Source organism: Erwinia magellanica, assembly GCF_039023495.1.
In the GTDB taxonomy this organism is placed as follows: domain Bacteria; phylum Pseudomonadota; class Gammaproteobacteria; order Enterobacterales; family Enterobacteriaceae; genus Erwinia.
The window spans coordinates 1-112,420 of the sequence record NZ_JBCHVC010000002.1; the positions used below are offsets into that span (position 1 = coordinate 1).

The 112,420-nt window shown below is 53.5% G+C and carries 112 protein-coding genes and 2 tRNA genes (1 of these 114 cut by a window edge); 71 read left to right on the forward strand and 43 right to left on the reverse strand.

Going from position 1 to position 112,420, the window contains the following annotated elements:
- Window positions 1-45 precede the first annotated feature (45 nt).
- A tRNA-Asp gene (locus AAH450_RS07010) sits at window positions 46-122 on the forward strand.
- 94 nt (window positions 123-216) lie between these two features.
- Here AAH450_RS07010 and yafC read toward each other — a convergent pair.
- Window positions 217-1,140 carry a DNA-binding transcriptional regulator YafC gene (gene yafC / locus AAH450_RS07015; protein ID WP_342909593.1) on the reverse strand — a complete coding sequence of 308 codons (924 nt, stop codon included), beginning with the start codon at window positions 1,138-1,140 and terminating at the stop codon, window positions 217-219.
- 361 nt (window positions 1,141-1,501) lie between these two features.
- Between yafC and AAH450_RS07020 the strand changes: the two genes are divergently transcribed.
- On the forward strand, window positions 1,502-2,305 hold the full coding sequence (locus tag AAH450_RS07020) for an endonuclease/exonuclease/phosphatase family protein (protein WP_342909594.1): 804 nt from the start codon (window positions 1,502-1,504) through the stop codon (window positions 2,303-2,305).
- 81 nt (window positions 2,306-2,386) lie between these two features.
- On the forward strand, window positions 2,387-3,151 hold the full coding sequence (locus tag AAH450_RS07025) for a class I SAM-dependent methyltransferase (protein WP_342909595.1): 765 nt from the start codon (window positions 2,387-2,389) through the stop codon (window positions 3,149-3,151).
- Between the two features lie 27 nt (window positions 3,152-3,178).
- Here the strand turns inward: AAH450_RS07025 and AAH450_RS07030 are convergent, their stop codons facing one another.
- The 4 genes from AAH450_RS07030 to gloB form a co-directional block, all read right to left on the reverse strand.
- Window positions 3,179-3,871 carry a cyclase family protein gene (locus AAH450_RS07030; protein WP_342909596.1) on the reverse strand — a complete coding sequence of 231 codons (693 nt, stop codon included), beginning with the start codon at window positions 3,869-3,871 and terminating at the stop codon, window positions 3,179-3,181.
- A 1-nt stretch (window position 3,872) separates the two neighbouring features.
- Window positions 3,873-5,228 carry an MFS transporter gene (locus tag AAH450_RS07035; protein WP_342909597.1) on the reverse strand — a complete coding sequence of 452 codons (1,356 nt, stop codon included), beginning with the start codon at window positions 5,226-5,228 and terminating at the stop codon, window positions 3,873-3,875.
- Between the two features lie 310 nt (window positions 5,229-5,538).
- Window positions 5,539-6,918: a murein transglycosylase D gene (gene mltD, locus AAH450_RS07040; RefSeq protein WP_342909598.1), complete on the reverse strand. Its 1,380-nt coding sequence runs from the start codon at window positions 6,916-6,918 to the stop codon at window positions 5,539-5,541.
- Between the two features lie 70 nt (window positions 6,919-6,988).
- Entirely contained in the window at window positions 6,989-7,744 is a 756-nt protein-coding gene (gloB, locus tag AAH450_RS07045) for a hydroxyacylglutathione hydrolase (RefSeq protein ID WP_342910355.1), read from the reverse strand.
- A 43-nt stretch (window positions 7,745-7,787) separates the two neighbouring features.
- Between gloB and AAH450_RS07050 the strand changes: the two genes are divergently transcribed.
- Window positions 7,788-8,525, forward strand: a complete 738-nt coding sequence (locus AAH450_RS07050; protein WP_342909599.1) for a class I SAM-dependent methyltransferase — start codon at window positions 7,788-7,790, stop codon at window positions 8,523-8,525.
- Here the strand turns inward: AAH450_RS07050 and rnhA are convergent.
- Window positions 8,510-8,977, reverse strand: coding sequence for a ribonuclease HI (rnhA, locus tag AAH450_RS07055; protein WP_342909600.1), 468 nt, complete (start codon window positions 8,975-8,977; stop codon window positions 8,510-8,512). The two genes, AAH450_RS07050 and rnhA, sit on opposite strands and share 16 nt — an antisense overlap.
- Window positions 8,978-9,349: 372 nt before the next feature.
- On the opposite strand from rnhA, the gene AAH450_RS07060 reads away from it, so the two are divergent.
- From AAH450_RS07060 to AAH450_RS07100, 9 genes are all read left to right on the forward strand, one after another.
- Window positions 9,350-9,838, forward strand: coding sequence for a (2Fe-2S)-binding protein (locus AAH450_RS07060; RefSeq protein ID WP_342909601.1), 489 nt, complete (start codon window positions 9,350-9,352; stop codon window positions 9,836-9,838).
- Window positions 9,835-10,827, forward strand: a complete 993-nt coding sequence (locus tag AAH450_RS07065) for an FAD binding domain-containing protein (protein ID WP_342909602.1) — start codon at window positions 9,835-9,837, stop codon at window positions 10,825-10,827. The genes AAH450_RS07060 and AAH450_RS07065 overlap by 4 nt, the downstream gene beginning before the upstream one ends.
- A complete protein-coding gene (locus AAH450_RS07070) occupies window positions 10,824-13,208 on the forward strand; it encodes a xanthine dehydrogenase family protein molybdopterin-binding subunit (protein ID WP_342909603.1) in 2,385 nt (794 codons plus the stop codon). The genes AAH450_RS07065 and AAH450_RS07070 overlap by 4 nt, the downstream gene beginning before the upstream one ends.
- A gap of 16 nt (window positions 13,209-13,224) precedes the next feature.
- The gene (locus AAH450_RS07075; RefSeq protein WP_342909604.1) at window positions 13,225-13,791 is read left to right on the forward strand and encodes a nucleotidyltransferase family protein; all 567 of its coding nucleotides are present in this window, start codon (window positions 13,225-13,227) and stop codon (window positions 13,789-13,791) included.
- Window positions 13,788-14,765: an XdhC family protein gene (locus AAH450_RS07080; protein WP_342909605.1), complete on the forward strand. Its 978-nt coding sequence runs from the start codon at window positions 13,788-13,790 to the stop codon at window positions 14,763-14,765. Before AAH450_RS07075 ends, AAH450_RS07080 begins: the two co-directional genes overlap by 4 nt.
- Before the next feature lie 123 nt (window positions 14,766-14,888).
- A complete protein-coding gene (gene dnaQ, locus AAH450_RS07085; protein WP_342909606.1) occupies window positions 14,889-15,626 on the forward strand; it encodes a DNA polymerase III subunit epsilon in 738 nt (245 codons plus the stop codon).
- Window positions 15,627-15,750: 124 nt separating this feature from the next.
- A tRNA-Asp gene (locus AAH450_RS07090) sits at window positions 15,751-15,827 on the forward strand.
- Window positions 15,828-16,321: 494 nt separating this feature from the next.
- Window positions 16,322-16,660 (forward strand): hypothetical protein, encoded by a 339-nt coding sequence (locus tag AAH450_RS07095; protein WP_342909607.1) that lies wholly within the window; start codon window positions 16,322-16,324, stop codon window positions 16,658-16,660.
- A gap of 266 nt (window positions 16,661-16,926) precedes the next feature.
- On the forward strand, window positions 16,927-17,658 hold the full coding sequence (locus AAH450_RS07100) for a helix-turn-helix transcriptional regulator (protein ID WP_342909608.1): 732 nt from the start codon (window positions 16,927-16,929) through the stop codon (window positions 17,656-17,658).
- 146 nt (window positions 17,659-17,804) lie between these two features.
- Here AAH450_RS07100 and AAH450_RS07105 read toward each other — a convergent pair whose 3' ends face one another.
- A complete protein-coding gene (locus AAH450_RS07105) occupies window positions 17,805-18,392 on the reverse strand; it encodes an acyl-homoserine-lactone synthase (protein ID WP_342909609.1) in 588 nt (195 codons plus the stop codon).
- Between the two features lie 280 nt (window positions 18,393-18,672).
- Here AAH450_RS07105 and AAH450_RS07110 point away from each other — a divergent pair, with 280 nt between their 5' ends.
- The 14 genes from AAH450_RS07110 to AAH450_RS07175 all read left to right on the forward strand — a co-directional run bounded on the left by AAH450_RS07110 (window position 18,673) and on the right by AAH450_RS07175 (window position 32,520).
- Window positions 18,673-19,473, forward strand: a complete 801-nt coding sequence (locus AAH450_RS07110) for an SDR family NAD(P)-dependent oxidoreductase (RefSeq protein ID WP_342910356.1) — start codon at window positions 18,673-18,675, stop codon at window positions 19,471-19,473.
- Between the two features lie 18 nt (window positions 19,474-19,491).
- Entirely contained in the window at window positions 19,492-20,148 is a 657-nt protein-coding gene (locus tag AAH450_RS07115; protein WP_342909610.1) for a 4'-phosphopantetheinyl transferase family protein, read from the forward strand.
- Window positions 20,141-20,971, forward strand: a complete 831-nt coding sequence (locus AAH450_RS07120) for a cyclase family protein (protein ID WP_342909611.1) — start codon at window positions 20,141-20,143, stop codon at window positions 20,969-20,971. The genes AAH450_RS07115 and AAH450_RS07120 overlap by 8 nt, the downstream gene beginning before the upstream one ends.
- A 77-nt stretch (window positions 20,972-21,048) precedes the next feature.
- Window positions 21,049-22,506 (forward strand): coproporphyrinogen-III oxidase family protein, encoded by a 1,458-nt coding sequence (locus AAH450_RS07125; protein WP_342909612.1) that lies wholly within the window; start codon window positions 21,049-21,051, stop codon window positions 22,504-22,506.
- On the forward strand, window positions 22,490-22,927 hold the full coding sequence (locus AAH450_RS07130; protein WP_342909613.1) for an SRPBCC family protein: 438 nt from the start codon (window positions 22,490-22,492) through the stop codon (window positions 22,925-22,927). Before AAH450_RS07125 ends, AAH450_RS07130 begins: the two co-directional genes overlap by 17 nt.
- Before the next feature lie 56 nt (window positions 22,928-22,983).
- Complete coding sequence (locus AAH450_RS07135; protein ID WP_342909614.1) at window positions 22,984-23,472, forward strand: EVE domain-containing protein; 489 nt, start codon at window positions 22,984-22,986, stop codon at window positions 23,470-23,472.
- A gap of 77 nt (window positions 23,473-23,549) precedes the next feature.
- Window positions 23,550-24,809: a beta-ketoacyl-[acyl-carrier-protein] synthase family protein gene (locus tag AAH450_RS07140; protein WP_342909615.1), complete on the forward strand. Its 1,260-nt coding sequence runs from the start codon at window positions 23,550-23,552 to the stop codon at window positions 24,807-24,809.
- Between the two features lie 3 nt (window positions 24,810-24,812).
- Window positions 24,813-25,925 (forward strand): beta-ketoacyl synthase N-terminal-like domain-containing protein, encoded by a 1,113-nt coding sequence (locus tag AAH450_RS07145; protein ID WP_342909616.1) that lies wholly within the window; start codon window positions 24,813-24,815, stop codon window positions 25,923-25,925.
- Between the two features lie 97 nt (window positions 25,926-26,022).
- Entirely contained in the window at window positions 26,023-26,274 is a 252-nt protein-coding gene (locus AAH450_RS07150; protein WP_342909617.1) for an acyl carrier protein, read from the forward strand.
- 36 nt (window positions 26,275-26,310) lie between these two features.
- On the forward strand, window positions 26,311-27,864 hold the full coding sequence (locus tag AAH450_RS07155; protein ID WP_342909618.1) for a class I adenylate-forming enzyme family protein: 1,554 nt from the start codon (window positions 26,311-26,313) through the stop codon (window positions 27,862-27,864).
- Window positions 27,861-29,300, forward strand: a complete 1,440-nt coding sequence (locus AAH450_RS07160; protein ID WP_342909619.1) for an SRPBCC family protein — start codon at window positions 27,861-27,863, stop codon at window positions 29,298-29,300. Before AAH450_RS07155 ends, AAH450_RS07160 begins: the two co-directional genes overlap by 4 nt.
- Window positions 29,297-30,430, forward strand: a complete 1,134-nt coding sequence (locus tag AAH450_RS07165) for an alpha/beta hydrolase family protein (protein WP_342909620.1) — start codon at window positions 29,297-29,299, stop codon at window positions 30,428-30,430. The genes AAH450_RS07160 and AAH450_RS07165 overlap by 4 nt, the downstream gene beginning before the upstream one ends.
- Window positions 30,431-30,546: 116 nt before the next feature.
- Window positions 30,547-31,743, forward strand: a complete 1,197-nt coding sequence (locus AAH450_RS07170) for an MFS transporter (protein ID WP_342909621.1) — start codon at window positions 30,547-30,549, stop codon at window positions 31,741-31,743.
- 33 nt (window positions 31,744-31,776) lie between these two features.
- Window positions 31,777-32,520 carry an SDR family oxidoreductase gene (locus AAH450_RS07175; RefSeq protein ID WP_342909622.1) on the forward strand — a complete coding sequence of 248 codons (744 nt, stop codon included), beginning with the start codon at window positions 31,777-31,779 and terminating at the stop codon, window positions 32,518-32,520.
- Between the two features lie 189 nt (window positions 32,521-32,709).
- Here the strand turns inward: AAH450_RS07175 and AAH450_RS07180 are convergent, their stop codons facing one another.
- Window positions 32,710-34,203: an NCS1 family nucleobase:cation symporter-1 gene (locus AAH450_RS07180; protein WP_342909623.1), complete on the reverse strand. Its 1,494-nt coding sequence runs from the start codon at window positions 34,201-34,203 to the stop codon at window positions 32,710-32,712.
- Between the two features lie 145 nt (window positions 34,204-34,348).
- Here AAH450_RS07180 and AAH450_RS07185 point away from each other — a divergent pair, with 145 nt between their 5' ends.
- The 3 genes from AAH450_RS07185 to puuE are packed head-to-tail and all read left to right on the forward strand — an operon-like array spanning window position 34,349 to window position 36,796.
- On the forward strand, window positions 34,349-35,068 hold the full coding sequence (locus AAH450_RS07185) for a GntR family transcriptional regulator (RefSeq protein ID WP_342909624.1): 720 nt from the start codon (window positions 34,349-34,351) through the stop codon (window positions 35,066-35,068).
- On the forward strand, window positions 35,065-35,811 hold the full coding sequence (gene hpxA / locus AAH450_RS07190; protein ID WP_342909625.1) for an allantoin racemase: 747 nt from the start codon (window positions 35,065-35,067) through the stop codon (window positions 35,809-35,811). The genes AAH450_RS07185 and hpxA overlap by 4 nt, the downstream gene beginning before the upstream one ends.
- A 25-nt stretch (window positions 35,812-35,836) precedes the next feature.
- The gene (gene puuE / locus AAH450_RS07195; protein ID WP_342909626.1) at window positions 35,837-36,796 is read left to right on the forward strand and encodes an allantoinase PuuE; all 960 of its coding nucleotides are present in this window, start codon (window positions 35,837-35,839) and stop codon (window positions 36,794-36,796) included.
- Between the two features lie 953 nt (window positions 36,797-37,749).
- Here puuE and hpxZ read toward each other — a convergent pair.
- The 4 genes from hpxZ to AAH450_RS07215 are packed head-to-tail and all read right to left on the reverse strand — an operon-like array spanning window position 37,750 to window position 41,317.
- Window positions 37,750-38,133 (reverse strand): oxalurate catabolism protein HpxZ, encoded by a 384-nt coding sequence (gene hpxZ / locus AAH450_RS07200; RefSeq protein ID WP_342909627.1) that lies wholly within the window; start codon window positions 38,131-38,133, stop codon window positions 37,750-37,752.
- Window positions 38,133-39,533, reverse strand: coding sequence for an AtzE family amidohydrolase (locus AAH450_RS07205; RefSeq protein ID WP_342909628.1), 1,401 nt, complete (start codon window positions 39,531-39,533; stop codon window positions 38,133-38,135). The genes hpxZ and AAH450_RS07205 overlap by 1 nt, the downstream gene beginning before the upstream one ends.
- Window positions 39,530-39,718, reverse strand: a complete 189-nt coding sequence (gene hpxX, locus AAH450_RS07210; protein ID WP_342909629.1) for an oxalurate catabolism protein HpxX — start codon at window positions 39,716-39,718, stop codon at window positions 39,530-39,532. The genes AAH450_RS07205 and hpxX overlap by 4 nt, the downstream gene beginning before the upstream one ends.
- 12 nt (window positions 39,719-39,730) lie before the next feature.
- Window positions 39,731-41,317: a gamma-glutamyltransferase family protein gene (locus AAH450_RS07215; protein ID WP_342909630.1), complete on the reverse strand. Its 1,587-nt coding sequence runs from the start codon at window positions 41,315-41,317 to the stop codon at window positions 39,731-39,733.
- 196 nt (window positions 41,318-41,513) lie between these two features.
- Between AAH450_RS07215 and hpxU the strand changes: the two genes are divergently transcribed.
- The 10 genes from hpxU to AAH450_RS07265 all read left to right on the forward strand — a co-directional run bounded on the left by hpxU (window position 41,514) and on the right by AAH450_RS07265 (window position 50,271).
- Complete coding sequence (hpxU, locus tag AAH450_RS07220; protein ID WP_342909631.1) at window positions 41,514-42,353, forward strand: MurR/RpiR family transcriptional regulator HpxU; 840 nt, start codon at window positions 41,514-41,516, stop codon at window positions 42,351-42,353.
- Between the two features lie 304 nt (window positions 42,354-42,657).
- On the forward strand, window positions 42,658-43,440 hold the full coding sequence (locus AAH450_RS07225) for a transporter substrate-binding domain-containing protein (RefSeq protein WP_342909632.1): 783 nt from the start codon (window positions 42,658-42,660) through the stop codon (window positions 43,438-43,440).
- A gap of 9 nt (window positions 43,441-43,449) precedes the next feature.
- Window positions 43,450-44,118: an amino acid ABC transporter permease gene (locus AAH450_RS07230; RefSeq protein ID WP_342909633.1), complete on the forward strand. Its 669-nt coding sequence runs from the start codon at window positions 43,450-43,452 to the stop codon at window positions 44,116-44,118.
- Complete coding sequence (locus AAH450_RS07235) at window positions 44,115-44,771, forward strand: amino acid ABC transporter permease (protein WP_318789791.1); 657 nt, start codon at window positions 44,115-44,117, stop codon at window positions 44,769-44,771. The genes AAH450_RS07230 and AAH450_RS07235 overlap by 4 nt, the downstream gene beginning before the upstream one ends.
- Window positions 44,752-45,489, forward strand: a complete 738-nt coding sequence (locus tag AAH450_RS07240; protein WP_342909634.1) for an amino acid ABC transporter ATP-binding protein — start codon at window positions 44,752-44,754, stop codon at window positions 45,487-45,489. The genes AAH450_RS07235 and AAH450_RS07240 overlap by 20 nt, the downstream gene beginning before the upstream one ends.
- A gap of 31 nt (window positions 45,490-45,520) precedes the next feature.
- The gene (locus AAH450_RS07245) at window positions 45,521-46,750 is read left to right on the forward strand and encodes a pyridoxal-phosphate-dependent aminotransferase family protein (RefSeq protein WP_342909635.1); all 1,230 of its coding nucleotides are present in this window, start codon (window positions 45,521-45,523) and stop codon (window positions 46,748-46,750) included.
- Complete coding sequence (gene hpxK / locus AAH450_RS07250; protein WP_342909636.1) at window positions 46,750-48,018, forward strand: allantoate amidohydrolase; 1,269 nt, start codon at window positions 46,750-46,752, stop codon at window positions 48,016-48,018. Before AAH450_RS07245 ends, hpxK begins: the two co-directional genes overlap by 1 nt.
- Window positions 48,015-48,509 (forward strand): 2-oxo-4-hydroxy-4-carboxy-5-ureidoimidazoline decarboxylase, encoded by a 495-nt coding sequence (uraD, locus tag AAH450_RS07255; protein ID WP_342909637.1) that lies wholly within the window; start codon window positions 48,015-48,017, stop codon window positions 48,507-48,509. Before hpxK ends, uraD begins: the two co-directional genes overlap by 4 nt.
- Window positions 48,506-48,841, forward strand: coding sequence for a hydroxyisourate hydrolase (gene uraH / locus AAH450_RS07260; RefSeq protein WP_342909638.1), 336 nt, complete (start codon window positions 48,506-48,508; stop codon window positions 48,839-48,841). The genes uraD and uraH overlap by 4 nt, the downstream gene beginning before the upstream one ends.
- A 101-nt stretch (window positions 48,842-48,942) precedes the next feature.
- Window positions 48,943-50,271, forward strand: coding sequence for a nucleobase:cation symporter-2 family protein (locus tag AAH450_RS07265; protein WP_342910357.1), 1,329 nt, complete (start codon window positions 48,943-48,945; stop codon window positions 50,269-50,271).
- 61 nt (window positions 50,272-50,332) lie between these two features.
- Here AAH450_RS07265 and AAH450_RS07270 read toward each other — a convergent pair whose 3' ends face one another.
- Both AAH450_RS07270 and AAH450_RS07275 read right to left on the reverse strand, forming a co-directional pair.
- Window positions 50,333-51,100: an amidohydrolase gene (locus tag AAH450_RS07270; RefSeq protein ID WP_342909639.1), complete on the reverse strand. Its 768-nt coding sequence runs from the start codon at window positions 51,098-51,100 to the stop codon at window positions 50,333-50,335.
- Window positions 51,088-52,248 (reverse strand): pyridoxal phosphate-dependent aminotransferase, encoded by a 1,161-nt coding sequence (locus AAH450_RS07275; protein ID WP_342909640.1) that lies wholly within the window; start codon window positions 52,246-52,248, stop codon window positions 51,088-51,090. The genes AAH450_RS07270 and AAH450_RS07275 overlap by 13 nt, the downstream gene beginning before the upstream one ends.
- 145 nt (window positions 52,249-52,393) lie before the next feature.
- Between AAH450_RS07275 and AAH450_RS07280 the strand changes: the two genes are divergently transcribed.
- From AAH450_RS07280 to AAH450_RS07290, 3 genes are read left to right on the forward strand one after another with little or no spacing between them, the layout of a single operon-like run.
- Window positions 52,394-53,008: a methylthioribulose 1-phosphate dehydratase gene (locus AAH450_RS07280; RefSeq protein ID WP_342909641.1), complete on the forward strand. Its 615-nt coding sequence runs from the start codon at window positions 52,394-52,396 to the stop codon at window positions 53,006-53,008.
- Window positions 53,005-53,694 carry an acireductone synthase gene (gene mtnC / locus AAH450_RS07285; protein ID WP_342909642.1) on the forward strand — a complete coding sequence of 230 codons (690 nt, stop codon included), beginning with the start codon at window positions 53,005-53,007 and terminating at the stop codon, window positions 53,692-53,694. The genes AAH450_RS07280 and mtnC overlap by 4 nt, the downstream gene beginning before the upstream one ends.
- A complete protein-coding gene (locus tag AAH450_RS07290) occupies window positions 53,691-54,233 on the forward strand; it encodes a 1,2-dihydroxy-3-keto-5-methylthiopentene dioxygenase (protein WP_342909643.1) in 543 nt (180 codons plus the stop codon). The genes mtnC and AAH450_RS07290 overlap by 4 nt, the downstream gene beginning before the upstream one ends.
- Before the next feature lie 82 nt (window positions 54,234-54,315).
- On the opposite strand, the gene AAH450_RS07295 is transcribed toward AAH450_RS07290, so the two are convergent.
- The 4 genes from AAH450_RS07295 to mtnA form a co-directional block, all read right to left on the reverse strand.
- On the reverse strand, window positions 54,316-54,582 hold the full coding sequence (locus AAH450_RS07295; protein ID WP_342909644.1) for a helix-turn-helix domain-containing protein: 267 nt from the start codon (window positions 54,580-54,582) through the stop codon (window positions 54,316-54,318).
- Window positions 54,583-54,725: 143 nt separating this feature from the next.
- Window positions 54,726-56,090 carry a methyl-accepting chemotaxis protein gene (locus tag AAH450_RS07300; RefSeq protein ID WP_342909645.1) on the reverse strand — a complete coding sequence of 455 codons (1,365 nt, stop codon included), beginning with the start codon at window positions 56,088-56,090 and terminating at the stop codon, window positions 54,726-54,728.
- A gap of 312 nt (window positions 56,091-56,402) precedes the next feature.
- Window positions 56,403-57,182 carry a spermidine synthase gene (locus AAH450_RS07305; protein ID WP_342909646.1) on the reverse strand — a complete coding sequence of 260 codons (780 nt, stop codon included), beginning with the start codon at window positions 57,180-57,182 and terminating at the stop codon, window positions 56,403-56,405.
- 222 nt (window positions 57,183-57,404) lie between these two features.
- Window positions 57,405-58,430 carry an S-methyl-5-thioribose-1-phosphate isomerase gene (gene mtnA / locus AAH450_RS07310; protein WP_342909647.1) on the reverse strand — a complete coding sequence of 342 codons (1,026 nt, stop codon included), beginning with the start codon at window positions 58,428-58,430 and terminating at the stop codon, window positions 57,405-57,407.
- A gap of 149 nt (window positions 58,431-58,579) precedes the next feature.
- Here mtnA and mtnK point away from each other — a divergent pair, with 149 nt between their 5' ends.
- The gene (gene mtnK / locus AAH450_RS07315) at window positions 58,580-59,779 is read left to right on the forward strand and encodes an S-methyl-5-thioribose kinase (protein ID WP_342909648.1); all 1,200 of its coding nucleotides are present in this window, start codon (window positions 58,580-58,582) and stop codon (window positions 59,777-59,779) included.
- A 106-nt stretch (window positions 59,780-59,885) separates the two neighbouring features.
- On the opposite strand, the gene AAH450_RS07320 is transcribed toward mtnK, so the two are convergent.
- Together AAH450_RS07320 and fadE are read right to left on the reverse strand one after the other, a co-directional pair.
- Window positions 59,886-60,650 carry a COG4705 family protein gene (locus AAH450_RS07320; RefSeq protein ID WP_342909649.1) on the reverse strand — a complete coding sequence of 255 codons (765 nt, stop codon included), beginning with the start codon at window positions 60,648-60,650 and terminating at the stop codon, window positions 59,886-59,888.
- Window positions 60,651-60,896: 246 nt separating this feature from the next.
- Entirely contained in the window at window positions 60,897-63,341 is a 2,445-nt protein-coding gene (gene fadE, locus AAH450_RS07325) for an acyl-CoA dehydrogenase FadE (protein ID WP_342909650.1), read from the reverse strand.
- A gap of 215 nt (window positions 63,342-63,556) precedes the next feature.
- On the opposite strand from fadE, the gene lpcA reads away from it, so the two are divergent.
- Together lpcA and AAH450_RS07335 are read left to right on the forward strand one after the other, a co-directional pair.
- Window positions 63,557-64,135: a D-sedoheptulose 7-phosphate isomerase gene (gene lpcA / locus AAH450_RS07330; RefSeq protein WP_342909651.1), complete on the forward strand. Its 579-nt coding sequence runs from the start codon at window positions 63,557-63,559 to the stop codon at window positions 64,133-64,135.
- Between the two features lie 42 nt (window positions 64,136-64,177).
- Complete coding sequence (locus AAH450_RS07335) at window positions 64,178-64,945, forward strand: class II glutamine amidotransferase (RefSeq protein WP_342909652.1); 768 nt, start codon at window positions 64,178-64,180, stop codon at window positions 64,943-64,945.
- Here the strand turns inward: AAH450_RS07335 and dpaA are convergent.
- A complete protein-coding gene (gene dpaA / locus AAH450_RS07340) occupies window positions 64,916-65,650 on the reverse strand; it encodes a peptidoglycan meso-diaminopimelic acid protein amidase (RefSeq protein ID WP_306207655.1) in 735 nt (244 codons plus the stop codon). The two genes, AAH450_RS07335 and dpaA, sit on opposite strands and share 30 nt — an antisense overlap.
- A gap of 230 nt (window positions 65,651-65,880) precedes the next feature.
- Here dpaA and dinB point away from each other — a divergent pair, with 230 nt between their 5' ends.
- Window positions 65,881-66,936, forward strand: coding sequence for a DNA polymerase IV (gene dinB / locus AAH450_RS07345; protein ID WP_342909653.1), 1,056 nt, complete (start codon window positions 65,881-65,883; stop codon window positions 66,934-66,936).
- A gap of 33 nt (window positions 66,937-66,969) precedes the next feature.
- On the opposite strand, the gene pepD is transcribed toward dinB, so the two are convergent.
- A complete protein-coding gene (pepD, locus tag AAH450_RS07350; protein ID WP_342909654.1) occupies window positions 66,970-68,427 on the reverse strand; it encodes a beta-Ala-His dipeptidase in 1,458 nt (485 codons plus the stop codon).
- A 251-nt stretch (window positions 68,428-68,678) separates the two neighbouring features.
- Here pepD and gpt point away from each other — a divergent pair, with 251 nt between their 5' ends.
- From gpt to crl, 3 genes are all read left to right on the forward strand, one after another.
- On the forward strand, window positions 68,679-69,137 hold the full coding sequence (gene gpt / locus AAH450_RS07355; protein ID WP_342909655.1) for a xanthine phosphoribosyltransferase: 459 nt from the start codon (window positions 68,679-68,681) through the stop codon (window positions 69,135-69,137).
- A gap of 115 nt (window positions 69,138-69,252) precedes the next feature.
- Window positions 69,253-70,503 (forward strand): esterase FrsA, encoded by a 1,251-nt coding sequence (frsA, locus tag AAH450_RS07360; RefSeq protein WP_342909656.1) that lies wholly within the window; start codon window positions 69,253-69,255, stop codon window positions 70,501-70,503.
- Window positions 70,504-70,611: 108 nt separating this feature from the next.
- The gene (gene crl, locus AAH450_RS07365) at window positions 70,612-71,013 is read left to right on the forward strand and encodes a sigma factor-binding protein Crl (protein ID WP_306207646.1); all 402 of its coding nucleotides are present in this window, start codon (window positions 70,612-70,614) and stop codon (window positions 71,011-71,013) included.
- 102 nt (window positions 71,014-71,115) lie between these two features.
- On the opposite strand, the gene ompC is transcribed toward crl, so the two are convergent.
- The gene (gene ompC / locus AAH450_RS07370) at window positions 71,116-72,219 is read right to left on the reverse strand and encodes a porin OmpC (protein WP_342909657.1); all 1,104 of its coding nucleotides are present in this window, start codon (window positions 72,217-72,219) and stop codon (window positions 71,116-71,118) included.
- A gap of 245 nt (window positions 72,220-72,464) precedes the next feature.
- On the opposite strand from ompC, the gene proB reads away from it, so the two are divergent.
- From proB to glgX, 7 genes are all read left to right on the forward strand, one after another.
- Entirely contained in the window at window positions 72,465-73,568 is a 1,104-nt protein-coding gene (gene proB, locus AAH450_RS07375) for a glutamate 5-kinase (RefSeq protein ID WP_342909658.1), read from the forward strand.
- A 10-nt stretch (window positions 73,569-73,578) separates the two neighbouring features.
- Entirely contained in the window at window positions 73,579-74,841 is a 1,263-nt protein-coding gene (gene proA / locus AAH450_RS07380; RefSeq protein ID WP_342909659.1) for a glutamate-5-semialdehyde dehydrogenase, read from the forward strand.
- 142 nt (window positions 74,842-74,983) lie between these two features.
- On the forward strand, window positions 74,984-75,613 hold the full coding sequence (locus AAH450_RS07385; protein ID WP_342910358.1) for a LysE family translocator: 630 nt from the start codon (window positions 74,984-74,986) through the stop codon (window positions 75,611-75,613).
- 424 nt (window positions 75,614-76,037) lie between these two features.
- Complete coding sequence (locus tag AAH450_RS07390) at window positions 76,038-76,895, forward strand: MBL fold metallo-hydrolase (protein ID WP_342909660.1); 858 nt, start codon at window positions 76,038-76,040, stop codon at window positions 76,893-76,895.
- Window positions 76,896-77,161: 266 nt separating this feature from the next.
- Window positions 77,162-78,949: a malto-oligosyltrehalose trehalohydrolase gene (gene treZ / locus AAH450_RS07395; protein ID WP_342909661.1), complete on the forward strand. Its 1,788-nt coding sequence runs from the start codon at window positions 77,162-77,164 to the stop codon at window positions 78,947-78,949.
- Between the two features lie 41 nt (window positions 78,950-78,990).
- The gene (gene treY / locus AAH450_RS07400) at window positions 78,991-81,462 is read left to right on the forward strand and encodes a malto-oligosyltrehalose synthase (protein WP_463322721.1); all 2,472 of its coding nucleotides are present in this window, start codon (window positions 78,991-78,993) and stop codon (window positions 81,460-81,462) included.
- Between the two features lie 69 nt (window positions 81,463-81,531).
- Window positions 81,532-83,607 (forward strand): glycogen debranching protein GlgX, encoded by a 2,076-nt coding sequence (gene glgX, locus AAH450_RS07405; RefSeq protein ID WP_342909663.1) that lies wholly within the window; start codon window positions 81,532-81,534, stop codon window positions 83,605-83,607.
- A gap of 174 nt (window positions 83,608-83,781) precedes the next feature.
- Here the strand turns inward: glgX and AAH450_RS07410 are convergent, their stop codons facing one another.
- Complete coding sequence (locus tag AAH450_RS07410; RefSeq protein WP_342909664.1) at window positions 83,782-84,330, reverse strand: helix-turn-helix domain-containing protein; 549 nt, start codon at window positions 84,328-84,330, stop codon at window positions 83,782-83,784.
- Between the two features lie 105 nt (window positions 84,331-84,435).
- On the opposite strand from AAH450_RS07410, the gene AAH450_RS07415 reads away from it, so the two are divergent.
- The 5 genes from AAH450_RS07415 to crcB all read left to right on the forward strand — a co-directional run bounded on the left by AAH450_RS07415 (window position 84,436) and on the right by crcB (window position 88,419).
- Complete coding sequence (locus AAH450_RS07415) at window positions 84,436-85,095, forward strand: AzlC family ABC transporter permease (RefSeq protein ID WP_342910359.1); 660 nt, start codon at window positions 84,436-84,438, stop codon at window positions 85,093-85,095.
- On the forward strand, window positions 85,095-85,418 hold the full coding sequence (locus AAH450_RS07420) for an AzlD domain-containing protein (protein ID WP_342909665.1): 324 nt from the start codon (window positions 85,095-85,097) through the stop codon (window positions 85,416-85,418). Before AAH450_RS07415 ends, AAH450_RS07420 begins: the two co-directional genes overlap by 1 nt.
- 320 nt (window positions 85,419-85,738) lie before the next feature.
- The gene (locus AAH450_RS07425) at window positions 85,739-87,052 is read left to right on the forward strand and encodes an MFS transporter (protein ID WP_342909666.1); all 1,314 of its coding nucleotides are present in this window, start codon (window positions 85,739-85,741) and stop codon (window positions 87,050-87,052) included.
- 460 nt (window positions 87,053-87,512) lie between these two features.
- On the forward strand, window positions 87,513-87,695 hold the full coding sequence (locus AAH450_RS07430; RefSeq protein ID WP_342909667.1) for a hypothetical protein: 183 nt from the start codon (window positions 87,513-87,515) through the stop codon (window positions 87,693-87,695).
- Window positions 87,696-88,041: 346 nt separating this feature from the next.
- Window positions 88,042-88,419: a fluoride efflux transporter CrcB gene (gene crcB / locus AAH450_RS07435; RefSeq protein WP_342909668.1), complete on the forward strand. Its 378-nt coding sequence runs from the start codon at window positions 88,042-88,044 to the stop codon at window positions 88,417-88,419.
- Here the strand turns inward: crcB and AAH450_RS07440 are convergent.
- The 4 genes from AAH450_RS07440 to AAH450_RS07455 form a co-directional block, all read right to left on the reverse strand.
- Complete coding sequence (locus AAH450_RS07440) at window positions 88,405-89,196, reverse strand: hypothetical protein (protein ID WP_342909669.1); 792 nt, start codon at window positions 89,194-89,196, stop codon at window positions 88,405-88,407. The two genes, crcB and AAH450_RS07440, sit on opposite strands and share 15 nt — an antisense overlap.
- 1 nt (window position 89,197) lies before the next feature.
- Window positions 89,198-89,395, reverse strand: coding sequence for a hypothetical protein (locus AAH450_RS07445; RefSeq protein ID WP_318789826.1), 198 nt, complete (start codon window positions 89,393-89,395; stop codon window positions 89,198-89,200).
- Between the two features lie 105 nt (window positions 89,396-89,500).
- Entirely contained in the window at window positions 89,501-90,955 is a 1,455-nt protein-coding gene (locus tag AAH450_RS07450; RefSeq protein ID WP_342909670.1) for a sugar porter family MFS transporter, read from the reverse strand.
- 213 nt (window positions 90,956-91,168) lie between these two features.
- Window positions 91,169-91,546: a hypothetical protein gene (locus tag AAH450_RS07455; protein WP_342909671.1), complete on the reverse strand. Its 378-nt coding sequence runs from the start codon at window positions 91,544-91,546 to the stop codon at window positions 91,169-91,171.
- A 352-nt stretch (window positions 91,547-91,898) separates the two neighbouring features.
- Between AAH450_RS07455 and iraP the strand changes: the two genes are divergently transcribed.
- Window positions 91,899-92,195 (forward strand): anti-adapter protein IraP, encoded by a 297-nt coding sequence (gene iraP / locus AAH450_RS07460; protein WP_342909672.1) that lies wholly within the window; start codon window positions 91,899-91,901, stop codon window positions 92,193-92,195.
- A 17-nt stretch (window positions 92,196-92,212) separates the two neighbouring features.
- Window positions 92,213-92,689, forward strand: a complete 477-nt coding sequence (locus AAH450_RS07465; protein ID WP_342909673.1) for a nuclear transport factor 2 family protein — start codon at window positions 92,213-92,215, stop codon at window positions 92,687-92,689.
- A gap of 44 nt (window positions 92,690-92,733) precedes the next feature.
- Here AAH450_RS07465 and AAH450_RS07470 read toward each other — a convergent pair whose 3' ends face one another.
- The 3 genes from AAH450_RS07470 to AAH450_RS07480 form a co-directional block, all read right to left on the reverse strand.
- Entirely contained in the window at window positions 92,734-93,549 is an 816-nt protein-coding gene (locus AAH450_RS07470) for a carbohydrate ABC transporter permease (RefSeq protein ID WP_342909674.1), read from the reverse strand.
- The gene (locus AAH450_RS07475; protein ID WP_342909675.1) at window positions 93,549-94,421 is read right to left on the reverse strand and encodes a carbohydrate ABC transporter permease; all 873 of its coding nucleotides are present in this window, start codon (window positions 94,419-94,421) and stop codon (window positions 93,549-93,551) included. Before AAH450_RS07475 ends, AAH450_RS07470 begins: the two co-directional genes overlap by 1 nt.
- 64 nt (window positions 94,422-94,485) lie before the next feature.
- The gene (locus AAH450_RS07480; RefSeq protein ID WP_342910360.1) at window positions 94,486-95,811 is read right to left on the reverse strand and encodes an extracellular solute-binding protein; all 1,326 of its coding nucleotides are present in this window, start codon (window positions 95,809-95,811) and stop codon (window positions 94,486-94,488) included.
- A 577-nt stretch (window positions 95,812-96,388) separates the two neighbouring features.
- Here AAH450_RS07480 and AAH450_RS07485 point away from each other — a divergent pair.
- Together AAH450_RS07485 and AAH450_RS07490 are read left to right on the forward strand one after the other, a co-directional pair.
- Window positions 96,389-96,994 carry a GNAT family N-acetyltransferase gene (locus AAH450_RS07485; RefSeq protein ID WP_342909676.1) on the forward strand — a complete coding sequence of 202 codons (606 nt, stop codon included), beginning with the start codon at window positions 96,389-96,391 and terminating at the stop codon, window positions 96,992-96,994.
- A gap of 7 nt (window positions 96,995-97,001) precedes the next feature.
- On the forward strand, window positions 97,002-98,093 hold the full coding sequence (locus AAH450_RS07490) for an ABC transporter ATP-binding protein (RefSeq protein ID WP_342909677.1): 1,092 nt from the start codon (window positions 97,002-97,004) through the stop codon (window positions 98,091-98,093).
- 73 nt (window positions 98,094-98,166) lie between these two features.
- Here the strand turns inward: AAH450_RS07490 and AAH450_RS07495 are convergent, their stop codons facing one another.
- Together AAH450_RS07495 and AAH450_RS07500 are read right to left on the reverse strand one after the other, a co-directional pair.
- A complete protein-coding gene (locus tag AAH450_RS07495; RefSeq protein WP_342909678.1) occupies window positions 98,167-99,279 on the reverse strand; it encodes an ROK family transcriptional regulator in 1,113 nt (370 codons plus the stop codon).
- A gap of 77 nt (window positions 99,280-99,356) precedes the next feature.
- Window positions 99,357-100,217 (reverse strand): glucosamine kinase nucleotide-binding domain-containing protein, encoded by an 861-nt coding sequence (locus AAH450_RS07500; protein ID WP_342909679.1) that lies wholly within the window; start codon window positions 100,215-100,217, stop codon window positions 99,357-99,359.
- Window positions 100,218-100,526: 309 nt separating this feature from the next.
- On the opposite strand from AAH450_RS07500, the gene AAH450_RS07505 reads away from it, so the two are divergent.
- Window positions 100,527-101,675, forward strand: a complete 1,149-nt coding sequence (locus AAH450_RS07505) for a Gfo/Idh/MocA family protein (protein ID WP_342909680.1) — start codon at window positions 100,527-100,529, stop codon at window positions 101,673-101,675.
- An 88-nt stretch (window positions 101,676-101,763) separates the two neighbouring features.
- On the opposite strand, the gene AAH450_RS07510 is transcribed toward AAH450_RS07505, so the two are convergent.
- Complete coding sequence (locus AAH450_RS07510; RefSeq protein WP_342909681.1) at window positions 101,764-101,973, reverse strand: hypothetical protein; 210 nt, start codon at window positions 101,971-101,973, stop codon at window positions 101,764-101,766.
- A gap of 115 nt (window positions 101,974-102,088) precedes the next feature.
- Between AAH450_RS07510 and AAH450_RS07515 the strand changes: the two genes are divergently transcribed.
- Window positions 102,089-102,976 carry a dihydrodipicolinate synthase family protein gene (locus AAH450_RS07515; RefSeq protein WP_342909682.1) on the forward strand — a complete coding sequence of 296 codons (888 nt, stop codon included), beginning with the start codon at window positions 102,089-102,091 and terminating at the stop codon, window positions 102,974-102,976.
- A gap of 70 nt (window positions 102,977-103,046) precedes the next feature.
- Here the strand turns inward: AAH450_RS07515 and yjbE are convergent, their stop codons facing one another.
- The gene (gene yjbE / locus AAH450_RS07520) at window positions 103,047-103,292 is read right to left on the reverse strand and encodes an exopolysaccharide production protein YjbE (RefSeq protein WP_342909683.1); all 246 of its coding nucleotides are present in this window, start codon (window positions 103,290-103,292) and stop codon (window positions 103,047-103,049) included.
- A 555-nt stretch (window positions 103,293-103,847) separates the two neighbouring features.
- Between yjbE and AAH450_RS07525 the strand changes: the two genes are divergently transcribed.
- Window positions 103,848-104,441 carry a class I SAM-dependent methyltransferase gene (locus tag AAH450_RS07525; protein WP_342909684.1) on the forward strand — a complete coding sequence of 198 codons (594 nt, stop codon included), beginning with the start codon at window positions 103,848-103,850 and terminating at the stop codon, window positions 104,439-104,441.
- Between the two features lie 88 nt (window positions 104,442-104,529).
- Entirely contained in the window at window positions 104,530-104,760 is a 231-nt protein-coding gene (locus tag AAH450_RS07530) for a hypothetical protein (protein WP_342909685.1), read from the forward strand.
- A gap of 68 nt (window positions 104,761-104,828) precedes the next feature.
- Here AAH450_RS07530 and AAH450_RS07535 read toward each other — a convergent pair whose 3' ends face one another.
- The 3 genes from AAH450_RS07535 to AAH450_RS07545 all read right to left on the reverse strand — a co-directional run bounded on the left by AAH450_RS07535 (window position 104,829) and on the right by AAH450_RS07545 (window position 106,782).
- Window positions 104,829-105,842, reverse strand: coding sequence for an acyltransferase (locus tag AAH450_RS07535; RefSeq protein WP_342909686.1), 1,014 nt, complete (start codon window positions 105,840-105,842; stop codon window positions 104,829-104,831).
- A gap of 121 nt (window positions 105,843-105,963) precedes the next feature.
- Window positions 105,964-106,182 carry a hypothetical protein gene (locus AAH450_RS07540; protein ID WP_342909687.1) on the reverse strand — a complete coding sequence of 73 codons (219 nt, stop codon included), beginning with the start codon at window positions 106,180-106,182 and terminating at the stop codon, window positions 105,964-105,966.
- Between the two features lie 375 nt (window positions 106,183-106,557).
- Entirely contained in the window at window positions 106,558-106,782 is a 225-nt protein-coding gene (locus tag AAH450_RS07545; protein WP_342909688.1) for a biofilm/acid-resistance regulator YmgB/AriR, read from the reverse strand.
- Between the two features lie 573 nt (window positions 106,783-107,355).
- On the opposite strand from AAH450_RS07545, the gene AAH450_RS07550 reads away from it, so the two are divergent.
- Window positions 107,356-107,550, forward strand: coding sequence for a hypothetical protein (locus AAH450_RS07550; RefSeq protein ID WP_306207587.1), 195 nt, complete (start codon window positions 107,356-107,358; stop codon window positions 107,548-107,550).
- 45 nt (window positions 107,551-107,595) lie between these two features.
- Here the strand turns inward: AAH450_RS07550 and AAH450_RS07555 are convergent, their stop codons facing one another.
- The 5 genes from AAH450_RS07555 to AAH450_RS07575 form a co-directional block, all read right to left on the reverse strand.
- A complete protein-coding gene (locus tag AAH450_RS07555; protein WP_342909689.1) occupies window positions 107,596-109,173 on the reverse strand; it encodes an ABC transporter substrate-binding protein in 1,578 nt (525 codons plus the stop codon).
- Between the two features lie 143 nt (window positions 109,174-109,316).
- Window positions 109,317-109,982 (reverse strand): ABC transporter ATP-binding protein, encoded by a 666-nt coding sequence (locus tag AAH450_RS07560; protein ID WP_342910361.1) that lies wholly within the window; start codon window positions 109,980-109,982, stop codon window positions 109,317-109,319.
- Window positions 109,975-110,823: an ABC transporter ATP-binding protein gene (locus tag AAH450_RS07565; RefSeq protein WP_463322714.1), complete on the reverse strand. Its 849-nt coding sequence runs from the start codon at window positions 110,821-110,823 to the stop codon at window positions 109,975-109,977. The genes AAH450_RS07560 and AAH450_RS07565 overlap by 8 nt, the downstream gene beginning before the upstream one ends.
- Entirely contained in the window at window positions 110,813-111,673 is an 861-nt protein-coding gene (locus AAH450_RS07570) for an ABC transporter permease (protein WP_342909691.1), read from the reverse strand. Before AAH450_RS07570 ends, AAH450_RS07565 begins: the two co-directional genes overlap by 11 nt.
- On the reverse strand, window positions 111,670-112,420 hold the 3' portion of the coding sequence (locus AAH450_RS07575; protein WP_342909692.1) for an ABC transporter permease. The gene runs 302 nt beyond the window's last position; only the last 751 of its 1,053 coding nucleotides appear in the window; the start codon falls outside the window, past its right edge; its stop codon occupies window positions 111,670-111,672. Before AAH450_RS07575 ends, AAH450_RS07570 begins: the two co-directional genes overlap by 4 nt.

Here is a 112,420-nt window from a genome sequence, read left to right on the forward strand (position 1 = left end):
CACCTGAAGTCAGAAGAATTTTTCTGAAATCAGTACAGAATCGGTGGAGCGGTAGTTCAGTTGGTTAGAATACCTGCCTGTCACGCAGGGGGTCGCGGGTTCGAGCCCCGTCCGTTCCGCCACTAAACATAAGGCCCTGAGTCATAAGACTCAGGGCTTTTTTGTTTGCAAAATTTGAACAGCAGTGCCTTAAATCCTCTTATTCCCCTCAACCGGCTAAACCCCCTCCGCTTTTTTTAAACCAAGCCGATCGCCGTTTTCAATCCACTCACCCAGGAAGTCGATAAACGAACGGACGCGCATATTGACCGCCCGGTCACTGTAATAGACCGCGTTAAACGGCATCTCTACAGGCAATACTCTGTCTGCAAAAAGCTCCACAAGCGTTCCATCGCGTATCTCCCGGTCGACCATAAAGTCTGAGAGACAGGCGATGCCGTTCCCGGTCATGCAGAGCTGCTTAAGCGTTTCGCCGCTGTTTGAGGTGCAGGAAGGAGAGATATCGTAAAGCTCGCCGTCACTTTTGGCGACTGGCCAGCGGTTGAGGTGTAACGGCTCGACAAAGCCCAGACAGTCGTGATTTATCAGGTCTTCAGGCGACTGCGGTTCACCCTTTTGCTGAAGATAAGCGGGGCTGGCAATAATTCTGCGGTAGCTGTTAAAAAGATGGCGGGCACGAAGGCTGGAGTCACTCAGGTTACCCGCTCTGATCGCTACGTCTACTTTCCTTTCAATCAGATTAATAAAAGTCTCAGAAGAAACCAGCGACAGCGTAACTTCCGGATAACGTGCGCGGTAAGAGCTGATCATGGGCATCAGCAGATGCAGTACCACGGGTGTTGCTGCATCAATTCTTAGCAGCCCCTGCGGCATCAGTCGCTGCTCGGTCAGCTCATTTTCAGCCGCCGCCATCTCCTGCAAAATAAACTGCACGCGACGGAAATAAGTTTCCCCCTCCTGTGTCAGTTTGATCTGCCGGGTAGTGCGCGTAAGCAGTTCAACGCCTAATTTGTTCTCCAGCTTTTTCACCGCACGACTCACGGCAGAATTCGCCATCTCCAACTGTTCCGCCGCACGACTGAAACTGCCATTTTCTACTACGGCGACAAAAATAGTCAGCTCTTCTGAGTTAGTCTTCACTGTTGCTCCCGCAGCAAAATTCTGTCTGTACTTTAGATCTTTTTGTTATTGAAGCATGCGCTGAAACCGCGCGACAGTACAGGCTCTGGCAAAAGAAAGTTACGGCTCAGGGGAGCGCGATATTGCCCCAGAAAGCGTGGAGGTAGTGCCTTTAGTTTCCTCTTTTTAAAAGCTATAGCGGCATAGCTGAGTAAAACCCGACCACCTCAGCGCACACTTTCCAGAGCTGCCCGGGAGAGCTGTTTGCATTTGTTTACTGACTAACATGAGTTATTAGTCTGATCCGATTGAAACTCGGCGGTAAAGCCCCTATAAATGAATAACCCTATGATCCATTCAGCAGTTACTAAGGCCCGGTAGAGTGCGAAAGAAGACCTATGCCATGAGATATGTAGCAGGGCAGCCAGCGGAACGTATTTTTCCGCCCGGTGCAATGCTGCACGTCGGCAAAGCCTTGCCGCCCGGAGAGCCGCTGACTAATGAGTCCAGGCTGCGTGTGCTGGTATGGAACATTTTCAAGCAGCAGCGTGCTGACTGGCTTTCCGTCCTGCAAAATTTTGGTAAGGACGCGCATCTGGTTCTGTTACAGGAAGCGCAAACTACGCCTGAGCTGGTGCGCTTTGCCACCACCAACTATCTGGCTGCCGACCAGGTCCCGGCATTTGTGCTGCCACAGCATCCTTCCGGCGTTATGACGCTGGCCTCGGCACATCCCGTTTACTGCTGCCCGCTGCGCGAGCGCGAGCCATTGCTGAGGTTGTCGAAATCCGCGCTGGTGACAGCTTATCCATTACCCAACAGCGAAATGCTGATGGTGGTGAATATTCATGCTGTGAATTTCAGTCTGGGAATTGATGTTTACAGCAAACAGCTGGGGCCGATAGGCGAACAGATTATTCACCATAATGGGCCGGTCATCATGGCGGGTGATTTTAATGCGTGGAGCCGCCAGCGTATTAACGCCCTGTATACCTTCGCCCGCGACATGGGGCTGGAAGAAGTGAACTTTACTGACGACCATCGGCGAAAAGCATTTGGGCGTCCTTTAGATTTTGTTTTTTACCGCGGAATGGGCGTGGTTGAAGCCTCCGTGCTGGTGACCCGCGCCTCCGATCATAATCCCCTACTCGTTGAATTCCATCCCGGTAAGCCTGCGCTTCTCTAGGGGATCTCCGGCCTGCCGTTACGGGCAGGTCATTTCATCGCTCTGCCCAACTCAACAACCATCAGTAAGGATCGCAGAGAAATGAAATCGCATCATCATGATAACGTCGACAAACAGTTTGGTGACCAGGCAAACGCTTATCTGAACAGCGAAGTGCATGCCAGCGGGAATGATTTGGTCCGTCTGGGTGAACGTCTGCTTGCGGAGAAAGAGGCCCGTGTACTCGATTTAGGTTGTGGTGGGGGGCATGCCAGCTATGTCGCCGCGCAGCATGCTAAAAGCGTGGTGGCTTACGATCTTTCGGCAAAAATGCTGAGCGTCGTCGCCAGGGCCGCCAAAGAGCGGGGTTATGAAAACCTGACCACTCAGCAAGGCTATGCGGAATACCTGCCTTTTGAAGATGAGAGTTTTGATATCGTTATCAGCCGCTACTCTGCCCACCACTGGCATGATGTGGGAAGGGCACTGCGCGAGGTGAAGCGCGTCCTGAAGCCAGGCGGGAAGGCGATTTTTATCGATGTGAATGCGCCGGGCAATGCAGTACTGGATATCTGGTTACAAACCGTTGAAGCGCTGCGGGACACCTCTCACGTTCGTGATTATAACCCCGGCGAATGGCTGACGATGTTTACTGAAGCGGGGCTGACAATTAGTGCCGTAAGCTATGACCGTCTGGCGCTGGCGTTCAACAGCTGGATTGAGCGCATGCGCACACCCGCTGTTATGGTGGCTGCTATCCGGGCTTATCAGCAATCAGCTTCTGAGGAAGTACAGCGTTACTATGCTCAGCAGCCTGACGGCAGTTTCAGTACGGATGTTATTTTTATCGAAGCGGTTAAGCCCTGAGTTAAGCGGCCCCTGCCGGGGCCGTTCTTACACCAGTGCCACAGCCCGAATCGGTGAAGCTGAAGCGCCCTTGATCCTCAGCGGCAGCGCCATAAAGATAAATTCCGTCGGCAGGCTTTTCAGGTTCGCCAGATTTTCAATGATCAGGCAATCCGCTCCCAGCACCGCAAGATGGGCGGGGTGTTCTTCATTACTGTAGCGATCCAGTGACATGGCATCCGTTCCAAAAACCGTTACGCCTTTCTCAATAAGATAGCTTGCTCCATCTCCAGACAACCCCGGCCAGTTTTGCAGAAAGGCAGCATGGTGTGGACGGCATCGCCATTTTTCATCGTAACCCGTGCGAAAAATCACAATATCCTGAGCCAGGATGCCGCCATTGTCCGCTTCCCAGGCCTGGATCATCTCACAGGTAATATCGGCGTTTTCAGCCAGATGAGACATATCCAGACAGCGACCGCGCCCGGTCAGCTGTTGCACATCCACCTGCTCAATAGTCTTGCCCCCCTCAATAAAGTGCACCGGCGCATCAACGTGCGTACCGCAGTGATCGCCAAGCGTTAGCTGACAGTTATAGTTGCCGTCACCAGCGCTGTAATCCTCCGCACGGCTACAGAAAAACTTCCCATGCGTGGGCCACACTGGCATAAATTCCTCATACAGATGATTCAGCTCGATGAGGCGGCGTTGACGCAATAGAGTGATCAGATCGCTGGTCATATCAGGCCTTTTTCAGAATAACGGTTTCTTTAATAAACCACAGTGGCGCGCAGGAAAGCAGCAGCACGCCGACAATCACCATATAGTGAACGGTGAAGCCATAGCTGTGAATAATCCATCCGCTTACCGGGGCGACCAGAATGCCGGCAATCCCTACCGCCAGGCCAATCATTAAACCCATGCTGGAAGCGGCCGCGCGCGGTGAAGAGTCGATAAGTAAAGCGTAGGCAACCGGGTAGGGAGAGTTACGGAACAGTCCCCAGAAGATCAGGATTGCCCAGCCAAGCGCGGCAGAATGGATAAACATGCAAAGCGCAGCGGCCAGGATCCAGCCAGCGATAATAAAGCTCAGCGAGCGTTTACGGCCTTTCACGTCTGAGAAGCTGCCCCATAAAATCTGACCAATCCAGCCGGTAAGCCCGGAAGCGCCCGAGATAACGGCCGCTGTTGAAAGATCCAGACCTACTTCACGGGTCAGCTGTAAAGTCAGGAAGTTTGCGATGCCCATCTCGGCCCAGGTAAAGCCGAAAATCAGCACTATTGCCAGCTGACAGTTCCGGTTTTTCAGACAGGAGAGCGCATTGGCCCAGAGGGAGGCGTTCTCTACCGTATGCTGTAAGGCGTCAGAAACAGGCGGCGTAAGATTATTATCAACGATCCACTCATTGACCTTCTGATGATTCTTGCGGGTGCCGATAATCAGCTGTGCCACTAAAATCACCAGGCCAATCAGCGGAATAAACAGAAACGCTTCACGCCAGGTTGCAAACGCCAGAATTGCCGCAATCAGAACAGGGCCGATAAACTGCCCCAGCGGAAAGCCGGTATGATGTACACCGATGGCAAATCCCCGGTTCTCTTTCTGCCACCATTCACCCAGCAAGGCGACGTTAATGGGTTCGGAGCCACCGGTACCCATACCCATTGCCACTCTGAGCGCCTGAAAGGCCCCAAATGACTTACAGAACGCGGTAGCGATGCCAGAGACAATCTCGACCAGCACGGCCACACACCAGCTGTAACAGCGTTTATGTCCGGTACCTACCCAGTCAGAAAACAGGCCAAACAGGACGGCGCCAGTCAGCGTCCCAACAAAACTCAGGGAGTTAAGCCAGCCAGCCTGAACTTCAGTGAGATTAAAAGAGGTCATGATGGCTGGAAGCAGCGTTGGCAGAATAATCCTGTCGATGGAATTCATCAGGATGGCCAGCGTGGTGATTACCAGCATCCACCAGGAGAGAGGGTGCGCTCTGGGCAGCAGGCGCTTCAGCCCGCGTCTGGGGGCTTGTTCTTCAGAAGTGCCCTGTGTTTGTTTAGTGGTCTGTTGTGAAGCCAGTTCAGAAGAGGGGAGAGTCATATCTGGTGCCTTTCAGTGTCATCATCTTTTGCAGTCGCCTTTGTTAAGCGGCCTGCGCCCTGTTTATCGTTTTTCTTGTTATGTCTGCACACCGCAGAGGAGATCAAAAAGTAAACAAGTTGATAACTTAAGCACTGAGGTTACTACCATACAAGGGCGGTTGTACCGATACTGGATCTTGATCACAGTTGTGTGAGGAAGATTGCCGGAAGCGCAGAGAGGGTCACAGAGCAGTTTCAGGAAAAGCGGGTAGCGTTAACACATAAAAAAAGCCAATCCGTGGATTGGCTTTTATCGGTCAGCAGAGACCTTAGCTGTCTGGTGTAGTGGTAGTGCTCACAAACAGTGTCAGCTTATCGCCTGGCTGTAGCGTGGTGTCGCCGCTGTTATTCCAACGCACCACATCTTTGATGTTCACACCGTGCCCTTTAGCAATGCTGGCCAGAGAATCACCTTTACGTACTTTATAGGTGATGCTGTTGCCATTATCGGCCAGTTTGGTTGCGTTACCGCTTCCGCCCGTGCTCAGGGTCTGTCCCGGTTTGATGCTGGCTCCACGCAGGTTATTTGCGCGTTGCAGATCCTTAACCGTCACCTTCAAACGTTTTGCGATGCCAGACAGGGTATCGCCATTGCGAACCTTGTAGGAACCGGCTGTGGTATTGTTCGCCAACCCGGTCGGCTGCACCGCAGCTATGTCGCCTGTAGCCAGCGAGTTGCGTAGCTTAGCCACGTTCGACTTCGGCACCATGATGTATTGAGGCCCACCTTTTGGTGCTGTCGTGCCGCGCTTGTAACCCGCGTTATAGCTTTTCAGCTTACTCAGCGACATGCCTGACATCTCTGCCGCCTGCGTCAGCTCAATCTGCTGACCCACTTCCACACGTGCCAGAGCACGGGATTCATTAGGTGCAGGCAAACGAACACCATAACGCTTGTTGTTCTTCAGGATTTCGCCCAAAGCCAACATTTTTGGTACGTAGATCGTGGTTTCACGCGGCAGAGATAAGTGCCAGAAGTCCGTAGGTTTCCCGCGGGCTTTGTTGACCTTTACCGCTTTCATGACGCGTCCTTCACCGCTGTTATAGGCGGCAATGGTCAGTAACCAGTCGCCGTCAAACATCTTGTTCAGACGTTCCATCATGTCCAGCGCAACCTTGGTGGAAGCCACGACATCGCGACGTCCGTCATACCACTGGTTCTGCTTGAGACCATAATTTCGCCCCGTCTGCGGTACAATCTGCCAGATGCCTGCGGCATTGGCGGCTGAGGTCGCATGGGGGTCAAAAGCGCTCTCCACTATGGGTAGTAGTACCAGTTCCATCGGCATATTACGTTTCTTAATCTGCTCGACTATCCAGTACATATACGGCTCTGCCCGTAATGTTACATCGTGGAGATAGCTCTTGTTTCTTAAATATTTTTGCTTTTGTTCGCGTATCCGGGGGTTTTCCGGAACCTTCATCTTCAGCTCGGTACTGATGAGATTCCACAAATCTTGATCCTGCGTAAGGCTGGTTCCATCATCCTGCCAACGCGGTGATAACAACCGATCTGTGTCCTGCTCTGCTTCATTCTGACCTGCTGAAGACAAACTCTGTGCATGCTGTTCGGGAATGTTGGTGTCATGCTTCGACGCCTGGCAACCCACCAGCAAGACCGAGGCGAGTAATATCGCTTTAGCCTTCATGTGTGTGTCATTCTTCGCTTAAAAGACGAGCAACTATACTTGCTCGCCTGGAGCAACACAACCCGAAAAATCAAAAACGGTCTTTCTTCTCGCGTAGAGTTGCAAATACTTGCCATTCATGTTGTGGAGATGTTTCATAACCTATTTGTCTTTGCAATTCATGCTCTTGCGTTCTTAAGAAAACATTTATTCGCCGCTCTGTTGCCAGCTTTGTGGGCAGGGAAACCTGCTTTTTTGCGCGTAACTCTTTAATTTCACGGTAATAGCTCGCTATCTCGCTATCCCCAGGAAAAAGGGCATGTGAAAAGGTCAAATTCGATAATGTATATTCATGCGCGCAACAAACCAGCGTGTCGTCAGGGAGTCTGTTAAGCTTCTGAAAAGATTCAAACATTTGTTCAGGAGAGCCTTCTAACAAACGTCCGCAGCCGCCGGAGAACAGAGTATCGCCACAGAAAAGATAAGGGGCACTAAAATATGAGATATGTCCTAAAGTATGGCCGGGGGTATGAAAGACACTAAAAGTGCTCTCCAGCAGGGTAAAGCTATCTCCTTCGACAACGATTTCCGTGGCGCCTTTATCCGCTGTTTCCTGCGGGCCATAGACCACTAATTGAGGGTATCTCGCTACCAGTGTTTTTACGCCGTCGGTGTGATCATGATGGTGATGGGTAAGAAGAATGGCTACCGGCTGCCACTGATTTTTTTCCAGTACCGAGAGTACCGGAGCCGCTTCGCCTGGGTCGACGATCAGGCACTCTCCCCGGTCGTTATTTAATGTCCAGATGTAGTTATCCTGAAGTGCCGGAATGCTGGTAAGATTCATCATCGCCTCTGAATTGCCCGAAATGGAAAGAAGATGGTAAAGCATGAAGCCCGCTAAAACACGCCAAATTCGTCAGGTGCCGGACTCCTGGGCTGATATCCCCTGGGGAGAGTTTTACCGCGATGCCCTTAACAAACATCTGCAACCTTGCCTCGCCAGGATGTATGGCTTTCATCTGCTGAAAGTGGGGCCGTTGAGTGCGGAAATCGACACGGAAAGCTGTGCTATCTCTCATCAGGTCAATGTGGGGTTAAGCGGTGGGCCGTTACAGGTCAGGGCCGATCCCATGAGCCTGCCTTTTGAATCGAAATCCGTTGACGCCTGCCTGCTGGCGCACAGCCTGGCCTGGAGCAGCGACCCGCACCGTATTCTGCGGGAGGTTGACCGGGTACTGATAGACGATGGCTGGATTATTATCAGCGGCTTTAATCCCTTCAGCGTGCTGGGCATCGGCAAGCTGATCCCCGGTATTCATCGCCGTGTACCCTGGAACAGCCGGATGTTTACCCAGATGCGGTTAATGGACTGGCTCAGCCTGTTGAACTACGAAGTGGTGCAGCGCACGCGTTTTCAGGTGGTGCCCTGGAATCGCCAGGGCGGGAAGGTGATCAGTACTCATTTCCCCGCCCTTGGCTGCCTGAGCATCATTGTGGCCCGCAAGCGCACCTTCCCGCTGATCATGAATCCCGCTAAGAAGGCCGCCGCCAGGAGAAGATTAAGCCAGGCCGTCGGCGCCACCCGTCAGTTTCGCAGCGGAGCGGGGCATCAGGACCCGGACTGATAGCCAATATCTTCAAACGCCGGGCTGCCAGCCGCCGCCCGAGCCAGCTCATCGCAGCGCTCGTTCTCTTCGTGGCCCGCATGGCCTTTCACCCATTCCCATTTGATTTGATGATGGCTTAGCGCGCTATCCAGTCTTTTCCACAGGTCGACATTTTTCACCGGCTTTTTATCGGCGGTTTTCCAGCCACGCTTTTTCCAGTTATGGATCCAGCTGGTAATGCCCTGGCGAACATATTGGCTGTCCGTACTGAGCACCACTTCACATTTCTGCGACAGGGCTTCAAGCGCCACGATAGCCGCCATCAGCTCCATGCGGTTATTGGTGGTAAGAAAATAGCCTGCACTAAAGGTTTTTTCGTGCTTGCCGTAGCGCAAAATTGCGCCATAACCGCCCGGTCCGGGGTTACCGAGGCAGGAACCATCGGTGAATATTTCTACCTGCTTGGTCATCTCTGGTGGGATCTCTGCGTAAAAACCCTAAGTCTGACATAAATGGCCCTGCGGAGCACTGGATTAGATCGTGACAAAAGTCAGTACGCCCTTAATGAATTTTATTGCCGGCGGTATCCCTTTCTCGCCGCCAGCTCATTCATTAAGACCGGGGTAACCCGTTGTTAAACCCTGCTTTTATCGGCATGTTCCCTTCATACACCGACAGTAAAAATTTCACTTCGCGTGCGTTGCGCAAGTAAAGAAACCCCCAGATTACGCCAGAAGTGCTAAACCTTAAGGTTGAGTAAAAAAATAAATATTTTAACTGTACCCCCGCTCTCAACACTCTCTTTTGAGAACCTTTCCAACCCTAACGATGGGAAGTTTGCAATGTCGGATAAAATCACCCTTAACCTGCAAATAAACGGGCAGGAAAAACATCTTTCTCTCGATCCGCGCGTCACCTTGCTGGACGCACTCAGAGAGCACCTTGCACTGTCGGGCACCAAAAAAGGGTGCGATCAGGGCCAGTGCGGTGCCTGTACCGTGCACGTGAATGGCCGCAGAGTTCTGAGCTGTCTGACGCTGGCGGCACAGCTAGAAGGCGCAGAGATCACCACTATTGAAGGGCTTGAAAAGCCGGACGGAACGCTGCATGCGGTGCAGCAGAGCTTTTTGAAACATGATGGCTTCCAGTGTGGCTACTGTACTCCCGGACAGATTATGTCTGCTGTCTCCTGTATTAAAGAGGGACACGCAGGCTCTGAAAGTGAGATACGCGAATACATGAGCGGCAATCTCTGCCGCTGCGGCGCTTATCCACATATTGTCGATGCAATTAAAGAAGCGGCTGAACAGCTGGCCAGGGAGGCCGTATGAATCCTTTTAGCTGGCAAACAGCCGCCTCCGTCACCGAGGCCACTGCTAACAAAAAACAGCCCGGCACACAGCTGCTGGCTGGTGGCACCACCCAACTGGACTTAATGAAGTGTGATGTGTTTAAGCCCACCAGATTGATCCCCGTTACGCAGTTAACCGGGATGGACAACATCACCTTCAATGATGAGATCATCACCCTTGGCGCGATGGTTTACATGAGTGAGCTGGCCAGTCACGAAGCGTGTCAGCGCCAGGCTCCGGCTATTTATGAGAGCCTGTGGCAGGCCGCCTCGCCACAAATCCGCAATATGGCGACGCTTGGCGGCAATTTGTGCCAGCGTACCCGCTGTGGCTACTACCGTGACCCGCATACTTTCTCCGACTGTAACAAGCGTAATCCCGGTTCCGGCTGTGCCGCGCTGAAAGGGGTAAACCGCAACCATGCCATTCTGGGTGGAAGCGAGAGCTGCGTGGCGGTCTATCCGGGTGATTTGGCTGTAGCGCTAACTGCCTTTGATGCCGTTGTCATTCTGGAGAATGCGCAGGGCATAAAGCGCCGGGTTCCCATCGAACAGTTTTATTTACTACCGGGCGACTCCCCGGAGAAAGAGTTCGATATAGGGGATGACGAGATGATTACCGCAATCGAGATCCCGCAGACCCCTGCGCTGAAAAACTCCACTTATCTCAAGGTGCGCGATCGCAGCTCCTATGAGTTTGCGGCGGCCAGTGCGGCCGTTGGGCTGGTGGTAGAAAACGGCGTGATGGTTGATGTCCGTATTGCCTTGGGCGGCGTAGCCACCAAACCCTGGCGCGCCCGCACGGTAGAACAGGCGCTGAAAGGGCAGCGTTTTGATGAAGCATTGATTAATCAGGCCGCAGAGCAGGTTGTCGCCGAGGCTCAGCCCCTGGCCCATAATGCACATAAAATAAAACTGGCGCCGCGCGTTATCGCCCGGGCGCTGATGGCCGCAGGAGAAACAGCATGAGCAAACCGACAACTACACTGCGCCAGGATCTGTTGAAAGCTCCCGCAGCGCGGTCAGCCGCAGAGAGTGCGGGCGTGTCGCCGGTGAGCGAGCAAGCCAGCGAGAGTGCCGCTCAGGGGCAGCAACGGACGGAGAGTGTCAGGGGATTAGGCGCGCCCCGCTCGCGGGGTGATGGAGAGGTGAAAGTGACCGGACGGGCCACTTACGCTGTGGAATATCAAATTGAAAATGCAGCGCATGGTGTGGTGATCCAGTCCACCATCTCCAGCGGGCGAATAACGCATATTGCCACCGAAAAGGCGCAGGCGGTGCCCGGCGTGATTGCTGTCTACACGCACCAAAACAGGCTGAAAATTAATAAGCCCACCCCCATCGCTGACGGCGGCGCGGCGCAGTCTACTTACACACCTATCCAGGACGATATCATCCTGCATAACGGGCAAAACATTGGGCTGGTGGTAGCGGAAACCTTTGAACAGGCGACTTATGCCGCCTCGCTGATAGAGGTGAGCTACCAGGAAACTCCCGCGCTGATTTTTGCCACCGATGAAGGCGCTGAGCCGCAGCCTCTGCCCGATCAGGATATTGAGCTTGGCCAGGCGCAGGCGGCAATGGTGCGATCGGAGGTGCGGATAAACGAGCGTTACATCACGCCGCGTGAATACAACATGCCGATGGAGCCGCACGCCTGTATCGCCCACTGGCATAGCGGCAGCATGACCGTCTGGGAACCGAGCCAGTGGGTGAGCGGGGCACAGGTAGAGATTGCCGAATGGCTGGGGATTGCCAGAGAGCAGGTGCGGATTATCTCCCCTTACGTTGGCGGCGGATTTGGCTCCAAGCCGGTGCCCTACACGCATGTAGCCCTTGCCTGCGTAGCTTCTCGCGAACTTAACCGGCCGGTAAAAGTTTCGCTGACGCGTCCGCAAACCTTTACCGGCCTGGGCGGGCGTCCGGCTACTTCACAGCAGCTGGAGATGGGGGCGACGCGCGACGGGAAAATTCTCTCAATTATTCTTCGCAGCTTTAATGAAACCTCGCTACAGGACATGATTGCGGAAAACTGTAGTCATGTAACGGCCCGGATGTACGCCATTCCTGACCTCTCCGCACAGCATCAGATCGTGCCCATTAATACCGTGACGCCAGGCTGGATGCGTGCACCGGGTGAAAACCCCAGCTCGTTCGGGCTGGAAGTGGCGATGGATGAAATGGCCTATGCCCTGAATATCGATCCGCTGGAGCTGCGTTTACGCAACTGGGCGGATCACGACTACCAGCAAAACAAGCCCTGGAGTTCGCGCCGTCTGAAGGAGGCGTACCAGAAAGGCGCGGAAGCGTTTGGCTGGGCGAAGCGGTCGATGGCACCCCGATCGATGCGCGAAGGAAGAGAGCTGATCGGCTGGGGCATGGCAACCGGTACTTATCCGGTAAACCGTCTGCCGGCGGAGTCACGCATTATCCTCACGCCGCAAGGTGAGTTTATCGTGCAGTGCGCGGGAGCGGATATCGGGACCGGCACCTATACCATTCTTGCGCAAACCGCAGCGGACATTTTGCATGTCCCTTCCGAAACCATTTCGGTGCAGCTTGGCGACACGCGCTTACCGCGTGCTGGTGTGGCGGGGGGATCGCAGCTGGCCGGTAACCTCACGGCGGCAGTCAACGTCACCGCACATAAAATGCGGGATCGCCTGCTGACGCTGGCAAGGGAGCTGGAAGGCTCTCCGCTGAAAGGCGTAAGCCTTGAGCAGCTCTCGCTGGTGGGCGGCTCGGTGCGCATGGTCGGCACTCCTGCACAGGAGATCTCATTCGCCCAACTCCTGGCGCTGGCAGGCAGTGAGGCGCTGGAAGTAGAAGGCGGAACCTTCCCTGACAATCTTTCTGCTAAAGAGAAAGATGAGATGGTCGGCAGCCTGAACAGTATGGATCGTCCTGAAGATTTCTCGGCACACAGCTGGAGCGCGCAGTTTGTTGAAGTGGCAGTGGATGAAGACTTTGGCACCGTCCGGGTAAGAAGGATGGTTGCCGCCTATGACTGCGGCCAACTCTATAACCCTACGCTGGCGCGAAGCCAGTGGATTGGCGGCATGATCATGGGGCTGGGACAGGCGCTGCTGGAAGAGGGCATTGTCGACCCGAGAACGGGAAGGGTCATCAATAACAATCTGGCGGACTACCTGATTCCGGTCAATGCTGACGTACCCAACATCACCACTATCAATGTGGGCGAGCCAGATTATCAGGCCACCAAAATGGGCGGTAAAGCGGTGGGCGAGGTGGGTATTGTGGGCGTAGCGGCGGCAATCAGTAATGCCGTGTTCCATGCTACCGGCAAGCGAGTCCGGGATTTGCCCATCACTCTCGACAAAATAATTTAACGCTTTCTGAGTGAGTATGAACAGTGCAATTCTTGTTATGGCGGCCGGTTTTGGCCGCCGTTTTCGTCAGTCGGGCAGCGGAAATAAACTGCTGGCGAGGCTCAACGGTAAGCCCGTTTTGCAGCACACGCTGGAAAACGCACAGGCGACGGGGCGGCCAGTATTTGTGGTTTCGCAACCTTCCGATCGGGCTATCCATCAGCTTGCAGAGAAAGCGTCCCTGATCCTCTGCTCAAGCCAGGGATTGGGAGAGTCTCTGGCCGCTGGCATCAGAGCTTGTTCAGACTATGACGGCTGGGTGATTACCCTGGGGGATATGCCCTGGCTTCAGACAACCAGCTATCTGGCGGTTATCCGGGCGCTGGAAACCTATCCGCTTGTCCGGCCCGTTATCAATGGGCAGCCCGGCCATCCGGTTGGGTTTCAGCGACAGTTTTATGCCGAACTCTCTTCTTTAAGCGGCGACACAGGAGCAAAAAGGTTGTTGCAGAACTTTCCCACGCATTGCATTGAGCTTGAAGATAAAGGCTGTCTGCTGGACGTGGATTATCCGGCAACACTTTCCGGTAAGGAGACAGCATGATCAGATTGGATCAACAGGTGATCAACGAGGCGCTGCGCTGGCATCAAGAGGCGCAGCCAGTCTGGCTTTGTACCGTCTTGCGTACCTATGGCTCCTCTCCCCGCGCACCAGGCACCATGATGAGCGTCAACGGTCGGGGGGAGCACTGTGGATCGCTCTCCGGTGGCTGTATCGAGGAGGATTTTCTGGCGCAGCTCTCGATGGGGAGCTATCGCGAGAGCAGCCAGCTTATTCGCTATGGCGAAGGGGGGATGCGTCCCTCTGTTGAGCTTCCCTGTGGCGGCAGCCTGGAAATCGTAATCGAATATCTTCCACCCGATGAGCAAACCCGGACGCTTTTACAGGCAATGCAGGCTGCTTTATTGGGTAAACAACGCCTGGTGAAAACGCTTGTCGTGGGCCAGCGGGCAGAATTTGAGGTGCCGGAAGCGGACAGAATGTTGCCGCCGTTAAGCATCACGGAAAACCGCATCCAGTTACCTGTGGGGGCTGTCCCGGAACTGATGGTGGCGGGCTATTCGCCGGTGGCTTTTGAGTGCATTCGCCTCGGGCAGATACTGGGTTTTCATGTTCGTATTTGCGAACATCGCCCTGAAAGCCTGAGCGAGATTGAACGCTATTTTACCGGTGCAGACAACATCACCATTGTGCCGCAGCATCCCGCTCGCTGGCTGGAAATCAACGGCGCGGGGGCCAGCGTAGCCATCGTTTCATTAACGCACGACCCGCGTATTGATGAGCTGACGATGATGGAAGCGATCAATACCCAGGCCTTTTATCTGGGTGTGATGGGATCTGAGAGGAACAGCGAAAAGCGCAGGAGGCGGTTACAGCAAATTGCCGGCATGAGCCGTGAGGATCTGGAGCGCATTCATGCACCAGTCGGCCTGCGGATTGGCAGTAAAACGCCTGCGGAAATCGCTCTGTCGATTATGGCGGACATCGTCAGGGTAAAAAATGGTGAACAGCTCTGACGTTTTATCAGCGCGAGAAAAATGGCTGGCGCAGGTTGCGAGTGGTATTCTTGGCGCCATCAGTGCGCATATTTAGTGCCTCCGCTGGCTGCGCAGATCTTTACTTACAGTGAGTCATCACCCATGAGCCTACAAAAATCTTCTGACAGGATCATCGTCCTCGATACCGAAACCACCGGTATGAATATGATTGGGGTGCACTATGAAGGGCACCGCATTATTGAAATCGGTGCTGTGGAGGTCGTTAACCGCCGTCTGACCGGCAATAACTTCCATGTTTATCTGAAACCCGATCGGCTGGTGGACCCGGAAGCCTTTGGCGTTCACGGAATTGCCGACGAGTTTCTGGCGGACAAACCCTCTTTTGCCGAAATTGCCGATGAGTTTATCGCCTATATAGAGGGTGCAGAGCTGGTGATCCATAACGCCTCGTTCGATATCGGCTTTATGGATTATGAGTTCAGCAAACTGAACCGCAATATCCCCAAGACCGAGACCTTCTGCCAGATTACCGACAGCCTGGCGATGGCGCGAAAAATGTTTCCGGGCAAGCGTAACAGCCTGGATGCGCTCTGCTCACGCTATGAAATAGACAACACCAAGCGAACCCTGCATGGCGCTCTGCTGGACTCCGAAATTCTGGCGGAAGTGTTCCTGGCGATGACTGGCGGACAAACGTCGCTGACCTTCCAGATGGAGGGTGATCAGCAGCAGCAGAGCAATGGCGATACGATCCACCGCATTACCCGTCCTGCTTCAGGTCTGCGCGTTCTGGCGGCGAGCGAGGCTGAAATTAACGCCCATGAAGCGCGCCTGGATTTAGTAATGAAAAAGGGCGGCAGCTGCCTCTGGCGGGCGTAACGGCACCTGTTATTGTGATAAAGGTGAAAAAACAGGCAGTCAGTCTTAAACTACTATAAAAAGCGTTGACGGCATGATGGCCTGCCCGTAATATTCGCCCCGTTCCCGACGGGGAACAAAGCGCGGAGCGGTAGTTCAGTTGGTTAGAATACCTGCCTGTCACGCAGGGGGTCGCGGGTTCGAGCCCCGTCCGTTCCGCCAAATATTCAGGCCCATGTTAGTAATAACATGGGCCTTTTTCTTGTCTGAATTTTTCGGTATGCCATCCGGTATCCTGTTGCCGTCTGGCTTGTATGTGCCGGTATCCTTTCTTATTGGACACGATTGAGTTTTCCGATCTCTGTCATAATTCCGCCAACATCCTCTTGATTTTCCTGCCAGATTTACAGAGCCAGTTCGTCACCAAATCTCACCATAAGCTTATGAAAATACTCATTACGCCCCGCTCAAACAGCGCACCTTTGCTCTGATGCAGTTGCTTAAAGGTACTCTCTACTTTCAACAGGGATCTCGTTCCCTGCAAGGTTTCGATCTCAACCGCGCAAAACCCGTTTTCTTTCCAGGAGTTCTCTGTAAGACCAGCCTGGTCGCCCACGCCGCTGCTCATTGATAAGCTTGAGTTATGGGTGCTGATTATTTTATACTCACTTTATAACCCTGCAAAATAAAGGGATTTTACGCATTACGCTTATCAGATGGATAACGTTGAAACTACAGCCGGGGACATCGATCTCCTGATGCAGGGTACAGGGCTGTTGGCTCTTGCCAGCAGAGCCGGTCAGCCTCCGATGGTTGAAGATGCGCTGTACCAGCATTGTCTCTGGCAGATAGAGGATAATCAGACCGCGAAGGGGGCGTCTGAATATCTCACCGAAGCGATCAAATTTTCCCGCTGTGTTTGTGTGGCTGAAGCAAAAATGTCCCCACCGAACAGGGATATGCTCACCTGGTGGTGCAGGCCTCTACAGAGCCATTTATCCGAACACTCCATGACGGCGCTCTTTTCTACGGCCCATCAAAAAGCTGTTACGTGAACTAACCCCCTCCGCTCGAGTTGAAAAGGGCTGCAACAACATACGCCTACAGGGGGCTAAGGCCACGAGTAAAGTCATGCGGGGAGACTAACCAATGGGATATCTCTCTAAAAAAATGGTGTTATTTTACAAAAACTGTCTGGGAATAGCGGCTCGGGAAAAATATTACGGAACACCGAAAAGTATTTGAAGATAATTGTGATTGTCCTTTTAGCTATTAATTAGTACGGCATTTACAGGGAAAGTTGTTAACAGAGAGGGATATTATGCATACCATCATGTCTCAATTTGAGCCACTGGCGAATGCTTCATCAAAAGATGAAGTCATGTTACAAGTGGAACAAATAGTAAAATCGCTGGGATTTGAGCGGTTTTTGTTTGCCGTTGTTCCCAAGCCGGGTGCGCCGAACGCAGGTATCTTTCTGCACAGTACTTATCCGGAAGAGTGGCGTAAGTACTATGATAGTCAAAATTTACGTTCTGACGATCCCACGGTGTCCCACTGCTTTAAATCAATGAGTCCCTTTATTTGGCTGCCCGAATCCTTTCAAACCCCGGAGCAAAAGAGGCTCTATGAAGAAGCCTCCTCTTTCGGGTTGCGTACTGGTGTTACTCTACCCATTCATGGTCTCTCGGGGGAAGTGGGGATGTTGACCTGTGTGCGTGATGAATTATCCGGTCAGAATTTTCGGCAAGATCTCAAACAAAATCTGAGTAGCCTTTCCTTACTGCGTGATGTTGTCTGTGATGCTATGAGTGCTTATATCACTATGGAGATAACAGCTGATAAAGCCACGCCGAAAATAACAGTGCGGGAATTAGATTGCTTACGTTGGATGGCCATTGGCAAAACCACATGGGAGATTAGCCGAATCTTAAGTATCAGTGAAGCTGGGGTCAATTTCCATATTTCTAATTTGCGAAATAAATTTGGTGTGAATCGTCGTAATGAGGTGGTAATAAAGGCGATTCGAACAGGGATTATTACCCTACCTTAAAAGATTATTAACTGCATTCCTTTTATCGCAGTTTGTGAATCAATAAGGGGATACTCTTCGCTCTGTTGTTAATTAATAATTAAATCTTTCCGGAAGGGCAGGCTGATAGTAAATTTTGGGTAAGCTTTAGCGATGAAAGTAGAACTTTATGCCTGTGATATTCTGTGGAACAGTGCCTGTCGGGTTTTTTTTCCAGGATAAATTTCCAATGCTACCGCCCGCACTTTACCAATATTTAGTGGCGCGCCAAATCGTAAAATATCAATGCCCGTATGGCGCAGTAAACGCTCAATAGCGACCGTTGTGACAGTTACATATTTATCTATACCCTTTTCATCGGCGAAGGTAACAATTTTTCTCATTGCCTCCATTGTGCACTGAGCAAAGCCAAAATGGTTGTTGTTGTCTGTTTCAATCGCAAACCTGCTCAGTTCCCATACTCGCTCACTTACTGGAGCTAAAACACCATGTAGCAGTTCGGGGAAGGTATCTTTCAACATATAAGGACCTTTAGTGGGTAGCAAGCGCCAACAGCCGCAGACGTGATCAGTATTATTACGAATGACCATATAGTAAGGGTTGAGTGCATCATAGCTGTCAATCTCCATGCCATTTAACACGGGAACCTCCCAGCCCATACGATCCTTAAAAATTTTAGCCCGTAATTGATGAATATCTCTCAGTTCATTGTTATTAAATTTATTGCGTGGCTCAATTTTGATGTTTGATTCCATATATCTTCCACACTGTGGTTGTTGTACAGTAGATTTTATATAATTCAGCTAATTTGTGCTAATGAATTTTTCCTGGTTACCAGTGAAGCTCACACAAAGGAAAGATAACGGATATTGCCACACGCTCAATGCCGACGACCTATCAACTTTGCTAGTTTTTCCCTGGACAGGTATCTGCTTTAATAACGTTATTGTTTTTTTCACCCCCACGCAAGCAAGCCGTGACAAACAAATATGCAGATGAGTTATGAATGATGGGAAAGAGGTTTAGAGTTTGAATATGAATATGTCAAATAACCCAGACGATAAACTGGCTCTCATTACTGGTGCAACCGGTGGTATTGGTAAGTCAATTGTGAAAAGGCTTTGTGAAGATGGTTTTTCACCGATAATAGTTGCCCGTTCAACAGAACGCTTAACGAAGTTTGCCTTGGATCTTAAAGCAGAATATCCTCATCTTGATATTATTAGCGAGATTTGCGATATATCGATTTGTTCTGACGTAAAGAAGCTTTTTAAACGCATACAAGCGCAGGGCATCAAAATAAGCGTATTAGTTAATGGTGTCGGAATTTCAGGTGGTGGTATTACGTCTGAGATTAGTGATGAAATATGGCTGAATGTTATAAACACTAACTTGAATGGCATGTTTTATGTGACGCGTGAGTTACTGCGTTTAGAAATGATGCCCCCTGGTGGACGTATTATTAATATTGCTTCAACAGGAGGAAAGCAGGGGGTTATCCATGGTTCACCTTACTGCGCATCCAAGCACGGCATGGTGGGATTCACTAAGGCACTGGGGCTTGAACTGGCACGAAATAGTTCAGGAATCACGGTTAATGCAGTATGTCCAGGGTTTGTAGAAACGGACATGGCGGAACGCGTCAGAGAACACTATGCCGCTATCTGGGATGTTAAGGTGGAGGAGGCAAGACGCCGTATTGAAGAGCGAATCCCTATTGGACGCTATATAACTGTAGAGGAGGTAGCTGCAATGGTGTCATATCTTTCCTCACCTCTTGCCAGTGGCGTGACTGCTCAAGCGCTAAATGTTTGTGGTGGACTGGGAAATTATTGACTTTAACTGGAGGTCAATATGGCAGGCTGGACTGATATATGGATCGCCAAAATAAAAGAAACTGATGAGGTTTCAATACTGGCTCTATCGCGAGAAGCGGATCGTAAACGTTATGAAAAAATCATTCCGTCTAAACGGAAACGTAATTTTGCCTTCAGAAGAGCCGTGCTGAACTTTGTTTTACAGCATTATGTAGACTCATATTCCATTGAACGTGACGCTAATGGAAAACCCTATGTTATATCTCATGATAATAATGATAAATTTCATTTCAGCAGTAGTTCGTCAGAAGAATTTTGTGTGGTAGCTGTTTCTGGGAATAGGATAGGGGCAGATCTTGAAATGAGGCAGCAATCAGTGGATCTGATCAGCATTTGTGAAAAATACTTACCAGCCTTTATTGATATAAGTGATGTATGGAAAGAAAGCAGAATCATTAAACAATTAGCAATGTGTGCCTGGTGTCGTATGGAATCATTCGTCAAACTCAATGGGTTAACTTTGCATAAGATGTTATTTGGTTCACAAACCAAGGGGCAGGACAATCACGCAGAGAGAGCCAGCTCGGATACTGTTATTTCAGGCAGAGAATTTGTTTGTGTTGTATCACAATTTGACGATACAGAATTAAAGAATATTTATCACGTTGCTTTCGAGAAAATTCATCATGAGTGAGTTAAAGCGTATTATTGACCTGAGTGTGAGTATAGATCCAGATTTTTGGGAGCCGGAGCCAGTAATACGAAAAGTTGTTAATCATCGGGATGGTGCTGATAAGCTAGGTAAGAGTTATTTGCACTTCCAGGTAATGAGTTTTTGGCGGCGTTGCTGGATGAAAATAGTAAAACCAGCGAAGTATAATATCGATCACCGGGATTTCCCTGATGGCATGGGGCTTTCTTTAATGACTTACAGCCTGACCACTCATACGGGAACACATATCGATTCTCCTTACCATTACGGTTGGCGTTCCGGTAAAAAGGGTAAGCAAAAGACCGTGACGGATATTCCGCTGTCATGGTGTTATGGGCGCGGTGTTTTGCTTGACTTTTCGGATCGGCATGCAGTCATTGATGCAGTACGTGTGCAACAGAAATTGGCCAGTACAGGACATGAGTTAGCCGCTGGAGATATTATCCTGATTAATACTGGCGCTTATAAAAATCTGGGTAAACGTGAATACTTTACCGCTTATCAGGCGATTGATACGAGTGCTTTAGCCTGGCTTATTGAACGTGGTATCCGTGTGATCGGCACCGATGCCTTCAGCTTTGACCCGCCTTTCTGTGACATGATTGCTCATTATAAGCAAACAGGAAATAAAGAGGTTCTATGGCCTGCCCATTTTTTTGGCAGAGATAATGAGTATTTGCAGATAGAGCGATTGGGTAATCTCGAAGAGTTGCCCAATGCTACCGGATTTCAGGTGTGCTGTTTTCCAATTAAGCTAAAAAATGCCGATGCCGCATGGAGTCGAGTGGTTGCCATTATTGATTAAATAAATTACAGACCCACTTAGCAATGAAATTAAACTGGAGGCTAATCGCAATGCCTGCGATAAGAAATGAAGATGTAATGCTAATGAAACCCTACCCAAATAAATGTTATTTACCCTTTGTATTATATCCGCCAGGTATGCATAAAAATATGGAGGGTAGTGATTTTGTTACCAATAACATTAACATGGATCAAGATGGAGTCGATTTTACATTATATATTGGGGTGCCTTTTTGCCGTACCCGTTGTAAATCCTGCCCGTATTTTATTAAGCTGTTGCCTGAGAATGACAAACATAATCGTGAAGATGAGTATGTTAACGCTTTACTCAAAGACATGAAAAAATGGGCAGCGTTTCGTAAATTTGGTGAGGGGAAACTGAAAAGCATTTTTATTGGTGGGGGGACGGGTAGTATTTTAAAAACAGCCAATCTAAAACGCATTGTTGATGCTGTGTTTGAAAATTTTAAGGTTGATGTGGATTACGAATTTACCCTGGAAGGTAATGCCCGTGATTTTGATGATGAAAAAATAGTTTATGTCGCAGATTCATTTATCAATCGCCTGAGCCTGGGCGTACAGTCTTTCCATCCCGAAATCCTCACGGTAGTGGGGTCTCCCCATGCAGCACAGGACAGTGTCAGAGTTATCCGTGCATTCCAGGAGAGAGGACTGACCAATATTCAAATGGACCTTATGTATAACATGCCGGGCCATACACTGGATATTTGGAAAAGCGATTTAAAAACGCTTAATGAACTGGGTGTGCCGCACTTTACCATTTATTTATACCGTATTCATAATGATACCCCACAAAGCCAACTGATCAATCGGGGAAAAATTCAACCGCCAGTAAATCCGGAAAATACAATGGTTAAGGCCATGTACCGTGAAGCAAAAAAAATGGCTGAAGAGATGGGGTATCAGATGTATATGATGGACCATTTTTGCAAACCGGGATATGAGAATAAATATAATCACTCGAACTGGAAGGTTGACAATGAAACCCTGGCTCTTGGCCCCGGCTCATACAGCTACTTTGATGGTTATCGCCTTGGCACTGAGTCTGATGTTGAAAAGTATATTGAACACGTCAACCGTGGTGAATTCCTCATTAGTTCAGTAACGGATCTTATGTCCGGGCGTGTACAACGTGAACGACATGTTGTCTTCGCATTAGTATATTTCAAAATTGAATACAAATTTTATCGCAATAAGTTTGGCACCGATTTTCTTGACGATTTTTCTGAAGAAATCACACGTCTGGAACGTAAAGGATTAGTAGAGTTAAAAGATGATTGCATGCAACTTACCGAGCTGGGTTTGATCTGGCATGCGAATGTTATTCTGGAATTCTTTAACCCTGCATTTTGGGGAGACACCGATTCTCTGAATGAGAAAAACTGGTCACTGAATGGGGTTATGGTAGAAGTTGGCGCGCGTGAGCGTTCATATTGGCTGGGAGATAAAAATGATCTCTCCTCCTTATTCGAAATTAAAAATCCAAAGGAAACAGATTATGCCTCACAATGTTAAATATATCGCCTCTTATCAGGCAACAACTCATGCATCAGCGGACGATGTTTGGGCTGTCTGGGCTGATGTGAATAATTGGAAAAAATGGGATTCAGGTATCGTGCATTCCGAAATTCTACACCCGTTTTCAGCAGGAAATACGTTTTCTCTTACCCCACAAGGTGGCGAACCTATTCCGGTTACATTAAAAACAGTGACGCCGGGTAAAGAATTTTCCGATGAGGCCGTACTGCCCTTTGGAGTACTGCGTAACATTCATCGCATTGAACAACTTGGGCAGCAAATCACGATTACGCATGAAATTCATGCTGAGATTGCGCAAGAGGCATCTGGCTTCTTTGGTGAGGAGATTTGGCCACACATGCAGGGTGGCTTGCCTGAGTCGGTAAACAATATTATTTCCCTGGTAACTGCTAAGTAAATAAGTATTCGGCTTGATTAAAGGATCAAGCCGATTATCCCAGAAGGAGAGTTACGATGACAAAGTATTGGTGTGGCGTTGTCTCCCGAGAACATATTAAAATTGGGGAACAAGGCGGCTTCTGTCAGGTATGCCACGGAAAACGCTCACCGCTAGCCAGGATGGCTGTGGGGGACGGCATTGTTTTTTATTCGCCCGTTCTGAAATTTCAGGGAAAAGAGAAATGTCAGAGCTTTACCGCCATCGGTACTGTCATTGGAGAGGAAACCTATCAGTTTCAGATGACCCCATCCTTTGTACCCTACCGACGGGATGTTGCTTATCAGCCCTGTGTTGATGCTCCTATCCACCCATTACTTGATCAACTTAGTTTCACAGCCGGGAACAGTAATTGGGGATATAAATTCCGATTTGGTCACTTTGAAATAACGGCCAACGACTTTTTTTTGTTAGCGAAGGCTATGTTACCAAATAGTGCAGAAAACTTTCTTACGCCGGTTGAGCCTGTATCTTTGGGCCAAAATCTGGATTTATTTACCGAATAAACTGAGTGGCAGCAATTATGCTGTGATTAATGTCACTTAGTTGAGTTCTCTGTAAAAATATTAATACTGGATGCACTATGCAGACAAAAAAAGTTGTCATTACAGGTCTTGGGGTCATAGCACCTAATGGGACAGGAATTGAGAAATTTTGGAATAACACTCTCCGGGGGATCTCCGGAATTAAATCTTATGAATGGGGCAAACGGTTTGGTTTTAAAAGTGCCTCACTTGGGAGGGTAGATGATTTCTCACCGTTTCTGTATGACGTTTCTGAACGACAAATTCAGAGCAGCGGCCGTTATCTGCAATTTGCGCTAGCTGCGGCCAATATGGCTATGGCAGATGCAGACTTGAAGATGAATGAGATAGAGCGTACCCGCTTTGGCGTGATGGTTGCCAGCGCTATTGCTGATGCTGCCACTATGGAACAGAACCTGTTGCTAATGACCGATAACGGAACCGAAGACGTGAATAGCGACTGGGTGGACAGACACTTCTACGACAATCTGGATTTTGGTATCGCGGCTTCTTCTATAGCCAGAAAATATGGCGCGATGGGGCCGGTCTCCAATTTGTCGACAGGATGTACGGCGGGGCTGGATGCTTTGGGATTTGCTTTTGAACAAATCCGTAGTGGTAAAGCCGATGTCATGATCGCCGGTGCCAGTGAAGCTCCACTGTGTCCGTTGTCCATCGGATCTTTCGAAGCACTTGGGGCGCTTTCAACACGAGATTGTAGCGATAAAACTCAGGCATCTTGTCCGTTCTCTGCTGAGCGGGATGGATTTGTGATCGCTGAAGGATGCGGCATTTTTGTATTGGAGGAATATACGCACGCTATCCGGCGTGGAGCAAAAATTTATGCCGGGATAGCAGGATACGCATCGACTAATAATGCTTATCACATGACAGATCTGCCACCTGATGGCGAGGCACTGGCGAGATGTATGCATGCAGCTCTGGAAGATGCGGAGTGTGATATTGACTCTATCGACCATATTGGCGCACATGGCAGCTCGACTGCCCAAAATGATACCAATGAAACTGGGGCAATCAAGCGTGTATTTGGCGAACGGGCTTACCACATACCGGTGAACTCGCTCAAGGCCATGACGGGCCATGCTCTGGCCGCCGCTAATGCTATTGAATTGGTTGCCATGTGTCTGGAAATACAACACCAGATGGTCTTCCCGACGATTAATTATCATCAGGTTGATGAAGAGTGCGACCTCGACTATGTACCAAACGAAGCGAGAGTGGCATCCATTCGATCGGCTATCAAATTAAGCAGCGGATTCTCGGGGATCCACAGCGCTGTTGTCCTGCAAGCGGTATAAATTATGAAAAAACGTATTGTTATCACCGGAATAGGTGCGCTGAGTGCACTTGGGCATACGATTGACAGCATCTGTGCCAACTCACCTGAGCAGAATGGCATGCGTCAATATGATCCATCGACATTTTTACGGGTCACAGACTTTGATGGAACGGAGGTGGTAAAGGGCCGCTTGAAACGCAAACTGGATAACTTTACGTTTTACGGCCTGTGTGCGGCAGATATGGCATTGAAAAACAGTGGTGTGCTTGATAGCGATATTGATTTATCCAGGGTCGGGATATTTGTTGGTAACTGCCTGGGAGGCTGGGGTTTTGCCGAGTCGAAAATCAAGGCTCTGCATACTGAAAATGTAGAGGCTATGGGGCCTTATGTTGCCACCGCCTGGTTTCCTGCCGCACTACAAGGGCAGATTTCACTGCAATATGGATTAAAGGGATATTCCAAAACGTTTTCAGCCAGCAACGTTGCAGGTTTACAAGCTATTGGTTATGGCGTTGAAGCTATTCAGCGTGGGCGTGCCGATGTGGTGCTTTGCGGTGCATCAGAAGATCTTTCAAGTTCCTATATACGCGCAATGTTGGACCGCAGTACCAAACCAGGTGGGGTGAAGACCTCGGTATTTGGAGATGAAACACCAGCGGCGTTTAGCGAAGGTGCTGCATTCCTGGTATTAGAAGAGTATGAGAATGCCAGAAAAAGAGGCGCTACAACTTATTGTGAGATCAGCGGGTTTGCCGATCATTTTTGCTCTGATGCTAAAGATGTCAATTTTGTTCTCAGGAATAACGCTTTAAATGCTCTCAGCCATCCTGATGCCCCTTATCTGTTTCTGACGGATGCTGCTTTTGAGGCAGAAGCCAGCAGTACAAAGTGTCTTCATAATGATATCCGGGCACCGCTTTATATTGCCTCTGGTCGTGAGCATTTTGGCAATATGTTTGCTGTTTCTGGCGTAATGGAAACGGTGTGCGCGGCCCGGAATCTCTGTCATGGCACCACTCATCCCCAACATTTTGATGCCAGCGGCGATCCCTCTCTCTCCTTTAATAAGGTGATGATCCGTCGTCTTAGCAAGCAAGGTAGTGTTTCAACGTTGAGTCTGGCTTCGTTATAAGCCAATTCAGGTTGTTATATTTATACCCATAACCTTTCAAGACAATGTTATTAGCTGCAATTTGAAATGCCAACGATTAATAACTGGAGAGTTAATAATGCAAGACCCAATTTTTTTACAAGTTAAAGCGCTTATTTCAACTTATATCGACGTCGCGCAAGATGAGCTGGATATGAGTGCCGATCTCGATCTGGTATATGACATGGACTCGACCGAAATGACAGAGTTTGCCAAAGAGGTTGAACGTAAATTTGGTATTCCAGCCTCGAAGTCTGAGCGTGGTTCATGGGAGAGCGGTCAGGCGATATATGAGTTTATCCGTGCTAAAAAGGTGGAAAGCTGTGTGTGAAATCAGAGCTGACATCATCTTGTATTGAGGTTTTCTATGAAGCTCATTTGGTTGTTTCAGAGTGCTGATGATGGCATGGATAATAAAATAGCATTTGTTACGCCAGCCCGAACTTACACATATGCCGATATTTGTAAGGCGGTAGCACATACCATTCATGCTTTGGGGCGTTTGGGCGTGCGACGTGGGCAGCAGGTGGTATTGATCCCTGAACATGACGAAAGCGCTGTAGTGTTTATGGCGGCAGCCAGTGCAGTCGGTATCCAGATTGTCATGCCGTATAACCTGCAAAATGCGGCGATACCGGAGTGGGTGAACATTATCCAGACCGTCAAGCCTGACCATGTGGTTTATCTACGCCAGGGTAAGGCTGTTGAAGAATTGCAATGGGCAACGGCTGAAGATACCCATTTTATAAAATTGAATGCTTTTGCCGAAAACAACTGCGCAGATATTATCGATATTATTGTTGGAAGCCCGGATCCAGTCGAGAATTTTTTAGTGTTATTTACCAGTGGTACCACGGGTAAAGCCAAAGCGGTCAGTGTTTCAGAATCGTTGGTCTGCAAACGTGTGGCTTCTGTATCGAAACAACTAAAATTCAGCGCGGATGCCCGTATTTTCATGTCTGGTTTAATAAATAACACAACGGGTGTCATTTTCTCTTTTGGAGCGCTATTGCACAACGCGACACTCGTATTCCCTGCTGGACGGGTGATTGAGCAATGGCCGCAGCAAGTCGAACACCATCGGATCACTCACATGATGTTACGGCCAGTTGCACTGCGCAGGTTTGTTGAAGGAACCCGTGAATGTGGTGATGATTTGAGCAGTTTACGCGTTATGGCATATGGTGCTGCGGCACTACCGAAAAAATTGCTTGAAGAAGCTCGAGCGCTTATTCCTTGCGAATGGGTGCAAGGGTATGGCCTTAGTGAAACATTTGGCCCGTTTTGCTGGCTGACAGAGGACGATCATCAACGAAAGCTCTATGAGGAATATATCTATTGTGTTGGTCGGCCCGATGATTCTCTCGATATTTCTCTGCATTTTTCTGATGTTTCAGAAAACAGCGTTGGAGAGGTGGTATTACGTGGGGCTGGTTTGATGGAGGGATATTTTGATCTTTCCTCGGGCCAGGTCCAGCCAGTCGTTGAGTTTTTCCATACGGGTGATTACGGCCATTTCTCAGAGAATGGTGAACTGATCCTTAAGGGACGTATCAGCAATACGATTTTGAGTAAGAATGGTCATCGGCTCTATCCGGAAGAGGTTGAAAGTGTCATCGCAGGGATCGCTGATGTGAAGGAAGTACTGCTATTGAGTATTCCCACAGCTAATAACTTGGGCAATACACCGGTCGTTTGTATCTATGGCCCGCTGGCACAGCAAAGTGATGAAGTCATTGGTCAGGTTATATCGGCGCAGCTTGGTGTACAGCTCAGCAAGGAGAAATGGCCGGATTATGTCTATCCAAGCCGTTTCCCTTTCCCCAAGAGTGTCAATGATAAAATAATCAAAGCTGAAGTGCTAAAAACCATTGATGTAAAAGCACTAATTCCGATATCTGTCATGGAGGAAATATCATGAAGCGTACCCAGGCTAATTCAGTGGTCTGTAATGCATCGCAAGCCACGGTTTATTCCCTGATCTGCAATTCTCAGCAGTGGCCGCAGCTTTTTGAGCCTTGTATTGCGGTGGAAACGTTGGCCTGTAATGAGAATGAGGAACAGATCCGGGTAACCGCCCTGGTCGGTGGCGAGCAAATGACCTGGGAATCACGGCGGGTATTTCGTAAAGAAATTTTTGGGATCGACTCTACAATTGTTAAGCCCATGTTGTTCGTTAAAAAAATGACTACCACCTGGCGGGTGATCGCACTCAATCAAATTCAGAGTTTGATTGTATTGGAACACGACTACACCCTTGTTGATGACATTCCTTGCGAAATTGACGAAATAACCACGCGTGAACAGGCGGCGGCATTTGTTGCTAATGCAATAGATGCTAATTCCACCAAAGAGTTGGGTAACATCAGAGAGGCATTGCAGAAACCACACTCTGTTGTGAAGCGTTCTACCTCACATTCGATCATTTGTGAGGCTTCTGCCAAAGCGGTGTATGGCATTGTCGCCGATGTAAGCAACTGGCCAAAAATTTTTGATGCTTGTATCTCGGCGGTGGTGCAGGAGCGCCTGGGAAATACTGAAAGAGTGCGAATTGAAGCCAGGCAAAATGGCCAGGTGGTCGGTTGGGATACGCAGCGTAATTATTTTGATGATATCAAAAGAATTGACTTCTTCCTGCCGGTCCCTATGCCCTTTCTGAAGGAAATGAGTGGCCAGTGGCGAGTTGTTCCACTTGGGGAGCGGCGCTGTATCCTGAATGTTACGCGGGATTTCACACTGCTGGATGATATTTCTGGTATCCGTGAAGATATTAGTACGCATGAACAGGCTAGTGATTTAATTAATCGGTTTATTGATGAGAATGCAGGTGGAGAAATGTTGGCAGTGAAAGAGTTTGCTGAAAAAGCTGATATAACATTATCGTCTTTTACTACCCATTACTCATTACCCTATGCCCCTGAAGAAATTTACTCTCTGTTATCTGATATCCATCATTGGCCAACTGTTTTGCCACATTGTAACGATATAGATGTTATTTATGAGGATGCTAAATATCAAGAGGTTGTGATGGAAATTACGGGAGCAGGGGGAAGCGAGCATTTCCGTAGTATCCGGCAATGCGATCGCGATTCGCAGACAATTTCGTATTTCCAACCTGAACCTCCTGCGATGCTGAAAAGCCATAGTGGATGCTGGCGGGTTCGTGCCAGTGGCAGCGGCACGGAGCTTATTGCTGAGCATTCAGTTCATATTGATCCTGAACGTTGTGGCGTCTTGTTTTCCGATAACGATATTCAGCGTAATAAACAGCGTATTAAGGCATTGATTATGAAAAACAGCCAGACAACGGTCGATGCATTTTGCCACTGGTTGCACAAACAAAGGAAGGCAGCATGAAACCGGCCCTACTGCCTGAACCTCTGTACCGTCTGTGCGCATATTTTCTGCCGCGACTGATGTTTTTGCGCTCGGTACATGGTGCGCAGATCCATTGGGGGGACATTGCGATTGCCCTGCAAGATTTTCCGACCGAGTGCCAGGATCTTAGCTCGGGTGAGTTCTGGCAAGAGTGGATGCAACGCTGGAGCCAGTTGGGGCATGGCTATGTAAGTCTGGCTAATGAAAGCAGCTCGGAGGCTGGTGCCAGCATGGCCTGGCGCAGCGCAGCGGCATGTTTTCATTGGGCTGAGTTTATGTATTTCTCCGATCCTGTGCAGAAGACGCAAATGCGGCAGAGTGTGAAAGAGTGTTTTATGCGAAGTCTGGAACATACGGAACTGTCGTTGAGTACGGGGAAGTTTATGCATGGCGATGTGCACGTTCCCTATTATCTGGTTTTACCATCTCAACGGGGTGTCAGTGAAACCACCTGGCCATGCGTAATTCTGTCTAATGGGCTGGATTCAGTGACCGAGGTAGAGGTGTTCGCCTTTGCTGAACAATTTCTTGCTCGCGGTATCGCGGTCTTTATGTTTGATGGTCCAGGGCAAGGGATCAATGTCGGCTGCAACCCTATTGATATGCAGTTTGAAACCGTAGTGCAGAAGATTATTACACGTTTGAAAATAGAGCCTGCCATCGATGTTAACAGACTGGGTTTCTTTGGTGTCAGCTTTGGGGGCTACCTTGCGCTACGTGTTGCCAGCTACCTGGGGCAGCAGTTTAAGGCTGTGGTCAATTTATCGGGTGGGCCATATTTATCGCCCTACGCAACGCTGCCCCGGCGGCTGAAGGAGGATTTCCGCTATGCATTTATGGGGGGAAATGAGATCGAAATGCAGAATATTTTCGACCAGTTGGCGCTTACCATTCCGGATCAAAGCACAACGGATATATTGTCGATCCATGGAGGGCTGGATGATATATTTCCAGTGACAGCGCTGGAGGATATGCACAAGGCTCTGGGAGAGCGACATCGTCTTAAAATCTATCCAACAGAAGCTCATGTTTGTTTGAATTATATTAATCAATACAGTATTGAGATTGCAGACTGGCTACTACAAAAGTTGGCTAAGCCTGTTGGTTAACTGAAAAACTTTTATCTGACCTGTAGTGCGGTTCGGATTTTTATTTTTCGCATCTGAAATGTTTATGGTTATTTAATTATGGGCTGACCTGTTTGTTAATTTTCTGGGTGAGAGGGATGAGTAATTTAATAAAAACTCGGTTTGGTTTGATTTATTTTAGTATGTTTTCTTTTATTGGGATACATATGCCGTTTTGGCCCGTGTGGCTGGAGTATAAAGGGATTTCTCCCTCAGGCATTGCCGTGCTAACGGCATTGTCATTTGCTTTAAAGATTGTGTTTACACCGGTAGTGTCAAAAATTGTCGATCGCACGGGGCAGCGACGGGAAGCCGTTATTGTTCTGGCCTGCGGGTTATTCACCAGCATAATACTCTTTTCGCAAACGGACAGTTTTATTCCCATCATGCTGATGACGATATTAAGTTTTGCCTGCTGGTCACCGATTATGTCACTGGCCGAAAGCCTGGCTACGGTAACGGCCAGAGAGCAGAAGTTTGATTACGGGAAAGTACGACTTTGGGGGTCGGTCGGGTTTATGGCTGTGGCAATATTTTCAGGTAAGTTATTAGAGCATTTTGGTGAGCCTGCGCTGCTGTGGTCTATTTGCGGTGCGGCAGGATTATTATTTATCTCCTCCTGCCTGCTGCCAAAAGTTTCCGTGTCGATGGTAAAGAATAAGGATGTTAATACCTCGATCTTCTTCAAGAGTAAGTGGTTTATCTGGTTCTTGATTGCAACCACCCTAATCCAGGGCAGTCATGCTGCATATTATACTTTCGGTTCCATTTACTGGCGTGCTGAAGGGCTGTCGGATCAAATCATCGGCTTACTGTGGGGGAGTAGTATGGCGGTGGAGGTGATGGTCTTCGCCTTTGGACGGTCGATACTCTCCAGATTAGGCCCTGTCAATGTACTGGCGATTGGGGGGGCCGCAGCGGCCTTTCGCTGGTTGGTGATCGGCAGCAACGATAATCTGATCCTACTTTTGATTGCGCAATGTTTACATGCGTTGTCCTTTGGTGCCTGTCATTTTGCCGCCATGCAAATTATTACCGATAAGGTAGATGCCTCTCTTTCATCAACGGCACAGGGTATCTATTCCGCTTTTTCTATGGGGCTTGGCATGGGGGTATTTGTTCTGCTCTCAGGGCCGCTCTATTCCTCTTTATTGGGCGGCACGTTCTATGTCATGTCCGCTGTATCGCTTTCAGGCACTGTCTGTTTGCGGCTGATGAGAGCGGCGCAGATGAATGAAATTGCCCTCAATAATCTCCCTCCGTCGACGGAAAAGGCAAGAGCGGGTAGCGCCTGATGCTTTTAACATTAATCAATAAGGAATAAATGTATGAAACTACAACAAACGGATAAAAAAGTAGCGCTTGTTACTGGAGGTTCAGGCGGTATTGGCAGTGAGCTGGCGCGCCGCCTGGCGGCAAAAGGCATGGCTGTGGTATTGACCTATGCGACAGCAGAAAGGGAAGCTAACGACGTTGTTGCCTCAATCAAAGCCAACGGAGGAGAGGCGAATGCCATTCGTGCTGATATCAGCCAACCTGATGATATCGCCGCTTTGTTCTGTTTTGTTAAGGACCGGTATGAGCAGCTTGATTATCTTATTAATAACGCGGGCGTGATTGCACCAGGCCCGATAGCGATGGTTACCAACGAGCTGTATGAAAGAGTGTTTGATGTCAATGTGCGTGGTGCCCTTTTCATATTGCAAGAGGCGGCAAACCTGCTGCGCAATGGTGGCCGTATTATCAATATTTCATCAACAATGGTCGCTGCGCCGATTGCAGGTTCTGCCCTCTACGCCGCGAGTAAGGCAGCACTGGAACTCTTCAGTCGGGTTCTGGCAAAGGAAGTGGGTGCCAGAGATATTACCGTTAATAGCTTAAGGCTTGGTGCCACTATACCAGGCATGTTTGCTAAAGCGCCGCCAGAGCGACAGGCAGCTTTTGCCGCAGCATCCCCTTTCAATCGACTTGGTACGCCAAAGGACGTCGCCGATGTGGTGACTTTCTTATTGAGTGAGGGAGGTCGCTGGATCACAGGACAGACGATTACCGTTGATGGCGGTGCGACCTGATAAAAAAGAAAGAATATTATTTATCAGCACAGCGGCTCTTTGCTGTTGTGCCTGGTTCGTTTAGTGCCTGAAGGTGGAAAATAATGATCTGTTCATGGCAGATGTCCGTTCCACCAAATATTCAGAAAGCCTGATACAGCAATAAATCAGGCTTTCGTCATTTCAGGGGCCGTAGCCGCCCCAACGCTCTTATCTCTTCTCTACGGCAACGCTGCGTCCATAGCTCTGGCTGCTGACGCCGCGCTCTTCACGGGCGATCCAGCGGTAGAAGCCTGCCGACAGCGCCACGCCGATAAACCAGCTAAAATTCGCCACCTCATGCAGGGAAGGGATAAAGCTGATAACCAAACCAATCAGCACTGAAGGCACCAGCGCAGCAATAGCTTTTGGATTAAAGCCCCCGCGATACCAGTATTTGCCTTTTGGCGTATCGTCGAACAGATCGTTGACGGAGATCTGGCCGCGCTTGATCAGATAGAAGTCACAGAGCAGGATACCGAACAGCGGCCCGATAAAGGCGCCCAGTACATCCAGCGTATAGTGGATAAGCTCTGGTGACTGAAACAGGTTCCACGGCGTCAGCAGCACCGACCCTACGGCTGCAATCATGCCGCCGGTGCGGAAGCTGATTTTCTGCGGCGAGCAGTTAGAGAAGTCGAAAGCGGGTGAAACAAAGTTAGCCACAATATTGATACCGATAGTGGCGGTAATCATTGTCAGCAGGCCAATCGCTACCGCCAGATCGTTACCCACGCGGCTGACCGTTTCGATAGGGTCAGTGATCATATGTCCGAATAGCGACTGAGTGCCGGACACAATCACCACGGTGACCACAGAGAAGAGCAGGAAGTTGAACGGCAGGCCCCAGCGGTTGCCGCGACGGATTTCGCCCATGCTTTTCCCGTAACGGGAGAAGTCGCCAAAGTTCAGCAGCGGCCCCGAGAAGTAAGAGACCACCAGCGCCGTGGCGGTAATCATCTGCCACGCCTGTTCGCTACCGGTAAGCTGCTTGCTGGCCAGCGTCAGGGAAATGCCGGAAAAACCGGTTTTGTATACAATCCAGCCTGCCAGCGCAACCATGACCACGTAGACCGCCGGTCCGGCGATATCAATAAAGCGTTTGATGGCGTTCATGCCGTGCCAGAACACCATTGCCTGCGCCAGCCACATAATGCCAAAGCATATCCAACCCAGCTGAGAGAGGCCCAGCCAGGCAGAGTGCGTCATGGGGGCGAGCGCAGGCCAGAACTTCAGCGAAACCAGCATCAGGGCGTTAGCCGCCAGATAAGTTTGAATACCGTACCAGGCAAAAGCGATCAGGCCGCGGATCACGGCTGGGATATTCGCCCCAAATACGCCAAACGCCTGGCGGCAAATGACCGCATAGGGCACCCCGGTCATCTGGCTGGGGCGGGCAACCAGGTTGGCACAAATCTGCACGATACAGATGCCGACCAGCAGGCAAAGCAGCACCTGCCAGCTGGCAAGGCCCAGCGTAAAGAAGCTGGCGGCCACCACATAGCCGCCCATGCTGTGCACATCGGACATCCAGAAAGAGAAGATGTTGTACCAGCTCCAGTTCTGGTCACGCGTAGGAGCCAGATCTTTGTTACAAAGCCGTGGGCTGTAGTTCGCGTGGGCTTCAACCGCCGACGCCGGGGTGACATTCTGAGTATCTGGCATGAATCCTGCTCCTGTGAAGAGAGATAAAGGCAAATTGGTTATGACAAGGTGTTGCAGGATCCAGGCCAAAATCCTTTTGTTGTATACAAAACTTTGAATTGATGTGTACGATTCTTGATGGAACTGATGTTTACCGGAGTAGGGAATGAAGAGTGAAACCGGCCTGAAAACGGCCTCTGACCTGGCAGACAAGGACGAACCTATCTATCAGGCGCTGATGTCGGCGATGGTGGAGCACCAGCTGCCACCGGGCAGCAAGCTGCCGGAAGAGGCGCTGGCCGAAGTATTTGGTGTCAGTCGTACCGGTATTCGTAAGGTGCTGCAACGCCTCGCTGCGGTGCAAATGGTCGTGTTAACGCCCAAACGTGGTGCGCAGGTCGCCACGCCTTCCGTTGAGGAAGCCAGGGATATCTTTCGCACACGGGCGCTGATTGAGTGCGCCAATCTGCCTGCGGTGCTGGAACACTGCCAGTCGCCGCATCTGGTGGCGCTGGAGAAGCTTAATCAACAGGAGCAGCAGGCACATGAGGCGCATGATGGCCCGGCTGCTATCCGCCTTTCCGCTGCTTTTCATATCCAGCTACAGGCTATCTCCGGCAATCAGGTACTGACCGATATGGTGACACGCCTGTCGCAACGCTCATCACTGGTGATTGCGGCGTATGGTGCGCCGTGGCAGCAGGGTTGCCGCTGTGACGATCACGATCGGTTAATTGAGCTGGTCAGAGAAAAAGCGTTACAGCCGCTGGCTGACGCCATGCAGCAACATTTCGATCATATCGTAAGCAGTCTGCACTTCGAACGTGGGGGTGAAATGCTGCCGGACTTTGCCCGCCTGTTTTCGGGTTTTGGAGTTAAAGCATGACGGCGAGACAGCTCATTCAGGTGATCAACCCTAATACCACTCTTGCGATGACCGAAACAATCGGCGCAGCCGCACGAGCAGTGGCCGGGCCAGGTACAGAGATTATTGCCGTCAACCCCAGCCAGGGCGTGCCCTCTATCGAAGGGCATTTTGACGAAGCTGTTGCGGCCATTGGCGTGCTGGAACAGATCAAGGCGGGCCGCGAGCAGGGCGTAAGCGGGCATGTGATTGCCTGCTTTGGCGATCCTGGGCTGCTGGCTGCGCGGGAGCTGGCTCAGGGGCCAGTTATTGGCATTGCCGAAGCCGCTATGCATATGGCGACGATGGTGGCAACGCGCTTCTCAATTGTGACGACCTTGCCGCGTACGGTGACCATTGCCCGGCATTTGCTACAGCAGTATGGCTTTGAGCACCACTGTGCGGCGCTGCATGCCATCGACCTGCCGGTGCTGGCGCTGGAGGATGGAAGCGGGCTGGCCCAGGAGAAGGTACGGGAGGGGTGTATACAAGCGAAGCGGCAGGATGGTAGTGGCGCTATCGTGCTTGGCTGTGGCGGCATGGCGACTCTGGCCCGTGAGCTGACGCTTGAGTTAGGGATCCCGGTGATTGACGGTGTCGGTGCCGCCGTAAAAATGGTTGAGTCGCTGGTGGCTCTGGGGCTATCCACCAGTAAACATGGTGATTTGGACTATCCTGTAAGAAAAACCCTGTCGGGACAGTTTGCCAGTCTGAAGCTGGAGTGAGCGTGCCGATACAAGGACTTTAACTATGACTGATACCGCAGAGAAAAAAGAGTACAGCTTCAATAAGAACTACCCGCGCGATCTCCGTGGATATGCGGGCAATCCGCCTCATGCGGCCTGGCCTGGCAATGCGAAGATCGCCGTGCAGTTTGTGCTGAACTATGAAGAGGGCGCGGAGAACAGCGTGCTGCATGGCGATGCCGGTTCCGAGCAGTTTTTATCAGATATCATTGGGGCGGCGAGCTATCCCGAGCGCCATATGTCAATGGAGTCGCTCTATGAATATGGCTCCCGCGCAGGCTTCTGGCGCATTCACAATGAGTTTCAAAAGCGCGGTTTGCCATTAACCGTGTTCGGCGTGGCGATGGCGCTGGCTCGTCATCCTGAAATCGTGGCAGCGATCAAAGCAGCGGATTATGACGTGGTCAGTCACGGCTGGCGCTGGATCCATTATCAGGCAATGGATGCCAAAGCAGAGCGCCAGCATATGCAGCAGGCGGTAGACACGCTAACCGATCTGTTCGGCAAAGCGCCAACCGGCTGGTACACCGGCCGCGACAGCCCGAATACCCGCAGGCTGGTGGTTGAGCAGGGCGGTTTCACTTACGACAGCGATTACTACGGCGACGATTTGCCTTTCTGGTCGCAGGTTACCTGCCAGGACGGCACGGTCAAACCCCATTTGATTATTCCCTATACCTTAGAAACCAACGACATGCGTTTCGCCACGCCGCAAGGTTTCAATACCGCAGAGCAGTTCTACACCTATCTGAAAGACAGTTTTGACGTGCTGTACGAAGAGGGTGAAAGTTCGCCTAAAATGCTGTCGATAGGGATGCACTGCCGTCTGCTTGGGCGGCCAGGGCGCTTTAAAGCGCTACAGCGGTTCCTGGATCATATTCAACAATATGACGATGTCTGGATCTGCACGCGTCAGCAGATAGCCGATCACTGGGTGGAAAATCATCCTGCGCCGAAGGCGTGATTCACTGATGTTTAGCCGCAGCATCCGTGCTGCGGCTGACTGACTGACTAACTTAGCTTTTGCTTAACAGCCCATAATTTCCTTACTCAGGCCTTTAGTACTGAATGTAAGAAAAGGGCAAGTTGTCTGAAAGTGCAGTACTCCGGTCAGGGAGAATGGGCTTAACACAAAAACGCCGTGACCCCCCCATGGGGGCTGCGAAGCGGCGTCCATGCCGCTTAGCTTTTGCTTATCAGCCCCTTCTCCCTTCCCAATAACTTTAGTGTTGCCTGTTGGTACAAACCTACCTGCCAAAACCATACTTTTGACCTGTTTGATCGCCGGACACACTGGCAAAGCTGAATCTGATGGGGGCACCACAGGGCACGTTAGCTGAGTGTATGCCGCAGGGATGCGGCATCCAGGTCTCCAGGGATGGATTCACGACGTCCCTGATAAGGTGCTCTGTGGTGACGCCTTGTCACCGCACCCGGTTTTGACCTGTAAAAGCGCTAACCCCCATATGTCTGATGCTATGGGGCACACTGTGAGTTTCGTTATAAGTTGTGCAGAAAAGTCAGGTCGTCTGTGAGTTCAGCAATCTGGTCAGGGAGAAGGGGCTGAACACAAAAACGCCGTGAACCCCTCCATGGGGGCTGCGAAGCGGCGTCCATGCCGCTTAGCTTTTGTTTATCAGCCCCTTCTCCCTTCCCAATAACTTTAGTGTTGCCTGTTGGTACAAGCCTGCCAAAGCTAAAGCCAAAGCCAAAGTTATGCTTTTGACCTGTTTGATCGCCAAACACACTGGCAAAGCTGCATCTTATGGGGTGGCACCACAGGGCACGTTAGCCGAGTGTATGCCGCAGGGATGCGGCATCCAGGTCTCCAGGGATGGATTCACGACGTCCCTGATAAGGTGCTCTGTGGTGACGCCTTGTCACCGCACCCGGTTTTGACCTTCAAACAGATCCCTCTCAGCTCATCAGACTCACCTGCGCCGCCACAATCCGCCAGCCGCAGGGCAGCCTGACCCAGGTCTGCTGCTGACGACCGATTTTGTCGCTGCCTTCGCGGGTGAACTCGGTGCTGCACACAGCATAGTCTTCCCCAAACGTGGTGATCACCGTATGACGCAACTGGCGATCCAGCCCTTTGGCCGGACGAGACGCCCGAAAAGCTCTGATCTCATCGATGCCGTACAGATTTTCCCCCGCGCCCAGACGCACCGTGCGCTCGTCATGCCAGAACAGCTCATCCAGCACCACGGTGTCATTACCGATCAGCGCCTCTTCATACCGGTAAAAAGCCGCAGTCACTTCAGCTAAAATTGCTGGTCGATCAATATATTCACTTTTCATTATTGTGCACTCAACATGACGGGCGCAGCTTTCGCAATCCCCATTTTTTCTAACGCCCAGGCCGCGCGCAGGCACGCCTCTTCTTTAAAGGGGGCCGCAATCAGTTGCAGGCCAATTGGCAAACCACCCGGCGTTTGCAACGGCACCGTAGTGACCGGCAGCCCCAGGAATGAGATGGGTTGCGTTAACATCCCCATGCTCGCGCGGATCGGCAAATCAGTGCCGTTGACAGGCATGGTTTCCTGACCAATCAACGTGGCAGTAGTTGGCGTGGCAGGCGCAATCAGCACGTCAAACTGTTCAAACAGCGGTAAAACCTGCTCACGGAAATGGTGGCGGAAACGCTGAGCCTGCACATACCATGCGGAAGGGATCATCGCGCCAGCCAGCAGACGCTCCCGCGAAAGCGGCTCAAACCGTTCAGGCTGAGTGCGTAATGCAGGCAGATAGTGATTCCCCCCCTCTGAAGCAGTGATAATAAAGGCGGCGCTACGCGCCAGTTCGGCTTCCGGAAACAGAACCTCATTCTCTGCGTTCAGCGCCCTGGCTGCCACCTTGACGGCAGCGCGGGCTTCATCGCTGCACCAGGTCTGGAAATAGCCGCCCAGTACAGCGCAGCGCAGGCCCTCCAGCCCATGCTCCAGTAACCGGTGGGCGGGATGCATAGCTTTCTCTGCCTGGAAGCTGTCGTGCGGATCGCGCCCCTGTAGTGAGTCATAGACCAGGGCCAGATCGTCAACGGAGCGGGCAAACGGCCCGATATGATCAAGGCTCGCTACAAACGGCTGGCTGCCGCTACGGGAAAGGCGACCAAAGGTGGGCTTCAGACCAAAAATCCCACACAGCGAAGCCGGGACGCGGATAGAACCGTTGGTATCGCTGCCTAAAGAGAAATTGACCAGCCCGGCAGCAACCGCCGCCGCCGACCCACCAGAAGAACCACCGGCGATGCGCTGCACATCGTGCGGGTTTCTGGTTGCGCCGTAATGGCTGTTCTCCGTGGTAAACCCATAAGCATAGGCATCCATATTCAGCATACCGGAGAGCAGGGCGCCTGAGCTGGCCAGCCTGCTTACCGCCCAGCTATCCTGCTTCGCCACCTGACGATCGCTGAACAGTGTGGCACCCGCCAGCGTCACATGGCCCGCCACGTCAAACAGATTCTTCACCGCGTAGGGCACTGCGGCCAGTGGAGGCAGCGGCTGTCCCTCTTGACGCAGACGATCGAGACGATCGGCCTCGTTAAGCATGCGATCCTGAGTCACTTCAGTCCAGGCGTTGATCGCCGGATTCAGCCGCGCTATCTGGCTGAGCGTCTGCTGCGCAATATCCCGCGCACTAAGCTCACCTTTGCTTAGCGCGCCCTGTAACTCTTTGATGCTCAGAGAGAGTGGATTCATGCTTTATACACTCCAGCCACTTCCAGGCGATCGTCCAGCGGAAAGGCCATCAGCGGCGCCGCCATACCGGCAATGCGGGTGAACTGCACCAGCAGCTCGGCCCGACGCTGGTCGTTTAAGGTTACGCCGAGAACCAGTTCCATCTGTGCCACATAGGCTGCCCAGTCGGGCGAATGTTGATTCATGCTCTTCTCCTGTTAAAAACCGGCTGCGCTGCCGTTGCTTCTTGGGTCGCATGCTCCTTCCAGCATGCCGTTGGTGTGCCGGACGATGGCACCTGCATGGCCCACCGCTTCACTGAAGTCAGGCAGGGCCTCCACTTCGTGGCCCAAAGCGCGAAGCTGTTCAAAGGTTTCCGGGGAAAAGCGGCTCTCCAGCTTTAACGAGTCAGAGGCCTGGCCCCAGGTCCGGCCCAGCAGCCAGCGTGGTGCGCTGACACATTGCTGAAGCGGCATCCCCTGGACAACGTGACGGGTAAAAATGGCGGCCTGCGTTTGCGGCTGCCCGTCGCCGCCCATTGAGCCATAAACCATTGTGCGGCCATCGCTCAGCCGTGCGGCGGCGGGATTCAGCGTATGAAAAGGCTGTTTGCCGGGCTTGAGCGCCAGAAGGTGGTCGGGATCGAGGCTGAAAGCCGCGCCGCGGTTCTGCCAGGTAATGCCGGTATCTGGCAGCACTACGCCGCTGCCAAATTCATGATAAATGCTCTGAATAAACGATACGGCCAGACCGCTGCTGTCCATTACGCCCATCCAGACGGTATCGCCAGGCCCTTTACCCGTGCCCCAGGGGGCGGCCTGCCGGTCATCAATTTTTCCCGCCATCTGCGTCAGCAGGTCTGAATCCAGCAGCGCCTGCATCTCTTCCTGCATATGCAGCGGGTCGGTGATATAGCGATCGCGCAGGCTGAAGGCGAGTTTGGTCGCCTCCACAATGCGGTGAACGGTTTCTGTTTCTGTGGCATCACGCATATTTAACTGGCTGGTAATGCCGAGGATCGCCAGGGAAACCAGCCCCTGAGTGGGCGGCGTCATATTATAAACTTCGCCACACTGATGCTGGATACGCAGCGGCGTCCGGCGTTTTGCCCGGTGATTATGCAGATCTTCAAGAGTGACGGGCATGCCCAGTCGGGACATTTCACCCGCCATTTTGCGGGCCAGAGAGCCGCGATAAAAACTCTCCAGCCCCTCTTCGGTCAGCAGGCTCAGCGTATTTGCCAGCGCCGGTTGCGTAAAGCGACTGCCCGCCTTCGGCACTTCCCCATCGGGAAGAAAGGTTTGCGCAAAGCCGGGCTGTTCCGCCAGCTCATGATATTTGCTGGCGGTAGCGGAGGATTGCGACTGGGTGACCGGAATGCCGTCGGCGGCATAGCGAATGGCATCGGCCAGCAGCCTGGCAACCGGCGTCGCCGTGCCGCCAAATTCGGCGGAAACCGCCAGCGCTTCCGCCCAACCGCTCACTGTACCCGCCACTGTCAGGGCGGCTTCAGGCCCCCGATGGGGAATGGCGGTGGCATTCTTATAAAAAGCGAGATCGGCCAGCGAGCCGGCAGCACCGCTGGCATCAATGGCAACCGGTTCCCCCTGAGGAGGAACGATCAGCCAGAAGCCGTCTCCGCCCAGGCCATTCATATGCGGGTAGACCACCGCGATGGTCGCCGCAGCGGCAACCATAGCTTCAATGGCATTGCCCCCTTCACGCAACACTGCCAGGGCACTTTCACTGGCAAGATGATGGGGAGCGACGGCCATGCCCAAGGGGGCGATATTACTCTGTATCATTCCGGTCTCTTTTTTCAGGGTTACAGGAGAGTAGGTAAGCAAGAGCTGTTCCAGTTTGCCAGCAACAAAAAGTTAATTGCCTCTCTGCGCATAAGGTCGGGACAAAATTGCTGGCTGACGGCAAAATAAGTTTCCCGTTCGGGCACGCAATTTGTATAAACAGATCCTCTGAAACAAAAGTTACAAGGTCAACGCTATGAAGCAGCTCGATGAACGTCTGAGAAGCCATTATCCCCAGCTCTCCCCTCAGGAGCAGCGGGTAGGGGATTTTGTCTTCGATCATTTTGACGATCTGATCAGCTATAACAGCGCCGAACTGGCAAGGCTCAGCGGTGTTTCCAAAGCCACGGTCAGCCGCCTTTTCAAGCGGCTTGGCTATGAAAAATATAAAGATATGCGCGACGAGCTGCGTACGCTTCGTCAGAGCGGGATGCCGTTAACCGACAACCGTGATGCGGTGCAGGGCAACACCTTACTTGCCCGTCATTACAAGCAGGAGATGGCGAATCTGACTCAGTGGGTGAACGGCATTGATGCCACGCAGTTTGGCGAAGTGGTAAAGCAGCTGGCCAGCAGCAAGCGCGTATTCATCGTTGGGCTGCGCAACGCTTACCCGGTTGCACTGCACCTCCGGCAGCAGCTGTTGCAGGCCAGAGGGGGCGTTCAGGTGCTGCCGCAGCCTGGTCAGACGCTCTCTGAAGAGCTGGTGGAAGTGACGCAGAACGACATGGTGGTGGTGCTCGCTTTCCGCCGCCGTCCACGCATCATCAAGCCCTTACTCCAGCAGTTACAGCAGGATGCCATCCCAACGGTGGTGGTGTGCGAACCCCAGGCTCAGGCTGTTATCGCCCTGGCCCGCTGGCAGCTCTGCGCGCCGCTGGACAGCGTTTCCGCCTTTGACAGCTACGCTTCAGCCAACAGCCTGATAAACCTGCTGGCCAATGCCGTACTGCATGAACTTTTAAGCGAAGGCCGCCAGCGCATCCATCAGATAGCCGATCTCTACAGCCAGCTGGACGAGCTGGAACAGCGGTAATGGGGCACCTTTTTGGTGCTTTGCCTTTTTTTGGGGCGGATATTCCCGGCGATCTGCTGCCTTCTCCTGAGTGGGCGCAGCAAGGCACCCCACAGCAAAGCAATCGTTTGCCTGGTGAGTTTTTTCCCTTAAATACTTAACTGCCCGTTTCCGCACTCTTTTTACCCGATCCTCTTCTCCTCGCTGGCTCTCTTTATCCGGCAGCAATAAATTTTCACCGCCTCCTCTCTCGCTGGCACATTAGTTGCAAATAAAATCTTCAAGAATCTTTCGTTTCATGTTTTTATTATTCGGGGAACACCAGATGAAAAAAGTATTACTGGCAGTAGTAGGCGCGGCTCTGATGTTAACGCAGGTAACAGCGAAGGCCGACCAGCTACAGGATATTGAAAAACGGGGCGTTTTACGCGTTGCCGTGCCGCAGGATTTTCCGCCGTTTGGTTCAGTCAGTACCGATCTACAGCCGCAGGGTTACGACATTGATATGGCGAAATACCTGGCGAAACAGATGAAACTTAAGTTGCAACTGGTGCCCGTTACCAGCGCCAACCGCGTACCCTATCTGCAAACCGATAAGGTAGACCTGGTGATCTCCAGCCTGGGCAAAAACCCGGAACGTGAAAAAGCAATCGCCTTCAGCCGCGCTTACGCACCGTTCTTTCTGGGCGTTTTCGGCCCGAAAGAGGCTGAGCTGAAAGATGCCGCTGCGCTGAGCGGTAAATCTGTCGGCGTGACTCGCGGCGCGGTGGAAGACATGGTGTTAACGGAGCTGGCGCCAAAAGATACCCAGTTGAAACGCTATGAAGATAACAACACCACGCTCTCGGCTTATCTCTCCGGTCAGGTGCAGTATGTGGCGACCGGCAATCTGGTGGTAGCCGCCATTGCCCGTCAGAACGCAGATAAAGCGCCGGTAGCAAAATTTATGCTCAAGGATTCGCCATGCTTTATCGGCATGCGAAAAGATGAACCTGCGCTGAAAGCGAAAGTGGACGAGCTGATTGAGCAGGCGCTTAAAGACAAAACCCTGAACGCCCTCTCGGAAGAGTGGCTGAAAGCGCCGCTGCCCGCAGACCTCGGCGCGTAAGGGTTGCTGATGATTGGGCAACTTGATTTTCCTGCGCTGTGGCCTTACTGGCCGGAACTGCTTTCCGGCCTCTGGATCACTATCCAGCTGACCGTTCTGGCCACCACTGGCGGCGTGGCGCTGGGCATTTTGGGCGCCGCCCTGCGCAGCGGAAAACCTTCGCTGATTAGCCGCCTGTGGGGCTGTTATGTGGAGCTGATCCGCAACACGCCCTTTGTGGTACAGCTCTTTTTTATCGTGTTTGGCCTGCCGAATCTCGGGCTGAAACTCACCGCCGGGGAAGCGGCGCTGCTGGCAATGCTGATTAATCTGGGCGCCTACAGCACGGAGATTATTCGTGCCGGGATCCAGGTCACGCCAAAAGGGCAGTGGGAAGCTGGACGCGTGCTGGGATTAACCCGGACGCAAACTTTTATGCGCGTGGTGTTGCCGCCTTCACTGAAGCGCATCTACCCGGCGCTGGTCAGTCAGTGCATTATCGTGATGCTTGGTTCTTCGGTGGTGTCGCAGGTCTCTTATGAAGAGCTGACGTTTGCCGCCAACCTGATCCAGTCGCGCACTTTTCTGAGTTTCGAGGTTTATCTGGTGACCACGCTTATCTACCTGGCGTTGTCGATTGTGATGCGCCAGCTGCTGCTGGCCGCGGGCCGTAAATGGTTAGGGAGTGCGCACGGATGAGTACGTTTACCGACTGGGACATTCTGCGCAATTTGCTGCTGGCTGCCCGCTGGACGATTTTGCTGTCACTGACCGCCTTTGTTGGCGGCACCATCGTGGCCCTGCCGCTGGTAATGGTACGGCTGACCCGCCGTCGCTGGCCGATGCGGCTGATCCGCGCCTATATTGAGCTGTTTCAGGGGACGCCGCTGCTGATGCAGCTCTTCCTGGCCTTTTTTGGCGTGGCGCTGTTTGGTATTGACGTTTCGCCGTGGACCGCCGCCTCGCTGGCCCTGACCTTTTACACCAGCGCTTTTCTGGTGGATATCTGGCACGGCAGTATTCTGGCTCTGCCAAAAGGGCAGTGGGAAGCATCACGCTGCCTGGGGCTGAACTTCGGCCAGACGTTATACCGCGTGGTGTTACCGCAGGCGTTACGTATTGGCATTGCGCCAACCGTAGGCTTTGCCGTACAGGTGATCAAAGGCACCGCGCTGGCTTCCATCATTGGCTTTGTCGAGCTGACCAAAGCCGGCACCATTCTGAACAACGTGACCTTGCAACCCTTTAAGGTTTTCGGACTGGTGGCCGCGGGCTATTTCCTGATGTGTTATCCGCTGTCCCGCTACAGCCAGTACCTGGAGAAGAAATTCAATGCCGCTCATCACCATTAATCAGGTGCAGAAATATTATGGCGAGAACCACGTGCTGAAAGGGGTGGATCTCGATGTTGATATGGGGGAGGTCATCTCAATTATCGGCCGCAGCGGCTCGGGAAAAAGTACCCTGCTGCGCTGCATCAACGGGCTGGAGGGATATCAGGAAGGCAGCATCAAGCTGGGCGGCATGACCATCACCGACAGGGATTCTCAGGCGCGGGAAATCAGCCGCTCCGTTGGCATGGTGTTCCAGAACTTCAACCTGTTCCCGCATATGACCGCGCTGGAAAACGTCATGCTGGCACCCAGGCGGGTGCTGAAAAAGAGCGAAGCGGAATGCCGAACCCTCGCGGCACAGATGCTGGAAAAAGTGGGGCTGGGCGACCGGATGGACTACTTTCCGTCGAACCTTTCGGGCGGTCAGCAGCAGCGCGTGGCAATAGCTCGTGCGCTGGCCATGTCGCCGAAAGTGCTGCTGTGTGATGAGATCACCTCGGCGCTGGATCCGGAGCTGGTGGGCGAAGTGCTTAAAGTACTGGAGCAGTTAGCCAGTGAGGGCATGACGCTGATCCTGGTGACCCACGAAATGAACTTTGCCCGTGAAGTGGGCGACCGCGTGGTGTTTATGCATCAGGGGCGCGTATGGGAGCAGGGCGACAGTAAAAGCGTATTCGCCAACCCGAAATCGCAGGAACTTAAACAATTTATCTCATCGGTGCGCGGCCTGAGCTAAGCGCCGGTTCGGTCAGAGAAGGAATGAATGGATGAAATACTCACAGATTAACCCGCCGCAGCGCCTGCTGATGGGGCCAGGACCGATCAATGCCGACCCGCGCGTGCTGCGCGCCATGTCCAGTCAGTTGCTTGGGCAATACGATCCGGCGATGACGCACTACATGAACGAAGTGATGGAGCTTTATCGTGGCGTGTTTCGTACCGAAAACAGGTGGACGTTGCTGATCGACGGCACCTCACGCGCCGGGATTGAAGCTATCCTGCTTTCCGCTATCCGCCCTGGCGATAAAGTGCTGGTGCCGGTCTTTGGCCGTTTCGGCCATCTGCTGTGCGAAATTGCCCGCCGCTGCCGTGCTGAAGTGCACACTATCGAGGTGCCGTGGGGGGAAGTGTTCACCCCAGATCAGATTGAGGATGCCATTAAAACCGTCCGCCCGCGCCTGCTGCTGACGGTGCAGGGCGACACCTCCACCACCATGCTGCAACCGCTGGAGGAGCTGGGCGCCATCTGCAAAAAGTATGGCGTGCTGTTCTATACCGACGCTACCGCCTCGATTGCCGGTAACGTGCTGGAAACGGACGCGTGGGGGCTGGATGCCGTCTCCGCAGGCATGCAAAAGTGCCTGGGCGGCCCTTCAGGCACGTCTCCCATCACTCTCAGCCCGCAGATGGAAGCGGCAATCCGCAAGCGTAAATGCGTGGAGGAGGGCATCCGCACGGCGGCGCACCAGGATGGGGATGATGAGATGATCTACTCGAACTACTTCGATCTTGGGATGATCATGGATTACTGGGGGCCGGAGCGGCTGAATCACCATACTGAAGCGACGAGCGCACTGTTTGGCGCCCGCGAATGTGCGCGCCTGATCCTCCAGGAGGGGCTGGATAACGGCATCGCACGGCACAAGCTGCACGGCGATGCGCTGTTAAAAGGCATTCAGGGTATGGGGCTTGAGACCTTCGGCAACCTGAAATACAAAATGAATAACGTGCTGGGGGTAATGATCCCGCCGGGCGTTAACGGCGACCAGGTTCGCAAGCTGATGCTGGAGGATTTCGGCATTGAAATCGGCACCTCCTTTGGGCCGCTGCATGGCAAAGTGTGGCGCATCGGCACCATGGGCTATAACGCCCGCAAAGATTGCGTGATGCAAACCCTGAGCGCGCTGGAGTCGGTACTTAACTATCTGGGATTCAGCACCACCCAGGGCGCCGCGATGCAGTCAGCCTGGGATCATTACGCAAACGGGAGCTGCTGATGAGCGATAGCCTGATGAGTGCCGCCAGCGCGGCGCAGGCGGCCGCCAGAGTGATGGCGCGCTGCGATCGTCTGGCGGAGATCTCCGAAACGCCGGGCTTTCTGACGCGCGTCTATCTCTCGCCGGAACATTTACAGGCTAACGCGCTGGTTGGTGAGTGGATGCGCGCAGCCGGTATGCGCGTCTGGCAGGATAGCGTGGGCAATATCTGCGGTCGCTATGAAGGGCTGGAGCCTGGGGCACCGGCGCTGCTGCTTGGCTCTCATCTTGATACGGTTCGTAACGCGGGACGTTACGACGGCATGCTAGGCGTGGTGACGGCGATTGAAACGGTACAGGCGCTGCATCAACAGCAACTGCGCCTACCGCTGGCGATTGAAATTGTGGGGTTTGGTGACGAAGAGGGCACGCGGTTTGGCATCACGTTGCTGGGCAGCCGTGGCCTTACCGGCAGCTGGCCGGAAAGCTGGATAAGCCATCCCGACGGCAACAGTATCACCGTGGCGCAGGCGATGGCGGATGTGGGGCTGGATGGGGACGCCGTGCATCAGGCGGCTCGTAAAGTCAGCGATATCGCGGCCTATCTTGAACTGCATATTGAGCAGGGGCCTTGCCTGGAGCAGGAGAACCTTGCGCTGGGTGTGGTCACCGCTATCAACGGCGCGCGTCGTCTGAACTGCCAGTTTGTTGGCGAAGCGGGCCACGCCGGTACGGTGCCGATGTCGCACCGTAAAGATGCCCTGGCCGCTGCGGCGGAATGGATGGTGTACGTTGAACAGGCTGCGCCGAAGCATGGCCCACAGCTGGTGGCGACGGTAGGCACGTTGCACTGTTCGCCGGGTGCGGTCAACGTCATTCCGGGCGTTGTGGCGCTGACGCTGGACGTGCGCGGGCCTGAAGATCAGCCGCTGGCAGAGCTGCTCTCTGACCTGCTGACCCAGGCGGAAGTGATCGCGCTGCGGCGTTGGCTGACCTTCCGTTCAGACGAATATTACCGCATCCCCGCCACGCGCTGCGATGAAGGGTTGCAGGCTACCTTAACGCAGGCGGTTTCCGCTGTGCAGGGCCGCAGCCTGGCGCTGCCGAGTGGTGCCGGACATGATGCCATTGCCATTGCGGAACGCTGGCCGGTCGGCATGCTGTTTGTGCGCTGCGATCGCGGTATCAGCCATCATCCGGCGGAATCGGTAAAGGAGAAAGATGTCGCTCTGGCGATTCAGGCTTATGCCAGGGCGGTATTTGATGTGGCATCAGGAGACAGAGAATGACGCTGGATGAATTCAATCAGGCACCTGTGACGCAGGCGAGCGAGCAGCTGGCCCACTGCGTGGCCATCCCGGCGTGGAGATCCGCGCTGGTGTCGGCAAGGCCGTTTCCCTCGCTGGATGCTCTGCTGAAGCAGGGGGATACGCTGGCGCGCCAGTGGGATGAGCAGGCGCTGCATCAGGCGTTATCGGCGCATCCGCGTATTGGTGAAAAAGCGCAGGGTAACAGCAAAGAAGCGGGGCTTTCACGCGGCGAACAGGGCAGCGTGAATGCGCAGGATGCGGCATTAAAGCAGGCGTTGCAGGCGGGAAATGCTGCCTACGAGCAACGTTTTGGCCGCCTGTTTTTAATTCGCGCAAAAGGCCGTAGCGGTGAAGAGATGCTGGCAGAGTTACAGCGACGTATGGCTAACGATCCGCGCCAGGAGCAGCAGGAAGCGCTGGATCAGCTACGTGAAATAACCCTGTTGCGCCTTAAGGAGACCTTTGCATGAACACCATAACCACCCATGTACTGGATACCGCCCTGGGGAAACCGGCGGCTGGCGTCAATATCCTTTTAGAACAGCAGAGAGCGCAGGGCTGGCAAACCGTTGCCAGTGGCGCTACCGATGGCGACGGGCGCATTAAAGATCTGACGCCGCAAGGCCTGGCGGCTGGCCGGTATCGTCTGGTTGCCGATCTCTACAGCTATTTTGCCGCCAGCGGCCGTGAAGCCCTCTACGTCAGCGCGCAGATCGATTTCCTCCTTCCTGAAGCAGGCAGTCACTATCATCTGCCTTTTCTGATCTCTCCCTGGTCGTGGTCTACCTACCGCGGCAGCTGATTGGGCTACTCAATCTCTTCCGGTGGGCGGGCTGACTCCCGGCCGCCCACCGGGAGGGTAAAACCGCCTGTTGCGACAGGTAAACAGTGAAAGGTGTCATGATGAGCGTCAGGCCAGAAGATACGCGTTATCCGGCAGGGAAAACCTTTGCCTGGGGATTGCAGCACGTGCTGACAATGTATGGCGGTATTATCGCTCCGCCCTTGATTATTGGCTCTGCCGCCGGACTGCACGGCGCAGAGTTGGGGCTGCTGATTACGGCTGCGCTGTTTGTCAGCGGCTTCGCCACCCTGTTGCAGGCGCTGGGCGTGCCGGGGTTTGGTTCGCGGCTGCCGTTGGTGCAGGGAGTCTCTTTTGCCGGGGTGGCAACTATGGTCACGCTGGTCACCAGCGGCGGCGGCCTGCCGGCTGTCTTTGGCGCGGTTATCGCCTCTTCGCTGATTGGCCTGCTGATTGCGCCGCTCTTTGCCCAGATCATTCGCTTCTTTCCCCCTGTGGTCACCGGCACGGTGATTACTGCGATTGGCCTTTCACTGATGCCGGTGGCGGCCCGCTGGGCGATGGGCGGGAACCCAACGGCTCCCGACTACGGCTCAACGGCAAATATTGGCCTGGCTGCGATGACTCTCGGGCTGGTGTTGTTCCTTAATCGCATTGGAAACAGCACGGTGAAACGATTAGCGGTGCTGCTGGCGATGGTGCTGGGGACCCTGTTTGCCGTGCTGAAGGGAAGCACGCATTTTTCTGCGGTGCTGCGAGGCGACTGGGTGGCAATGCCGGGCATATTGACCTTTGGTCTGCCGGTGTTCGACGTGGCGGCGATCCTGTCGATGACGCTTATCGTTCTGGTTCTACTGACCGAGACGACAGCGGGGCTGATCGCCATTGGCGAGATTGTGGGCACCGAAGTGGATGGCAAACGCATCGCCAGCGGTCTGCGGGCCGATATGCTGACCAGCGCGCTGTCGCCGGTGTTCAACTCGTTTCCGCAAAGCGCCTTTGCGCAAAACATTGGTCTGGTGGCGATAACCGGGATCAAAAGCCGTTATGTGGTGGCAGCAGGCGGAGGGATTCTGGTGCTGTTGGGGTGCCTGCCGGTTCTCGGCAGAATAGTGGCGGCGGTGCCAATGCCGGTACTGGGCGGAGCAGGTGTGGTACTGTTTGGCACCGTGGCCGCCAGCGGGATCCGCACGCTGGCAAAGGTGGATTACAAAGAGAATATGAACCTGGTGATTGTCGCCACCTCCCTGGCCTTTGGCATGATCCCCATCGTGATGCCGTCGTTCTATGACCACTTCCCCAACTGGGTACGCACTATTTTCCATTCAGGCATCAGCGCCGCCTGCCTGGTGTCGGTGGTGCTGAATATCCTCTTTAACAGCGTGGCAAAGCAACCGGCAAGCGCGCAGCCCTCTCAGGAGAGACATTGAGCGCGAACGCAAAGCAAAAGAAAACCCGCCAGCGGCGGGTTTTTTATGCCAGCGCCTGAGGTTACAGGCTGAAAGCGTCGGCATCGCGCCAGGCGGGGAAGCGTTCACGGTATTCCCGCAGGGTTTCCAGCGACAGTTCGGCGTTCAGGATCGCGGGCTGGTGCGCTTCGCCTGCTGCCAGAATCTCGCCCAGCGGGCTGATAATCCGGCTGTCGCCGCTGTAGTGATGATTATTACCATCGCTGCCGACACGGTTACAGCCAGCGATATAAGCCTGATTTTCAATAGCACGAGCCAACAGCAGCGCCTGCCAGTGACCGGCGCGCGGTGCGGGCCAGTTAGCGACATAGAGCGCCAGGTCATAGTCGTTAGCATTGCGTGAAAACACCGGGAAGCGCAGGTCATAACAGACCTGAGGCAGAATGCGCCAGCCGCGCCACTCAACAATTTCACGGCGATCGCCCGCCAGGTAGTGATGGTGCTCATCAGCCATGCGGAACAGGTGGCGTTTGTCGTAATGGTGAACTTTGCCGTCCGGTTCTACCAGCAGAAAACGGTTCACTGCCCCTTTTTCCGTCTGGATAGCCGCACTGCCACCAACCATCGCCCTGGTGGCTCTGGCCTTCTCATGCAGCCATTCGATCACGCGTGCCTGCGGCAGCGAGCTTTTCGCCGCTTCCATCGCAAAACCGGTGGTAAACATCTCCGGCAGGATAATCAGGTCACGTCCCTGCAAGTCCGCCAGCAGCGTATCAAAGAAGGCGAGGTTCGCTTCGCCCTCCATCCAGACCAGCGGCTGTTGTAAAACGGTGAGGTTTAAAGTTGACACAGGCGCTCCGCAGCGGCATCCAGCGTGGCTTCCTGCTTGGCAAAGCACAGGCGGATCAGTTTATGAGGAAAGGCGTCGGCGCAGAACACCGACAACGGGATAGCCGCCACGCCCACTTCTTTGGTCAGCCACTGACAGAACGCCACATCATCCAGCTCAGAAATGGCGCTGTAGTCAGCCAGCAGGAAGTAGGTGCCCTCACACGGCAGAACCTCCAGCCGACTGCTTGCCAGCGCCTGCACAAAGCGGTCACGGCGGGCACGATAGAATGCCGGCAGCTCGCGGTAATGCTCTGGTTCAGCGTTGAGCATATCCGCCAGCGCCAGCTGCGCCGGCGTATTTACCGAGAAGGTAAGATACTGGTGCACTTTACGTACTTCCGCCATCAGCGCGGCGGGTGCTACACAGTAGCCAACTTTCCAGCCGGTCATATGAAAGGTTTTGCCAAATGAGGAGACCGCAATAGCGCGCTCACGCAGCGCTGGATGTGCCAGTACGCTGGCATGGCCCTCGTCGGCAAAACAGATGTGCTCATACACTTCATCGCTCAGGATGTAAATTTCCTGCTCTTTCACAGCCTGCCACAGCGCGGCAAAATCGCTTTTCTGCCAGACGGTGGCAGAAGGATTATGCGGCGTATTCAGGATCACCAGACGGGTACGTGGCGAAAGCAGAGCAGCAAATTCCTGCCAGTCCACGCGGAATAAAGGCGGTTGCAGGGCAATACGCTTCGTCACGCCGCCCGCCAGAGTAATGGCTGGCGCATAGCTGTCGTAGCTGGGATCAAAGCAGATCACTTCGTCGCCAGGGCGCACCAGCGCGGTAATCGCCGCATAGAGCGCTTCAGTAGCGCCGGAGGTCACGGTAACTTCGCTATTGCTGTCCGGCCGGTAGCCATAGAGTTCGGCACTCTTGGCGGCAATCGCATCGCGCAGCGGCTGGACGCCGGTCATCGGCGCATACTGATTCGCGCCGACGCTGACATGATGTGCCAGACGCGCTTTCAGATAATCGGGGCCGTCAAAGTCAGGAAAACCCTGCGACAAATTGATGGCGTTATGCTGCTGTGCCAGCGCGCTCATTTGCGTGAAGATGGTGGTGCCCAGTGCAGGTAGTTTGCTCTCTGGAATTAGCGAAGTCTGGCTCATAAAGAGTGGCCCTAACGGTTTTTAAGATGTGTCAGCCCTGTGTTGCTGCCACTATAGCGTCGATGCTACTATTTGGCAATCGAGACGCTTAGACGTCCAAATGGCGCTGTCTGACCGGAAAAAAGCCGGCAAAATAAGGAAAGGTATGAGCATAACCCCGCAATTGGATCAGCTGGTAGAAGCGTGTCACTGGATCGGAGCGAAAGGGTGGGCGCCCGCGACGGGCGGTAATATGTCAGTACGTCAGGACAGGGAATATTGCCTGCTCAGTGAGTCGGGCAAGGATAAAGGCACCCTGACAGCTGACGATTTCATTCAGGTAGAGATTGCCACTAATCGGGTTCCCTCCGGACGCCAGCCTTCGGCTGAAACCGGCCTGCACACGCTGATTTATCGCCTGTTTCCTGAGGCGGGGGCCGTGCTGCATACCCACACTGTCAACGCAACGGTGCTTTCGCGCGTTGAGAAAAGCCCTGCCGTTGTTTTGCAGGGTTATGAAATGCAGAAAACTTTGGCCGGACAGCGCTCGCATCTTGATGCCGTAGCGGTTGCGCTGTTTGATAACGATCAGGATATTGATGCTCTGGCGGAACGTATCGCCCGGTTTGCAGAGACAACGCCGCTGCGTTACGGTTTTTTACTGCGGGGGCATGGGCTGACCTGCTGGGGAAAAGATGTGAACGAAGCCCGTCGTCATCTTGAAGGTCTGGAATTCCTGTTCCAGTGTGAATTACAACGTCGTGTGCTGGAGGCCAAATGATCCGCGCGATTATTACCGATATTGAAGGAACGACCAGCGATATCCGCTTTGTTCACAACGTCCTCTTCCCCTATGCGCGGGAGAATCTCGCCGCCTTTATTGCCGCCTTCCAGCATCGGGAAGATGTGGCGATGGCGCTGACCGATCTGCGTGATGAGATTGCTCAGCCGCAGGCGCCGGTTGAAGATCTGATCACCGTGCTGTTTAATTTTATGGATGAAGACCGCAAATCCACCGCGCTGAAAGCCCTACAGGGAATGATTTGGCACGATGGCTACGTCAGCGGCAGTTTTACCGGCCATCTCTACCCGGACGTTCTGCCTGCTCTGGAGCGGTGGCGTCAGCAATCGATTGATCTCTATGTTTATTCCTCCGGATCGGTAGCGGCGCAGAAATTGTTATTTGGCTACAGCGATGAAGGTGATATCACTGTGTTGTTCAGCGGCTATTTTGATACGCATGTCGGCGCCAAGCGCGAAGTGCAATCCTACCAAAATATTGCGGCTGAGATTGGCCTGCCTGCCCACGAGCTGCTGTTTTTATCTGATATTCATCAGGAACTGGATGCTGCGCAGGAAGCGGGTTGGAATACCGTGCAGTTACTGCGTGGCGAAGCGGATGCGCAAAGCCGCCATCGTCAGGTAAACCGATTTGATCAAATCAACCTGGAGCTTTTTACCTCATGAGTGCACTCACTATTTTTACCGACAGCGAAGCGACCAAGCCGATCTGGCACAGCACCGATGCTGAAGAAATTCGTCAGCAGCTGAATGCCAAAGAAGTGCGTTTCGAACGCTGGGAAGCCGATCGCGATCTGGGTGAAAACCCATCGCCCGAGGCGGTGATCACCGCTTATCAGCACGCCATCGACAAGCTGGTGGCCGAAAAAGGGTATCAGAGCTGGGATGTGATCAGCATGCGTGCCGACAATCCTCAGAAAGAGACGTTAAGAGGAAAGTTCCTCTCTGAGCATACCCATGGCGAAGATGAAGTCCGTTTCTTTGTGGAGGGCGCCGGGCTTTTCTGCCTGCATCTGGATGGACATATTTATCAGATCCTCTGCGAGAAGAACGATCTGATCTCTGTTCCCGCCGGCACGCCGCACTGGTTTGATATGGGGTCTTCGCCGCATTTCACCGCCATCCGTATCTTCGATAATCAGGAAGGGTGGATAGCTAACTTCACCGGCGACACTATTGCCGATGCCTATCCGCGTCTTCCTTAACCTTCAGCAGTGCGGGGAAGCGCTGGAATAGCGGCTCCGCGCCCCGTCTGGTGGTGAAGGGTGAACAGATGTTTTGCCTCGCTCAGCTCTGTTTTTTGGTATGGGGTTGCAGGGTGTAATGGGGATGACGGTCTGCCAGCAGCAGCAGGAGTTCATATTCGCCCTGGCTGAGCGGAGAGGGGTTTTTAAGTGTCTCTTTTGTTTGCCAGACGCGCAGGCTGACATTAAACCGCTCTGCGGCGTTTTCCTGCGAGAAATTGGCGGCTTGTCGTAATTCACGCACGTTGGTCATGACGGGAACGGGGGCGATTTTTTTCAGAGGATGCTCCTTAAAACGAAGGGAATTCATGGGTTGAAGTCCCTTCTTTAAAAAAACGCGCTGCTTACGGGGAGCGGCGCGCTGACAGAATGAAAAATCTCATCTCAGGATGAGTGACTTGTTAACCGGTTGCGATAGTGGTCTGACAACAAAAAGTTATAGCACAACACAGCTCATATCGCTGGCAGCGTGAAACGGCTGATAACGCTGCCAAGAGCCTCTGTCCTGCCGCTCAGGCTGCCGGCAGAAGCGGACACCTGCTGAACCAGCGTAGCATTTTGCTGCGTAACACGATCCAGCTCGGCAACGGCAAGGGTCACCTGTGATATCCCTTTACTCTGCTCATCGGCGGCAAAGGCAATCTGCCCGATAAGCTCGTTAACACTTCCCACGCCACGAAGGATCTCATCCATGGAGTGACCTGCGCTGGCGGCGGCGCGGCTACCTTCACCAATACGCGCCAGGGTTTCTGCAATCAGCCCCTCAATTTCTCTGGCAGCCGTGGCGCTTCTTTGGGCCAGGGTTCGCACTTCGGATGCCACCACGGCAAAGCCCCGTCCCTGTTCGCCAGCCCGTGCAGCCTCAACCGCTGCATTAAGCGCCAGAATATTGGTCTGAAAAGCAATGCCGTTGATAGTGGCAGTGAACTGCCTGATTTTTTCCGATCCCTGCTCAATACCGCCCATAGCGGAGACCACGGTTTTTACCAGCTGCTCACCCTTCTGCGTGGTGCGGGTGGTCACGCCAGCCAGCTCGCTCGCCTGGCGGGCATTTTCGGCACTGTGCTTAACTGTTGCGGTAATCTCTTCCATACTTGCAGCGGTCTGTTCTACGGCTGCGGCCTGCGTGGCGGTTCTGCCAGAAAGATCGCTGTTACCTCCGGCTATCTCTCCCGCCTCATGGTGCAACAGCACGGCGTTGTCACGCAGGGCGGTCACGGTATCAAGCAGACTGCGCTGCATCTCCCTGACCAGAGGTACCAGCTGACCCACACAGTTCCGCCCTGAATCTTCCACTTCCTGCGTCAGATCGCCATCGGCGATAACCCGAAAATGGGCGCGGATTTTCGCCACCGGACGTACCAGATGCACGACCAGATAGCGATCGCAAAAGATCAGCAGCGCCGCGGCAATAAACAGTGCGGTCAGGAAGAGCTGGTCAAGCTGAGTACTTTCCGCCCTCAAAGCAGCATGATCGGTAATCAGCTCCTGCTGAAGGGCGCTAAGCCGCTCCTGCGCCGCCGCCGCATAACCTGGCGCACCTGTGCTGAGCACGCTTCTGTAAGTATCCCAGGCTGCGTCCGGCGGGATGGCAGGCAGCAATGCTGCCCTCTCTGTTAACGTGCCTTGCTGCATAACAGCACCAGCCTGGTTCAAAAATACCAGCTGTTGTGCCAGAAGATTGGTCTGGTCTGCATGACGATTAATTTCACGCATGACCAGCGTTCCGTAGCCTGTAGCCAGGGCCATCAGGCTCAATACGGCGATAAGTATCCACAATACGACACGGCGTATGGTGAAGTTTTTGAGAAATTGCATCTGTTTTCCCCGGTGTTGACTGGTAAATGCTGTGGCTGATCATTATTGGTTTTATATAGAGCGCGCTTAAATAGTACGCTATGTGTTGTATCCTGGCACATCCCGGAAAAAAGGAAACAGAGAGTCTGAGAGAAATTTCAATCGTGAAAAGTGGATTATTTCATTAAAGAAAAGGGTAATGGCGGCAGGCCTCTTGCGCGTTAGCGCAGCGTGGAAAAATGGTACTTTAAGCGTTTATTACTATTGCAGGAAAAGGTAAAAGGGGGGATTAAATAAGATAAGAGTGCCAGAGGCCGCCAGGCTGTTGCAGGATCAAACCCAGCGAGAGAGTTTAGTGGATAATAGTTTGAAATCGTAAAGCGAAGAGGGAGAAACAGAACGGCATTTTTTTCTTAGCTTCTCTGTCTCTGCGACCTTTGCTGATTGTGTTGCATAGATGACAACGTTACCGCTGGGCGTAGTACAGTATAATAAAGTCTTAAAATAGCTGCTGAACACCTCTAAAAGTGAGGGGGAATGAATCGGGGAAATATGATAATTCATTATCAGCCAGCCGTCCGGCGTCAGCGATGCAGCACAATTTTTAATAAAGTCACCCATTTTTTGCAGTGAAACCATATCTTCTGCCGAGTACAAATCGGAAAATATATGCGAGTACTGTGTTTTGTTTTTCCGCATAAAAGCTCCGGCGTCCTGAGCAAAATAAGAGATATTGTTAACCTCAGGAATAAAAAAGTATTTCCTTGCAATATTGATGACTTTTTTTCTCAGCTCAACAACATCTATACTGATCTCATTATCATAAGCGTGAAGCCCGCGAACAAGGCTGCCGCCACCAAGCCCGAGAACCAATACTGACCGGGGCTTTTCCAGGGCGACGGACATCAGCATCCCTTTGATATAGTTATGAACCGGCACCTCAGGATGGTTCCTGTTCATTTTGGTCTGTTCAAAGATACTATCGAATCTCATAATCCGATAATTCCTCTTATCGACCACAAAAATAGTGCCATACCGATCCCTTTCACTCGCCACCTTGATTTCATCTTTATGGGGAAGAGAGAGAGCTGAAAATAATTTTTCAAAAGGCATGTATCACCAATTATCGCCTGGCAGGGAAGAGGGCGTGTTTGTTGCTAAAAAACACGCTTTGAATTAACTATTAAATCACAAAGGTAAGCCCGTCTGCCAGTCAGAGTATAGCGCCCGCGAGGAAAGAAGCCGCAGCGAACGCAGTCACTTCAACAATTAAGAAGCCAGGGAGTGCCTGTGCCGCCGCGTGGCTTCTTACCTGAAAACGCCTGTTCTGGGCGGTTAACCGTGGGGCTGGAAAATACCCGCTTCCACCTGCGCAGGCGTGACTACACCTGTATCCAACACCCAGCCGCTAATCAGTGCTGCTGGCGTCACGTCAAAAGCAGGGTTGTAAACCTCAGCCCCTTCAGGTGCCCACTGTACATCGCCAAAGCTGCCTGCCACGCCGGTAACTTCACTGGCTGCACGCTGCTCAATCGGAATGGCGCTGCCGTCCGGGCAGGCTGAATCGAGCGTGGTATGCGGAGCGGCAACATAGAAAGGAATGCCGTGGTAATGCGCCAGCACTGCCAGACTGTAGGTGCCAATTTTGTTCGCCACATCGCCATTGGCCGCAATTCTGTCTGCCCCCACCCAGATAGCATCAACCTGTTTTTGCGCCATCAGGCTCGCCGCCATGCTGTCGCAGATCAGGCGATAAGGAATGCCCAGCTCTCCCAGCTCCCACGCCGTCAGACGACCACCCTGTAACAGCGGGCGGGTTTCATCAACCCAGACCTGCTCAACGTTGCCTTCCTGCCAGCCGCGCGAGATCACCCCAAGAGCTGTGCCCACACCCGCAGTTGCCAGTCCGCCGGTATTACAGTGCGTCAGCAAACGGCTGCCGCGTGGGATAAGCTTTGCTCCAGCCGTGGCGATGTTGTCGCACAACGCTTTATCTTCCTCGACCAGGCGCAGCGCCTCAAAGGTCAGCGCGGTAACATAGTTCTCCTGCGCCAGCGCCAGCTTCATACGATCCAGATTATTCATCAGGTTAACGGCTGTAGGGCGCGAAGCCCGCAGCACTTCAAGCGCCTCCGCCAGCTCAGCTCTGGGTAGCCCCTGCTCTGCCAGCAAGGCCAGTAGCAGACTGGCGGAGAGACCTATCAACGGCGCGCCGCGGACTCTCAACGCCTTAATATGGCCAACCAGGTCTGCAACACCGGGCGTAGGGCACCAGATTTTTTTCTGCGGCAGGGCCTGCTGATCGAGGATCCAGAGCTGGTTATCACGAACTTGTAAGCTGGTTGTGCTCAGTGTCTGCATAGAGGTTAAATCCTGGTTGCGTAGTCAGGGCATATTGTGCCAACATGCTGGACGGATGTATAGACGTCTGAACGGCTTTTACGTCAACATTTGCGCTGAAGTTAGCGGGCGCGACGGTCAGGCTGGAACGTATTGAAGAGGGTGAGTGAATGTCGCAATACCGTACCTTCACGGCTACAGATGCCGTGGAATATGCCCGCCAGTTCGGCGGTGTTGAAAAGCCAGAAAGTCTGGTTGAGTCCCAGGAAATTGGTGACGGTAACCTTAACCTCGTCTTTAAAATATTCGACAACCAGGGCGTCAGCCGCGTCATCGTCAAGCAGGCGCTGCCTTATGTCCGCTGCGTGGGCGAATCCTGGCCACTGACGCTGGACCGCGCCCGCATTGAAGCGGAAGTGCTGCAAATTCACGGGCAATATTGCCCCCAGCACACGGTAAAAATCCTGCATTACGATCCGCAACTGGCGGTGATGGTGATGGAAGATCTCTCCAGCCATGCCATCTGGCGTGGCGAGCAGGTTAAAGGCGTTGATTATCCTCAGGCGGCTTCTCAACTGGGGGAATATCTGGCGCAGACGCTGTTCCATACTTCAGACTTTTATCAGCATCCTCACCAGAAAAAAGCGGATGTTATCCGTTTTACCAATCCTGAACTGTGCGATATCACGGAAGAACTCTTTTTCAACGAGCCTTACGAAGTGCATGAACGCAACGGCTATCCTCGCGCGCTGGAGCCGCTGGTTGCCACGCTGCGTAATGATGATGAGCTTCGCCAGAAGGTGGCCGGGCTTAAGCATCGTTTTCTCTCCCACGCTGAAGCATTGCTGCACGGTGACGTGCACAGCGGGTCGATTTTTGTGGCAGAAGGCAGCCTGAAAGTGATTGATGCGGAGTTTGGTTATTACGGTCCAATCGGGTTTGATGTTGGCAGTGCAATAGGCAATATCCTGATCAACTACTGTGCGCTGCCGGGCCTGCTGGCACCGCGTGAAGCTGCGGACGCGCGCGAAAAAAGGCTCAGAGATGTGAGCGCCACCTGGCAGAGTTTTGCCGAAGGTTTTCTGGCGCTGGCGGCAGAAAAATCGCGGGATCGCGCGCTGGCTTACCCAGGCTACGCCGCAGAGTTTCTGCAAAAAGTCTGGCGCGATACGCTGGGCTTCTGTGGAACTGAAGTGATCCGTCGTACGGTGGGGATGTCGCAGGTCGCGGATATCAAGAGCATCCAGGATGAGGCGATGCGTGATGAGTGCGTGCGCCAGGCTATCACCCTGGGCCGTACTCTAATTCTGGCGGCCGATCGTATCGCTGACAGCGATGCGTTGATTGCCCGCGTTCGTCAGAACGGCTGAAAGCCACCACGCAGAAGTACCGATTAACGCCTTTGCGCCTCTGTAACGCCTGATGCACTGCATCAGGCGTTTTCTGTTTTACCGATTGTTTTGCGCCAGCCAGGCTTTATGCCGCCTCTGGCAACGGTCTGGCAGAGCGCTGAGGTAAGAGTACAACAGCGGCGATAATAAACAGAACCAGCGTCAGCGATGCGCTGTAGCGGCTCAGCTCAAGGCCCCCTTGCGCCAGTGGCTTATCCAGAAAATCGCCTACCACGGCACCTAATGGACGCGTCAGGATAAATGCGGCCCAGAAGATAGCCGTACGGGACCAGTGGGTAAACAGGTAGCAACCGACCAGAATAATCAGCGCCGCGGCAAAGAGCACAATGCCACCGGCATAGCCCAGCCCGGCCGAATCTGCTGTCCAGTCACCCAACGCGGTTCCCAGCGTCTGGGAAAACATAATAGTTATCCAGTAAAATATTTCTGTACGGCGGTTATTCACGGAGTGAACCGCTACCGTGCCGCAGAGCGCCCACCAGAAGAAGAGCGACGTTGCTAACAGAGTACTTAAAATCACTGAGCCACCGAAATAACCTATGCCTAAAGAGCGATCGGCGAAGTCGGCAAGCGTAGTTCCCACCGTGGTTGTGGCGATAACCGTAAACCAGTAAATAAAGGGATTAAATCGGGTCGATTTAATTTGTACGGTTACGGCAAATAAAAAAATTACCGCAAAAATCAATGTGCCGGTTAAATATCCCAGATCCATAGACATGGTAACGGCATCGCCGCCGGTTTCACCCAGCGTAGTTGCCGCTATCTTGATTAACCAGAAGATGGCTGTCACAGCGGGGATTTTAGTCAGGGCTTGTTGTGGTGTAGTCATGGTGCGTCTCTCGCCAAAGGTATTATCTGTTTTTTTTTATATCGCCTGGAACCGTCGGGCAGTAAAGCCACTGACTGGAGGTTCCCGCTTGAGCATAACTTTAGAGAGGATTTATTAGTTTTAAATTAAGATAAACACAAAAGTAAAAGATTTAGGGTGGGCGTTAAAGCCGGTGATAATGAATCAAGTGATTAGTTTATATAAAAAAGCCGGGTTTTATCCCGGCTTGCCTGTTTTACTCTGCTGTTAAGCTGCTTCACTCTTTCTTATCTGTTCTGCCGGCTTTACCGGCTGCGTGGCCAACTCCTCAGGCTCGAATTCATCCACATTGATTGAACGCAGGCGGCTGGTTTCCGCGCGGATTAATATGCTGGCTTCCTGTTCATCGATCCATTTCTCCTGCAATCCCTGTTTTGCCAGTTCATCCAGACGGGTAAACGGAAGCGGCTTTTTGAACTGCTTGCAAAGACGATCGTGGATCGCTTCTGCCGCCATCACGTCTGCCAGTGCCTCTTCCAATTGACCTGCCGGATTGTTATCACCTGGCGTCAGGTACATGCCGCGCCCTAAACGGCTGCGGGTCGCTGACGGCGTTTGCAGCATCCGCGCCAGCTGATGATCCAGACGGTCGGAAGGGGCGCGGCAGTGACGGCCCAGCGGGAATACTACTGTTCTCAGCATGCCCGCCACCAGCCGGTTAGGGAAGTTACGCAGCAGATCGTCCATCGCCACTTCAGCCTGATTCAGCGCATCCTGAACGCCCCAGTGCAGTAACGGCAGGTCAGCCTCATTACGTCCTTCATCCTCATAGCGCTTCAGTGATGCAGAGGCAAGATAGAGCTGGCTCAGCACATCGCCCAGCCGGGCAGAGATACGTTCGCGACGCTTCAGGCTGCCGCCCAGCACCGACATAGAGACGTCCGACAGCAGTGCCATGTTGGCGCTCAGGCGATTCAGATGCTGATAATAACGACGCGTGGCGTCGCGGGTGGGCGAAGCGCTGGTACGACCGCCGGTAAGTCCGAGCCACAGGCTGCGGGCAGTGTTACTTCCCACATGGCCTACATGACTGAACAGCGCCTTATCAAACGCAATCAGATTATTGTTCTGCGCGGCGGCCATCTCTGCCAGCACATAGGGATGGCAGCGGATAGCACCCTGGCCGAAGATAATCATGCTGCGGGTCAGGATATTTGCCCCTTCTACCGTGATGGCAATGGGTGCGCCCTGATAGGCCCTGGCCAGGAAGTTACTTTTGCCGAGCATAATGCCCTTGCCGCCAGCAATATCCATCGCATCCATAATGGCGCGCTGCCCGCGGTGGGTGCAGTGGTATTTCACGATAGCGGAAAGCACCGCCGGTTTTTCACCCAGCATAATCCCGGAGGTAATCAGCGTGGCGGCCGCATCCATCACGTAAGCATTTCCGGCGATGCGTGCCAGCGGCTCTTCAATGCCCTCCATTTTACCAATAGGCAGGCGGAACTGACGCCGGATATGGGCATAAGCGCCGATAGCCAGCGCAATGCTTTTCAGGCTGCCGGTAGAGTTAGAGGGCAGGGTGATACCGCGTCCTACAGAGAGACATTCAACCAGCATACGCCAGCCCTGACCGGCCATTTTTGGCCCGCCAATAATGTAGTCGATAGGGACAAAGATATCTTTGCCGCGCGTCGGGCCATTCTGGAACGGAACGTTTAACGGGAAGTGTCGGCTGCCTATTTCCACGCCAGCCGTCTCTGTCGGGATCAGCGCGCAGGTAATCCCCAGCTCTTCTGTTTCACCGAGCAGATGTTCAGGATCGGACAGCTTGAAGGCCAGCCCCAGCACCGTAGCGACAGGTGCCAGAGTAATGTAGCGCTTATTCCAGGTCAGGCGCATACCCAGCACCTGCTCTCCCTGCCAGTTACCCATACAGACCACGCCGGTATCGGGAATGGCGCCTGCATCCGACCCCGCTTCCGGGCTGGTGAGGGCAAAGCAGGGGATTTCCTCTCCGCGAGCCAGACGCGGCAGATAGCGATTTTTCTGCTCATCGGTACCATAGTGCTGCAACAGCTCACCCGGACCGAGTGAATTAGGCACGCCAACGGTGATTGCCAGAATGCCGGAGACACCAGCCAGTTTTTGCAGCACGCGCGCCTGGGCATAGGCTGAGAAAGCCAGCCCGCCGTACTCTTTCTTGATGATCATCGCAAAAAAGCGCTGCTCTTTCAGATAGGCCCAAAGCTCAGGCGGCAGATCGGCCATTTCATGCGTGATTTGGAAATCGTTGGCCATACGACAGGCCTCTTCAACCGGCCCGCTGAGAAAAGCCTGTTCCTCTTCCGTCAGCCGTGGCTGCGGATAGTTGTGCAGTTTTTTCCAGTCTGGCGTGCCGCGAAACAGATCGCCTTCCCACCAGGTGGTGCCAGCCTCAATGGCTTCTTTTTCCGTGCGTGACATTGGTGGCATTACTTTACGGAAGGTTTCCAGCATTGGTCTGGAAAACATTTTCCGGCGCACCGAGAGCAGCGTAAAGGGCAGCAGTATGATGATCAGCGGGATCAGCAGCCATGGCGTCCAGATGTGGGCCATCGACCACGCGGCGGTCCAGAGCAGCAGAATTGCGCTGCCCACCAGCAGACTGACGCGGTGATAAAACAGAGCGCCGATCAGCACGATCGTCGCGACGATACTGAGAACCATCATAACTGTTGCTCCATAAGTAGTAAGAGGTCTGACCTGTTGGATACAGGTTTAATCGAGATAAACTTGCTTAGCAAACTGTTTACATAATAATTACAACCTGGCTCACAAACCGGTCGCATCAAAAGTCAAAGCAGTGGCGCAGGGCGCAGGGCGCTTTTCGCCCTTCTCCCAACTTGGTAAACTGGCAACAACCTCACCTATAAAGGACTTCCCCTATGTATCAGGACATCATTCGTGCAGAGCTTAACGAAGCCGCAGAGACGCTGAATAAATTTCTCAGCGACGAAGCCAATATTCACGCCATCCAGCGCGCGGCGGTGCTGCTGGCTGACTCGTTCAAGGCGGGCGGAAAAGTGCTCTCCTGCGGTAACGGCGGTTCGCATTGTGACGCCATGCATTTTGCGGAAGAGCTGACCGGTCGCTACCGCGAAAATCGTCCGGGCTACCCGGCTATCGCTATCTCTGATGTCAGCCACCTCTCCTGCGTCAGCAATGATTTTGGCTACGATTTTGTCTTCTCTCGCTATCTGGAAGCGGTGGGTAAAGCGGGCGATGTGCTGTTCGGGATCTCCACCTCTGGTAACTCCGCTAACGTTATCAAAGCGGTCGAGGCGGCGCGTGCGCAGGGCATGAAAGTGATTACCCTGACCGGTAAAGATGGCGGCAAGATGGAGGGTATGGCCGATGTGGAAATTCGGGTGCCGCACTTTGGCTATGCCGATCGCATTCAGGAGATCCACATCAAGGTTATCCATATTCTGATCCTGCTGATCGAAAAAGAGATGGCTGAGTAAGCATTCAGGCCAGCGCCGCTGGCCGCTACGTGAGGGTTTTCTATGTGCGAACTGCTCGGGATGAGCGCGAATGTGCCAACGGATATCTGCTTTAGCTTTACCGGCCTGGTACAGCGCGGGGGAGGGACGGGGCCGCACAAAGATGGCTGGGGCATTACCTTCTATGAAGGAAAAGGGTGCCGTACTTTTAAAGATCCCAGGCCCAGCTTTAACTCGCCAATCGCCCGTCTGGTGCAGGAATACCCGATCAAGTCCTGCTCGGTAGTGGCCCATATCCGCCAGGCTAACCGGGGTGAAGTGTCGCTGGAAAATACCCATCCGTTTACCCGTGAGGTCTGGGGACGTAACTGGACCTATGCGCATAATGGCCAGCTTAAAGGCTATCGTGGGCTGGATACCGGGCAGTTCAGGCCGGTTGGGGAGACGGACAGCGAGCAGGCGTTTTGCTGGTTACTGCACAAGCTGACCACGCGCTATCCGCGCACGCCGGGCAACTGGCCTGCGGTGTTTCGCTATATTGCAGAGCTGGCGGGGGAGCTGAGGGAAAAAGGGGTATTCAACATGCTGCTGTCAGATGGGCGCTATCTGATGGCCTTCTGTTCCACCAATCTGTTCTGGATAACCCGACGCGCGCCGTTTGGCAAAGCGACACTGCTGGATCAGGACGTGGAAATTGATTTTCAGAAGCAGACCACGCCAAACGACGTGGTCACGGTGATCGCCACTCAGCCCCTGACGGGCAATGAAACCTGGCACAAGATTGAGCCAGGCGACTGGGCGCTATTTTGTCTCGGTGAGCGCGAGCGCTGAACCTGAACCCGGCGTGCTGAGCAGCGGCCCGTTCAGCACGTAGCGACCAGCATTGACGCTGACGGAGGGCGGCAGGCGATTCTGCACAAACTGTGCATAGCCCGGCTGCAACTGCTGCCAGAAGCTGTAATAGACAGAGTTACGATGGCGCTGTAAGTTGCTGTCCGTCATGCGGAACGGGTAAATGCTGACTTCAACACGCGGCTGGCCGTTACGCAGCGCCGCTTCCACATAGTGATAAATATCGTCGATGTTAGCATCGGTCATCGCATAGCAGCCAATAGAGACGCAGCTGCCGTGGATCATCAGGTATTTCCCCTCATAACCCTGCTGACGATCGTATTCGTTGGGGAAGCCAACGTTAATCGCGCGGTAGAAACGGCTGTCCGGCTTTAGCTGGGAAAGGCCTACGCTGTAAAAACCTTCCGGACTTTTAAAATCACCCTGACGACGTTTTGGGCCTAAGCCGCCCGAGAAATTACAAATGCGATAGCTGTTGAGCAGACGGTAGTCGTTACCAATTTTGCCATACAGCTCAAGCGTACGTTCTTCTTTAAAGATCTGAATATAAACGGGGGTGCCGAGTAACTGTTTCTTTAACTCTTTGCTTACCGGGGCGAGCGGCGTGACCGGTGTGACGGGTACGCTGGCGATGGCTACGGCTGGCAGTAAAAACATCGCAAACAACAGTGCGATTTTGCCCATTCTGGTTCCCTTGAAAAGAGGGGTGGATGCTACGCCCGCAGGCGCTGTTACTTGCAATATCGGAGAATTCCGCTATCGCAGCGCCACATTAGCATTGTCTATTTTTTTATCAAGAGAGCACAGGAGAAAACAATAAATAAAATTCCCCTGCCGCTGCGCTTTGCGGCACTAAACGCAAGTTGAAATCATCCTGATTGACTGTATACTTATCCAGTGCATCTGGGGGGGATATGCGTAAGATCATACACGTTGATATGGACTGCTTTTTCGCCGCCGTGGAGATGCGCGACGATCCCAGCCTGCGTGATATCCCCCTTGCCATTGGCGGCAGTCATTTAAAGCGCGGGGTGATCAGCACGGCGAATTATCCCGCCCGCAAATTTGGCGTACACAGCGCTATGTCCACCGCAATGGCGCTGAAGCTCTGTCCCCATCTGCGGGTGATCCCCGGCCGCTTTGAAGCCTACAAAGAAGCCAGCCAGCATATTCGTGAAATCTTCTCGCGCTATACCTCACTGATTGAACCGCTTTCGCTGGATGAAGCCTATCTGGACGTTACCGATAGCCCGCATTGCCACGGGTCGGCAACGCTTATCGCCCGCGAAATCCGCCAGACCATTGCGCGCGAGCTGAACCTCACCGCCTCTGCCGGGATAGCTCCCATCAAGTTTGTGGCCAAAATCGCCTCTGACTTAAACAAACCCGACGGGCAGTTTGTGATCACTCCCGATGCGCTCTCCGGGTTTCTGGTGACGCTGCCGCTGTCGAAGATCCCAGGAGTAGGAAAAGTCACCGCGAAAAAGCTGGAGGAGATGGGGTTAAAGACCTGTGCGGACGTGCAGAAAACCGATCTGGCAGCCCTGTTAAAGCGTTTTGGCAAGTTTGGCCGCGTAATCTGGGAACGCAGCAACGGCATTGATGAGCGGGAAGTGATAACGGAGCGGCTGCGGAAATCCCTGGGCGTGGAGCGTACGCTCTCTGAAGATATTCACAGCTGGGAAGCTTGTCTGGAGGTTATCGACAGGCTTTATGAGGAGCTGGAGCGCAGGCTCATCAAAATCAAACCCGACCGGCAGATTGCTCGTCAGGGGGTAAAACTCAAGTTCGACGATTTCCAGCAAACCACCCAGGAGCATGTCTGGCAGGAGCTGGATAAGGATGATTTGATAGCGGTGGCGAAAAAAACCTGGGATGAGCGGCGGGCAGAGCGGGGCGTCAGGCTGGTGGGGCTGCACGTTACCCTGCTGGACCCTCAGCTGGAGCGGCAGCTGTTACTGCTGCTCTGAATCGGGGCGGAAAATTTTCCGCCCCGCTGCCATTTACTTAGCAGGAATCGCTTTCAGCAGGGCCGTCAGCAATTGCCAGTAGAGGCCAACGCTTGCAATGTGCACCTGCTCGTCCGGCGAGTGGGGGCCGGTAATGGTCGGGCCAATAGAAACCATATCCATTTCAGGATAAGGTTTTTTGAACAGACCGCACTCCAGACCCGCATGGATCACCTGAATGTTCGGCGTTTTGCCAAACAGTTTTTTGTAGGTTTCACCCACCAGGGCCATAACCGGTGAAGAGGCATCGGGCTGCCAGCCCGGATAGCTGCCTTTCGCCACGGTGGTGGCACCGGCCAGGTCGCCCAGCGCAGTCAGCATTTCCACCACGTACTCTTTACCGCTGTCGATCAAAGAGCGGATCAGGCAGTTGATATGCGCTTCTTCTTCCTTCAGCGAAACCACGCCCAGGTTCAGCGAAGTTTCAACCACGCCTTTCATCACGTCTGAATTGCGGATTACGCCGTTTGGCGTGCTGTTCAGCAGCGCAATAAACGCATCGCGGCTTTGCGCCGTCAGCGCCTGGCCGCCAGCCGCCACGTTTTCAATCACGACGTTGATATTTTTCTCTTTCAGGCTCAGTTCAGCCTTCAGCGTTTCCAGATAGCCCAGTGCCAGGCTTTTCAGCTCATCCACTTTGTCCGCAGGAACCGCCAGCGTGGCAATGGCCTCACGCGGGATGGCGTTACGCAGCGTACCGCCGGTGAAATCGACCAGTCGCAAATCAAGCGCTTTTGCGTGGGCAAACAGGAAGCGAGCCAGCAGTTTATTCGCATTGCCCAGACCGACGTGAATATCACAGCCGGAATGGCCGCCTTTCAGCCCCTTGAGGGTCAGTTTCAGCGGCTCATAGCCCGCCGGCACCGCTTCACGGCTGACGGCCAGCGTGGTAGTGAAATCAATCCCACCTGCGCAGCCCATATAAATTTCACCTTCCTCTTCCGAGTCGGTGTTGATCAGAATTTCGGCCTGCAACCAGTTGGGTTGCAGCCCAAAGGCTCCCACCATGCCGGTTTCTTCGGTCATGGTCAGCAGCACTTCCAGCGGGCCATGCTCCACGTTTTTATCAGCCAGTACCGCCAGCGCCGAGGCCATGCCAATCCCGTTATCCGCGCCCAGCGTGGTGCCACGCGCTTTTACCCATTCGCCATCAACCCACGGCTGGATAGGATCTTTTGTGAAGTCATGCACCGTGTCGTTGTTTTTCTGCGGCACCATATCCAGGTGCGCCTGTAGCGCTACCGGCTTGAGATTTTCCAGGCCCGGCGTGGCGGGTTTGCGGATCAGAATATTGCCCACGGCATCACGATCAGTGGCGAAACCCTGCTCTCTGGCCCAGGACAGAATGTGTTCTGCCAGCGCCTCTTCATGATAAGAAGGGTGGGGAATAGAGCAGATTTTGGCAAAGATATCCCACAGAGGCTGAGGGGAGAGTTGAGATAATTCAGACACGATAAATCTCCTGTGCCAACACCATCGGCCAGCAGCGCTGCCAATAGCGAGCATATTGAGCAAGTGGATGACTCCCGTCAGACTCTCTGACGCGATGGGCAAAGAATATCATCGTTTCCGCGGTGTTGCTTACTTCACACAAGGAAAAAAGCCGCCCGGCGCTGGTTTTTAGCCGCTCAGATCTCTATAATTCCGCGCAACCTCTCCCATTGTACATTTTTAAGCCAACACCATTGGTCGGGACTCCTTTTATGAGTGAAAAATACGTCGTCACCTGGGACATGCTGCAAATTCATGCCCGTAAACTGGCCCAGCGCCTGCTTCCTGCCGATCAGTGGAAAGGCATTATCGCGGTCAGCCGCGGTGGCCTGGTCCCTGCTTCTCTGCTGGCTCGTGAGCTTTGCATCCGCCATGTCGATACCGTATGCATCTCCAGCTACGACCACGACAATCAGCGTGAAATGAAAGTGCTGAAGCGTGCAGAAGGCGACGGTGAAGGTTTTATCGTGATTGATGATCTGGTAGATACTGGCGGGACCGCGCAGGCGATCCGCGAGATGTATCCAAAAGCCCACTTCGTGACTATTTTTGCCAAACCTGCCGGTCGCCCGCTGGTAGATGACTACGTGGTGGATATCCCACAGAATACCTGGATTGAACAGCCGTGGGATATGGGCGTGGTCTATATTCCGCCGCTGGTGAAAGGCTGATTGACGCGCATCAAAGTAACGCCCGGTTCTGCCGGGCGTTTTTTTTTACGGTTAGCGCACTGCTACAGGCTGCGATAGACTCATCCCACGCCCTGTGCTGGAGGAACGTCACGCCATGTCACCAAAGAATCTGAGTGAGGAGCTGTTCAAACCTCGCTTTAAGCATCCTGAAACCTCATCATTAGTTCGCCGTCTTCATCGCCATAAGCCGCTGCCGATCCATTCGGCGCTGGAGGGGGAGAGCCACGCGGGCTGGTATCGCATGATCAACCGGCTGCTGTGGACCTGGCGGGGATTGCCCCTGCAAGAGATCAGTGAAGTGCTGGCCCGTATAGCTAACAGCCGGGTAGAGCATACTGACGACAACCTTCTGGATACGGTAATCGGCTACCGGGGCGGAAACTGGATTTATGAGTGGTCAAAGCAGGCTGCCCACTGGCAGCAGAAAGCGGGCGAAGTCGCTACCCCAGAGGAGGCCGGACAGTGCTGGCTCCATGCCGCTAACCTCTATGGTGTGGCGGGCTATCCCCATCTGAAAGGGGATGAGCTGGCGGAACAGGCACAGCTGCTGGCAAATCGTGCCTATGAAGAGGCTACGTCGCGGCTCTCCGGTGAGTTAAAAGAGCTGGAGTTCCCTGTTCCCGGCGGCAGCCCGATTTTTGGCTTCCTGCATATGCCGCCAGGCGTCAGCGCCCCCTATCCGACCGTGCTGCTGTGCGGCAGCCTGGATTCGCTGCAAACCGACCATTACCGACTGTTCCACGATTATCTGGCCCCGCGCGGCATTGCTATGCTGACAATTGATATGCCGTCGGTTGGTTTTTCAGCGAAGTGGACTCTCACGCAGGACGCCAGTTTTCTGCATCAGCAGGTGCTGCGTCACTTAGAGAATGTGCCCTGGGTAGACCATACCCGCGTTGGCGCATTTGGTTTTCGCTTCGGCGCAAACGTGGCGGTACGGCTCGCCTATCTGGAGTCGCCGCGCCTGAAAGCGGTAGCCTGCCTGGGGCCGGTGGTTCATACCCTGCTGTGCGATAAAACGCTTCAGGATCGCGTACCGGAAATGTATATGGATGTGATGGCCAGCCGTTTAGGCATGGCTACCGCCTCCGACTCTGCGCTGCGGGTCGAACTGAACCGTTACTCCCTTAAGTTACAGGGGTTGCTGGGGCGTCGCTGCCCAACGCCGATGCTTTCCGGCTACTGGCCAAACGATCCCTTCAGCCCGGAAGAGGAGTCAAAGCTTATTGTTAACTCCTCCGCAGATGGGAAACTGCTGCCGATAGCGCTCTCACCCGCTATGCACAACTTTGATAAAGCGTTACGTGATATTGTCGACTGGTTAGCGAAGCGGTTAACGCGATGAGTTGCTATAATTCAAACCTTTGCTATAACAAGCAGACTCAACCCGCCGATCGCCTGAATCGGGCGGGTTAGTGGATTGATTAACAGGCGCATTACAGGAGAGTAGATGATGACGTTACCAAGTGGGCATCCTAAAAGCCGCTTAATGAAGCGCTTTGGATCGCTGGGTCCCTATATTCGCGAAGCGAAATGTGAAGAGGAGCGTTTTTTCTTTGACTGCCTGGCCGTTTGCGTCAACGTTAAACCCTCACCTGAGCTGCGCGAGTTTTGGGGCTGGTGGATGGAGCTGGAAGCACAGAGCGACCACTTCACCTACGAATACCACTTTGGACTGTTCGATAAAGAGGGCAACTGGAAGCCGTCGACAGTCAAAGGAAAAGAGAATAATGAACGGCTTGAAGAGACCTTGCGCAACTTCCATGTGCGGCTGAAAGCGCTGCTGGAAGAGATGAAGCTGGGGCTGAAACCCGCTGCCGGTTTCAATGATGAGCCGGTCAAGCTGACCGCCTGAAGCTGAATAATCCGTGAAAAGGCTGGCAATGCCAGCCTTTTTTTCAGCTTTTTCAGCGAGATAACCAGGGTAAAACTACCCCAGTGCGGGAAAGGGGAGAGATCAGAACTGATAAACCAGGCCAACCGCTACAACATCATCGTTGTTCAGGCTGAGTTTATTGTCGTCGTCCAGCTGATTGATTTTGTAATCAACATAGGTGTTCATGTTTTTATTGAAGTAGTAAGTCGCACCCACATCGATGTATTTAACCAGGTCCACATCTCCCAGCCCTTCAATGTCTTTACCTTTGGTCTGCACGTAGCCGATGGAAGGACGCAGACCGAAATCAAACTGATACTGCGCAACCAGCTCAATGTTCTGCGCTTTATTCGCCGCGCCTGCCACCGTCGTGCCGTCAACCGTAGAGGTGCCGCTGATTGGGGTCATATTGCGCGTTTCAGTATAGACAGCCGCCAGGTAAACACTGTTGGCATCATATTTCAGACCTGCACCCCATGAATCCGCTTTATCGCCCGTGCCGTAAGCCTGAGCCTGCTGCGCGTTGGTACGATCTGAGCTGGTATAGGCGCCGCTGATGCTTACGCCAGTATCGGCCAGGGCATAAACCGCTGACATACCGTAGCCGTCGCCGTTGCCTCTGGAGGTTGTTGTACGACCGGTACTGTCATCGTTTTTACCCTGATACTGTAAAGCAAACTTCAGACCCTCAACCAGACCAAAGAAGTTAGTGTTACGGTAGGTCGCCACGCCAGTAGTACGCTGGGTCATAAAGTTATCGCTGCGCGCTGTACCGTCACCGCCGAACTCCGGGAACATATCGGTCCAGGCTTCCACATCGTACAGGACGCCGTAGTTACGACCATAGTCGATTGAGCCGTAGTCGCCGAATCGCAGACCAGCAAAGCCCAGACGGGTTTTGTTGCCGGTATTCGCATCGCTGCCTTCACTGTTATTGGTATTGAACTGATATTCCCACTGACCGTAACCAGTCATCATGTCGTTAATCTGCGTCTGACCCTTAAAGCCCATACGCATATAAGACTTGTCGCCGTTGCTGCCATCATTATCGCTGAAATAATGCAGGCCTTTAATTTTACCGTACAGATCCAGCTTGTTGCCGTCTTTGTTGTAAACTTCTGCGGCCTGAGCAGCGGTGGAGAGAGCCAGTACGGCGGTTAAAATGGCCAGTGCGCTTTTCTTCATTTTGCTATCAATCCCGAATGAGTAAATTTTTTTTTGGCCTTCAGACTTCTCCTGAGGCAGCAACGTTTTACCCCGCGAACATTAAAATTTTATTACATTCCTATACATTTTTTGTTATTGCCGAACTTTTGGGCTACCCGACTGTCAGCGGTTTTTCCCCCTTTTACGCCCCGTCCTGTTGGCTTCCAGCACCACACCTGTTAAAAAGTCAGTTCGACCTTATTTTTTTGTAATGGCAGGAAATAATGAGCAGCAGCCAGACCCTGGTAGTGAAACTGGGGACCAGCGTATTAACCGGCGGATCGCGTCGGCTGAACCGGGCACATATTGTCGAGCTGGTGCGTCAGTGCGCGCAGCAGCATGCGGCAGGCCACCGAATTGTGATTGTCACCTCTGGCGCCATGGCCGCCGGGCGTGAGCATCTTGGCTACCCGGAACTGCCGCCCACCATCGCCTCAAAGCAGCTGCTGGCTGCGGTGGGGCAGAGCCGGTTGATTCAGCTCTGGGAACAGCTGTTCTCTATTTACGGCATACACATCGGCCAGATGCTGCTGACGCGCGCTGACCTGGAGGACCGCGAGCGCTTCCTGAATGCCCGCGATACGCTGCGTGCGCTGCTGGACAACCACATCGTACCGGTGATTAATGAGAACGATGCGGTGGCCACAGCGGAAATCAAAGTGGGCGATAACGATAACCTCTCGGCACTGGCCGCGATCCTCGCCGGGGCAGATAAGCTGCTGCTGCTGACCGATCAGCCCGGCCTGTTTACCGCCGATCCGCGTAATAACCCAGAAGCGCAGCTGATTAACAACGTTCACAGCATCGATGATGCGCTGCGCGCCCTGGCGGGCGACAGCGTGTCCGGTCTGGGCACCGGTGGAATGGCGACCAAACTCCAGGCGGCCGACGTAGCGTGCCGTGCCGGCATAGATACGATTATTGCCGCCGGAAGCCGTGCAGGCGTGATCGGTGATGTTATCAACAGCCAGCCGGTGGGCACACGTTTCCACGCGTTGCAGACGCCACTGGAAAATCGTAAACGCTGGATCTTCGGCGCGCCGCCTGCGGGGGAACTTACCGTGGATGATGGTGCACTCTCTGCCATTCTTGAGCGCGGCAGTTCACTGCTGCCAAAAGGCATCCGTGAGATCAGCGGCAACTTTTCACGCGGTGAAGTTATCCGCATCCGCAGTCTCCAGGGGCGCGATGTGGCGCACGGCGTAAGCCGTTATAACAGTGATGCAATGCGGATGATTGCGGGACACCACTCCCAGCAAATCAGCGATATCCTGGGCTATGAATATGGCCCGGTTGCGGTTCACCGTGACGATATGATCGTCAGTTAAGGAGCAACAGATGCTGGAAGAAATGGGTAAAGCGGCCAAAGCGGCCTCTTATCAGCTGTCGGTGCTCTCCACCGCGCAAAAAAATCAGGTTCTGATGACCATTGCCGATCGCCTTGAAGCGCAGAGCGCAGAGATCCTGGCGGCAAACGAGCTGGATCTGGCCGGGGCGCGCCAGAGCGGCATGAGCGAAGCGCTGATGGACCGGCTGATGCTCAATCCCGCCAGGCTGAAAAGCATTGCTGACGATGTGCGCCAGGTCTGCCGCCTGGCCGATCCGGTTGGCGTGGTGATGGATGGCGGCCTGCTGGATAACGGGCTGCGTATCGAACGCCGCCGCGTGCCGCTGGGCGTCGTCGGAGTAATTTATGAAGCGCGTCCTAACGTAACGGTGGATGTTGCCAGCCTCTGCCTGAAAACCGGCAATGCGGTGATCCTGCGCGGCGGGAAAGAAACCTACCGGACTAATGGCGCAACGGTTCGCGTGATTCAGGGGGCCTTGCAGGAGCATGGCCTGCCAGCCGGCGCAGTCCAGGCGATTGAAAGCCCGGATCGTGAGCTGGTGAATCAGCTGCTGAAGCTGGATCGCTACGTCGATATGCTGATCCCGCGCGGCGGCGCTGGCCTGCACAAGCTGTGCCGCGAGCAGTCAACCATTCCGGTGATCACCGGCGGTATCGGCTTATGCCACATCTTTGTTGACCAGGATATGGAAATGGATGCGGCGATGAAAGTGATCGTCAATGCCAAAAAACAGCGCCCGAGCGCCTGTAACTCGCTGGAAACGCTGCTGGTACATGCCGCAATTGCCGAACGCTTCCTGCCGGTTTTAAGCGCCCGCATGGCAGAAGAGGGTATCAGACTGCATGCCGATCCTCGCTCACTGCCGACGCTGCAAAACTGCCCGGCGGAGGTCAGCGCAGTCACGGATCAACAGTATCGGGACGAATGGCTGGCGCTGGATCTTAACGTGAAGCTGGTGGACGATCTGGATGAGGCTATCGCCCACATCCGTGAATATGGTACCCAGCATTCAGATGCCATCCTGACCCGCAGCATCCATCATGCCGATCGCTTTGTGAATGAGGTTGACTCCTCGGCGGTCTACGTCAATGCCAGCACCCGTTTCACCGATGGCGGAGAGTTTGGGCTGGGCGCGGAAGTGGCGGTAAGCACGCAGAAGCTGCACGCTCGCGGCCCGATGGGTCTGGAAGCGCTGACCACCTACAAGTGGGTCGCGTTCGGTAACGATACGGTGCGCAGCCAGGCTGGCTGATCCGGCCAGAGCGGGGCGTAAGCACGCTGAACGGGAGGGTTGCAGCCCCGGAGGCGTCAGTACCATAAGAAGCAGGGAGGCTTCTGGTTTATCCAGGGAGGAGTAACAGGTAATGTTTGCTCAACATCATAAGGATAGTTCGATGGTTACGCTTTCTCAGCTTTTCCCTTTTGCTGCTATTTCCCTGGGTATGGTGATGACGCCAGGGCCGAATATGATCTATCTGATCTCCCGCTCTCTCTGTCAGGGACGTAAAGCGGGATTTATTTCGCTGACCGGCGTAGCGCTGGGCTTTATGTTTTATATGCTGTGTGCCGCGCTGGGGATCACTGCGCTGATCATGGCGGTGCCGCTGGCATATGATGCGTTGCGCTTTGCGGGAGCCTGTTATCTGCTCTATATGGCGTGGCAGGCTATTTTTGGCGGGAAATCGCCGTTTCAGCTTCGCGACCTGCCCGCAGACAGCTCACGTAAGCTGTTTACCATGGGGCTGCTGACCAATCTTTTGAACCCTAAAACCGCAGTTATCTATCTGTCGCTGCTGCCGCAGTTTATTAAGCCGGAACAGGGCCACGTGCTGATACAGTCGTTAACGCTCGGCTCCACTCAGCTTGTCACCAGCATGCTGGTAAACGGCACGATTATTTTTGCCGCAGGAACCATCGCCACTTTCCTGGCGCAGCGCCCAACCTGGCAAAAAATTCAGCGCTGGCTGATGGGAACTGTGCTGGCGAGCCTGGCGGTCAGGATGGTGTTTGAAGGCAAAAAGTAGGGGGCAGCGATAGCCCATATTTTATCCCGCAAGCGACAGGTAGTGATACGTAAAGCCATTATCTCTCTCTTTGCGCTGCTTCCCGATCGCTTCTGAAAAATAGTTCTTTTCCTTCAGCAGCTTTCGTCCTTTCTAAGAATGCTCCTAATCAAGCGGCAATCACAGGCAGCTTGTATACCCTTACAGCTAAGCGCAGGGCGAATAACATTCCCTGCTGCTTGATGCGTAAAATCATTCAACGATCCATATTGCCTTAAACCAACAGGCTATTATTTTTTATAACCAGTCAGCTTTGCGTCTCTGGCATCTCTCTACTCTGACATGCCTGAAACCGGACTCAAATTATTCCGGAGCGGGCTGAAAATAGTGAACTTTCTGGCGCTGCCCTAACAATCTGGTCTCAGTCAGGAGGATAAGGAGCGATATGAAAATCAGACACCTTAATTGTGGCTGCATGTGCCCCTTCGGTGGTGCCTTTTATGATGGATTCAGTAAAGGAATTAAGGCGCACCTGGCCTGCCATTGCCTGCTTATTGAAACCGATGCCCACGGCCTGATTCTGGTTGATACCGGCTTTGGCAGGGATGACATCCGAATGGCGGATAACCGTATCGCCGGTTTTTTCCGCGTTGTGAATAATATCCAGAGAAGAGAAACGCTCACGGCTTTGTCACAGATTAAGGCCCTGGGATATTCAGCCAGCGACGTCAGACATATCATCCTTACCCATCTTGATTTTGATCATGCTGGCGGCCTTACCGATTTCCCGGAAGCGAAAATACATCTGATGCAGCAGGAAATTGACACTGCTCAGTCACGACATAGCTGGCTGGCGCGGTCGCGTTACCGCCCGGCTCAGTGGAGCGGATCGTCAGGCTGGACGGGCTATCAGGCACAGGGCGAAAAGTGGTTTGGCTTTGATTCTGTGACCACGCTTGAAGGACTTCCCCCCGAAATCGTGCTTATTCCGCTTGCTGGCCACACGCTGGGACATGCAGGTATTGCCATCAAAACCGCTGAAGGCTGGCTGCTGCATGGCGGAGATGCCTGGTTTTATCGTGGTGAAATGCAGGGACTTCAGCGCCACTGTACGCCAGGGCTGCGGTTTTATCAGTGGTTTATGGCAGCTGACCAACATGCCCGGCGCCAAAACCAGCAGCGGTTGCGGGAGCTGGCCTCTACGCCTTCCGCCAACGTAAGGCTGTTTTGCAGTCATGACCTTAAAGAGCTGGAATCTTTTCTTCCTCTTCCAGTTACCGGTGGTACGGGTTCACGTACCTGAATCAGCATAACAGCTCCGGCAAAGCGCAGCGGCAATTCAAACCCTACACCATAGTCTATGATTACTCTGCGTATGCTGGCTTTATCCCGGTCTTCCGGACAAGGGGTCAGCGTGCCCACTCTGTAGAACAGCCAGCTTATGGCTTCCAGAGCAGCGCCAACCCCTATGGCCTTCAGATCGCGTCAGGCAATGCATGCTCGCATCAGCGGAACCCTGTTCTGCTGGTGCCGTCCGTTGATCACTTATGAGTCAAGCGAGGCAATTGAATGGGGTCCAGATCGTTTCAAAAAAGTTGGGGGGCCGAATATCTCGCCTCCGGTGAGGTGCGTTTTCGCCTCTGGGCAACAGGGCAGCGTCAGGTCACACTCAGACTGGCGGGCCAGGATAGAGAGATGCAGCCAGCGGGAGAGGGCTGGTTTGAACTGCTGGTGGCGGATGTTTCCCCTGGCGCAGAATATAATTTTGTCCTTAGCGACGGGATGGTTGTGCCGGACCCGGCCTCGCGCGCGCAAAAGTTCGGGGTAAATGGCCCTTCGCTGGTCATCGATCCGACCAGTTACGCGTGGCAAAACAGCAGCTGGCGGGGCCGTCCGTGGGCGGAAACGGTGGTTTACGAGATGCATGTCGGTACCTTCACCCCTGAAGGGACTTTTCAGGCTGCAATACAGAAATTACCTTATCTGGCTGAACTCGGCATTACCCAGATCGAACTTCTGCCCCTGTCACACTTTGGCGGCAACCGGGGCTGGGGCTACGATGGCGTGCTGCTCTATGCACCCCATGCGGCTTATGGTTCGCCGGACGATGTTAAGGCCTTTGTCGATGCTGCGCATGGTGCTGGCCTTTCGGTGGTGCTTGATATCGTGCTCAATCACTTCGGCCCTGAGGGCAATTATCTGCCGCTTCTCGCGCCAGATTTCTTCCATAAAGAGCGCATGACGCCGTGGGGCGCGGGCATCGCTTATGATGTTGATGCCGCGCGCCGCTATATCCTGGAAGCGCCGCTCTACTGGCTGAAGGAGTTCAATCTGGATGGTCTCCGCTTTGACGCCATTGATCAGATTGAAGACATTTCCGCTAAACATGTGCTGATCGATATCGCTGAACATATCCGCGCTGAAATCACCGACAGGCCTGTTCATCTGACCACGGAAGACAGCCGCAACGTTATCTTCCTGCACCCTCGCGCTGAGGATGGCTCTGTTCCGCTGTTTACCGGAGAGTGGAATGATGACTTCCACAATGCCGTCCATGTCTTCGCCACCGGCGAAACGCAGGCCTATTATCAGGACTTTGCCAGAGAGCCGGAAAAGCTGGTGGCCCGCGTGCTGGCAGAAGGCTTCGCTTATCAGGGCGAGATCTCCCCGCATTCTGGTGAAAAGCGCGGCGTGGTAAGCACCGGACAGCCGCCGGAAGCCTTTGTTGATTTTATTCAGAACCACGATCAGATCGGCAACCGCGCTCAGGGAGAGCGGCTGATCGACCTGGCTGGTGTCGATCGCACTAAAGTGATGCTCGCCACGCTGCTTTTATCGCCCCATATCCCGCTGCTGTTTATGGGCGAAGAGTATGGAGAGACTAACCCCTTCCTGTTCTTCACCGATTTCCACGGCGATCTGGCCAAAGCCGTGCGGGAAGGGCGCGCGCGCGAATTTGCCGGTCATGGCGATTTTGAGGGTGAAAGCGTTCCCGATCCTAACGCTGAGCAGACATTTATGATGTCGAAACTCGACTGGTCAAAGCAGAACACGCCGCAAGGCGCCGAGTGGCTGGCGTTCAGTAAAAAACTGCTGGCGCTGCGCCAGCAGCATATTGTTCCGCTGCTGGCTACCGGTGAGAGAGCTACCGGCGAGATCGTCAAAACAGCAGAAGGTTTCGTGGCCGTCAGCTGGCGGTTCCCGCAGGGAACGCTGTCGATGGCGTTTAATATTGGCGAGCACGAGCAGCCAATCCCGCTTCAGCCCGGCAAGACGCTTTTTGCCTGGCCGCAAGAGGAAAACAGGCTGCCGCAAAACAGCATCCTTGTCCGCTTTACTACAGGAGAGGTCAGGTGAATATTCCTTCCGCCACCTACCGGATTCAGTTCCGTAACGGCATGACTTTTGACCGTGCCGCGGCGCTGGTGCCCTATCTGAAACAGCTTGGCATCAGCCATCTTTATGCTTCGCCCATTTTTACCGCAACAACCGGCTCAACCCATGGCTACGACGTGACGAACGCCAATGAGATAGAGCCTGAGATTGGTGGCCGGGAAGGGTTTGACCGCATGGTCAGCGCGCTGAAACAGGCTGGCCTGGGGCTGATCCTCGACATCGTACCCAACCATATGGCCGCTTCGCTGGAGAATCACTGGTGGCGTGACGTGATTGAGCAGGGTGAAAGCAGCCGCTACGCCCACTATTTTGACATCAACTGGTCGCGCCGCCTGACTCTGCCTTTCCTGGGGGACGATTTTGCCACCGTGCTGGAAAATGGCGAGATAAGCATCCAGCCCGATCCGCAAACCGGCAGGCCTGCGCTGGCCTATTTTGATAATTTTTATCCTCTCACGCCTGCTTCCTGGCAGGGACGGGAGGCTGAAGTTCTCGCCCTTACCGATAAGAAGGCGATTGCCGAATTACATGACCAACAGCCCTGGCGTCTGATGTCCTGGCGGGATGCTCCGCACGATCTCTCCTACCGCCGCTTCTTTGAAATTACCGGTCTTGCGGGTGTCCGGGTAGAGGAGAAAGAGGTCTTTGACGATGCGCATCGGTTAATCCTGGAACTTGTGCATGCCGGTATAGTCGACGGGCTGCGGGTGGATCATGTGGATGGCCTGGCAGATCCGAAAGGTTACCTTGAACGTCTGCGGCAGGAAGCGGGGCCGGAGTGTTATATCACCGTGGAGAAGATCCTCGGCGAAGGAGAGCAGCTTCCCGCTGACTGGCCGGTTTCTGGTACCACCGGTTATGAATTTATCGCTGCGCTTTCAGAGGCGTTAGTGGATGGCAGCAAAATTAGCGAGCTGCGCCAGGCCTATGACCAGCTGGTGGGCAAGCCGGTAGATATGCAGGCTGAACTGCGATCGGCCAAGCTGCTGATGGCGGACAGAAACTTCGAGGGTGAATTCACCACGCTGCTTAAGCTGGCGATGGCTATCGCCAGTGATGATGGGGCGGCGCTGGAGGAGAAAACCGTGCGGGCTGCTCTGCGTGAACTGCTGGTGGCGTTCCCTGTTTACCGTACCTACGGCACACCGGCAGGGCTGACCACGGCGGACAGCGATCTTCTGCAAAAAATCAGCAGGAGGATAGCAGCAGGCAAAAATGCGCCCGATCCTGAAGCGCTGAATTTTCTTACCCGCATCCTCTCTGGTGACGTTGCTGAGAAAGCTTCTGAAGAGGCGACCCTCTTCCGCACCCGTTTCCAGCAGCTTACTGGCCCGCTGATGGCGAAATCGGTAGAGGATACGCTGTTCTTCCGGCAAAACATGGAGCTGGCGCTGAATGAGGTCGGCGCAGAGCCGATTCCACGCACCTTCTCACTGGATCGTTTCCATAAAGAGATGACTACGCGGCTTGAGACGCAGCCGGACGCGCTCTCTGGTACCTCAACTCACGACACCAAGCGTGGCGAAGATGCGCGGGCGCGGCTCTACACGCTGACGGAAGCGCCGGATCGCTGGGCTGATTGTATCGCCCGCTGGCGTAAAATGAACCAGGCAGAAATCAGCCAGCTTGAAGATGGCCCGGCACCCAAGCCAGCAGTGGAATGGATGCTCTATCAGGCGCTGGCAGGGGCCTGGCCAGTGATGCTGCAACCGCAGGACTCGTCGGGGCTGAAAGAGCTGGAAGAGCGGTTCCTGGCGTTTGTGGAAAAAGCGCTGCGGGAAGCCAAGCTGCGGACGGACTGGGCAGACAGTAACGAAGTCTATGAAGAGGCGGTGTTCAGCTACGCAAGGAACCTGCTTTCGCCAGCGAATCAGACCTTCCTGCAAGATTTTATCCAGGCGATGCAACCCTTTATTCAGGCGGGACTGGTTAACAGCCTCACCCAGACGGTGATTAAGCTCACGGCACCTGGCGTGCCGGATATCTATCAGGGTAGCGAGGGGCTGAACTTCAGCCTGGTGGATCCCGATAACCGTCGTGAACCCGATTTCGCGCTGCTTGCACAACAGCTCTCCTCACCGCTTGCCTTCACGCAGGAGCACTGGCTCAGTGGGCAGCTCAAGCAGCAGATGATTGCCGCTCATTTACAGCTGCGTCAGCAGAAGCGCGCGCTGTTTCGTCGGGGAGACTATGTACCGCTAACGGCTTCCGGTAAGCGGGCGGAAAATGTGCTGGCCTTCGCACGCGCGGAGGGTAACGAAGCGGTGATAGTGATCGCCCCGCGACTGGTATTGAGTGACCTGGGCAGTCTGACCACTTCAGACTGGGGCAAAGAGACCGAACTGCTCCTGCCGGAACAGCTTGCTAACCGTCGTTATCGCGACATTCTGAGCGGAGAAGAGAAGATGCTGAGCGAGCGGATAGCGCTGGATACCCTCTGCGGCTACCAGCCCGTCACGCTTGTAACTTTATGATATATAAAGATTAAAATAATATAACTTACCTTTGCAGGTAGATTTCTGTTGCCTAATGGAGAGCCAGAGATGTCAAACGGTCATTCTTTTGAAATTACAGCAGGGCACGGCCTGGTTCTGGGTGCCAATTTTGAAGGGGAAGGGGTGAATTTTGCCATTTTCTCCGCCCATGCCGAGCGCGTTGAGCTTTGCCTTTACGATCCCAGCGGTAAAACGGAGATCGCAAGGCTGGAGCTGCCAGAGTATACCAATGAAGTCTGGCATGGCTTTGTTCCTGGCCTGCAACCCGGTGCGCTGTATGGCTATCGCGTACATGGCCCTTACGATCCGGAAAACGGTCACCGCTTTAATCCGCACAAACTGCTGCTGGACCCCTATGCACGCGAACTGGCTGGCGATATCGAATGGAATGAGGCTCACTTTGCCTATGAGCTGCTGCATGAAGACAAAGATCTGACCTATGACACGCGCGACAGCGCGCCTTTTATGCCGAAATGCCGCGTTATCAATCCCGATGAATTTGACTGGCAGGATAATAACCGGCCCAATGTATCCTGGCCGGAAACTGTGGTTTATGAGGCCCATGTAAAAGGATTTACTCAGCTAAATCCCGCTATCCCTGAGGAGCTTCGCGGCACCTATGAAGGGATGGGCCATGTCGCCTCGGTGGACTACATCAAAAGCCTGGGCATCACCTCGGTTGAACTTCTGCCGATCCACTGGTTCCCGGACGATCAGCACCTGCTGGATAAAGGGCTGAAGAATTTCTGGGGCTATAACAGCCTGGGCTTTTTTGCTCCCGCTTCACGCTATTTCGGTCCGCAGGGCATTCAGGGATTCCGCGATATGGTGCGGGCGTTTCACGAAGCGGGGATCGAGGTGATCCTGGATGTGGTTTACAACCACACAGCGGAGGGGAACGAACTTGGCCCGACCCTCTCTTTCAAGGGGATCGACAACTTCTCCTATTACCGCACGTTGCCAGACCAGCATCGTTATTACATTAACGATACCGGTACGGGCAACACGGTAAATACCTCCCATCCACGCGTGTTGCAGATGGTGATGGATTCGCTGCGGTACTGGGCAGAGTCGATGCATATTGACGGTTTCCGCTTTGATCTCGGCACTATTCTAGGCCGTGAGCCGGAAGGGTTTAATGAACGCGGCGGCTTTTTCGACGCCATGATGCAGGACCCGGTCCTGTCGAAGCTGAAGCTGATAGGGGAGCCGTGGGATATCGGCCCTGGCGGCTATCAGGTGGGCGGCTTCCCGCCTGGCTGGGCAGAGTGGAACGACAAATATCGCGACACGGTGCGCGAATACTGGAAAGGCAACAATGTCTCTACCGACTTTGCTGCACGCCTGCTCGGCTCGGGCGATCTCTACGATTTCCGTGGCCGTCGCCCCTGGGCCAGCGTTAACTTTATCACCGCTCATGATGGCTTCACGCTTAACGATCTCGTTTCTTATAACGAAAAGCACAACGACGCCAATGGTGAGGATAACAACGACGGCCACAACGATAACCGCTCCTATAACTACGGCGCTGAAGGGCCAACGGAAGATGAGGGCATCAACGCAGTACGCGAGCGTCAGAAGCGTAATTTCCTCGCCACGCTGCTGTTTTCCCACGGTACGCCAATGCTGCTTGCAGGTGATGAGTTCGGGCGCACCCAGCAAGGCAACAACAATGGCTATTGCCAGGATAACGAGATCTCCTGGATTAACTGGGAGAATATGACGGAGTCCGGCGAGGCGCTGCGGGAGTTTACCCGTCATATTATCAAGCTGCGGGCAGAACAGCCGCTGCTGCGTCGGGAAAACTGGCGGGACGGCATGGATATCAAGTGGTTCAATGCGGGCGGAGGCTTCCAGCAGTCGGAACACTGGGATGAAGGGCTGACGCTGGGTGTCTACATTGGCCGTCCCGATTTGCAGACGGAAGAGGGCATCTGGCACGACGTGCTGATGCTGATCAACCCGTTTGAAGGCAACGTGCCGTTCCTGATCCCGCAGTTTGGCGAAGGGGGCTGGGTGCTGGAGTTAACCACTTCAGATAGCGCTAAACGTGGCCTGGTTATCGATAAAGAAAAGAATTTTGAGCTGGAAGGGCGCAGCATCGCTCTGTTCAGAAGGCCTTAAGCTCGTCGTTTTAACCTTAGCCGCAGCGGGCCTGCCTGTTGCGGCTAAACCCGGACTTTATAAAGTAACTCTCGTCACCACCTGATGGCATAATCATTCGGCCCGGTGACGCCTCTGCTTGTGACTCTCCCTGTTTAACACCGCTGAAAAGCACCCTTCATCCCTTAATCACACTCAGTTTTGCTCTGCGACCAGAATAGCCATGGTTTCAGGCTCCAGCGCCTTGAATATATGCTCCCGATCGCCTGGGTAGCAGATATAGTCACCCGCCGTTAATATCTCTGGCGAGCTTTTCAGCCCCAGTAAAGCGCGTCCCTGGGTCACTATAATATGCTCTACCGACCCAGGCGTATGCGGATGGAATAAGCGGTCGGAACCCGGTTCGGCGATCAGTAAGTAGATATCCCTGCGGGCGCCCGGTGGACAGCTTGCCAGCAAAATAGCCTGATAGTCGGCATGTTCAGCCACGACTTTGTTGCCTTCTCCACGCCTGATGACCTGCGTCATGCTGACGGCAGGCTCCAGCAGTCTGGCGAAAGGAATATTCAGGGCGACACAGAGCGCCCACAGCGTTTCAATACTGGGGTTGCCGTTGCCTGCTTCCAGCTGTGACAGCGTTGATTTTGCTATGCCTGCTCTGCGGGCGATTTCGGCCAGAGAGAGGCCAGTCCGTGTCCGTTCCCGAACCAGGCTTTCGGCAATGAGGCTGATCGGCTGAGTCATGGCTGCCCTTATTGTTCATTAAAGCGAACGAAATGTTCGCTTGATCAGGTGTGTCGTTGCGTTCATTATAATGGCTTATTCGTTCGTTTGGGCAACGCTTTTATGATGAATTCCCGTTTTTCCTGTTTGTCTGCGGAGACAAAAAAAGCCATTTTTCTGGTCTGTCTGGCCGTTGGCGTGGTGGGTGCTTCCTATGGATCGCTTGCCAGCGCCTATGGTTTTCCCTTGTGGGTACCCATAACTTCCACGCTCTTTGTGCTGGCTGGCGCTTCTGAATTTATGTTTATTGCCATTGTTGCCAGCGGCGGCAATCCTCTGGCTGCGGCGTTAGCGGGTCTGCTGGTTAACGCCCGCCATTTCCCGTTTGGCATTGCCGTTCGCGATCTGGTCGGTACGCGCCTGCAAGGGCTGCTGGGCTGCCATATCATGAATGATGAGAGCGTAGTCTTTGGTCTTTCCCAATCCACGCCGGTACAACGTAAAGCGGCCTACTGGCTCTGCGGCCTTGGCGTGGCGACCATCTGGCCTTTGGGGGCGCTGCTAGGCAGTGTGGTTGGCAAACTGGTGCCGGATATCAGTGCTACCGGACTGGATGCCCTGTTTCCTGCCATTTTACTGGCGCTGGTGATCCCTTCTTTTAAATCCCGCACCACGCTGATCCGCGCCTCCAGCGGCGCGGCGCTGTCACTGATAGCTACCCCTTTTGTGGCGACCGGTCTGCCGGTTTTACTCTCTATGCTCGGTTTACTGGCGAGGAAAAAATAATGACATCTACCGCACTTTTGGTGAGTGGCATTGCCATATTATCGGTTGGAACATACCTGATGCGGTTTGCCGGGGCGAAGTTAGGGAACCGGCTGGCGCTCTCCGATCGTTCCAGCGCGCTGCTGTCAGATGCGGCCACCACGCTGTTATTTGCGGTAGCGCTGGGAAATACCTTCTATGAGGGTGACCATTTTGCCGGAACGGCGCGGGTAGCTGGCGTGGCGGTGGCGGTAGTGCTTGCCTGGCGAAAAATGCCGTTGATTGTGGTGATCGTTGCCGCTGCGCTGGTAACGGCCCTGTTGCGCTTTGCCGGTATTCCCTGAGTGCTCAGGTGCTGAAGGGGTAGCCCGTAACGTTCAGGCTACCAGAACCAGGAAGACATCGTGAAGCAGTAAGCCAGCGTGACAGAGAGCAGGACGAGTTCAATGGGTTTAAAAAAGTACATGGTTTAGGCTGGTGGTTTAGGTTAAGTAACCACTACATCGGTAAGATCGGCCAAAAACTTTAGCCCTCTCTGCGCTTTTTTCTGCCCGCTGGGAATGCTCTGCAAGATCGCTCACCGACTTGCCTGTCTGCTGCAATAGCGACTACTGTTGACGGTTAAGATTGAGTTTTCCCGAAACGACTGCGACAGGGAGCCGTCATGAAAAAAGTCCTCGGCACTTTTTTACCCCTTTATAGCACCACATTGTTAATGCTGCTTGGCTCCGGCCTGTTAACCACTTACGTTTCACTTCGTCTGGCCCATGAGCAGGTGAGCGGCAGCCTGATTGGCGCCATCACCGCCGCTAACTATTTCGGGCTGGTGCTGGGGGGCAAGGTTGGACATAACCTGATCGCCCGCGTGGGGCATATCCGTGCCTACGTTTCCTGTGCCGGGATTATCACCGCCTCTGTCCTGGGTCATGGCCTGACCGATTTCCTGCCTATGTGGATATTCCTGCGGCTGATTATCGGTTTGTGCATGATGTGCCAGTATATGGTGCTGGAGAGCTGGCTGAATGACGGGGCTGAAACCGGGCAGCGCGGGCTGATTTTTGGTTTCTATATGGTGGCGACTTATCTGGGGCTTTCGGCAGGGCAGGTGATGCTGATGACGCAGATTGGCTCGGGCAGCTCCAGCCTGCTGATTGTGGCGCTCTGCTTCGCGCTCTGTCTGGTACCCATTGCCCTGACCACCCGCACCAATGCGCATCCCATGACGCCAGCGCCGATGGAACTGGGCTATTTCTTCCGCGCTATTCCTAAAATCCTGTTGAGCACGCTGGCCACCGGCATGGCCGTCGGCGCTTTCTACGGTATGGCGCCGGTCTATACCAGCCAGCTGGGATTCAGCACCCGGCAAACCGGTCTGTTTATGGCCATTACCATTTTTGCCGGGTTAATCTCACAGTTCCCGCTGAGCTGGCTCTCTGACCGCATTGATCGTAACCGCCTGCTGATGTACACCGCTGCGCTCTATACCCTTGCCGCGCTGCCTCTGACGCTGGGTCTGCATATGAGTTTTCTCTGGGCAGTCGCTGCGGCCTTTGTCACCAGCATGATGCAGTTCTCGCTCTATCCGCTGATTGTGGCGATGGCGAACGACAGCGTCGCGCCGGAGAGAAGAGTCTCGCTTACCGCATGCCTGCTGATGGCCTTTGGTATCGGGGCCTGTATCGGCCCGTTGATCACCGGGGCGATTATGCAGCCGCTGGGGGGCAATATGCTCTATGCCTTTTTCTGCCTGTGCGGCGGAGTTATTGCCGTGACAAGCTGGGTTACCGGCAGAACGCCGCAGATTGTTACTGAAGCACCTATTCCCCATGTCGCTTTGCCAGACAGTTTAACCAGCTCGCCGTTAGCCGCAGCGCTAAATCCTACGCTCACGGAAGAAGATATCCAGGCGGCGATGGGCGATACAGAGGCGGAGTCTGTGGAAACAGAAGGCAGTGAAACCCACCCCGAGATCCGTTAATTTCCCGACTCCTTAATCAGGGTGAACGTTTTTTTCACCCTGGCTAATTTCCCGACTCCTTAATCAGGGTGAGCGTTTTTATCACCCTGGCTAATTCCCCGATTCCTTAATCAGGGTGAGCGTTTTTTCATCCTGGCTAATTTCCCGACTCCTTAGTCAGGGTGAGCGTTTTTTTCACCCTGGCAAATTCCCAAACTCATTAATCAGGCTGAACGTTTTTTTCAACCTGAAGCGTCCTTGATGCTCCCTCAGCCGCCAGAACAGACAACATAACGCCTTTTTTTTCATTAGGGTTAATCCTAAAGTTGATCACTTTTGGTGATTGTTTATACTGTTATCACTTTGCAGTAATAAATGGCCCGAAAGAGGGATCGCATGTCAGTCAGAGGCTTGGTCTGGATAGTGGTAATTGCAGGATGCATTGCCTGTTGGACCCTGCTTATCTGGTGGGGAGGTTAAAATGGGTGACAAAAGTGCAGAAGTTGGTGCTGAAGAGATTAAAACAGGGCCTTTTACGGGATGGTTACTGACACCAAAGCAGCAGGCATTTTTAGAACTCTGCTGGTCAGAAGCGGAGGAAAACGATTCTGACTCCTCTCCATCACGCCATCGCCCCGCCAGAACAGCGGATGAGTCTGGCTGACTTCGAGTTTTCCGGTATTGACGCCTTTTGCGAGGGGCGGGAGCCGCACCCTCAGCCAGGCTAATCGCCGGAAGAATTTTTAACGATTCCTCTGCGGATAAAAAGCCACGTTATCAGTTCCCCTCTCAGCGTAAACAGGCCATCCCGCTGTGTAGCCTCCAGCTGGTGGGTGGCATCTCACCTCTGCGAGAGGCCCAGGCTTACGCTCACTTTTCCGGATAGCTAAAAGGCAGGAATGCTTCCTCTCTGAAACCCGCTTAACCTCGTCATCAGATGCCGCTTGCAAAAAAATCTTTGCTGAGTAGGCTGGTGCCTCAAAGCAGGGCAGACCCCTTTTGAGGAGATTATGATCAAGTCGTTAATTGCTGTTGCCGTGGGCGGAGCCGCAGGCAGCCTGCTTCGCTGGCTGCTCTCTCTTCGTCTGAATGGGCTGTTTCCAGGGCTTCCCCCCGGCACGCTGACGGTCAACCTGGCTGGCGGTTTTATCATCGGTGCCGCAATGGCTTTTTTCCTGCGTAATCCTGAACTCGATCCCGCCTGGAAGCTGTTAATCATTACCGGATTCTGCGGAGGGTTGACTACCTTCTCCACCTTCTCGCTGGAGATCGTAACAATGATGCAGTCCGGTAATTATTTCTGGGCCATGGCCTCTCTCTTCACGCACGTGATCGGATCGCTGCTGATGACCTTTGCCGGTTTCTGGCTGGTCTCACTTCTGGTCTAGCATAATTTCCACTTTTGGCTCTTCCGGCTCCAGTGCCAGCGCGCTGGCGCTTGCCGCATCAAACAGCGACAGGCTTTCAACCTGATCCAGCATAATCACTTTACGAAAAGCCATGGCGGACTTGGGTTCGGAATCCATGGTGATGTTGTGTTCGGCATACCACTTGCTGTAGTTGTGCTCAATATTAAGATTTAGCGTCTTGCCATCGCGATAACCGCTCAGCATGGGAATAAGCACTAAATTTGAGGTGGAAGTCGTTTCATAGGTGGCCGTATGGATCATGCCGATATAGATACGGCGTGATTTCAGGGTGACCCAGGCGAGTTCTCCCTCCTCCATGCACTGGAACAGCAGCCCTTCGACGCCATTGGCGCGGGTCAGTTTTTTATAGAGTTTTTTACGGCCTGTGCTGTTAAGCCTGGCGCTGCCGGACCAGCTTGAGCGATAGATACAAAACGCCACCGCAAAGGCGAGCATGATAACGACGGGCGCCTGGATACCCAGAAAGCTCCAGTTCATAAACTCAATCTGCCAGTGGCGGTGCAGGCCGTCACTCAGCTCAGGTATGGCGTTGAAAATGCCGGAAACGGCCAGTAAAACCAGCCAGACCAGACCGGTAGCAATCACCCCTTGCAGTACAAAAATGCAGCCATAAAGGGCGACCAGGAAGTAGACATCCCAGCCAAATGAACGTTTTACTTTAAAACGGGTGGAGAGATCCCGGCTGGTGTACCAGTAACCGCACACCATCAATACCATAAATATTGCCGTTCCCATCTCAGGCCCTCTTCAGCGTATTAACGTGGCGGGCGAAATCCTGATGAACTTCAGGACTGGCGATATTGACCGTAGCGCCGCCATCCTCATCAATAAGAATGCGCTCGCCTTCTTCAATCGACTCTTCGATATCGCGCTGGCTCATGACCTGTAACAACGCTTCAGGGCTGGCAAAAAGGGAAAACAAAAGTTTGAACATGGCAATCCTTCCTGATGAACAGAGACTAAGCCTGACCGCCGGTGCGGCAGACTTCTATCAGAATAGTGTGAAAGCAGACAAAGGTGCCTTCCCTGGCACAGATTTTTAGTTCCCTGTTTGCGGGGCGGGATCGTCCTGAAGATGTTTTTTGAAATGCTTCTCAATCTGTTCCAGCGTTTTGCCCTGAGTTTCAGGAGCAAAAATGATGGCAAAGATCCCGCCAGCAACACCGATGGCAGCAAAAGCAAAGAAGCAGGTTGTCAGACCAAAGGCTTCCAGCAGGATCGGAAACATAAAGGCGATGGAGAAGTTGGTCATCTGCATGGCAAAGACGGAAATGCCGTTAGCCATGCCACGAATACGCATCGGGAAAATTTCTGACAGCAGCAGCCAGGTGACCGGAGAGAGCGCTCCCTGCTGGAAGCAGAGGAAGATCAGCATGCCTGCCAGTACCAGATAGCTGCGCAACACGTCCGGTTCTCCCTGCACCGTCTCCGGCATCAGCCAGGTGACCAGTCCGATAGCCAGCAGCGTACAGGTGCAGCCAATTTGCCCCACCAGCAGCAAAGGACGACGACCAAAGCGGCTCAGCATCATGATGCCCACAAAGGTCATCACTACTGAAATCACACCGTTGGCGATGGTGGCCAGCAGCGATGCGTTGGTGCCCAGGCCGGTCGCCTGCAACATTGTTGGCGCATAAAACATAATGGTGTTCACGCCGGAGAGCTGTTGCAGCATGGCAATACCGATACCCAGCACCACCAGACGCTTCATCCAGACGGAGATGGTTTTTTGACGACGGGCATTTTTCTGGCTTTTGGAGTCCATGGACTTGCGGATTTCGCCCATCTCTTTTTCCACCATACGGGACTGGCGGGTGCGCTCCAGCACGTCGCGGGCTTCACGATAGCGACCATGCATGGCGTACCAGCGCGGCGTATCCGGCAGAAACAGCATGCCGACCCACAGGATAACCGCAGGCACACAGGCTACGCCGAGCATCCAGCGCCAGGTGGTCTCTCCACCCCAGACTTCATTGATCGCCGCGTTGCTGGTGTAGGCGATAAGCTGGCCGGAAACAATCATCAGCTCCTGCAACGTCACAAACTGCCAGCGGCGGTTGGCCGGAACGATTTCCGCGATATAGATCGGCACAATAGCCGCCGCGCTGCCCACCGCCAGTCCCAGAATAAAGCGAAACATAATCATCATCACGACGTTGGGTGCCATTGCACAACCCAGTGAGCCGCACATAAAGATCACCGCCATCACCAGGATGACTTTTTTACGGCCGAAGTGGTCGGCTAACCGTCCGGCGCAGATGGCACCGATGGCCGACCCCAGAATCAGGAAGCTGGTTACCATGCCGGTGGTGAGCGAGGTCAGGTGCAGGTCGTGCTTCATAAACAGCAAAGCACCAGCAATCACGCCGGTGTCATAGCCAAAAAGCAGGCCGCCCAGCGTGGCAATAAACGCAATTACTTTAACCAGCGGCTCGGTAGGCTGCGGTGAAGCCGCCGCCGTACCGGATTTCCCGCTGTTGGATGAATCACTCACAAGTTACTCCCTGGAAACAGATAATTATTATGGTTGGCTGTGATCGGGATCACAGACCTTTTAATCTAATCCAGGATTGGGAATTTGACAGAAAAAAACGTAATTAAATTTCATTGGGGCAGGTAGGGAGAACATGTGCGGATAAGCTGGGAAAGAGGGTGAGAGCAATAAGTAAGCAGGTTGCCGGAACGCATTCCGGCAACCTGGCGCCTGTCAGGAGAGGCTTCGGGTATATCTTGCAGCAGCTGTCGGGGTATGAATATGGGGTTGATGAGATCCCGAACGCGGGCGACAGCTCTCTTTCAGCTTATTAAGTGGGGTCGCTGCGCTTTCCTGCACGGCAGCTACAACAGTCGTATCATCGTTATAGTCCTGAAGCCATGAAAGGTACTCCGCCATAACGAGAGCGACATCTTCGCCAGGTTGCGTGGTACGAATGTAAAGCTGTGCAGACAGCCTGGTTTTATCCTGGATATAAATTTCGTACTTTTTGTTCCAGGCCTGCGTATCGGGACGCTCGCGCAGAACAACGTCATTGAAGCGCAGATGCTGCCAGCGCGTGAGTCTCTGATAAAAGTGTTTTTTATCCATGACGGATTAACCTCTCCGTTTTTCTCTGTGTGTAGTTCAAAAAAACCGCCCTGGACAGCGGGCGGAATAACGTCGTTATTGAAATAATAAAAATGAGGGTTAGCACCCACGCCCGATGGAAGGTCGTGTGGATGATTAAATCTAGACTAATTTTGCCGCTTCGCCATTGCTGTTATCAATTTTCAGAAAACTTGCAGGGTAGGATGTCGAATCCTTGCAATAACCTGTCAGGTTAACTCGTTGAAAGGGCGGTTAAATAGTGACTTATGGTGATCGTCAACCGCTAAATCATGTTTACTCTTTACCTGCGGTGGTGGTAATTTCATGAAAAAATCATCTCAGGAGCTGGATTATGAAACAGTTAGTGATCGACATATTGATGAAGATTGCCAAAATCGATGTGGATGCGAAGGAACTGACTGCACAAGTCGAGGCTCAGTCTCTTTTAATTGCCGCGCTGTTACTGACGGCAGGAAAGGAAGGGGCATCAAATATTTCTGAAAACATTCAGAACGCCATCGTGGCGGCCTCAAGCTCCGGGAAAGGCTTTCTACAGTCAGATGTTGATCTGCTGCTGACGCATGTGAACAGGCTACTGGCGGTCACGCGTTATGTCGAAGAGAAAGCCAATGCGACCGAACCGAGCTGATGCCGGAGAAGATGATAATGCCTGAAGCGGAAAGCCGCCCGCCGTTGCCCCCTTTTACCCGCGAGAGTGCTGTCGAAAAGGTGAGATTAGCCGAGGATGGCTGGAACAGCCGGAACGCGCAAAAAGTGGCTCTGGCCTACACGCTGGATACAGAGTGGCGTAACCGCACAGAATTTGTCACCAACCGACAGGAAGCAGAAGCGTTTCTCAACCGAAAATGGAAAAAAGAGCTGGATTATCGGCTGATTAAAGAGCTTTGGGCCTTTGCAGACAACCGCATTGCCGTACGCTATGCCTATGAATGGCATGATGACTCGGGCAACTGGTTCCGCTCTTACGGCAACGAAAACTGGGAATTTGACGACAACGGACTGATGGCCAGGCGCTTTGCCTGCATCAACGATCTGCCCATCAGCGAGTCGGAACGCAAATATCACTGGCCGCTGGGAAGACGCCCGGACGATCATCCGGGCCTGAGTGAGCTGGGGTTGTAGTCTCTCTTCTTCATGCTTTTCTCTGCCGGATAAAGGCACGCCCCTTATTTCACCGCCCCTTCGGTCACGCCGCTGATAAACTTACGCTGAAACACTAAAAAGACCACCACCAGCGGCAGGATGACAATCATCGCACCCGCCATCAGCACTGGAATATTAATGGTGTTTTTGTTCTGAAAGAACATCATGCCAATAGGTAAGGTGCGCAGTTCATCTTTGTTTACCAGAATCAGCGGGATAAGAAATTCATTCCATGTCCAGATAAACAGCAGCAGTGCCAGCGTGGTCAGCGTGGGCACGATGGCTGGTACCAGAATGCCCCATAATATGCGGGAACGCTTTGCGCCATCCATCACCGCGGCTTCCAGCAGCTCTTTCGGCACCTGCTGAAATGCTGTTGCAATCATCAGGGTGGTAAAGGGTAGCGACAACGCCACCTGTGGCAGAATTAATGCCAGGTAGGTGTTGGTTAATCCCATCCAGTGCAATTCGTGATAGAGCGGAATGATAAAGGCTTCGCTGGGGAGCACCATGCCCAGCGCCATCAGCGCAGCGAACAGCCGTTTACCTGGAATGCGTAAAAAAGCGAAACCGAACCCCGCCAGAATGCCTGCCAAAATACTCGCTATCACCACCGGAAAAACCACCAGCACGGAGTTAAGGAAATAGGTGCTGAAATGGCCTTCCTGCCAGGCTGATACATAATTGGCGAAGCTGAGCCGGGAGGGGAGGGCAAACACACCGGCAAACAGCTCACTTTGGGTTTTAAAAGAGGTCATTAACGCCATCAGGAAGGGCAAAATAGTGATGATGGCAATCAGCCAGATTAGCGCGCGTGAAACTACAGGCGTTTTCCGCATCAGTGACGCTCCCGGATAGCAAAGTGTATAAGGCTGTTGATGGCAAAGACCAGGATCATGCCGACTATCGCTACCGCAGAAGCATAGCCGTAATGGCGTAAATCAAAGCCCTGCTGGTACATATATAAATTGGTGACCAGCGTTGAGGTGCCCGGCCCGCCGTGGGTCATGACATACACCAGGTCAAAGGCTTTCAGGCTGGAAATCACCGTTAATAACAGGGCAACGCGAAGCTCCGGGCGCAGGCCAGGCAGCGTGATGCGCATAAACTTTTGCCGGCGCGAGGAGCCGTCAAGATCGGCTGCTTCCAGCAGAGAAGGATCCATCCGTTGCAGTCCCGACATAAACAACACCAGACAAAAGCCAAAGAAATACCAGGTGGCGACAAAGCCGACGGCTGGCAAGGCCCAGTCGAAATCCCCAAGCCATGAGCGCGCAAACTGCGGCAGGCCCACCGCGCGAAAGAAGTGATCAACAGGGCCAAAAGCAGGATTGTACAGCCAGCGCCAGACCACACCGAGAACCGCCATTGGCATGATGTAGGGAAGAAAAAACAAGATGCGTAGCAGGCTCCGCTCTTTATTACTGCGGGTATCATGCAGAAAACTGCACAACAGCAAACCAATGCAGAGCGGGAACAGCGTGTAAAACAGCATCAGCATGGCATTATTTTTGATCGATACCCAGAACACCGGGTCGCCGAACATCTGCACAAAGTTATTCAGCCCGATAAAAATCGGTCGCGTAGCACCATCCCAGGTGGTGAAGCTGACGCCAACCGAAACCAGTAAAGGAAAGAGCAGGAAAACAGAGTAGATAAGCATTGAGGGCAAAATATAGAGCGCATTTTGCAGACGTGACTTATTGAGCATAACGGTGTTCTCACACTTTACGTCTGAATAGCCGCCCGGCCTGGCGAAGCACCGGGCAGAGTGATTATTTCTTCAGGCTGGAGAGATACTGCTGATAGTTAACGTCCAGTTTCTCGGTCAGTTGTTGTGGCGTGAGTTTATCCGCCAGCAGCAGTTGAACGCTTTCATTTAACGCATTGCCCATGGTTGGGGTGGCCCAGTCAACATAGTGGCCGAGGCCATCGTGCGCATTGACCGTGGTCCAGACGTTATACACATCGGCAAGCAGCGGATTGTCCGCTGGCAGTCTGGCCTCTTTGTTGGCGCTGGCGGGCAGGAACCCCGCCTTCAGCCATTTTTCTGCCATCTTGTCGGAAACGAGATAATCGATGTACTTCGCCGCCGCATCCTGCTGCGCTTTGGTTTTCGCCGTCAGCGTAACGGAGAAAGGCAGATCGGTGCCTCCCACCATTAAAGGTTTGCTGACGCCTGCAAACTGGGGGAAAGCGACAAAGTGAATATCTTTATTCTCTTTGAATTGCCCCATATACCAGGTTCCGCTGACAAAAAATGCCGCCTGGCCGTTCTGGAACAGCGTGGCCGCATCATCTTTGCCTATGCCCTGAAAGCCGGGAAAGAAGTACTCTTTTTTATTCCACTCCTGCATCAGGCTGGCGGCCTTTTGCAGCTTCGTATCTTTAAAGGTGCCCCCGATATCATAAATCAGGTCATCCATGCCTTTACGGTCGCTGCTGCTGATCTGATCCTGCCAGAGGGTGGTCAGCATCTGTTGACCCGCCGCGCCGTCGAGAATGCCAAGCATCAGGGGGGCTGTTCCCTGCGTTTTAAGCTTAGCCATTGCGGCTTCAAATTCCGCCAGCGTTTTTGGCACGGCAATACCCGCTTTATCCAGCAGCGCTTTGTTGTAATACAACCCGACCATTTCACCCAGGCTGGCAACGCCGTACAAATTACCGCTGCCAAACTCCTGCTTATCAGACCAGCGGTTACGCTTCAGAATCGAGTCGGGAAAGCGGGTGGTCCAGCCGTACTGCTTAGCGTAGCCATCCAGCGGGATCAACAACTTCTCTTTTACCAGTGCGCCCATGTCCCCTCCGCCCTGGTTGACCTGGGCAATCTGCGGGCCGTCGCCAGAATTGAGGGAGAGCTTGAGGGGAATACGCGTGTCGTCAAAAGAGTGAACTGAGCGGTCGACAGTCACGCCGGGGTTTTGCGCAGTGAACTCTTTGATCGCCTGATCAATAGCTTCAGTCTGTGCGGGGTAGTTATAGATGTCCCATTCTGCCAGGGCGGTGTCTGCCTGGGCAGAAGGCGGTAAGAAAGCAGTAATCAGCCCCACGGCCAGCAGCGACAGCGCCGGACGGGAAGGGGCAGTGCGGGAAGTGCGCATAAGCCTGGAAGCAGTAAACATGGATCTGTTTCTCCAACATCAATGAAGCATCCTTTCATGATGGCAACCGACTCTCCCGCAGGTTGCTTTGGGGCATCAGCTGCTGACTCTGTCGCCTTACCTCATACTTACTTTAATGATTAAATAAAGTCAAACCTCTGCGGCTTCTGCCTGGTGAAAGGTGAGGCAGATCGTAAAATCTGAAATTTCATTATTTTTCAGGCTTAAAAACTGGAAAATTGCATGAATAGTGAGTAAATGCCGGGATGAACTGCGCATTCAGATATTATCTCTTGCAGGCATGTTGTTGTTATAACTCACTGAAAGGTCATATGAAAATAGTATGTTTTCAGCCAGGTATCTCTTCCGAAACGGCAAAGAGCGGGGCCGTAAAGGCAATCCGTCCCAATCCACGCCCTCCGCGCGTCAGGAAAAAAGAATGAATGTTGGAGAGTGTGATCCACAGCATAAACTCAGCGGCGTATCGTCAGCTTCAGCTAATTATTTTCTCTTGAAAACTAAGTCGGGTTTAATTAACGTGGAGATCCCTTCCTCACCGACAGTATGAGCGTGGACTATGACTTTTTCTGACGGCCAGATCCGCCCCGCGACCGCGGATGACATTGATGCCCTGTATGAGATCTGCCTGAAAACCGCAGATGCGGGCAAGGATGCCAGCGATCTTTATGCCGATCCCCATTATCCCGGTACCCGCTTTTCTGTTCCCTACGCACGCTATGCGCCGGACTTTGCCTTTGTGCTGGAGATAGCCGGGAAAGTGGTGGGCTATGTCGTTGCCACACCTGATACGGTGGCATTCGAACAGCTGCTGGCCATGGAGTGGTGGCCGTTGCAGCAGAAGCGCTTTGCGGGACGCCAGCCGGTGAAGCCGCTAGACAGTAAGATCCTTGACGCTTTCAGGCAGCCTGAAACGGCTTCGGCGGCGTTGACAACACCTTATCCGGCTCATCTGCATATCAACATTCTGCCGGAAGGGCAGCGTGGAGGATGGGGGAAAAAGCTGGTGGAGCATGAACTCGTCGCGCTGAAAAAGGCTGGTGTGAAAGGGGTTTATGTGGGTATCAGCCTGCAAAATGAACCGGTTACCCATTTCTATCAGCAGTTGGGATTTCAGCCGCTGTTCAGAAGTAACGCGATTTATATGGGTCAGGAACTGAAGTGAGGATGCAATGGCTACTCTACAGTTAAGCAACGTCAAAAAGTCTTACGAGCACGTCAACGTCATCCACGGTATTGACCTGAAAATTGATAATGGAGAGTTTATCGTTTTTGTTGGCCCTTCCGGCTGCGGTAAGTCAACGCTGCTCAGAATGATCGCCGGACTGGAGGAGATCAGCAGCGGAGAGCTGTTTATTGATGAGCAGGATATGACACAGCAGTCCGCCACCGAGCGCGGGATTGCCATGGTATTTCAGTCCTACGCGCTTTATCCCAATATGACCGTAAGAGGTAATCTGGCTTACCCTCTGGAAGTGGCCAAACTCCCTAAGTCACGGATTGCCGAAGAGATAGCGAAAACGGCGGAAAAGCTCCATCTGACAGAGCTGCTGGACCGCCTGCCTCGTGCGCTTTCCGGCGGGCAGCGTCAGCGCGTGGCCATTGGCCGGGCTATCATTCGCCAGCCGCGAATATTTCTGTTTGATGAACCGCTCTCTAACCTGGACGCAGAGCTGCGCCTACAGATGCGCATTGAAATTGCCAAACTGCATGAGTCATTAGGTAACACCATGATATATGTGACGCACGATCAGCTGGAAGCGATGACGCTGGCAGACCGGATTGTGGTATTGCGTCAGGGCCGTATAGAGCAGGTTGGCGCGCCGCTGGATCTCTACCACGATCCGGACAATATTTTCGTTGCGGGCTTTATCGGCTCACCAAAAATGAATTTCCTTTCGGCGCGGGTCCTCTCTGTTCAGCCGGGGCTGGTCAACCTGGCGCTGCCAGAGTTGAAACTCGCCTCTGTGACCTTGCCCGTGCATTCAGCGCTTGCTGAAGGGCAGCGGTTGACGCTGGGAATTCGCCCTGAGCATTTCGCCAGTGCCGAAAATGATAACCGCGACTGGTCGTTCTCTGCCGCACTCTCTTTTGCCGAAAAATTAGGCCACACCAACTACCTTTATTTTGATATCGGGCGGGAAAATCTGTTGGTGATTGAAGCACGTAAAATGGAAGAGGTGGAACTGGGGGAAGAGGTTAATCTGGCGCTGGATCCCAGACACTGCCTGCTCTTTTCGGAGGAAGGAAAACGTATTCGCTAAGACCCTGGGGGCGAACGATTAATCCGCTCGCCCCGACAGGGAACTCTGCTCTGCTAAGGCTCCTCCTCTGCCGTTAGCTCTCCTCTTCAGCCTGCGCAGAAAGCACATCAATCAAACGGTTCACCGTAAAGCCAGCGGCCCCCAAAGCCCACATCCTGTTAGATTCGGTAAGGAATTGCAGCGGCGTCAGCTGTGGCGTGAGCTTGAGGCGGTATTCCTGGAAACTCTGGCTGATATGATCCAGCAGGATCCGCGAGGCCATTTGCGGCTCCATTGCCAGACAGATCACGTCAGGATCGTAAGCCACCGCGAGATTCGCCAGAGATTCACCCAGATGCTGTCCTGCACTGGCAAGCGTTTTCAGCGCCAGCGGCGAAGGATGACGGTCCAGCGCCAGCAGATTTGCCGGCACATTCTCGCCCGCCTCTTGCAGTGTCCTGAGAATGGCTTTAGACGACGCCTTCTCCTCAAGCGTGCATCTGGAGCCGTCGTTTAACAGGGCATTGCCAATCTCACCTGCCGTGCCAGTGCGCCCCCGGTACAATGTCCGGTCAAGGATCACGCCTGCACCAATCCCTTTGCCGTAGGTAGCAATAATGGCCGACTGAGCCGAACCCAGCTGACCAAAGACCAGAGTGGCGAGCGCCAGCGCATTGGCATCGTTCTCTATAAATACGGGAATGTTAAAACGCTCTTCCAGCAGGGCAGTGATGGCGACGTGTGTCCAGTCCAGCACGGTAGATCGAATGCAGTGACCGCTGACGGGATCGACCAGCCCGGCCAGTGCCAGCCCGATGGCGGCAACCCGCTTGTCTTCAACCGTTTTCAGGAACCGCGCTAAGGCATCGCTAAGCTGCCTGGGCGTCAGTTCTCCGGAAGGCATCTGCTGCTCGCCGATCAGATTGCCAGTCAGGTCGGTCAACACAATCAGGTTACGCTCGGCATTCAGCTGGATACCGATTACCGTAGCGTAATCAGGATTTAATCCAAGCAGCGTTTTAGGGCGCCCCATTGATACGCGGCGTAACCCCTTTTCGATAATAATGCCGCGGCCCAGCAGCCGGTTGGCGGCCTGAGAGACGGTAGACATACTCAGCCCGCTCCGGACTTTCAGATCGGATTGGCTGACAGGAGAATTTTCGACAATAAGCCGCAAAATGCGTGACGTAACGTTCGGTGCGATCATAAAGAGTGGCGATCTCATCGGTAAAGTGGCTGGCCGACCGGCCAGAAACAGGGCGGCTTGCCAGCCGGGTTGAAAATTCAGCGGCGGGCAAGCAGCAGCGCTCCCGCCAGCGCATCCTGCTGTGCAGGCACAATTTTCTCTCGCGTGGCAGCAGAGAGCCAGGGCTGGAGAGGCTCTGCCAACCCGCCCATCAGTGAAATGGCTCCGGGGCTGATCCGGGCCAGGGCATCTGTTAATAAGGTGATTTCAGCACTGGTTTCCGCCAGCAGCGAAGCAGCCAGCTCATCGCCCTGGCGGGAGGCAGAAAAAACCCAGGGGGCAAACTGGCCCCACTCTCCCGGCGTAGCGGTTTTGCTCCAGGCCAGGAGCGCCTCTGGTGAGTGGCTAAAATACTGCAAAATGGCGTCAGTTAGTGAGGTAGCGGCGATAACCCCCTCATACGCCAGCAGTGCTTTTCGCAGCGCCCGCAGCCCAAGTTGCGCGCCGGAACCCTGATCGGCCAGAGTCAGCCCCCATCCCCCTACGCGGTGGAAACGGCAGCCATCCCAGGCCGCGCCCTGGCTGCCGGTGCCCACAATCAATACTGCACCTGGTTTCCCCTGATGGGCGCCCGCACAGGCAATATCCACATCCGACAGCAGGGCGAAGCTGGCAAAAGAGGAGGGCAGCTGCTGAAGACGCTTTGCTGTTGAAGGTACGTTTGCCCCCGCCAGCCCCCAGACTGCATGGGTCTGACAGCGTAAAGAGGGGCTGAGCCTGGCAGCATGAAAGGTATTGTCAATCAGCTGGTCAACGTTTTTCAGCGCGCCTTCATAATCAGAATAGACGTTGGCGGCACTGCCTGTGCATTCGGACAAAACCGTGCCATCAGGCGTCGTGAGCCGGCTGCGGCAATGAGTACCCCCGCCATCGACCCCGAGCAAAAATTCTGATTGCATGATCCTCCCGTGACCGGTATTGACCCACTGTGTCGCGACAAACGACTGGCTATTTTCAGCAAAACGATAAAATAAAAAAACTTAAATCGCAATAACAAATAAATATGGATAATTTTAAAACTAATTAATCACTATAAATCAATTGCTTGTATTTTAATTCGAGCATTTAAGCTGCCGTCGTAGTTGACATTACTTTTTCTGTCGTAATAAGTTGGTGTCTGACAATTGCGCGATCCTGAACGCCGGTAGCGCAAGCTGCCTTCGGGAAGCATTTCAACTCTCCGTGACCAAATATGGGCAGGGTTCAACATGAAAGTAGCGATTACAGGCCTGGGCTTTCGTCTCTCCAACGTAGTGAATGAATTCAACAAATCGGATCCCGATTTCAGCATTGTCGGCTATGTCGATCCCTCTCCTGCCGGCTTGCCCAATCTGGAGAAGTTTGGTATTCCCGCTGGCAGGGCTTTTGCTTCGCTTGATGAAATGCTGGCCGCAGGGGATTTTGATCTGCTGATGGTGGGTTCGCCAAATTATCTGCATCTTGAACATATAGAAGCGGGGCTGAAAGCTGGCAAACGGGTCTTCACCGAGAAGCCGGTAGTGATCAACGAAGCGCAGACCATGGCGCTGGCAAAATTGGTCCGCCAGTATGGTCAGGAAAATATTCTGGTGGGGCTGGTGCTGCGGTACTCACCGCTTTACCACGATTTACTGCAAGCCAAAGCAGAGAACCGGCTGGGGGAGATCACCTCCATTGAAGCCACAGAGCATATCAAGCCTTATCACGGGGCTTTCTTTATGCGCGACTGGCGGCGCTATGAGCGTTATGCCGGTCCTTATATCCTTGAAAAATGCTGCCACGATATCGATCTCTATCAGGGCCTGCTGGGGGAACGCCCTGTCAGGGTAGCCAGCTTCGGCGGCCGTAAATCCTTTACGCCTGAACATGCGCCGCAGGGGGCGATCACGGCAGAGTCGGAGCTATACCATATCAAGCCAAGTGGCTGGTCCAGCACGGACGCTGTATTTGAAAGTGATGCGGATATTGTCGACTATCAGACGGCAATCATAGAGTACCAGGGGGGAGCGACAATGGCGTTTCACGCCAATCTTAATGTCCCTGACGAGTTCCGCCGCTTCTGCGTTATGGGTACCGATGGCATGGCTGAAGGGGACTTTGTTCGCAACTATTTCCGTGTTCACGATGCGCGCACGGGTGAAAAAACAGTGTCCACTACCTATAAAGGCAACGCTTATGACGGCCACTACGGTGCCGATGCCCTGATGGCCGCTGAAATTGTGAAGCACATCAAGACGGGGACGCCGCTGAAAGTCTCCGTCATCGACGCCCTGGAAGCTGGCCTGACGGCTATCAAAATTGATGAAGCCCGTAAGGCGAAAAAGGTCATTGATTTAACCGACTGCTGGCACACTTTCGACGCGAATTTGGGGCGTTAACCCCTGCCTGAAACTCTGCTGGTCTGGCATCGCCCCGCAGACCACTCAGCTGATAATTAAGCGCTTGCTTACCTGGCCGTAGTGAAGGTTATTTCTCTCCCTTCACTACGGTTATCTCTGTACCCTCATGACGCTGAACCTCGCCACACAGCAGCACCGCAGCAGGCCGTCGCTGATGAATACGCTCGGCCATTTGTTCACAGGCCAGCTGAGTAGGGAAAATATGCTCTGACACGGGCAGCGCATCGCAGGCATCGTAACCACAGGCGCTGACAAGCAGGACAAATCCAATCAACATAGCTCGCTCCCGTGATGAAACAGACCCAGCGGTAAGTATAGGCTATCAGCCGTACGTTTCCCCTACTGAGAAGAGGTGATATAACAAATGTCTCTATCCATCCGGGAGATGTTTAATGCAATTTCGTGGGCTTTCTGCTTTCCCTGTCACGCCTGTCAACGCGGTGGGCGAGGTTGATGTCGTAGCGCTTGAAAAAATCCTGCTGCGGCTCAGGCAGGCTAATGTCGATTCAGTAGGGCTTCTTGGCAGTACGGGACTCTATGCCTTTCTTCGCCGGGAAGAAAAGCGAAGGGCGATTGAGGCGGCGGTAAATTGCCTGCAAGGCAGCGTGCCTGTTATGGTCAGCGCGGGCGCATTACGCACGGATGAGGCGGTTACTCTGGCACAGGATGCGGAAGAGGCAGGCGCCGATGCACTGCTACTGGCCCCTGTTTCCTACACACCCTTAACTGAAGAGGAGGTCTTTCAGCATTTCGTTGCGGTCTCTGAGAGCACCTCATTACCTCTCTGCATCTATAACAACCCCGGAACCACACACTTTACCTTTACGCCCGCTTTACTGGCCCGGCTTGCCAGCCTGCCAGGCGTTAAAGCGCTGAAGTACCCCTCTTCAGAGCAGACCGATGCCGCTTTTATCTCCTCATTAAGATCACACTTTCCTGAGGATTTTGCGCTGGGGTTCAGCGTCGACTGGCATGCACCTGAAGCAATGTTAGCCGGAGGCGATGCCTGGTATAGCGTGTTGGGCGGTTTACTGCCCGCGCAGGCGATGTCGCTGGCGTCAGCTGCACGCAAGGGGGATAGCAATCGGCTTGCTCAGCTGAATGCGGAACTGCAACCCATGTGGACATTATTTAAAACGCTCAGCAGCCTGCGCGTGATGTATTGCGCAGTGGAGATTCTGGGTATCTGTTCGCCCATCTTACCGCGCCCCCTGTTGCCGCTCAGCGCGGAGGAGTGTCGTAAGGTGGAAGCGGTGCTGCGGGAACTGAAGAGCGTATAACCCGGAGGCCGGAGAGAGAGAAAGCCTGCCTCTCTTGCCGGAAACCGGTAAAGGAGACAGGCAGTGCGCTTTAGTGCGCCTGGGTGCCGGTGGTTGTAGTGGTGGTGCCGGTGTTAGAGCCGTCACCGCCGCCGCCCATGGTGGCCAGAGCAATACCCAATAATGCACCCACAGCGCCGATACCTACCGCATTAGAGTTACCATCAGACATCGCAGTCGCTTCACTTCCTGCTGCTACGCCAGTAGTGGGGGCAGCATAAACGCTGGCGCTGGTGGCCATCATCAGTAATAGCGCAAGCGCGTTCATTTTTTTCATTTTATCGCTCCTCAGGAAGGCGTCAGGGGATCAGGAGTCAGAGCATAATTTTAAAGTTCAGGGTTGAACAGATCCTGACTGAGAAGGGAATATTATCAGTCTGATTAAGGTGTTACAGAAACAGATCCGCTACTTTCAAGAGTGGCATGCAGCACTAAAAACGGTGTTTTTACCGGCATCGCCTTCTTCAAGCGAATATCTCTTGAGAAAGACAGAATTATCTCAGAAGCCACCGCCGCTAACGGGACGGAATATCAGGTCAGGGTGGTCATAATACGCAGCCATTTCAGGCTTTATTATTCCTGTTGTTTTAAGAATAAATACCGGTACATTTTTCGCCGTTTTTCCCTCCGATTTTTCTTAACTCAAATTCGTCAACTGATGAATATGATGTGTGCCGATATTTTTAACTGTTGCCAGGTATAAACAGGTTGAAATAAAAGGGGAAGATTTTATGCGATTACTCCTGGTTTTATAGCGGAAGCGAAGAGTTTTAAGAACTCGCCAGGCTTATTGTGGCCTACTGCATGTCACCCTTTAGCCAGAGGCTCAACTATGTTGTTATCTGCGTTTTCTTATATCAAAGATAAAACCGGTTATTTACAGGAATTCATCTCCGATCCGCGGAAAACGGGAACCATTGCACCTTCTTCTCTGGCCTTGTGCAAAACGATGTCGGATGCCGTTGACTGGAACCAGTGCCAGCGTATTGCCGAACTTGGCGCAGGGGATGGTGTGCTAACCCGACATCTGTTGACGCGGATGCGGCCGGATGCGGAACTGCTGGCCTTTGAAACTAACAGCCGCTTTCATCCTAAGCTGGCTTCTCTTCAGGACGAAAGGCTGAGGGTGACCGGTGCCTCTGCCGAATCCCTGAATGAAGAGTATGACGCTATCTTTTCAGGATTACCGCTCTTGTCCCTGCCGAAAGCGGTGCGTCACGGCATCCTGGAGCGCGCAGCCTCGTTACTGAGTCCGCAAGGGGTCTTTGTTCAGTTCCAGTACACCTCCTTGTCAGAGCCGCTCATTTCTCAATATTTTGCCTGGAACCGGACCCGCGTGCTTTGTAACCTGCCGCCTGCATGGGTGTACAGCTGCCATTCGCTGGATAATTTACCGCAAAAAAATGTTGGTTTTGGCAGGGGTTAGCACGGTTATATGAAGAGAGTGTGACCATGAGATGGCAATCTCTGTGGTCTCTGCCAGGCTTAATAATTACCCACAACAGGAGGAGAGAATGAGTACTGAAAGCAATCTGACACCCTCAAGTGAAGATGAAGTCTGTAATATCATAGGTAAGGCGGTGGTTGACCTGAGCATCACGGGGCAACCGGTTAACAAGGCTACGCTGGCATTAAAATTGCTGGCGATGGCAGATCAGGATGGCGATGAAGAACGTATTTTGCTGTACTGGATTGCGCGGAAAGCGATCAACCAGCCACACAGATTTGCCTCATCAGTTTATTGATGGCAGGTGGCAACCCGGCTCTTTGCCGAAAAAACGGCCGCTCAACTGAGCGGCCGTTTTTGTCTGGGTCAGGTTACACGCCGCACATAAGGGATGCGCTGTAGCAGAAAGATAATGCCCGCCGAGATTGCAAAGCAGGCCAGCGCCACCAGAGGAATGGTAATGATGGAGGAGTAACCGGTGAAGTCGATATCCAGTAACGCCACCAGACCTTCCAGTACCATGGCATGAACAAAGAAGATCCCCAGACTCAGCCGTGAGAGAACCCGCAGCGCTTTAATAATCGGCCGGTTATAGCGGAACGAAGCGTTCAACAGCATGAAAAAGCAGCCCAGCGAGATGATGACCATTGTTGGTGCTGAATAGAACAGGAAGAGATCGTTTGGCCTGGAGATGCTTTTGGAAAACGAGTAGGCCATAACGGCGGTCAGTACCGCAGCCAGCACGAAGATAATGGCAGAAATAGTGACCTTCGGAGCGATATTAAAGCGGCGAACCACCCCACCAAGGATATAAAAACCAGAGAGATAAACCACCATATCAATATTGCTTGGCATAGGGAGCGTGGCGTTTTCCAGCAGGCTGGCTTTTACATTATCCAGCAGCACATAAACCGAGGCGAGAACAAACCAGACCGTAAGCGTGTAATTGACCCGTTGCTGACTGCCGTGGGTAATAAACGTATTAAGCAGCGGCGTGATCAGATAGAGCAGGATCATTGTATAAATGAACCACATATGCGGATAGGCGGGCGTACTGAGCAGCTCCAGCAGGCTGACGGGGTTCTTATTCGCGTGGACCACGTCGCTGTAAACCAGATAAATGGCTGACCAGGCAATCAGTGGGATCACCAGGTCCAGCACGCGGGTTTTAAGCGTGCTGAGCAGGGACTCATTTTTATTGAGTGAGACGTAGCCCGCTATCAGCAGGAACAGTGGAAAAGCAATACGGCCCAGCGTTTCATACATTACCGCCACGGACCAGCCAGTATGAAAGTGGGCAAACGGCAGCGCTGCTGTATGCAACAAAATAACAAAAAATGTTGCCACCAGAGTTAGCAGCTTAATATTGATCGTTTTCAATGCCTAACTCCTTGTCAAAAAGCATAAACTGAGCATAAGTCTCAGATTATCGCCATCCGGCTAAAGGTAACATATTCCCAGAGCCGGACGTATCTCCAGACAAGAAAAAAAGTGCCCGTTATCAGGTATGCGTGCCCGATGCGTCCAGGGTCAGGGTGGAAGGGCAGGTTTGCTGAGGCTGGACCACCCGGTATTCCGCTCTTCCCTGGTGAATATAGATACAGGCGCGTCCGGCGTCGCCACCATCCTGCTCCTGCGAAAGAGTCAGCGTGACGGGCTGAGCTTGTGCAAAAGCGCCGCTAAAAGCGAAGGCCAGAACAATTTTCGTTAATCCATTCATATCAGAGAGCCAGAAAAGTTTAAAAGAGGTTACCCTGGCTGGCAATCTTTGCGGGGAAAGGTTGTCAGCGTTATTGACCCTGGCATTACCGCAGGGCTGACTGCAAGTACAGGCGGATAATATCGGACGAAGCCTGGGGGCGTACCAGCAGAGTACTCTTATTTTACCTGGTCTTAATTTTGCAAATGTGATCGGAGAGGTGTTTCGCAGTGACTCGCTGATTGATAAGCTGAAAAAAAAAGCGATGCTGTAAATAAAGCAGAGAAGAACGGTGGGGAAGAGGGCCAGCTCATAGCGTAACTTTTTCAGCAAAAGACGATTTGAGTTAGGCGGTAAAACCGCTACAGAGGTGAGTGCCTGCTGTAGCGGCAGAGATTACCCAATAAAGTCATCTTCGGTCTGATGCACGACCATCTCAAGCACATGGCGGTAAGTATCCAGCGAAACGACATCGCTGGTGGTTTCCAGGCGGTGAAGCAATTGTGCAATGATCGTTTTATTAGTGACAGGCTTACCGCTTTGCAAAATTTCAATAACAATCGAACCGAGAATAGCCACTTCGCTTTCGGCTTCCTGCATTTCAGCTTTAAAATAGTTCATTAATTCATGTGGGGAAGTCGGTAATTCTGCATGCATCACTTTCTCTCCAAATATCCTGCCGGAACGACGGCCGGATGCGGTAATAGTTTTTGAACGATCGATTTATTATTTTCAGCAAAAAACGACCTCGGGAAGTGGGAAACCCACTATCACTTCCCGAGGCTATGCAAATGCCTGATTCATTACAGCGTAGAAAGGTAGTCGTTTTTTGTACGTTGTACAAGTTTATTTCGAAAATTGTACAACTTTGAAAATTCAGCTGTAGCGAGGCAAATTCTGGTTAGGAAAATTAACATTTCTCACTAAACGGAAACGCCTTATGGCAGAGGCAGATATGCATAAGCAGCCTGCTGCTGGGGGGAATTACCGCCCAGCTACAGGGAGTGATTTGTTACAGTAGGTAGTGCACGAAAAGTAACCATCCAGAGAAGTTATCAACGCGCCTGATGGAAGTTTTCACCCCGCAGGGGCCGCTGACAGCATTCAACCAGCCCGCTGAGGGGCTGGAAAAAATTCACCGGAATGAAGGAATCTTGTTAAAATTACTTTTTACTCCTTTTCATGGAAGCCACGATGACAACTGAAATCTCCCATCCTGCCAGCAGCCCTAAGCAGGCTGCGCTGCAACTGGTAATTGAACTGGTACGTGCCGGCAAGCTCAGCCCATTGCAGGGTGATGCGGCAAATATGATCTCTATTTATGAACAGTTCAAAGCGCATTTCGAGGCTGATAAGCATAAGCACGCTTCAGACTCCGCAATTTCCTGAGGATCCGCCATCTTCTGTAAAACGGGCGGCACTTTGCCGCCCGTTTTACTCTTTGCTCACCCCATCGTAATAGAGCATGCTGCTGCCAATCCCCTGCCGGGCACCCTGCACGTTACTGCGCAACCCGACCAGTTTCTGCCCCTGTAAAGCCACCACATAGGGCGAATTCTGCTGAACCTCCAGCTGTAACTGCTGATACAGCGCCTGACGCTTGTGCAGATCGCTCTCTGCCGCCGCCGCTTTGGTTTGCGCGCTAAGTTGCGGAATAGTCCAGCCCATGCGCCATGCCAGCGTTTTAGGGCCACCGGGGATGTTATAAGCAAAGGTACTGGCGTTGGTATTGGGATCGACGTAATCCGCTCCCCAGTAAATGAAAATTGACTGAAAATCTCTGCTGCGCATTTTTGCCCACAGTTCCGCTTCTGCAACCGGCTGTATCGCTATCTGAATATCCGCTTTGGCAAAGCTGGCCTGTAGCGCCTGTGCCACATCGGTATAAGGCGGCTGGTTCACAATCGTCAGTGAAAACCGCGTACCTGGCTTAATGCCGCCTTTTTGCAGGATCGCTCTGGCTTTCGCCAGATCGTAATGAAAAGGCTGATTATCCAGCGCGCCATCAAAGCCTTCCGGCAGAAAAGCCTGGTGAACCTGATATTGTCCTTTGAGCAGTTCTTGCGAAAGGCTCCTGTAGTCGATCAGCCAGCGAGCCGCCTGCCACAGCGCCGGGTTGCCCAGCGCGGGCTGCTGGCTGGACTGCGTATTGAACCCCAGATAATAGATCAGGCTGGAGGGAAAGCCGGCGACGCGAAGGGAAGGCACTTTCTTCAGCGCATCGAACTGATCTGCACCCAGATCGTAGGCGACATCCACGTCGCCCTGCTCAAGCAGCAGGCGGCGCGAGCCGGGATCGGCCACCCCTTTCAGAATAATGCGTTTAAGGTGAGGTGCAACGGTGGCAAAGGTGTTTTTCTCCAGAACCAGCGCCTGCTGCGGAACATAATTTTTGATGAAATAGGCGGCACTGCCTGCGGAGTGCGTACGTAACCAGCCGTTGCCGAAGTCGCCCTCACTGGCATGCTGCTCTGCCAGCTTACTGTCCACAATGGAAGCAACCGGCGCGCTAAGCAGGCGTAAAGCCAGATCCCGACCAACAGGTGAACTCCAGCGTATCACCAGCTGAGTATCGCTCAGGCGCACCAGCTGTTGCTCAATGTTTTGTGGCGTCCAGCCAAATTCGTTAAGGATGAAGGCTGGCGTCTTGTTGAGTCTGACAGCGCGCGTCAGCGAGTAGATCACATCGTTGGCGGTAAACGGATTGCCGCTGGCAAATTTCACCCCAGGCTGCAACGTAACAATCAGGCTGTGAGCCGTACTTCCCGGCTGCCAGCTCGCGGCCAGCTGTGGCACCAGCTTACGCGGATCCGATCGATCGGCATCAACCAGTTTTTGATAAAGGTTGGTCAGGCTGCTGGTGCTGACAGTTTCAAAACTTTCAGCCGGATCGAAGCTGATAATGCCATCAAGCGGGATCGCCACGATCAGCGTGTCGGCAGGCGTAGCGGCATAAGTGGGGGCAGCCAGACCCAGCGCTAAAGCCAGGGCAAAAGGCAGAAATTTTTGCATGAAAGCGTCCTGTAACGGTGTGTTATCAGGACTATAGAGAGAAGGGAAGCGGGAGGAAATACCAATTCCGGCAAGGGTTAGCTGGATAAGTTATTTGTAAAATCAGCAAGTTGTGGCTGGCAGCGGCTGCCAGCCACAAGCCGTTAACCCACAATAAACCCTTTCTCCATTCGCACTGCACGATCGCACATATGATCGATCACATCGGGATCGTGACTCACCAGCACCATGGTCAGGTTATCCTGCGCTTTCAGGCTGTTCAGCAAATTAAGGATTTCCGCCTGGACTGACATATCCAGCGCAGAGGTGGGTTCATCCAGCAGCAGGATTTTTGGCCGCAGCAGCAGCGCCCGCACAATTGCCACGCGCTGACGCTGGCCGCCAGAGAGCTGATGCGGGTAGCGGTCCGCCAGCGCAGGATCCAGCCCCACGTGCCGGAACCCCTGATCGATACGATCGTTGATATCGGCCACTTTCAGCAACTTCAGCGGCTCCGCCAGAGTGCGGCGGAGACGATGACGGGGATGCAGCGAGGCATAGGGGTCCTGAAAGACCATCTGCACATCCTGACGCAGCTGGCCGGTAAAGGCTTTTCCGGGTTTCACCGTATGACCAGCCAGCGACATCGCGCCCTGCCAGTTGGGGTTCAGCCCGGCAAGCACCCACAGCAGCGAAGACTTGCCGCAGCCGGAAGGGCCTACCAGACCAAAACATTCACCAGGTTTTACGCTGAGCGTCACGTCATGCACCACGGTGCGCTGTTCATATCCCTGACGATGGGAAACGCTGACTTCAGCCAGTTCAATCATGTTCACGCCAGGCCTCCAGCGCAGTGCGGTCCAGTACCGGTAATGTCTGACCCTGCGTCGCCTTACTCGGGCGGCAGGACCACAGCGTGCTGGTATAGGGATGGGTTGCCCGTGGCAGCTCTGCGGCAGGCAGCGTATCCAGGATTTCCCCCTGATACATCACCATTACCCGCTCACAATGTTCAGAAACCTGTTGCAGATCGTGGCTGATCAGCAGTAGCCCCATATTGCGTTGCTCCACCAGGCGACGGATCAGCGCCAGCACCTGGTCACGCATAGCGTGATCGAGCGCGGAAGTGGGTTCATCGGCAATCAGGCAGTGCGGATCGGCAATCAGCGCTATCGCCAGCATGACGCGCTGACCCATCCCGCCAGAGAGCTGGTGAGGATAGCGCTGCATCAGCTGCCTGGGTTCCGGTAACCCTACTGCATCCAGCATGTCACAGACTTTCTCTTTGATCTCCGCGCGGCTCAGTCGGGTGTGCAGCTTCAGCGGCTCGGCAACCTGCCAGCCGATAGTGCGCATAGGATTAAGCGCATATTTGGGGTCCTGCATCACCATTGCCATACTGCTGCCTCTGAGCTGGCTCCAGCGGCGTTCGCTCAGGGTCAGGGCATTTTCGCCCGCTACGTTCAGCCTGGTGGCTTGCAGGTCAAGACCCGGCGCGAGTAAGCCCATCAGGCTGCGCGCCGTCAGCGACTTGCCCGAACCGGACTCGCCCACCAGCGCCACGCGCTCGCGGCCCAGCGTAAAGCTGATGTTTTTCACCAACGGCTGGCCGGATGCACTGGCAATCCGCAGGTTGTCGGCCAGGATAAGAGGAGAGGTTTCAGTTGCCATTTCGGGTATCCAGTCGGTCACGCAGGCCATCGCCCGTCAGGTTAAAGGCCAGGCTGGCAAACAAAATAGCGCCACCAGGTGCAGCCGCTACCCACCACTGGTCGAAGATCACCTTACTGCCTTCAGCCACCATCGAACCCCATTCTGCGGTAGGGGGCTGAACGCCCATACCCAAAAAGCCCAGTCCGGCAGCAGAGAGAATAATCCCGCCCAGGCTCAGCGCGGCGCGTACCACCGCGGAAGGCATGCAAAGCGGCAGAATATGGCCGAACATCAGCCGCAGGCCATTAATGCCCTGCATGCGGGCGGCGGCCAGATAATCACTGCGGCGCAAAGCGAGGGTTTCGGCCCGCGCCTGGCGGGCAAACGGCGGCCAGCTGGTCAGCGCCAGCGCCAGCGCGCCGTTCATCAGTCCCGGACCCAGCATGGCAACCAGCGCGAGCGCGATCACCAGGTTAGGCAGCGACAGGAAGATATCGGTAATGCGCATCAACACGCGTTCCGTCCAGCCGCCCAGGTAACCGGCGCAGATGCCAATCAGCATCCCCACCGGGATGGTGAGGACCAGGATCAGCGACACCAGCAGTAACGTAGGGCGCGAGCCGTAAATCACGCGGGAAAAGAGGTCACGGCCAAAGCCATCGGTCCCAAACCAGTGGGCAGCAGAGGGGGGCAGCAGGCGTGCCGACATCATTTGCGCATCTGGATTGTAAGGCGCCAGGAGCGGCGCCAGCAGCGCTGCCAGCAGCAGCACGGCCACCAGCGTGCCGCCAATGGCCAGCGAAGTCATGCGGGGACGGCGTCGGCGTACAGGTGCGGCGACCTCAAGGTCGGTAAGATTTTGCGTCATCGGGTTCTCGGGTCTGTAAGCCAGGTTAAAGCATCCGCCAGCGCATTCAGCGTGATAAAGCAGCCGCCAATCAGCAGGGTTGAACCCAGAATGGCAGGCGTATCGGAAGCGAAGAGGGCAGTGGTCATATAACGTCCCACTCCCGGCCAGGCAAAGACCGTCTCGGTCAACACCGAACCCTCCAGCAGCGTGGCGTAGGAGAGAGCCAGCACGGTAATCAGCGTGCCACGCACGTTAGGGAAAACGTGCAGCAGCAGAATGCGCCCACGGCCAGCCCCTTTGGCGCGCGCCAGGGTGACATACTCTTTTCCGCTCTCTTCCAGCAGCGCCGCACGCAGCAGGCGGGTGATGCCGGCCATGGCCAGCAGGCCCAGCACCACTACCGGTAGCCAGAGGTGGGCGACCGCATTGCGGAACATTTCCGGATCACCGGAAAGCCAGCTGTCTACCAGCACCAACCCGGTTTTGGGTTCCAGCGTGTAGATCCAGATATCGTCCAGGCGTCCTGGTCCGGCTGACCAGTGCAGCACGGCATAAAACAGCAGCAGCCCCAGCAGCCCGAGCCAGAACACCGGCACGGAATAGCCTAACAGCGAGATCAGGCGGGCGAGATTATCTACCAGGCTGCCCGGTTTCCAGGCGGCCAGCAGCGCCAGCAGGATGCCAAATAGCGCGCCAAAAATCATCGCACAGGTCGCCAGTTCAATGGTAGCCGGGAAGGTGCGCAGCAAATCGCTGCTCACCGCC

Coding starts and splice junctions, on each gene's coding strand:
- AAH450_RS07420 (WP_342909665.1), top strand. CDS start 85,095: ATGACATCTACCGCACTTTTGGTGAGTGGCATTGCCATATTATCGGTT.
- AAH450_RS07530 (WP_342909685.1), top strand. CDS start 104,530: ATGAGTACTGAAAGCAATCTGACACCCTCAAGTGAAGATGAAGTCTGT.
- AAH450_RS07505 (WP_342909680.1), top strand. CDS start 100,527: ATGAAAGTAGCGATTACAGGCCTGGGCTTTCGTCTCTCCAACGTAGTG.
- glgX (WP_342909663.1), top strand. CDS start 81,532: ATGTCAAACGGTCATTCTTTTGAAATTACAGCAGGGCACGGCCTGGTT.
- AAH450_RS07110 (WP_342910356.1), top strand. CDS start 18,673: ATGAATATGTCAAATAACCCAGACGATAAACTGGCTCTCATTACTGGT.
- dpaA (WP_306207655.1), bottom strand. CDS start 65,650: ATGGGCAAAATCGCACTGTTGTTTGCGATGTTTTTACTGCCAGCCGTA.
- crcB (WP_342909668.1), top strand. CDS start 88,042: ATGATCAAGTCGTTAATTGCTGTTGCCGTGGGCGGAGCCGCAGGCAGC.
- puuE (WP_342909626.1), top strand. CDS start 35,837: ATGACTGATACCGCAGAGAAAAAAGAGTACAGCTTCAATAAGAACTAC.
- mltD (WP_342909598.1), bottom strand. CDS start 6,918: ATGAAGGCTAAAGCGATATTACTCGCCTCGGTCTTGCTGGTGGGTTGC.
- iraP (WP_342909672.1), top strand. CDS start 91,899: ATGAAACAGTTAGTGATCGACATATTGATGAAGATTGCCAAAATCGAT.
- AAH450_RS07455 (WP_342909671.1), bottom strand. CDS start 91,546: ATGGATAAAAAACACTTTTATCAGAGACTCACGCGCTGGCAGCATCTG.
- AAH450_RS07100 (WP_342909608.1), top strand. CDS start 16,927: ATGCATACCATCATGTCTCAATTTGAGCCACTGGCGAATGCTTCATCA.
- AAH450_RS07445 (WP_318789826.1), bottom strand. CDS start 89,395: ATGTTCAAACTTTTGTTTTCCCTTTTTGCCAGCCCTGAAGCGTTGTTA.
- hpxZ (WP_342909627.1), bottom strand. CDS start 38,133: ATGAAAAGTGAATATATTGATCGACCAGCAATTTTAGCTGAAGTGACT.
- AAH450_RS07170 (WP_342909621.1), top strand. CDS start 30,547: ATGAGTAATTTAATAAAAACTCGGTTTGGTTTGATTTATTTTAGTATG.
- ompC (WP_342909657.1), bottom strand. CDS start 72,219: ATGAAGAAAAGCGCACTGGCCATTTTAACCGCCGTACTGGCTCTCTCC.
- uraD (WP_342909637.1), top strand. CDS start 48,015: ATGACGCTGGATGAATTCAATCAGGCACCTGTGACGCAGGCGAGCGAG.
- hpxK (WP_342909636.1), top strand. CDS start 46,750: ATGAGCGATAGCCTGATGAGTGCCGCCAGCGCGGCGCAGGCGGCCGCC.
- AAH450_RS07440 (WP_342909669.1), bottom strand. CDS start 89,196: ATGGGAACGGCAATATTTATGGTATTGATGGTGTGCGGTTACTGGTAC.
- AAH450_RS07050 (WP_342909599.1), top strand. CDS start 7,788: ATGAAGCCCGCTAAAACACGCCAAATTCGTCAGGTGCCGGACTCCTGG.
- AAH450_RS07335 (WP_342909652.1), top strand. CDS start 64,178: ATGTGCGAACTGCTCGGGATGAGCGCGAATGTGCCAACGGATATCTGC.
- AAH450_RS07540 (WP_342909687.1), bottom strand. CDS start 106,182: ATGAATGGATTAACGAAAATTGTTCTGGCCTTCGCTTTTAGCGGCGCT.
- frsA (WP_342909656.1), top strand. CDS start 69,253: ATGTCACCAAAGAATCTGAGTGAGGAGCTGTTCAAACCTCGCTTTAAG.
- AAH450_RS07145 (WP_342909616.1), top strand. CDS start 24,813: ATGAAAAAACGTATTGTTATCACCGGAATAGGTGCGCTGAGTGCACTT.
- AAH450_RS07215 (WP_342909630.1), bottom strand. CDS start 41,317: ATGATACAGAGTAATATCGCCCCCTTGGGCATGGCCGTCGCTCCCCAT.
- AAH450_RS07425 (WP_342909666.1), top strand. CDS start 85,739: ATGAAAAAAGTCCTCGGCACTTTTTTACCCCTTTATAGCACCACATTG.
- AAH450_RS07290 (WP_342909643.1), top strand. CDS start 53,691: ATGAGTGCACTCACTATTTTTACCGACAGCGAAGCGACCAAGCCGATC.
- dnaQ (WP_342909606.1), top strand. CDS start 14,889: ATGAGCCTACAAAAATCTTCTGACAGGATCATCGTCCTCGATACCGAA.
- AAH450_RS07560 (WP_342910361.1), bottom strand. CDS start 109,982: ATGATTGAACTGGCTGAAGTCAGCGTTTCCCATCGTCAGGGATATGAA.
- crl (WP_306207646.1), top strand. CDS start 70,612: ATGACGTTACCAAGTGGGCATCCTAAAAGCCGCTTAATGAAGCGCTTT.
- AAH450_RS07515 (WP_342909682.1), top strand. CDS start 102,089: ATGCAATTTCGTGGGCTTTCTGCTTTCCCTGTCACGCCTGTCAACGCG.
- AAH450_RS07390 (WP_342909660.1), top strand. CDS start 76,038: ATGAAAATCAGACACCTTAATTGTGGCTGCATGTGCCCCTTCGGTGGT.
- hpxA (WP_342909625.1), top strand. CDS start 35,065: ATGACGGCGAGACAGCTCATTCAGGTGATCAACCCTAATACCACTCTT.
- AAH450_RS07205 (WP_342909628.1), bottom strand. CDS start 39,533: ATGAATCCACTCTCTCTGAGCATCAAAGAGTTACAGGGCGCGCTAAGC.
- gloB (WP_342910355.1), bottom strand. CDS start 7,744: ATGAATCTTACCAGCATTCCGGCACTTCAGGATAACTACATCTGGACA.
- AAH450_RS07465 (WP_342909673.1), top strand. CDS start 92,213: ATGCCTGAAGCGGAAAGCCGCCCGCCGTTGCCCCCTTTTACCCGCGAG.
- hpxX (WP_342909629.1), bottom strand. CDS start 39,718: ATGAATCAACATTCGCCCGACTGGGCAGCCTATGTGGCACAGATGGAA.
- AAH450_RS07570 (WP_342909691.1), bottom strand. CDS start 111,673: ATGACGCAAAATCTTACCGACCTTGAGGTCGCCGCACCTGTACGCCGA.
- AAH450_RS07410 (WP_342909664.1), bottom strand. CDS start 84,330: ATGACTCAGCCGATCAGCCTCATTGCCGAAAGCCTGGTTCGGGAACGG.
- AAH450_RS07230 (WP_342909633.1), top strand. CDS start 43,450: ATGATTGGGCAACTTGATTTTCCTGCGCTGTGGCCTTACTGGCCGGAA.
- AAH450_RS07060 (WP_342909601.1), top strand. CDS start 9,350: ATGTCGGATAAAATCACCCTTAACCTGCAAATAAACGGGCAGGAAAAA.
- AAH450_RS07480 (WP_342910360.1), bottom strand. CDS start 95,811: ATGCGCACTTCCCGCACTGCCCCTTCCCGTCCGGCGCTGTCGCTGCTG.
- AAH450_RS07070 (WP_342909603.1), top strand. CDS start 10,824: ATGAGCAAACCGACAACTACACTGCGCCAGGATCTGTTGAAAGCTCCC.
- AAH450_RS07550 (WP_306207587.1), top strand. CDS start 107,356: ATGACAACTGAAATCTCCCATCCTGCCAGCAGCCCTAAGCAGGCTGCG.
- AAH450_RS07080 (WP_342909605.1), top strand. CDS start 13,788: ATGATCAGATTGGATCAACAGGTGATCAACGAGGCGCTGCGCTGGCAT.
- AAH450_RS07030 (WP_342909596.1), bottom strand. CDS start 3,871: ATGACCAGCGATCTGATCACTCTATTGCGTCAACGCCGCCTCATCGAG.
- proA (WP_342909659.1), top strand. CDS start 73,579: ATGCTGGAAGAAATGGGTAAAGCGGCCAAAGCGGCCTCTTATCAGCTG.
- AAH450_RS07155 (WP_342909618.1), top strand. CDS start 26,311: ATGAAGCTCATTTGGTTGTTTCAGAGTGCTGATGATGGCATGGATAAT.
- dinB (WP_342909653.1), top strand. CDS start 65,881: ATGCGTAAGATCATACACGTTGATATGGACTGCTTTTTCGCCGCCGTG.
- AAH450_RS07415 (WP_342910359.1), top strand. CDS start 84,436: ATGAATTCCCGTTTTTCCTGTTTGTCTGCGGAGACAAAAAAAGCCATT.
- AAH450_RS07305 (WP_342909646.1), bottom strand. CDS start 57,182: ATGCCTTTTGAAAAATTATTTTCAGCTCTCTCTCTTCCCCATAAAGAT.
- treZ (WP_342909661.1), top strand. CDS start 77,162: ATGGGGTCCAGATCGTTTCAAAAAAGTTGGGGGGCCGAATATCTCGCC.
- AAH450_RS07240 (WP_342909634.1), top strand. CDS start 44,752: ATGCCGCTCATCACCATTAATCAGGTGCAGAAATATTATGGCGAGAAC.
- AAH450_RS07120 (WP_342909611.1), top strand. CDS start 20,141: ATGAGTGAGTTAAAGCGTATTATTGACCTGAGTGTGAGTATAGATCCA.
- AAH450_RS07470 (WP_342909674.1), bottom strand. CDS start 93,549: ATGCGGAAAACGCCTGTAGTTTCACGCGCGCTAATCTGGCTGATTGCC.
- treY (WP_463322721.1), top strand. CDS start 78,991: ATGACTTTTGACCGTGCCGCGGCGCTGGTGCCCTATCTGAAACAGCTT.
- AAH450_RS07235 (WP_318789791.1), top strand. CDS start 44,115: ATGAGTACGTTTACCGACTGGGACATTCTGCGCAATTTGCTGCTGGCT.
- mtnK (WP_342909648.1), top strand. CDS start 58,580: ATGTCGCAATACCGTACCTTCACGGCTACAGATGCCGTGGAATATGCC.
- AAH450_RS07150 (WP_342909617.1), top strand. CDS start 26,023: ATGCAAGACCCAATTTTTTTACAAGTTAAAGCGCTTATTTCAACTTAT.
- AAH450_RS07545 (WP_342909688.1), bottom strand. CDS start 106,782: ATGAACTATTTTAAAGCTGAAATGCAGGAAGCCGAAAGCGAAGTGGCT.
- lpcA (WP_342909651.1), top strand. CDS start 63,557: ATGTATCAGGACATCATTCGTGCAGAGCTTAACGAAGCCGCAGAGACG.
- AAH450_RS07280 (WP_342909641.1), top strand. CDS start 52,394: ATGAGCATAACCCCGCAATTGGATCAGCTGGTAGAAGCGTGTCACTGG.
- AAH450_RS07130 (WP_342909613.1), top strand. CDS start 22,490: ATGCCTCACAATGTTAAATATATCGCCTCTTATCAGGCAACAACTCAT.
- uraH (WP_342909638.1), top strand. CDS start 48,506: ATGAACACCATAACCACCCATGTACTGGATACCGCCCTGGGGAAACCG.
- hpxU (WP_342909631.1), top strand. CDS start 41,514: ATGAAGCAGCTCGATGAACGTCTGAGAAGCCATTATCCCCAGCTCTCC.
- AAH450_RS07065 (WP_342909602.1), top strand. CDS start 9,835: ATGAATCCTTTTAGCTGGCAAACAGCCGCCTCCGTCACCGAGGCCACT.
- AAH450_RS07135 (WP_342909614.1), top strand. CDS start 22,984: ATGACAAAGTATTGGTGTGGCGTTGTCTCCCGAGAACATATTAAAATT.
- yjbE (WP_342909683.1), bottom strand. CDS start 103,292: ATGAAAAAAATGAACGCGCTTGCGCTATTACTGATGATGGCCACCAGC.
- AAH450_RS07175 (WP_342909622.1), top strand. CDS start 31,777: ATGAAACTACAACAAACGGATAAAAAAGTAGCGCTTGTTACTGGAGGT.
- fadE (WP_342909650.1), bottom strand. CDS start 63,341: ATGATGGTTCTCAGTATCGTCGCGACGATCGTGCTGATCGGCGCTCTG.
- AAH450_RS07510 (WP_342909681.1), bottom strand. CDS start 101,973: ATGTTGATTGGATTTGTCCTGCTTGTCAGCGCCTGTGGTTACGATGCC.
- AAH450_RS07125 (WP_342909612.1), top strand. CDS start 21,049: ATGCTAATGAAACCCTACCCAAATAAATGTTATTTACCCTTTGTATTA.
- AAH450_RS07160 (WP_342909619.1), top strand. CDS start 27,861: ATGAAGCGTACCCAGGCTAATTCAGTGGTCTGTAATGCATCGCAAGCC.
- AAH450_RS07105 (WP_342909609.1), bottom strand. CDS start 18,392: ATGGAATCAAACATCAAAATTGAGCCACGCAATAAATTTAATAACAAT.
- AAH450_RS07275 (WP_342909640.1), bottom strand. CDS start 52,248: ATGAGCCAGACTTCGCTAATTCCAGAGAGCAAACTACCTGCACTGGGC.
- AAH450_RS07095 (WP_342909607.1), top strand. CDS start 16,322: ATGGATAACGTTGAAACTACAGCCGGGGACATCGATCTCCTGATGCAG.
- AAH450_RS07430 (WP_342909667.1), top strand. CDS start 87,513: ATGGGTGACAAAAGTGCAGAAGTTGGTGCTGAAGAGATTAAAACAGGG.
- AAH450_RS07185 (WP_342909624.1), top strand. CDS start 34,349: ATGAAGAGTGAAACCGGCCTGAAAACGGCCTCTGACCTGGCAGACAAG.
- AAH450_RS07165 (WP_342909620.1), top strand. CDS start 29,297: ATGAAACCGGCCCTACTGCCTGAACCTCTGTACCGTCTGTGCGCATAT.
- gpt (WP_342909655.1), top strand. CDS start 68,679: ATGAGTGAAAAATACGTCGTCACCTGGGACATGCTGCAAATTCATGCC.
- AAH450_RS07140 (WP_342909615.1), top strand. CDS start 23,550: ATGCAGACAAAAAAAGTTGTCATTACAGGTCTTGGGGTCATAGCACCT.
- AAH450_RS07385 (WP_342910358.1), top strand. CDS start 74,984: ATGGTTACGCTTTCTCAGCTTTTCCCTTTTGCTGCTATTTCCCTGGGT.
- AAH450_RS07245 (WP_342909635.1), top strand. CDS start 45,521: ATGAAATACTCACAGATTAACCCGCCGCAGCGCCTGCTGATGGGGCCA.
- AAH450_RS07490 (WP_342909677.1), top strand. CDS start 97,002: ATGGCTACTCTACAGTTAAGCAACGTCAAAAAGTCTTACGAGCACGTC.
- AAH450_RS07075 (WP_342909604.1), top strand. CDS start 13,225: ATGAACAGTGCAATTCTTGTTATGGCGGCCGGTTTTGGCCGCCGTTTT.
- mtnA (WP_342909647.1), bottom strand. CDS start 58,430: ATGCAGACACTGAGCACAACCAGCTTACAAGTTCGTGATAACCAGCTC.
- AAH450_RS07485 (WP_342909676.1), top strand. CDS start 96,389: ATGACTTTTTCTGACGGCCAGATCCGCCCCGCGACCGCGGATGACATT.
- AAH450_RS07565 (WP_463322714.1), bottom strand. CDS start 110,823: ATGGCAACTGAAACCTCTCCTCTTATCCTGGCCGACAACCTGCGGATT.
- AAH450_RS07320 (WP_342909649.1), bottom strand. CDS start 60,650: ATGACTACACCACAACAAGCCCTGACTAAAATCCCCGCTGTGACAGCC.
- AAH450_RS07180 (WP_342909623.1), bottom strand. CDS start 34,203: ATGCCAGATACTCAGAATGTCACCCCGGCGTCGGCGGTTGAAGCCCAC.
- AAH450_RS07115 (WP_342909610.1), top strand. CDS start 19,492: ATGGCAGGCTGGACTGATATATGGATCGCCAAAATAAAAGAAACTGAT.
- AAH450_RS07525 (WP_342909684.1), top strand. CDS start 103,848: ATGTTGTTATCTGCGTTTTCTTATATCAAAGATAAAACCGGTTATTTA.
- AAH450_RS07300 (WP_342909645.1), bottom strand. CDS start 56,090: ATGCAATTTCTCAAAAACTTCACCATACGCCGTGTCGTATTGTGGATA.
- rnhA (WP_342909600.1), bottom strand. CDS start 8,977: ATGACCAAGCAGGTAGAAATATTCACCGATGGTTCCTGCCTCGGTAAC.
- AAH450_RS07295 (WP_342909644.1), bottom strand. CDS start 54,582: ATGAATTCCCTTCGTTTTAAGGAGCATCCTCTGAAAAAAATCGCCCCC.
- AAH450_RS07035 (WP_342909597.1), bottom strand. CDS start 5,228: ATGACTCTCCCCTCTTCTGAACTGGCTTCACAACAGACCACTAAACAA.
- AAH450_RS07495 (WP_342909678.1), bottom strand. CDS start 99,279: ATGATCGCACCGAACGTTACGTCACGCATTTTGCGGCTTATTGTCGAA.
- mtnC (WP_342909642.1), top strand. CDS start 53,005: ATGATCCGCGCGATTATTACCGATATTGAAGGAACGACCAGCGATATC.
- AAH450_RS07555 (WP_342909689.1), bottom strand. CDS start 109,173: ATGCAAAAATTTCTGCCTTTTGCCCTGGCTTTAGCGCTGGGTCTGGCT.
- AAH450_RS07025 (WP_342909595.1), top strand. CDS start 2,387: ATGAAATCGCATCATCATGATAACGTCGACAAACAGTTTGGTGACCAG.
- AAH450_RS07500 (WP_342909679.1), bottom strand. CDS start 100,217: ATGCAATCAGAATTTTTGCTCGGGGTCGATGGCGGGGGTACTCATTGC.
- AAH450_RS07265 (WP_342910357.1), top strand. CDS start 48,943: ATGAGCGTCAGGCCAGAAGATACGCGTTATCCGGCAGGGAAAACCTTT.
- AAH450_RS07225 (WP_342909632.1), top strand. CDS start 42,658: ATGAAAAAAGTATTACTGGCAGTAGTAGGCGCGGCTCTGATGTTAACG.
- proB (WP_342909658.1), top strand. CDS start 72,465: ATGAGCAGCAGCCAGACCCTGGTAGTGAAACTGGGGACCAGCGTATTA.
- AAH450_RS07475 (WP_342909675.1), bottom strand. CDS start 94,421: ATGCTCAATAAGTCACGTCTGCAAAATGCGCTCTATATTTTGCCCTCA.